Annotated in this window: 103 protein-coding genes, 1 tRNA gene and 1 pseudogene (2 of these 105 cut by a window edge); 28 read left to right on the plus strand and 77 right to left on the minus strand. The window is 55.2% G+C overall.

What is annotated here, in order from left to right; genetic code table 11:
• A protein-coding gene (locus E0E37_RS16470; protein ID WP_130864070.1) for a glycosyltransferase family 2 protein crosses the window boundary here: on the plus strand, window positions 1-560 show its 3' portion. It extends 241 nt beyond the left edge of the window; the window shows 560 of its 801 coding nt (coding positions 242-801); the start codon falls outside the window, past its left edge; the stop codon is at window positions 558-560.
• 121 nt (window positions 561-681) lie between these two features.
• On the opposite strand, the gene tsaA is transcribed toward E0E37_RS16470, so the two are convergent.
• The 8 genes from tsaA to E0E37_RS16510 all read right to left on the minus strand — a co-directional run bounded on the left by tsaA (window position 682) and on the right by E0E37_RS16510 (window position 6,519).
• Window positions 682-1,383, minus strand: a complete 702-nt coding sequence (gene tsaA / locus E0E37_RS16475; protein ID WP_246019765.1) for a tRNA (N6-threonylcarbamoyladenosine(37)-N6)-methyltransferase TrmO — start codon at window positions 1,381-1,383, stop codon at window positions 682-684.
• Window positions 1,383-1,919, minus strand: a complete 537-nt coding sequence (locus tag E0E37_RS16480) for a flavodoxin family protein (RefSeq protein ID WP_130864071.1) — start codon at window positions 1,917-1,919, stop codon at window positions 1,383-1,385. The genes tsaA and E0E37_RS16480 overlap by 1 nt, the downstream gene beginning before the upstream one ends.
• A gap of 60 nt (window positions 1,920-1,979) precedes the next feature.
• A complete protein-coding gene (locus E0E37_RS16485; RefSeq protein ID WP_130864072.1) occupies window positions 1,980-3,122 on the minus strand; it encodes an aldo/keto reductase in 1,143 nt (380 codons plus the stop codon).
• 108 nt (window positions 3,123-3,230) lie between these two features.
• Window positions 3,231-3,665: an SWIM zinc finger family protein gene (locus E0E37_RS16490; protein ID WP_130864073.1), complete on the minus strand. Its 435-nt coding sequence runs from the start codon at window positions 3,663-3,665 to the stop codon at window positions 3,231-3,233.
• Between the two features lie 71 nt (window positions 3,666-3,736).
• The gene (locus E0E37_RS16495) at window positions 3,737-4,504 is read right to left on the minus strand and encodes a hypothetical protein (RefSeq protein WP_130864074.1); all 768 of its coding nucleotides are present in this window, start codon (window positions 4,502-4,504) and stop codon (window positions 3,737-3,739) included.
• A gap of 287 nt (window positions 4,505-4,791) precedes the next feature.
• The gene (locus E0E37_RS16500; RefSeq protein ID WP_130864075.1) at window positions 4,792-5,250 is read right to left on the minus strand and encodes a VOC family protein; all 459 of its coding nucleotides are present in this window, start codon (window positions 5,248-5,250) and stop codon (window positions 4,792-4,794) included.
• Window positions 5,251-5,500: 250 nt separating this feature from the next.
• Window positions 5,501-6,052, minus strand: a complete 552-nt coding sequence (locus E0E37_RS16505; protein ID WP_330548597.1) for a YdeI/OmpD-associated family protein — start codon at window positions 6,050-6,052, stop codon at window positions 5,501-5,503.
• Complete coding sequence (locus tag E0E37_RS16510; protein ID WP_130864077.1) at window positions 6,049-6,519, minus strand: IS1096 element passenger TnpR family protein; 471 nt, start codon at window positions 6,517-6,519, stop codon at window positions 6,049-6,051. The genes E0E37_RS16505 and E0E37_RS16510 overlap by 4 nt, the downstream gene beginning before the upstream one ends.
• 869 nt (window positions 6,520-7,388) lie before the next feature.
• On the opposite strand from E0E37_RS16510, the gene E0E37_RS16515 reads away from it, so the two are divergent.
• Window positions 7,389-8,333 (plus strand): transposase, encoded by a 945-nt coding sequence (locus E0E37_RS16515; RefSeq protein WP_130864078.1) that lies wholly within the window; start codon window positions 7,389-7,391, stop codon window positions 8,331-8,333.
• Between the two features lie 226 nt (window positions 8,334-8,559).
• Window positions 8,560-10,200: a transposase gene (locus E0E37_RS16520; protein WP_130864079.1), complete on the plus strand. Its 1,641-nt coding sequence runs from the start codon at window positions 8,560-8,562 to the stop codon at window positions 10,198-10,200.
• Between the two features lie 104 nt (window positions 10,201-10,304).
• Here the strand turns inward: E0E37_RS16520 and E0E37_RS16525 are convergent.
• A tRNA-Arg gene (locus E0E37_RS16525) sits at window positions 10,305-10,381 on the minus strand.
• Window positions 10,382-10,587: 206 nt separating this feature from the next.
• Here E0E37_RS16525 and E0E37_RS16530 point away from each other — a divergent pair.
• The 8 genes from E0E37_RS16530 to E0E37_RS16565 all read left to right on the plus strand — a co-directional run bounded on the left by E0E37_RS16530 (window position 10,588) and on the right by E0E37_RS16565 (window position 15,826).
• Window positions 10,588-11,976 carry a hypothetical protein gene (locus E0E37_RS16530; protein ID WP_130864080.1) on the plus strand — a complete coding sequence of 463 codons (1,389 nt, stop codon included), beginning with the start codon at window positions 10,588-10,590 and terminating at the stop codon, window positions 11,974-11,976.
• Between the two features lie 304 nt (window positions 11,977-12,280).
• Window positions 12,281-12,616, plus strand: coding sequence for a DUF2325 domain-containing protein (locus E0E37_RS16535; protein WP_130864081.1), 336 nt, complete (start codon window positions 12,281-12,283; stop codon window positions 12,614-12,616).
• Window positions 12,617-12,799: 183 nt separating this feature from the next.
• Window positions 12,800-13,393: a DUF3793 family protein gene (locus E0E37_RS16540; protein ID WP_165445417.1), complete on the plus strand. Its 594-nt coding sequence runs from the start codon at window positions 12,800-12,802 to the stop codon at window positions 13,391-13,393.
• 74 nt (window positions 13,394-13,467) lie between these two features.
• The gene (locus E0E37_RS16545) at window positions 13,468-13,896 is read left to right on the plus strand and encodes a flavodoxin (protein ID WP_130864083.1); all 429 of its coding nucleotides are present in this window, start codon (window positions 13,468-13,470) and stop codon (window positions 13,894-13,896) included.
• Window positions 13,897-14,065: 169 nt separating this feature from the next.
• Window positions 14,066-14,287 (plus strand): hypothetical protein, encoded by a 222-nt coding sequence (locus tag E0E37_RS16550; RefSeq protein WP_130864084.1) that lies wholly within the window; start codon window positions 14,066-14,068, stop codon window positions 14,285-14,287.
• Window positions 14,268-14,579 (plus strand): YbjQ family protein, encoded by a 312-nt coding sequence (locus E0E37_RS16555; RefSeq protein ID WP_130864085.1) that lies wholly within the window; start codon window positions 14,268-14,270, stop codon window positions 14,577-14,579. Before E0E37_RS16550 ends, E0E37_RS16555 begins: the two co-directional genes overlap by 20 nt.
• Before the next feature lie 132 nt (window positions 14,580-14,711).
• Window positions 14,712-15,494, plus strand: a complete 783-nt coding sequence (locus E0E37_RS16560) for an AzlC family ABC transporter permease (protein ID WP_130864086.1) — start codon at window positions 14,712-14,714, stop codon at window positions 15,492-15,494.
• A complete protein-coding gene (locus E0E37_RS16565; RefSeq protein WP_207302979.1) occupies window positions 15,491-15,826 on the plus strand; it encodes a branched-chain amino acid transporter permease in 336 nt (111 codons plus the stop codon). Before E0E37_RS16560 ends, E0E37_RS16565 begins: the two co-directional genes overlap by 4 nt.
• On the opposite strand, the gene E0E37_RS16570 is transcribed toward E0E37_RS16565, so the two are convergent.
• From E0E37_RS16570 to E0E37_RS16620, 12 genes are all read right to left on the minus strand, one after another.
• Window positions 15,796-17,226, minus strand: coding sequence for an MATE family efflux transporter (locus tag E0E37_RS16570; protein ID WP_246019766.1), 1,431 nt, complete (start codon window positions 17,224-17,226; stop codon window positions 15,796-15,798). The two genes, E0E37_RS16565 and E0E37_RS16570, sit on opposite strands and share 31 nt — an antisense overlap.
• Window positions 17,219-17,668 carry a MarR family winged helix-turn-helix transcriptional regulator gene (locus E0E37_RS16575; protein WP_246019767.1) on the minus strand — a complete coding sequence of 150 codons (450 nt, stop codon included), beginning with the start codon at window positions 17,666-17,668 and terminating at the stop codon, window positions 17,219-17,221. The genes E0E37_RS16570 and E0E37_RS16575 overlap by 8 nt, the downstream gene beginning before the upstream one ends.
• A gap of 253 nt (window positions 17,669-17,921) precedes the next feature.
• Window positions 17,922-18,902 carry a glycosyl hydrolase family 18 protein gene (locus E0E37_RS16580; RefSeq protein ID WP_130864088.1) on the minus strand — a complete coding sequence of 327 codons (981 nt, stop codon included), beginning with the start codon at window positions 18,900-18,902 and terminating at the stop codon, window positions 17,922-17,924.
• 69 nt (window positions 18,903-18,971) lie between these two features.
• On the minus strand, window positions 18,972-21,344 hold the full coding sequence (locus E0E37_RS16585) for a preprotein translocase subunit SecA (protein WP_130864089.1): 2,373 nt from the start codon (window positions 21,342-21,344) through the stop codon (window positions 18,972-18,974).
• Window positions 21,345-21,389: 45 nt separating this feature from the next.
• The gene (locus tag E0E37_RS16590) at window positions 21,390-21,590 is read right to left on the minus strand and encodes a hypothetical protein (RefSeq protein WP_130864090.1); all 201 of its coding nucleotides are present in this window, start codon (window positions 21,588-21,590) and stop codon (window positions 21,390-21,392) included.
• Window positions 21,591-21,662: 72 nt separating this feature from the next.
• A complete protein-coding gene (locus tag E0E37_RS16595) occupies window positions 21,663-22,370 on the minus strand; it encodes a hypothetical protein (RefSeq protein ID WP_130864091.1) in 708 nt (235 codons plus the stop codon).
• Entirely contained in the window at window positions 22,371-23,375 is a 1,005-nt protein-coding gene (locus E0E37_RS16600; protein WP_130864092.1) for a hypothetical protein, read from the minus strand.
• Window positions 23,376-23,542: 167 nt separating this feature from the next.
• Window positions 23,543-23,677, minus strand: coding sequence for a hypothetical protein (locus E0E37_RS19035; RefSeq protein ID WP_281275535.1), 135 nt, complete (start codon window positions 23,675-23,677; stop codon window positions 23,543-23,545).
• A gap of 333 nt (window positions 23,678-24,010) precedes the next feature.
• On the minus strand, window positions 24,011-24,448 hold the full coding sequence (locus E0E37_RS16605; protein ID WP_130864093.1) for a hypothetical protein: 438 nt from the start codon (window positions 24,446-24,448) through the stop codon (window positions 24,011-24,013).
• Window positions 24,449-24,537: 89 nt separating this feature from the next.
• Window positions 24,538-25,311, minus strand: a complete 774-nt coding sequence (locus tag E0E37_RS16610; protein WP_130864094.1) for a hypothetical protein — start codon at window positions 25,309-25,311, stop codon at window positions 24,538-24,540.
• Window positions 25,308-25,853 (minus strand): RNA polymerase sigma factor, encoded by a 546-nt coding sequence (locus E0E37_RS16615; protein ID WP_130864095.1) that lies wholly within the window; start codon window positions 25,851-25,853, stop codon window positions 25,308-25,310. The genes E0E37_RS16610 and E0E37_RS16615 overlap by 4 nt, the downstream gene beginning before the upstream one ends.
• Before the next feature lie 267 nt (window positions 25,854-26,120).
• A complete protein-coding gene (locus tag E0E37_RS16620; protein WP_130864096.1) occupies window positions 26,121-28,442 on the minus strand; it encodes an S-layer homology domain-containing protein in 2,322 nt (773 codons plus the stop codon).
• A 204-nt stretch (window positions 28,443-28,646) separates the two neighbouring features.
• Between E0E37_RS16620 and E0E37_RS16625 the strand changes: the two genes are divergently transcribed.
• A complete protein-coding gene (locus tag E0E37_RS16625) occupies window positions 28,647-30,047 on the plus strand; it encodes an MATE family efflux transporter (RefSeq protein ID WP_130864097.1) in 1,401 nt (466 codons plus the stop codon).
• Window positions 30,048-30,160: 113 nt separating this feature from the next.
• On the opposite strand, the gene E0E37_RS16630 is transcribed toward E0E37_RS16625, so the two are convergent.
• The 14 genes and pseudogenes from E0E37_RS16630 to E0E37_RS16695 all read right to left on the minus strand — a co-directional run bounded on the left by E0E37_RS16630 (window position 30,161) and on the right by E0E37_RS16695 (window position 45,288).
• Window positions 30,161-30,436, minus strand: coding sequence for a hypothetical protein (locus E0E37_RS16630; RefSeq protein WP_130864098.1), 276 nt, complete (start codon window positions 30,434-30,436; stop codon window positions 30,161-30,163).
• Between the two features lie 64 nt (window positions 30,437-30,500).
• Window positions 30,501-31,043, minus strand: a complete 543-nt coding sequence (locus tag E0E37_RS16635) for a hypothetical protein (RefSeq protein ID WP_130864099.1) — start codon at window positions 31,041-31,043, stop codon at window positions 30,501-30,503.
• Between the two features lie 610 nt (window positions 31,044-31,653).
• Window positions 31,654-33,036, minus strand: coding sequence for an FAD-binding oxidoreductase (locus tag E0E37_RS16640; RefSeq protein ID WP_130864100.1), 1,383 nt, complete (start codon window positions 33,034-33,036; stop codon window positions 31,654-31,656).
• 39 nt (window positions 33,037-33,075) lie between these two features.
• Window positions 33,076-34,254 (minus strand): pyridoxal phosphate-dependent aminotransferase, encoded by a 1,179-nt coding sequence (locus tag E0E37_RS16645; RefSeq protein ID WP_130864101.1) that lies wholly within the window; start codon window positions 34,252-34,254, stop codon window positions 33,076-33,078.
• 341 nt (window positions 34,255-34,595) lie between these two features.
• Entirely contained in the window at window positions 34,596-36,011 is a 1,416-nt protein-coding gene (locus tag E0E37_RS16650) for a sigma-54 interaction domain-containing protein (RefSeq protein ID WP_130864102.1), read from the minus strand.
• A gap of 16 nt (window positions 36,012-36,027) precedes the next feature.
• Window positions 36,028-37,407 (minus strand): FAD-binding oxidoreductase, encoded by a 1,380-nt coding sequence (locus E0E37_RS16655; protein WP_130864103.1) that lies wholly within the window; start codon window positions 37,405-37,407, stop codon window positions 36,028-36,030.
• Between the two features lie 242 nt (window positions 37,408-37,649).
• Window positions 37,650-38,789, minus strand: a complete 1,140-nt coding sequence (locus E0E37_RS16660; RefSeq protein ID WP_130864104.1) for a M24 family metallopeptidase — start codon at window positions 38,787-38,789, stop codon at window positions 37,650-37,652.
• Window positions 38,790-38,809: 20 nt separating this feature from the next.
• A complete protein-coding gene (locus E0E37_RS16665) occupies window positions 38,810-40,090 on the minus strand; it encodes a TRAP transporter large permease (RefSeq protein ID WP_130864105.1) in 1,281 nt (426 codons plus the stop codon).
• Between the two features lies 1 nt (window position 40,091).
• Complete coding sequence (locus E0E37_RS16670; protein ID WP_130864106.1) at window positions 40,092-40,586, minus strand: TRAP transporter small permease; 495 nt, start codon at window positions 40,584-40,586, stop codon at window positions 40,092-40,094.
• 20 nt (window positions 40,587-40,606) lie between these two features.
• Window positions 40,607-41,632: a TRAP transporter substrate-binding protein DctP gene (dctP, locus tag E0E37_RS16675; protein ID WP_165445418.1), complete on the minus strand. Its 1,026-nt coding sequence runs from the start codon at window positions 41,630-41,632 to the stop codon at window positions 40,607-40,609.
• Window positions 41,633-41,904: 272 nt separating this feature from the next.
• Window positions 41,905-42,672, minus strand: a pseudogene (locus E0E37_RS16680) (class I SAM-dependent methyltransferase); the annotation flags it as partial.
• A 136-nt stretch (window positions 42,673-42,808) separates the two neighbouring features.
• Complete coding sequence (locus E0E37_RS16685; protein WP_130864109.1) at window positions 42,809-43,987, minus strand: phosphoribosylaminoimidazolecarboxamide formyltransferase; 1,179 nt, start codon at window positions 43,985-43,987, stop codon at window positions 42,809-42,811.
• 25 nt (window positions 43,988-44,012) lie between these two features.
• Window positions 44,013-44,726, minus strand: coding sequence for an IMP cyclohydrolase (locus E0E37_RS16690; protein WP_130864110.1), 714 nt, complete (start codon window positions 44,724-44,726; stop codon window positions 44,013-44,015).
• Window positions 44,727-44,871: 145 nt separating this feature from the next.
• Window positions 44,872-45,288 (minus strand): HutP family protein, encoded by a 417-nt coding sequence (locus E0E37_RS16695; RefSeq protein ID WP_130864111.1) that lies wholly within the window; start codon window positions 45,286-45,288, stop codon window positions 44,872-44,874.
• Window positions 45,289-45,704: 416 nt separating this feature from the next.
• Between E0E37_RS16695 and E0E37_RS16700 the strand changes: the two genes are divergently transcribed.
• Window positions 45,705-49,283 (plus strand): transglycosylase domain-containing protein, encoded by a 3,579-nt coding sequence (locus E0E37_RS16700; protein ID WP_130864112.1) that lies wholly within the window; start codon window positions 45,705-45,707, stop codon window positions 49,281-49,283.
• Between the two features lie 116 nt (window positions 49,284-49,399).
• Here the strand turns inward: E0E37_RS16700 and E0E37_RS16705 are convergent, their stop codons facing one another.
• From E0E37_RS16705 to E0E37_RS16715, 3 genes are all read right to left on the minus strand, one after another.
• Window positions 49,400-50,485 (minus strand): YkvI family membrane protein, encoded by a 1,086-nt coding sequence (locus E0E37_RS16705; protein ID WP_130864113.1) that lies wholly within the window; start codon window positions 50,483-50,485, stop codon window positions 49,400-49,402.
• A gap of 108 nt (window positions 50,486-50,593) precedes the next feature.
• Window positions 50,594-52,015 (minus strand): glutamate mutase L, encoded by a 1,422-nt coding sequence (locus tag E0E37_RS16710; RefSeq protein WP_130864114.1) that lies wholly within the window; start codon window positions 52,013-52,015, stop codon window positions 50,594-50,596.
• Entirely contained in the window at window positions 52,012-53,781 is a 1,770-nt protein-coding gene (locus tag E0E37_RS16715) for a cobalamin B12-binding domain-containing protein (protein WP_207302980.1), read from the minus strand. Before E0E37_RS16715 ends, E0E37_RS16710 begins: the two co-directional genes overlap by 4 nt.
• Window positions 53,782-54,193: 412 nt before the next feature.
• Here E0E37_RS16715 and E0E37_RS16720 point away from each other — a divergent pair, with 412 nt between their 5' ends.
• On the plus strand, window positions 54,194-54,841 hold the full coding sequence (locus E0E37_RS16720) for a GntR family transcriptional regulator (protein ID WP_130864116.1): 648 nt from the start codon (window positions 54,194-54,196) through the stop codon (window positions 54,839-54,841).
• Between the two features lie 129 nt (window positions 54,842-54,970).
• Here the strand turns inward: E0E37_RS16720 and E0E37_RS16725 are convergent, their stop codons facing one another.
• From E0E37_RS16725 to E0E37_RS16795, 15 genes are all read right to left on the minus strand, one after another.
• Window positions 54,971-56,563: a stalk domain-containing protein gene (locus tag E0E37_RS16725; protein ID WP_165445419.1), complete on the minus strand. Its 1,593-nt coding sequence runs from the start codon at window positions 56,561-56,563 to the stop codon at window positions 54,971-54,973.
• Window positions 56,564-56,696: 133 nt separating this feature from the next.
• On the minus strand, window positions 56,697-57,179 hold the full coding sequence (locus E0E37_RS16730; RefSeq protein ID WP_130864118.1) for a GNAT family N-acetyltransferase: 483 nt from the start codon (window positions 57,177-57,179) through the stop codon (window positions 56,697-56,699).
• A 134-nt stretch (window positions 57,180-57,313) separates the two neighbouring features.
• Window positions 57,314-58,210: a signal recognition particle-docking protein FtsY gene (gene ftsY / locus E0E37_RS16735; protein WP_130864119.1), complete on the minus strand. Its 897-nt coding sequence runs from the start codon at window positions 58,208-58,210 to the stop codon at window positions 57,314-57,316.
• A 126-nt stretch (window positions 58,211-58,336) separates the two neighbouring features.
• Window positions 58,337-61,903 (minus strand): chromosome segregation protein SMC, encoded by a 3,567-nt coding sequence (gene smc, locus E0E37_RS16740; protein WP_130864120.1) that lies wholly within the window; start codon window positions 61,901-61,903, stop codon window positions 58,337-58,339.
• A 1-nt stretch (window position 61,904) separates the two neighbouring features.
• On the minus strand, window positions 61,905-62,591 hold the full coding sequence (gene rnc / locus E0E37_RS16745; RefSeq protein ID WP_130864121.1) for a ribonuclease III: 687 nt from the start codon (window positions 62,589-62,591) through the stop codon (window positions 61,905-61,907).
• Entirely contained in the window at window positions 62,584-63,597 is a 1,014-nt protein-coding gene (plsX, locus tag E0E37_RS16750) for a phosphate acyltransferase PlsX (RefSeq protein WP_130864122.1), read from the minus strand. Before plsX ends, rnc begins: the two co-directional genes overlap by 8 nt.
• A gap of 188 nt (window positions 63,598-63,785) precedes the next feature.
• On the minus strand, window positions 63,786-64,397 hold the full coding sequence (locus tag E0E37_RS16755; RefSeq protein ID WP_130864123.1) for a single-stranded DNA-binding protein: 612 nt from the start codon (window positions 64,395-64,397) through the stop codon (window positions 63,786-63,788).
• Window positions 64,398-64,410: 13 nt separating this feature from the next.
• Window positions 64,411-65,316: a polysaccharide deacetylase family protein gene (locus E0E37_RS16760; RefSeq protein WP_130864124.1), complete on the minus strand. Its 906-nt coding sequence runs from the start codon at window positions 65,314-65,316 to the stop codon at window positions 64,411-64,413.
• 215 nt (window positions 65,317-65,531) lie between these two features.
• Window positions 65,532-66,878, minus strand: a complete 1,347-nt coding sequence (locus E0E37_RS16765; protein ID WP_330548598.1) for a butyryl-CoA:acetate CoA-transferase — start codon at window positions 66,876-66,878, stop codon at window positions 65,532-65,534.
• A gap of 278 nt (window positions 66,879-67,156) precedes the next feature.
• Complete coding sequence (locus E0E37_RS16770; RefSeq protein WP_130864125.1) at window positions 67,157-67,594, minus strand: GNAT family N-acetyltransferase; 438 nt, start codon at window positions 67,592-67,594, stop codon at window positions 67,157-67,159.
• Complete coding sequence (locus E0E37_RS16775; RefSeq protein ID WP_246019793.1) at window positions 67,588-68,499, minus strand: YegS/Rv2252/BmrU family lipid kinase; 912 nt, start codon at window positions 68,497-68,499, stop codon at window positions 67,588-67,590. Before E0E37_RS16775 ends, E0E37_RS16770 begins: the two co-directional genes overlap by 7 nt.
• A complete protein-coding gene (locus tag E0E37_RS16780) occupies window positions 68,492-69,814 on the minus strand; it encodes a bifunctional folylpolyglutamate synthase/dihydrofolate synthase (protein WP_130864127.1) in 1,323 nt (440 codons plus the stop codon). The genes E0E37_RS16775 and E0E37_RS16780 overlap by 8 nt, the downstream gene beginning before the upstream one ends.
• 3 nt (window positions 69,815-69,817) lie before the next feature.
• Window positions 69,818-72,505: a valine--tRNA ligase gene (locus E0E37_RS16785; protein ID WP_130864128.1), complete on the minus strand. Its 2,688-nt coding sequence runs from the start codon at window positions 72,503-72,505 to the stop codon at window positions 69,818-69,820.
• Between the two features lie 601 nt (window positions 72,506-73,106).
• Window positions 73,107-73,742 (minus strand): undecaprenyl diphosphate synthase family protein, encoded by a 636-nt coding sequence (locus E0E37_RS16790; protein WP_130864129.1) that lies wholly within the window; start codon window positions 73,740-73,742, stop codon window positions 73,107-73,109.
• 297 nt (window positions 73,743-74,039) lie between these two features.
• Window positions 74,040-75,707 (minus strand): family 10 glycosylhydrolase, encoded by a 1,668-nt coding sequence (locus E0E37_RS16795; protein ID WP_165445421.1) that lies wholly within the window; start codon window positions 75,705-75,707, stop codon window positions 74,040-74,042.
• 553 nt (window positions 75,708-76,260) lie between these two features.
• On the opposite strand from E0E37_RS16795, the gene E0E37_RS16800 reads away from it, so the two are divergent.
• Entirely contained in the window at window positions 76,261-76,581 is a 321-nt protein-coding gene (locus tag E0E37_RS16800) for a helix-turn-helix domain-containing protein (RefSeq protein WP_246019768.1), read from the plus strand.
• An 11-nt stretch (window positions 76,582-76,592) separates the two neighbouring features.
• Here the strand turns inward: E0E37_RS16800 and E0E37_RS18945 are convergent, their stop codons facing one another.
• From E0E37_RS18945 to E0E37_RS16850, 10 genes are all read right to left on the minus strand, one after another.
• On the minus strand, window positions 76,593-78,062 hold the full coding sequence (locus E0E37_RS18945; RefSeq protein WP_246019769.1) for a DUF362 domain-containing protein: 1,470 nt from the start codon (window positions 78,060-78,062) through the stop codon (window positions 76,593-76,595).
• Window positions 78,063-78,098: 36 nt separating this feature from the next.
• Window positions 78,099-78,518, minus strand: coding sequence for a PPC domain-containing DNA-binding protein (locus E0E37_RS16810; RefSeq protein WP_130864132.1), 420 nt, complete (start codon window positions 78,516-78,518; stop codon window positions 78,099-78,101).
• A gap of 1,023 nt (window positions 78,519-79,541) precedes the next feature.
• Window positions 79,542-82,688, minus strand: coding sequence for an isoleucine--tRNA ligase (ileS, locus tag E0E37_RS16815; protein ID WP_130864133.1), 3,147 nt, complete (start codon window positions 82,686-82,688; stop codon window positions 79,542-79,544).
• A gap of 717 nt (window positions 82,689-83,405) precedes the next feature.
• A complete protein-coding gene (locus E0E37_RS16820; protein WP_130864134.1) occupies window positions 83,406-84,161 on the minus strand; it encodes an XAC2610-related protein in 756 nt (251 codons plus the stop codon).
• A 10-nt stretch (window positions 84,162-84,171) separates the two neighbouring features.
• Window positions 84,172-84,720, minus strand: a complete 549-nt coding sequence (locus tag E0E37_RS16825; RefSeq protein ID WP_130864135.1) for a regulatory protein RecX — start codon at window positions 84,718-84,720, stop codon at window positions 84,172-84,174.
• A gap of 25 nt (window positions 84,721-84,745) precedes the next feature.
• Window positions 84,746-85,927, minus strand: coding sequence for a YrvL family regulatory protein (locus E0E37_RS16830; protein WP_165445422.1), 1,182 nt, complete (start codon window positions 85,925-85,927; stop codon window positions 84,746-84,748).
• A gap of 128 nt (window positions 85,928-86,055) precedes the next feature.
• Window positions 86,056-87,558, minus strand: coding sequence for a 4Fe-4S dicluster domain-containing protein (locus E0E37_RS16835; RefSeq protein ID WP_130864137.1), 1,503 nt, complete (start codon window positions 87,556-87,558; stop codon window positions 86,056-86,058).
• A 94-nt stretch (window positions 87,559-87,652) separates the two neighbouring features.
• The gene (locus tag E0E37_RS16840; RefSeq protein WP_165445423.1) at window positions 87,653-87,922 is read right to left on the minus strand and encodes an NAD(P)H-dependent oxidoreductase subunit E; all 270 of its coding nucleotides are present in this window, start codon (window positions 87,920-87,922) and stop codon (window positions 87,653-87,655) included.
• 262 nt (window positions 87,923-88,184) lie between these two features.
• Entirely contained in the window at window positions 88,185-90,815 is a 2,631-nt protein-coding gene (locus E0E37_RS16845) for a cation-translocating P-type ATPase (protein WP_207302981.1), read from the minus strand.
• A 309-nt stretch (window positions 90,816-91,124) separates the two neighbouring features.
• Window positions 91,125-91,655, minus strand: coding sequence for a nitroreductase family protein (locus tag E0E37_RS16850; RefSeq protein ID WP_130864139.1), 531 nt, complete (start codon window positions 91,653-91,655; stop codon window positions 91,125-91,127).
• Window positions 91,656-91,794: 139 nt separating this feature from the next.
• Between E0E37_RS16850 and E0E37_RS16855 the strand changes: the two genes are divergently transcribed.
• From E0E37_RS16855 to E0E37_RS16865, 3 genes are all read left to right on the plus strand, one after another.
• Complete coding sequence (locus tag E0E37_RS16855) at window positions 91,795-92,220, plus strand: Rrf2 family transcriptional regulator (protein WP_130864140.1); 426 nt, start codon at window positions 91,795-91,797, stop codon at window positions 92,218-92,220.
• The gene (locus tag E0E37_RS16860) at window positions 92,217-92,963 is read left to right on the plus strand and encodes an EFR1 family ferrodoxin (protein WP_130864141.1); all 747 of its coding nucleotides are present in this window, start codon (window positions 92,217-92,219) and stop codon (window positions 92,961-92,963) included. The genes E0E37_RS16855 and E0E37_RS16860 overlap by 4 nt, the downstream gene beginning before the upstream one ends.
• Before the next feature lie 141 nt (window positions 92,964-93,104).
• On the plus strand, window positions 93,105-93,413 hold the full coding sequence (locus E0E37_RS16865; protein ID WP_130864142.1) for a YerC/YecD family TrpR-related protein: 309 nt from the start codon (window positions 93,105-93,107) through the stop codon (window positions 93,411-93,413).
• A gap of 69 nt (window positions 93,414-93,482) precedes the next feature.
• Here the strand turns inward: E0E37_RS16865 and E0E37_RS16870 are convergent, their stop codons facing one another.
• Window positions 93,483-93,833 carry a winged helix-turn-helix transcriptional regulator gene (locus E0E37_RS16870; protein ID WP_130864143.1) on the minus strand — a complete coding sequence of 117 codons (351 nt, stop codon included), beginning with the start codon at window positions 93,831-93,833 and terminating at the stop codon, window positions 93,483-93,485.
• A gap of 141 nt (window positions 93,834-93,974) precedes the next feature.
• Between E0E37_RS16870 and E0E37_RS16875 the strand changes: the two genes are divergently transcribed.
• From E0E37_RS16875 to E0E37_RS16885, 3 genes are read left to right on the plus strand one after another with little or no spacing between them, the layout of a single operon-like run.
• Complete coding sequence (locus E0E37_RS16875) at window positions 93,975-94,619, plus strand: 4Fe-4S binding protein (protein ID WP_130864144.1); 645 nt, start codon at window positions 93,975-93,977, stop codon at window positions 94,617-94,619.
• The gene (locus tag E0E37_RS16880; RefSeq protein WP_130864145.1) at window positions 94,613-96,151 is read left to right on the plus strand and encodes an ABC transporter permease/substrate-binding protein; all 1,539 of its coding nucleotides are present in this window, start codon (window positions 94,613-94,615) and stop codon (window positions 96,149-96,151) included. Before E0E37_RS16875 ends, E0E37_RS16880 begins: the two co-directional genes overlap by 7 nt.
• Window positions 96,152-96,164: 13 nt before the next feature.
• Window positions 96,165-96,971 carry an ATP-binding cassette domain-containing protein gene (locus E0E37_RS16885; RefSeq protein WP_130864146.1) on the plus strand — a complete coding sequence of 269 codons (807 nt, stop codon included), beginning with the start codon at window positions 96,165-96,167 and terminating at the stop codon, window positions 96,969-96,971.
• An 11-nt stretch (window positions 96,972-96,982) separates the two neighbouring features.
• On the opposite strand, the gene E0E37_RS16890 is transcribed toward E0E37_RS16885, so the two are convergent.
• Both E0E37_RS16890 and E0E37_RS16895 read right to left on the minus strand, forming a co-directional pair.
• Window positions 96,983-97,435 carry a DUF3842 family protein gene (locus E0E37_RS16890; protein ID WP_130864147.1) on the minus strand — a complete coding sequence of 151 codons (453 nt, stop codon included), beginning with the start codon at window positions 97,433-97,435 and terminating at the stop codon, window positions 96,983-96,985.
• Window positions 97,436-97,562: 127 nt separating this feature from the next.
• Window positions 97,563-98,582: an asparaginase gene (locus E0E37_RS16895; protein WP_130864148.1), complete on the minus strand. Its 1,020-nt coding sequence runs from the start codon at window positions 98,580-98,582 to the stop codon at window positions 97,563-97,565.
• Window positions 98,583-98,822: 240 nt separating this feature from the next.
• Between E0E37_RS16895 and E0E37_RS16900 the strand changes: the two genes are divergently transcribed.
• The 4 genes from E0E37_RS16900 to larC all read left to right on the plus strand — a co-directional run bounded on the left by E0E37_RS16900 (window position 98,823) and on the right by larC (window position 103,105).
• Window positions 98,823-99,725: an AraC family transcriptional regulator gene (locus tag E0E37_RS16900; RefSeq protein ID WP_130864149.1), complete on the plus strand. Its 903-nt coding sequence runs from the start codon at window positions 98,823-98,825 to the stop codon at window positions 99,723-99,725.
• Between the two features lie 144 nt (window positions 99,726-99,869).
• On the plus strand, window positions 99,870-100,742 hold the full coding sequence (larE, locus tag E0E37_RS16905; RefSeq protein ID WP_130864150.1) for an ATP-dependent sacrificial sulfur transferase LarE: 873 nt from the start codon (window positions 99,870-99,872) through the stop codon (window positions 100,740-100,742).
• Between the two features lie 101 nt (window positions 100,743-100,843).
• Window positions 100,844-101,590, plus strand: a complete 747-nt coding sequence (gene larB, locus E0E37_RS16910) for a nickel pincer cofactor biosynthesis protein LarB (RefSeq protein ID WP_130864151.1) — start codon at window positions 100,844-100,846, stop codon at window positions 101,588-101,590.
• 129 nt (window positions 101,591-101,719) lie between these two features.
• Window positions 101,720-103,105: a nickel pincer cofactor biosynthesis protein LarC gene (larC, locus tag E0E37_RS16915; protein ID WP_330548612.1), complete on the plus strand. Its 1,386-nt coding sequence runs from the start codon at window positions 101,720-101,722 to the stop codon at window positions 103,103-103,105.
• A gap of 70 nt (window positions 103,106-103,175) precedes the next feature.
• Here the strand turns inward: larC and E0E37_RS16920 are convergent, their stop codons facing one another.
• Together E0E37_RS16920 and E0E37_RS16925 are read right to left on the minus strand one after the other, a co-directional pair.
• Window positions 103,176-103,586 carry a hypothetical protein gene (locus E0E37_RS16920; protein WP_130864153.1) on the minus strand — a complete coding sequence of 137 codons (411 nt, stop codon included), beginning with the start codon at window positions 103,584-103,586 and terminating at the stop codon, window positions 103,176-103,178.
• 93 nt (window positions 103,587-103,679) lie between these two features.
• Window positions 103,680-104,558: an AraC family transcriptional regulator gene (locus E0E37_RS16925; RefSeq protein ID WP_130864154.1), complete on the minus strand. Its 879-nt coding sequence runs from the start codon at window positions 104,556-104,558 to the stop codon at window positions 103,680-103,682.
• A gap of 198 nt (window positions 104,559-104,756) precedes the next feature.
• Between E0E37_RS16925 and E0E37_RS16930 the strand changes: the two genes are divergently transcribed.
• The gene (locus E0E37_RS16930) at window positions 104,757-105,179 is read left to right on the plus strand and encodes a hypothetical protein (RefSeq protein ID WP_130864155.1); all 423 of its coding nucleotides are present in this window, start codon (window positions 104,757-104,759) and stop codon (window positions 105,177-105,179) included.
• Window positions 105,180-105,259: 80 nt separating this feature from the next.
• On the opposite strand, the gene E0E37_RS16935 is transcribed toward E0E37_RS16930, so the two are convergent.
• The 5 genes from E0E37_RS16935 to ftsE form a co-directional block, all read right to left on the minus strand.
• Window positions 105,260-106,480: a S41 family peptidase gene (locus E0E37_RS16935; RefSeq protein ID WP_130864156.1), complete on the minus strand. Its 1,221-nt coding sequence runs from the start codon at window positions 106,478-106,480 to the stop codon at window positions 105,260-105,262.
• Window positions 106,481-106,643: 163 nt separating this feature from the next.
• On the minus strand, window positions 106,644-108,422 hold the full coding sequence (gene recJ / locus E0E37_RS16940; protein WP_130864157.1) for a single-stranded-DNA-specific exonuclease RecJ: 1,779 nt from the start codon (window positions 108,420-108,422) through the stop codon (window positions 106,644-106,646).
• Between the two features lie 119 nt (window positions 108,423-108,541).
• Window positions 108,542-109,681, minus strand: coding sequence for a murein hydrolase activator EnvC family protein (locus E0E37_RS16945; RefSeq protein WP_130864158.1), 1,140 nt, complete (start codon window positions 109,679-109,681; stop codon window positions 108,542-108,544).
• A gap of 15 nt (window positions 109,682-109,696) precedes the next feature.
• Window positions 109,697-110,596, minus strand: a complete 900-nt coding sequence (gene ftsX, locus E0E37_RS16950; RefSeq protein WP_130864159.1) for a permease-like cell division protein FtsX — start codon at window positions 110,594-110,596, stop codon at window positions 109,697-109,699.
• Entirely contained in the window at window positions 110,580-111,263 is a 684-nt protein-coding gene (gene ftsE / locus E0E37_RS16955; protein ID WP_130864160.1) for a cell division ATP-binding protein FtsE, read from the minus strand. The genes ftsX and ftsE overlap by 17 nt, the downstream gene beginning before the upstream one ends.
• Before the next feature lie 284 nt (window positions 111,264-111,547).
• On the opposite strand from ftsE, the gene E0E37_RS16960 reads away from it, so the two are divergent.
• The gene (locus tag E0E37_RS16960; RefSeq protein ID WP_165445424.1) at window positions 111,548-112,132 is read left to right on the plus strand and encodes a 5-formyltetrahydrofolate cyclo-ligase; all 585 of its coding nucleotides are present in this window, start codon (window positions 111,548-111,550) and stop codon (window positions 112,130-112,132) included.
• Window positions 112,133-112,162: 30 nt separating this feature from the next.
• Here E0E37_RS16960 and E0E37_RS16965 read toward each other — a convergent pair whose 3' ends face one another.
• Window positions 112,163-112,969 carry a P-loop NTPase family protein gene (locus tag E0E37_RS16965; protein WP_130864162.1) on the minus strand — a complete coding sequence of 269 codons (807 nt, stop codon included), beginning with the start codon at window positions 112,967-112,969 and terminating at the stop codon, window positions 112,163-112,165.
• A 484-nt stretch (window positions 112,970-113,453) separates the two neighbouring features.
• On the opposite strand from E0E37_RS16965, the gene E0E37_RS16970 reads away from it, so the two are divergent.
• Window positions 113,454-113,900, plus strand: a complete 447-nt coding sequence (locus E0E37_RS16970) for an acetyltransferase (protein WP_130864163.1) — start codon at window positions 113,454-113,456, stop codon at window positions 113,898-113,900.
• 99 nt (window positions 113,901-113,999) lie between these two features.
• On the opposite strand, the gene E0E37_RS16975 is transcribed toward E0E37_RS16970, so the two are convergent.
• The 3 genes from E0E37_RS16975 to E0E37_RS16985 all read right to left on the minus strand — a co-directional run.
• On the minus strand, window positions 114,000-114,479 hold the full coding sequence (locus E0E37_RS16975) for a protease complex subunit PrcB family protein (protein WP_130864164.1): 480 nt from the start codon (window positions 114,477-114,479) through the stop codon (window positions 114,000-114,002).
• Between the two features lie 147 nt (window positions 114,480-114,626).
• Window positions 114,627-115,205 (minus strand): hypothetical protein, encoded by a 579-nt coding sequence (locus tag E0E37_RS16980; RefSeq protein WP_130864165.1) that lies wholly within the window; start codon window positions 115,203-115,205, stop codon window positions 114,627-114,629.
• Window positions 115,206-115,238: 33 nt separating this feature from the next.
• Window positions 115,239-115,343, minus strand: the end of a protein-coding gene (locus E0E37_RS16985; protein ID WP_130864166.1) for a transketolase family protein. The gene runs 822 nt beyond the window's last position; 105 of the gene's 927 nt are visible here — the last part of the coding sequence; its start codon lies beyond the right edge, outside the window; its stop codon occupies window positions 115,239-115,241.

The raw sequence follows: 115,343 nt of genomic DNA on the forward strand, positions 1-115,343 counted from the left end.
TGGCCTCCGGCGAATATCTGCAATTTGTGGACAGCGACGACTGGATCGATGAAAACGCCACCCGTCTCATGGTGGAACGTGCCCAGGAAACCGGGGCGGATCTGGTCATTTCCCACTACTGCCGGGTCCACGACGAAAAAGTATCCGTCCACGGCTTTCTGAGGCAGAGCGGCGTTCTGACGCAGAAAGAACTGGCCCGTCAACTGCTGGATGAACCGGCCAGTTTTTATTACGGCGTCATGTGGAACAAACTGTACCGGCGCAGCATCATCGACGAACACAGGATCCGCTGCAACGAAGAACTGATGTGGAGCGAAGATTTTCTCTTCAATCTGGAATACATCCGCTATGCCAAAAGCTTCTGCGCGCTGAAGACGCCTGTCTATTATTATCGGAAAAACGAAAACAGCATCGTCAGCTCTCAGCTGAACCTTGTGAAAGTGGTGAAGACGAAGGCCAACCTCTTTCCCTATTACAAACAGCTGTACACGGATATCGGCCTGTACGAACAGTATAAGGCGCAGATCTACAAATATCTTGTATCTATCGCAGAAGCGTAGAATGAAAAAAAGCGGCGCATCCGGAACTGGCTCTTTCCGGTACGCCGCTTTCTCTGTTTTCTAACCTTCGCTGTCTTTCCAGTTCTGACGATCTCCGTTTTCGCCGTCTAACATGGCGGCGTTAAAGGCGCTCTACCTGACAGACCGTCAGCAGGTCTTCTTCTACCGTAAACCGCACTTCAAATCCAGCGAATGAAAAGCCGTAGACGCGCCGTGGGTCGCTCTGATACGACGGCCGGGGATCGCAGGCCAGCACGCCTGTCAGCGCCTGACGTTTTTCCTCCGGGATCATGGAAAGCCAGCGCTCCGGAAACTCCACCTGCAGCCGGCGGGCGCTGACTGCGGCGGAAAATCCGCCCTCCGCCTCCGGATGACAGTCTGCGTATGGCACATACGGCTTAATGTCGTAGATAGGCGTCCTGTCCATCAGGTCCGCCCCGGAAACGTACAGGACAGTTCCCAGTTCCGCGTGCTTTGCCACCCGCTCCAGACGCACTGACGAAAGGCCGATGGGATTGGGCCGAAAAGGCGAACGGGTAGCAAAAACACCCATTCTCGTGTTGCCCCCCAGCCGGGGCGGCCGCACAGTAGGCGACCAGTCATCCCTCACAGCTTCGGAAAACTGCCAGATCAGCCATATATGGGAGAATCCCTCGATCCCGCGCAGCGCGTCAGGATTGCGGTACTCCGGTTCAAAGACGATCCGGGATTCCAGCGCGCTCACTATGCCGCTCTGCCGGGGTATCCCAAACTTCGTGGGAAAATCGCTGTGGATCCGGGCGATGATCTTCATGGAAGTGTTGTCCGCCGCGTCCCGCGCCATCAGAGAGCCCGTCCCATGTTGTAAGCCTGGGCCGGGAAATCCGACTTTTCAATATCTTCCCGCGCCCCGCAGCCCGTGGCCGTGATCACGCCGGCGTCCTCCCATTTCAGGTATCTGACGATGGTCCGGTAATGGGCCACGATATCCTTCATCGATTCGTCGGTGCCGTCGGCGCAGGTAGCCAGCAGGACCGCCTTCTTTCCGCTTCCCATAAGTCTGCTGTTGTTTGCGTAAAAACGGTCGATAACCAGCTTCAGCTGGGCTGAGATCCCGTAATAATAGAGCGGCGTTGCGAACACCACCAGATCCGACTCCAGCAGATGCGGATTCAGCTTTTCCATGGAATCCTCCTGTACGCATTTCGCCGTGCCTGCTCCGCAGCGGTCGCAGCCCAGACATGGCTTCACCTGCTCGAACCCGGCATCGAAGCGAAATACATCGTGTCCGGCTTCCTGCGCGCCGCGGATCAATTCATCGGCCAGAAGCGCCGAAGTACCCTTTCTGTGCGGACTGCTAGTAATGACTGTGATTTTCATGCGTCTCCTCCATTCTGACAGCGGCGCGTCCCGCCGCCTTATTTCTGTTTTCCTGCTCTATCATACCCCTTTTTGCTCCTGCGGACAAGCCTGTTCCGCTTCCAGCGCGGCCAGTCTGGCCATGGTCCCGGGTATGTCGATCTTCTGCGGACAGCGTTTCAGGCAGGCGCCGCACCGAAGGCACGCTTCCGCCCCCCGCTCCCTGCGCTCATAATCCACCACACGCCACGTCTCTCCGCTGACCCGGTATTCATTGTAGCCCTTGATCAGCAGCGGAATATCCAGCCCGGCCGGACACGCGCTGCAGCAGTACCGGCAACTGGAACAGGGCACGCCCATCTGTTCCATGAAGACAGACGCCGCCCTGCGCAGCGCCGCCTGCTCCTTTTCGTTCAACGGGTCTTCCCGCCGGAAAGTCTCCGCGTTTTCCGTCACCTGTTCTGTCGTGGACATCCCGCTGAGCACCACCTTCACATTGGGAAGTCCCATCAGGAACCGAAATCCCCAGGAAGAAAGCGACCGCTCCGGCGCGGCCTCCTTCAGAATGGCCGCGGCCTCCGGACTGAGCTGAGACAGCCGCCCGCCCTTCAGCGGTTCCATCACCCAGACCGGGATCCCCCGTCTGGTCAGCAGTTCATACTGCCCCCTGGCGTCCAACATGGTCCAGTCCAGATAATTCAGCTGGATCAGCGCCATGTCAAACCGGTCGTTCCAGCTGAGAAAACGCTCCAGGGTGCGGGGATTCGCGTGAGAAGAAAAACCGATGCAGCGGATGCGTCCGGCCTCTTTCTGCCTCTGCAGATAACCGATATAATCCTTCCCCTCATCCATATAATCGGATATGTAATTCTCGTCCAGGCCGTGAAGCATATAGACATCGAAATAATCCGTGCGGCAGCGCCGCAGCTGTTCCTCGAACACTTCCTCCACCGGCTTGCCCGATACGGCGTAAAACTTTGTAGCCAGACAGTAGCTGTCCCGCGGCCGTCCGGCCAGAGCTTCGCCCAAAAAACGTTCCGAATCGCCGTCATTGTAGGTATAAGCCGTATCAATATAATTGATCCCCAGATCCAGTGCGCAGTCCAACACCTTCCGCGCCTCCGCTCTGTGGATCCGGCCGCCTCCCTCCCCTTCCAGAGGAAACCGCAGGGCGCCGAAACCCAGCGCCGACAGAGACAGATCGTGAAATTTCTTATAATACATCGTCTTCCTTCTCCTGTGCCGCGCCCCTGCAAAACCGCCGCCCCGGCCGCCCTCCCTACCGGAACGGCATGCAGCGGCTTCAGCGCGCCCTTAAAACCAGTCTTTCGATCACCAATATTTGTTTTTCATCTCTTCTATTTCGATCAGAGTCCGATATAGTTCTTCCTGCAATTCTTTTTTAGACAGACTATTTACATACGATCGCACTTCTGCACAGTGCTCTTCCAGACACTTTTGCTCTTCGCGCTCATATTCCTCTACCTCCGCTATGTACTTGTCCGCCTCTTTCGGGTATGCTGCAAAATAGAGAGCCACCATGTGTTTGCAGATCTTCTGTGTGCCGTCCGCATGGGGGCAATTACATCTGGAACGTCTGATATGTGCGGTGTTGATCTTAACATGGTATGGTTCTTCGCCCCTCCCGGCGACCTGACCCTCATATTCATCTTCACCAACCTTCTCTAACGAAACCACTCTCTTCATCGTATAGTATTCGTAACCCCTCCATACAGACGCGCCGCTGGCCGACGTCAAGATGCTCATTCTGCCTTCCCTCCCTCCGCTTCATACGCAAACGAAACAGTTCCACTTTTTTCTATTCTGTTTTTTTACATTCAGACAGATCTTATAACATCCTTTTCTTTCAATTTCAGAATACACAGCCCCTGCCTTTGTAAATCCAGCAGCCAGTTGTCCAGCCATTCCGCATCTCTTTCTTCAGTCTTATCCAGGAGTTCGTTGTATCTGGTCAAATGGAACTTAATATCTTTTATATTTTTTTGAGCCAGCTCTTGATCACTATATCCCTCCCATATCGTTCTGATCGATTCCTCTCCGCAAGCGATGGCTGCCTGCAGTTGTTTAGACGCCTCTTCATACCTGTGCATCATCAGTAAGAAATGAATAATGAAATCTGTACTTTCGTCTGCATCGAAATACCGCTTCAGGGACAGACTGCGGAGACTTTCATATGCTGTCTCCGGCGTTTCAGTATTCCTGAACAGCGGCAGCAGATAGTCTTCCAGACGTATTTTGAATTTCCGCGCCGCAGGGAGAAACGTGTCTGGATCATTTCTATCATAATATGCCAGAAGGCTCCGCAGCTCTTCTGCGAGTCCCGGCCGGTAACGCTGCCCCAGATTGGAATTTAATTTTGTATCTATGAGGTTCAAATTAAAATCCCCATCCCATTGTCTCATTTTCACATGGCTCAGCGGCAGAATGCCAAAATGGCAGGTACAATCACCATGACGCGTCAAAATATTGAATGTCTGGACTACGTCGTTTACAACTCTGTAATAATACTCCCTGTAACTGTGAAATTTCATCGGGGCCACGATTTCTCTGATCTCCTGTTTTGCCATTGTCAGGATATTCGACATCTGTTCCTCCGTTCATCACCCGCCATGCCTTCTGTTAAGGTATTGACCACCTTGTAGTAGCGGCAGCACGCCTGTTTACCATTATTGTAAATGATATGCGGTTCCAAAACAAGGCAGTTATAAGAATATTCCGTCACACAGCTGTCGGCGTCGGTGGGCCGGACCGGCTTGCCGGCGGCGTGGTACAACCAATATGAAAACGAAAACAAAACCGCGCCGGGACGTCCCGGTGCGGTAAAATATACGCCATGGAAAGCCTGCTGACAGCTATGTTGTCTGCAGGCTTATTACAGGCATTGCTGTACAAATTCTTCAGGGTGTTGGATAATTTCGGAAACTTCCTCTACTGAAAGTCCCTGTGATAAATAGCGTTTTGCGATCACTTCCATCGATTCACCGATCTCTATCATGTGGAAATCAGGGTCATAGATTCTAACGACTCTTTGCTGCCATTCATGTTTTTTAGGGGGATGAACAAGTTTAACTTCTCTGTGTTTCTCCAAAAGGTGCAAAAATGCATCAAAATCATCTACTTCAAAGTACAACTCCATATTGTGTGAATTTCTGACTACAGAGTCCGGGGCCACGCCTGTAAGCCATGCAAAATCTTCTTGTATTGCAAACCCGCCGCTAAAAGTCACATTCTTTCCTAAATCCAACACAACTTCCTGCCCAAATAGCTGTTCGTAGAATCTTTTAGATACCTCAACGTCTTGAACCGCCAATAAAGGTAATTGAAACTTCATTTCACTCATCCTCCCAATAAGGAAATACGCTCTGTTGCAATAATTTTACCATTCCCGATTATAGATATCAATCGTTCAGCATTATCTTCCGCCTCTGTTTTGTCATTCGGTCCATACAAATGGCTTCCCCTCTCTTCTTCATAACGGCACAGACGGCGTTTGTTCCTTCCGGGCGGCGCCAATATCATTGAGTTCAACGAACGCATCCGAAAAGGTACCCAACCCGATTTGAACGGGGCGGGTAAAATGATTACATGGGTTTTAAATTGTTATTGAGCCTGTCCACCATCCAGGCAATCCGTTTTTCCCGTCCAGCGTCTGTCTTTGCATCAAAATATGCCCGTGTATAAGTTTTCTTAACAGACGGAGACATAGCTTGAAAATTTGTGTGAGCGGGTTCGTACCCTTCCAACAGTGCGGACAGACAGGCAATTTGCTCCTCTGTAATGATTGCAAGCGGGTTTGAAGCATCCCACTGGCCGTTCTTCCTGGCCTCATCTGTTTTTTTCCTGCCAGCATCAGTCATAAGCCCCTGTTCCTCAAGCTTTTTCACCAATGACTTATTCTTCTCTGACCATTTGCTGTTCTTTCTGCGCGGAGAAAAATATTTCTTATATGTCTTATCATCGATCTTTTCCATCTGTCCGTCGATCCAGCCAAAACAGAGGGCTTCTTCCAGAGCTTCTCCCGCTTTTATAGTTTTAGGCCCGCCAGACTTGCCGAACAAAAGCCAAATACCGTCATTTGATGCACAATGCTTACAGAGCCATTCACGAAATTCTTCTCTGTCTGCAAATTTCATTGTTTCGCTAATGATATGTCCCTCCTTATCGCCTTGTGCAGTTCCTCCAACGCATGGCGCAGACCGGCGCGGCGCCCGGATTTTGCCGGGTTCAGTTTTTCTTCTCTAAATATTTGCGATCCCAAATAGCAATTGACCTGGGCGTCGGTGCAAGCTCGTATTCGCCCTAGCCATTCGCAGTATTCTTGATATGCACGACCCTTTTTCTGCCGGAACGCCTTCGCCGATCGCTCCAGCCCATCGGGACCGCCGCAGTCCTCAATGATGCCGTAGCCTGAACCATCCAGCACACGCGGCAACTCACGGCCCGGCAAATCCTTGTCGATCAAAACCTCTTCCAGTGTGAGTGCGATCTCCCAACCATCGCCGTAGTCGTACTGCATGGTCAGCTTCGTCCCCGCTCTGCGAAACTGCTGGCCCAGTATGGATTCCGACGCATCATATACCTGAATGCAGAACTTGACCAATGTATTTCTCGCTGTTCAGCATCCGTTCGAAGGTCTTAAGTTTCCAATAATATTATTTTAACACATTACGTTGATAAGTTCATTAAATTTAAGATCAATGTCGCTTCGCCAAGATGAAAGCCGTGGAAGGTGCAGTAAACTGGAGTGTATTCAGCCAGAAGGAGATTGTTCCATTTGAGCAGGCAAGTGGGACACAGCAATTAGTACACTACATTGGTGCATTCCATAGCATCCTAAATTGACATTTTTACAGCTTTGTTGGTCTAGATTTGTCAATCAAAAGTTTACCGGGACATCTTAGAGCGGTAAAATATGTACTATGGAAAGCCTGCTGACAGCTATGTTGTTTGCGGGCTTTTTCATTTACCTGAACAAAGGAGGTAAACAACCCAGTAACACAGCCGATGGCCAGTCCAAACAGCATCCCTGCAAACATCCATATCGTAACGAATTGATTCTTATTATTCATAAACGCTCCATTCACAACTTCCGATCCTGTTCATGTCCAATCCAATCTATACTATATAAAAAAATGCAGATCAGCAGTTGATCGAAAACACGAGAGGATCCATTTTTTCTTTTTGCCTTGTATTCAACATCAAAAAAGAAAAAAACAGAGGACGCAGCAGACAGTTCTATTATCTGCCTTGTCGATTTATGTCGCTTTTTTCTTTTTGAAAGCACTTTTGCACTAAACAAGAAAAAATAACTTCCATATATTTCATAATAAGTATATTTCAATCATTCTTTTTTCGTTTTTGCGTCATTTGGCGTGGCAAAAAGAAAAAATCCAGGAGACGTCCCATCTTTCCGCGTATCAAAACGGTCCTCAGCGTTGATCTCCATACTTCTCAGATCCCCAGGCCCCCATGATGAACAGCAAAAACGGCTTTCACTGCTGTTACAATGTGCAGACGGCAGTGGACGCGAAGACACATCTGGTCGCGGCCTTCGAGGTGACCAACCATGCCAACGACCAGCAGGTGCTTTCCGCCTTCTCCCAGAAGGTCAAGCAGGATCTGAAGACAGAGGTCCTTTCGGTGGTGGCGGACAAGGGGTATGACAGTCAGGAAGAAATACTCGCCTGCATCCAGCAGGGCGTATTGCCCTATGTGGGATTCCGCTACGACCAGTCTGAGCGGCTGTTAGTTCTGCCCTATGAGCCCCAGGCGATTACGGAAGAGCGGCGTCGTTCCACCAGACCCGAAGACATCCGGGCCTGCCTGCACGCCGGCGTCCTGCCCCAATGCTATCAGGGATCTCACCTGAGCGTGGAGGTCCGAGCAGAGCGGGCCATCGGCTGCTTCCACCGCGGACTGGACAAAACGACGGTGACCTGCCCCATGGGCCAGACACTGCGAAAGACCTGTGAAAAGCACGGCGGGATCGAATACGCCTGCAGACCGGCCTGCCGACAATGTACGAATCGCTGCACCCCATCGCGTAGGCACAAGGTGGTGCGCTTTGGTCCAGGAACCGAATATGTAGCCGCACGCATGTACGGAGAAGGGAAACCCGTGATCACTCAGCCGCCGGGCTTTATCCCCCACAATTCGTTTTACCGCAAAAACCGGCCAGGTCTGACCGTATTGCTGCGGGTGGCGGACGACATACCCAAACAGAAGCTCCGACTGTGCGTGTCGGAGCATCCCTTCGGCACGGTAAAGTGGTCCCACGGGGCCTACTACTTTCTTTGCAAGGGGATCCAAAAAACCTCGGCGGAAGCGGGGCTTAGTTTTCTTGCTTACAATATGAAGAGAGCCATCAATATGAAGGGGGTTCCGGCCCTTGTGGAGGCAATGAGGGGGATTTAACCCCTCATTTTTCTGTTTTTTTGCCCTTTTTCCTCATTCCAACGTAAAAAAACACTGTAAATCTTGGATTTACAGTGTTTTTTCCTGTCTTTTCGGACAGTCTATGGTCAGGCTGTCTGAAAACCAACCACATACTACAGAGTAAAAGGCCAGGGGCGAAAATGCCAATAAACGTTTAAATTTCAATGGTTTTATGGTATAATAAAAGAAAAAAAGGAGGTGCCATATGGCTTACATAAACGGAACATCCCGCGACCAGATCAGGCTGTTTGTCTCCTGGGAGGATCACATCGATCCCGACAATCCGGTCCGCCTCATCGACGCGTTTGTTGACGGGCTGGACCTGAACAAACTGGGCTTCACCCATGCGGTCCCCGCAGACACCGGGCGGCCGGCCTATGATCCTGCCGTGCTTCTCAAATTGTACCTGTATGGCTACCTCAACCAGATCCGTTCCAGCCGCAGGCTCATGATCGAATGCAGAAGAAACATCGAGCTGTTCTATCTGCTGGATTCTCTGGCCCCGGATTTTCGCACCATCGCAGACTTCCGCAAGGACAACAGCGAAGCCATCGTAGGGGTCTTTCGCCACTTCGTCGGGGAATGCCTGAGTTTGGGGCTGTACTCCAAAGAGCTTCTGGCTGTGGACGGGTCCAAATTCCGGGCGGTGAACGGGCACAAGAACATGTATAACGAGACGATCCTGACCACTAAGCTGGCGCGTGTTGACAACGAGCTGGCGCATTATCTCAAGCAGCTGCAGGAAGCGGATGAGAAGGAGGACACGGAGCCGGAGAAGACAGCTGTGCTGACCGAGACCATGGAGAAATTGACCGCGCGAAAAGAACGGTATGAGGCGTACCAGGCGCAGCTTTTGGAGAGCGGAGAGACCCAGCTGCTGACCACGGATCCCCAGGCCCGCATGATGAACAGCAAAAACGGCTTTCACTGCTGTTACAATGTGCAGACGGCAGTGGACGCGAAGACACATCTGGTCGCGGCCTTCGAGGTGACCAACCATGCCAACGACCAGCAGGTGCTTTCCGCCTTCTCCCAGAAGGTCAAGCAGGATCTGAAGACAGAGGTCCTTTCGGTGGTGGCGGACAAGGGGTATGACAGTCAGGAAGAAATACTCGCCTGCATCCAGCAGGGCGTATTGCCCTATGTGGGATTCCGCTACGACCAGTCTGAGCGGCTGTTGGTTCTGCCCTATGAGCCCCAGGCGATCACGGAAGAGCGGCGTCGTTCCACCAGGCCCGAAGACATCCGGGCCTGCCTGCACGCCGGCGTCCTGCCCCAATGCTACGAGGGATCTCACCTGAGCGTGGAGGTCCGAGCAGAGCGGGCCATCGGCTGCTTCCATCGCGGACTGGACAAAACGACGGTGACCTGCCCCATGGGCCAGACGCTGCGAAAGACCTGTGAAAAGCACGGCGGGATCGAATACGCCTGCAGACCGGCCTGCCGACAATGTACGAATCGCTGCACCCCATCGCGCAAGCACAAGGTGGTGCGCTTTGGTCCAGGAACCGAATATGTAGCCGCACGCATGTACGGAGAAGGGAAACCCGTGATCACTCAGCCGCCGGGCTTTATCCCCCACAATTCGTTTTACCGCAAAAACCGGCCAGGTCTGACCGTATTGCTGCGGGTGGCGGACGACATACCCAAACAGAAGCTCCGACTGTGCGTGTCGGAGCATCCCTTCGGCACGGTAAAGTGGTCCCACGGGGCCTACTACTTTCTTTGCAAGGGGATCCAAAAAACCTCGGCGGAAGCGGGGCTTAGTTTTCTTGCGTACAATATGAAGAGAGCCATCAATATGAAGGGGGTTCCGGCCCTTGTGGAGGCAATGAGGGGGATTTAACCCCTCATTTTTCTGTTTTTTTGCCCTTTTTCCTCATTCCAACGTAAAAAAACACTGTAAATCTTGGATTTACAGTGTTTTTTCCTGTCTTTTCGGACAGTCTATGGTGCGCGCAAAGGGACTCGAACCCCCAACCTTCGCATTCGTAGTGCGCTACTCTATCCAATTGAGCTATGCACGCAGGTGCGCTTTTCAACGCAAGATTTATTATACACGATGTGGAGTGGTTTTGTAAAGGGGTATTTTTGAGGAAGATCTTTTTTGTTTTTACTCTTTTGGACCGCAGGTTTTATAGCCGAAATCCGATCCTGGAACTTTCTTCCCTCCTCTTCCGTCAAACGTATAACAGTGTGATCCGCCAGTTTCGAAATGGACAGGAGGTCTCCTATGAAACGAACAGTGAAAACGCTCCGCTCACGCCGGCTGCCGCAGGCTATGGCCCCTGTGCTCCGGACTCTGATCCTGAGTCTGTCATTGATCCTGCTCTCCGTATTGCTGCTCTCATCCTGCAGCGCGGCGCCCTCTGGCCAGACCGGGGACCCGGAGGCGGACCGGGAAGCGAAGATCGCCCAGGCCGTTGAGGCCGTCGGATCTGCAGTGGAACGCTTCAACGCCCTTGACAGCGGGCGGCTGCAGCTTCACTCAGAACTGCGCACGTACATCGCCGATTCTCCTGACAGCACGCCCAGACTCTCCGACACCAGAAAGTTTGTCCATACTATGGATTTTATAAAAAACGGCCGTGAGTGGGACTATCTCGTTCACACCGAACCGGCCGAAGAACCTCCCTACGGCAGCCTTGTGACAGGGGGCCAGCTGCAGCGCTACGCCTACTACGACGGCGGAGAGGACGATTCCTCCGGCTGGCGGCCCGGCGCCCGGCTGGGCGACGCCTATGGTCTGGACGCTGCATTTCGGATATACGCCCTTCCTGTGACTGCGGACAGCGTCAAAAATGCGCTCATTGAAAAGGACGGTCAGGAGACCCGCTGCACCTTCACCCTGAAGACCAACAGCGATGAGAGATCCGATGAACCGGCCGATCATGCGGCCGATCTGTTCAGACAGACCTTCTGGCTGGATAAGAACGGTCTTCCCGTCAGGCTGCTGATCGAGACAGAATACGGCGGCGGGCCGGAAGCCGGCTCCGGCGGTTCGGTCCGTTATGAGGAACGATACGAATACCTTTTATCAGAAGTAAACCGATCCATTAAGCTGAACTACTTCGATCAGGATCCCTACGTCCCGCCCGCGGAAGATCTCTCAGTACTGGAAACGGCTTACCGCCTTTACGATCAGGTGCCCGCCAGAGGGATCGTCGACATCGCCATTCCCAGACTCAAAAGCGGCGGACCGGGAGCAAAGGCCATCAGCCGGCAGATCGAAGCGGATTTCAGCCGCGTCACCGCAGCTCAGCCTGATTACGATGAACTTCTGATCAGTTTCACGTATCCGGTTTTTAAAATCTACTTTGAAGAATACCGTTTCGGCGATGTGTATGAACTCTGCGTTTTGGGGACCTCCTCTTCCTATTACGGCTCGGGATCGCTCCGTTCCGTAAGCCGCTACTATTACGACGCAAAAAATGACCGTTCGATAGAAGAACAGGAATTTCTGAAGCTGCGCGGTCTGTCGGAGCAGGCGGTTCTCGACCGCTTTTATGCGGACAGCGTGGAGAGCAGCGATCCCACGGTCTATACCTATGAGGACATCTCCAATGGGTATTATATTGAAGAGGATGGCAGTCTCGCCTTTATTCTGAATCTCTATTCCTGACGGCGGACATGGCGGAGGACAGAGCGGAGTATATGGCGTCTCTTCTGCGGCGCGGCGTCTTTTTCTCCATACAGGAAAAGACGCCGCTTTTTTCATGGGGCGTCTCCCCGCTTCCCGCTCCGGGATATCAAGCGCACTACCGCAGCGATAAAAGAAAAAATGATCTTATTTATTTTGACAAAGTCTTGACAAGCAAGTTAGCCTATGCTAACATTCAAACATAAAGTTAGCCTCCGCTAACTTTATGCAGAAACGTAAGCAATCAAAATGCGGCTTTGGCCGGAATGATTTGGGAGGAGGATCTATGAGCGTTGTGATCGTAGGCGGAAATGAGAGAATGTATCAGCAGTACAGGGAGATATGCAGGAGTTTTGGATACAAAGCGAAGGTGTTCGCAAAGATGCCTGCGGATTTCAAGAAAAAGATCGGAACGCCCGATCTGATGGTGTTATTTACGAATACGGTATCTCACAAACTGGTATGCTCTGCGGTACAGCAGGCCAGCCGATGCGACGCCTGCGTGATCAGGTGTCACAGCAGCAGCAGCAGTGCGCTGAAACAGCTTCTGTCCCAGCACTGCGCAGGGTGCAGCCAGAGAGAAGCCTGTGCCTGCCAGGCCCAGCACAGTACGCTTTGCTGATCAGACGTCCGCCGTTTAGCCCTTTCGTCAGCCTATGCTGACCATCTGCGGGACAATGCAGCAGTACATTGGACTGCTATTATCTGGTCCTGCCCGGGCATTGTTCTGAATATGCCGCCGGCTCCCCGTCCGGACACGGCGGCCGTCACATGTAAAATCCAGAAACCAGGAGAATCTATCACTATGAATCAGACCGAAACAATATTTGAAGAAACGCTGGCCAGCCACTGCGCGCCCGTATTGCTGGGCATAAAATCCGCAAACCTCGTTTCTTTTTCCAAAGATCGCCACCCCGGCCTTTCGTCACAACTGCGCCGTTACAGCCGGGCGCTCAGGGCCGGCGGCCTGGCGTTTGAAATTCTCTGTGAATGTGAAAAACGCGCGTTGGTATTCGTTTACCGGAAAGCTCTTTTGAACAGTGAACTTTCTCAGCCAGCTGTCATGGATTTTCTTCATTCCATCGGCTATCCTCATACGGATCTGCCGGGCTGGTCAGATTCGGCGCTGCGGCATCTGAAAACGCGGATCGCTTCCAGCGGCGGATTTCCCCATGAGATCGGCCTGTTTCTGGGTTATCCCCCTGCCGACGTCTTCGGTTTTATCGAGAATAAGGGGAAGGATTTTCTGTTCAGCGGCTATTGGAAGGTCTATTCCGACGCAGAACAAAGAAAACAGACGTTCGCAGAATACACCGCATGTCGTGATTTTCTCTGCGAACGCATTGCAAAAGGCGAACGGCTCCTCAGGCTGCTTTCCGTCTCGTCGGCTGCAGCGTAAGCCTGCAGCAGTCAGGCCGCGGCTGAACATGCCGTCTCGCCGAAGTCGAAAATAAAAATTGGGAGGTCATACATATGAGTAAAATCGCAGTCATCTACTGGAGTGGAACGGGAAATACCGAGGCGATGGCCAGAGCCATCTGCGAGGGCGCCCTCTCCGCAGGCGCGGAGACATCTCTGTTTTCCGTATCGGAAATAACTGCCGCACAGGCCGGATCCTATGATAAACTGGCCCTCGGCTGCCCTTCCATGGGAGCCGAAAATCTGGAAGAAAGCGAATTCGAACCCTTCTTTTCTGAACTGGAGTCTTCTCTGGGCGGAAAACCCGTGGCGCTCTTCGGTTCCTACGGGTGGGGCGACGGACAATGGATGCGCGACTGGGCTGCACGGGCAGCCGGCGCCGGCGCGGCGCTCTTCAGCGACGAAGGGCTGATCGTCAATGAGACCCCTGATGAAAGCGCTTTGGAAAAGTGCCGGGAACTGGGAAAAAACTTCGCTCAGTAATCTCCATCGGGTGATCCTTTATTTCCTGTGCAGACCCTCCGTCCGCCATTCAACGGCGCCGGAGGGTCTTTCCGTTCCCTCCGCCTCCGCTGAAATACAGGAATTTCTCCTTGCGGCGATCCGGTCCTGGCGTTATAATAATACATAATTCAGAAGGGAGGGTTTTCAGATGCATACAAAGAAACTGGTGGCCCCGGTCATCATAACCGTGGCTGTCGTGCTGTACCTTTTTGTGTTTTTAATCGCCTGTCTTCTGATCGACCTGCCGCTGATCGCGAAACTTTTGGGAGCACTGATCCCATCTGCGTTCATCGGCGTGGCAATTTATGTATTGGTTGAGAGAATTAATGAGGTAAGGAGTGGAGAAGAAGATGATCTTAGTAACTACTGAAACAATTAGCGGAAAGCAGCTGGAGACTCTCGGTCTGGTCAAGGGGAGCACCATTCAGTCCAAAAATATTGGAAGGGACATCACGCAGGGCTTCAAGACCATCGTGGGCGGCGAGCTGAAATCGTATACCGACATGATGAATGAAGCCAGAGCGCTGGCCACAAAGCGGATGGTCGAGGAGGCTCAGGCCATGGGCGCGGACGCGGTGGTGGCAATGCGCTATTCCTCCGCCGCCGTCATGCAGGGCGCGGCCGAGGTCATTGCCTACGGCACCGCCGTTAAATTCGTATAAGATCGAACCGCAATAGCACGCAGTTGTCAGGGGCCGCATTTTCCGGCCCCTCTCATTGTAAATTCAGACTTTTCAGCAGATCAAACAAAATATAGAATGAAAGCCGCACACAGCGGATCGCAAGTGATAATTATGAAAAAAGCGTTAAAAGCGGCATTCCCCTGTACTGTTCCCATTATGTTAGGTTATCTGTCCATCGGAATCGCCTTCGGCCTGCTGTTTCAGAACGCAGGCTACAATTTTGTCTGGGCCTTTGGCATGAGCGTCCTGGTCTACGCCGGAGCCATGCAGTTTATCGCCGTCAGCATCCTCACCTCCGGTCTGAGCCTGATCCAGGCCGCCGTCATGACGCTGCTGGTCAACATCCGGCACATGTTTTACGGACTGTCCTTTCTGGACACCTTCAGCAAAATGGGCAAAGCGAAAGGTTATATGATCTTTTCACTGACCGACGAGACCTATTCCCTGCTCTGCTCCATTCAGTCTCCGGAAGATGTGGATCCGAAAAAATTTCTGTTCAGCGTATCTTTTCTGAACCAGTGCTACTGGGTGGCAGGTTCGGTCCTGGGTTCGCTGCTGGGATCATTCATTACATTTGACACTACCGGCATGGATTTTGCCATGACCGCCCTTTTCATCGTCATCTTCCTGGATCAATGGAAAGCTTACAAAACGCACCGCCCGGCTCTTATCGGACTGGCCGCATCTGCGGCTGTGCTCATCGCCGTAGGCCCCGACAATATGGCGCTGCCCGCCATGCTGCTGATCACCGCACTGCTTCTGGTCTTCAGACGGCCGATCAGCGCCAAGCTTCAGAGCGACGAGGACGTTCTTACTGCTGACGCAGACACAGCCCCGGCGGAGGCCGCGGCAACGTCTGCCGACCCCGAAGTAAGAAAGGAGGTCACTTTATGATCCATCTTACCGGTCCCATGTATGCGGCCGCAGTCATTCTGGTCATCGCCGCCGTGACCTTCTGTACGCGGCTGGCGCCTTTCGTTCTGTTTTCCAGAGGCGAGACGCCGAAGATCATCACCTATCTGGGCAATGCCCTTCCGCCCGCCGTCATGGCCATGCTGGTGGTATACTGCCTGCGCAGCACGCCGATACTTGCGGCGCCCCACGGCGTCCCGGAGCTTCTGGCAATTTTGACCGTAGTGGCCCTGCACCTGTGGAAGCGAAATAATCTCATCAGCATCCTCTGCGGCACGGCGGTCTATATGTTCCTGATACAGGCCGTTTTTTGAACCCTGACGAAAAAGACCGCCGCCAGCAGCGCGCTCATGCATCCCGCCGCCAGACCGGTAAGCCAGACGCCGTCCAGTCCCAGCACTGCGGGCAGCGTCATGAGAGACAGCAGCGGGAAGACCAGTGTCTGTCCGAACGCCACAGTCAGCGAACACACCGGGCGGTTCAGCGCCGTGAAAAACGATCCGGCGATCATTCCGAACCAGCAGATCAGATAGGACATAGAAAACAGCTTCATGGCACGCCAGCTCAGCTCGATCAGCGACTTGTCGCTTCCGTCGAGAAACAGCGCGATCATGTGCTGTCCGCTTAGGAGAAGTCCCAGAAGCACTGTCATCGACAGCACCGCGCCTGCCAGGAGCAGGCGTTTTTCAATGGCAAACATACGGCTGCGGTTTCCCGCCCCATAATTGTAGCTGATCGCCGGCTGCAGAGAATCCGCCATGCCAAACAGCAGGGATTTGACCACGCTGTCGATGTACATCACGATGGAAAAGGCCGCCACCGCCATGGCTCCGCCCAGTCGGAGCAGCACCGTATTCATGATGACCATCAGCGCCGAGCCGGAAATATTGGAGAAAAACTCCGAACTGCCGTTCGCCAGAATATTTCCTGTCATGCGGAGGGATATCCGGCCTCGGACCAGTTTCAACGGCAGCCTGCGGCTCAGGAACGGCGCGAAACCGATGACCGTGCCCGCCATCAGGCTGATGCAGGAGGCCAGCGCCGCAGCCCCGATCCCCCAGCCCCACACTGCGATGAACAGCGCGTCCAGGACGATGTTCAGCAGCGAAATACCCACGTTCATCAGCATGCTGTAGCGGACTTTCCCGCAGATGCGCAGATAATTGTCCAGCGCAAAGAATATCATTATGCCCGGCGAGAATACGGCGTAGACCCGCATGTACTCCACCGCCAGCGCCGTGACCGTCTCATCCGCTCCCATGAGCCTGACCAGCGGACCGGCGAACAGCCAGCCCGCCGCGCCCATGGCGCAGGAGATGGCGAAGATCAACAGACTGCAGAAACTGAAAATGCGGTTTGCCTCGTCGCCCTTCTTCTCTCCCAGCCTGATGGATATCTGTACGGACGAACCTGCGGCGATCATATCCGAAAGCGCAAAGCTCATCATAATAAACGGCATGACCAGATTGATGGCGGCCAGCGCTCCTGAACCGATAAACCGTCCCACAAAAATACCGTCCGCCACTGTGTAGAGCGACGTCACCGCCATGCTGATCATACTGGGCACTGCGCACTTGAGGAAAAGCTCCCCCGGCGGCAGGCTCTCAAACATTCTCTGATGTTCCTGATCCAATCTTTGTTCCGGCTCGTTTTTTTGATCCGTCTCCCTCCCCTTTCTCAGGTCCGGATCGATCCGGCGTTCCATGTTATTCATCCCCCTCTGACTTACATTCTTCACTAAAAATCCGGATCATATCGCAGAATGTCCGGATCTGTTCCGGCGTGTACGCCGTCTCGATCCGCCGCACCGCCTTTTCGATGGGCCTGTCGTACGCGTCCAGCGTCCGCTCCACCTCATCGCTCACCCGCAGATAGAACACGCGCCTGTCCTGGCTGCTCTGCGTCTTTACGACCAGACCTTTGCCGACCAGCTCGTTTACCTTCATCGTCACCGCCGACCGTGAGATCTGCAGGGTCTCCGCCAGCGAACTGATCGTGCAGTTCTCCTGATAGGAGATAATATCCAGATACATTACGCTGTTATACGAGATATTCAGTCCCGCGTCTCTGTGCAGCTGGCGGATCGAACACACCGTCATATCAAAATAATATTGATTCAAACTGTCCAGTAAATTGATCTGCTTTTTTTCCTTCAACGTTCTTCTCCTGTCTGTGTTCACTGTCTGCGGTATGGGTTTTTTCTTCCCGTCTCCGAATTTCAGATCTGTCAGGCGGGAATTAGTTAAGCTAATTTAATTATATTTACTTAACTAATATAGCAGGCCACGGTTTCTTTGTCAAGCTCCGGGGGCGGTGATGCTGCTGTCAAAACGCACCTGATCATAGAAAAAAGGCCCCGGCGTCCTGAAAAAAATGGACTGGGACCTTTTCCTATGACCGGCTCCGCCCTTACAGCTTCGCCACGTTGAACATTTCCCGCAGGACCTCCCAGTTTGCCCGGAAGGGCCGCATGAGATTCCAGTAACTTACCCCGGCCAGCCCGTATTCCTCCACCAGCCGCAGCTTGGCGCGGATGCTTCTGGCGTCCTCGAACCAGACCTCGTGTTCCCGATTGTCCTCGTCTTCGTAGAAGAAGAACGGGGCCTGAGCCACCTCGTCAAAGAGGATCTCCGCTCCGCGGTAATTTGCCAGCCAGACCGCTTCCTCGTTTCCGATGCTGCGGGCCCGCGATTCTCCTTCTACAAAGGGGAGGGTCCAGTCGTATCCGTAGTTGGGGATCCCCATGAGGATCCTGGACGGGTCGATCTGCGTCACGCCGTAGTCCAGCACCTCACGGACTCTGTTGACAGGCGCAACGGCCATGGGAGGACCGTAAGTGAATCCCCACTCGTAAGTCATCAGCATCACCAGATTGGCCGCCTTGCCGATCGCCGCGTAGTCATGCCCTTCGTAAAGCAGCCCCGGCTGATCCGTGGCGATCTTCGGCGCCAGGGCCGCCAGGACCACATAGCCTTCCGCGTTAAGCCGTATTCTGGCCCGCTCGATCAGGCTGCTGTAAAGGTCTTTATCCCCGGCCGGAATATATTCGAAATCAAAGTCCACTCCGTACATGCCCTTCGCTCTCAAATTGGCGAGTATCTCGTCGATCAGGCGTTCCTGAGACTCCGCCGTTCCCAAAATCTGACCCAGCAGATCGCTGTCCATGCCGCCTTCGCCCTCCAGCGATGAAAGGACCATCAGCGCCCGCGCTCCATAAGGGGCGGCCGTGCGGATGATCACCTCGTCGTCCAGCGGGATCAGGCCGCCGCCGGCATTGACGCCGTAACTGAACGCCGACACGAATGTCAGATCCGGCGCGGTCTCCGCCAGCAATTCCGGATTTATATTAGGATAGGCGTACCCATTTACCACGATCGTCCTCTTTGCCATACGATCACCTCCAGAAGAACTTTATTCGGTTCGGCGTCCTCATATTCCTTCCCGGTAAAAATCGCCGGTCTAAGGTCTGCGAAGGATCAGCGGCAGTCCGGAAAACTGTCCGGGATTTTCATCTACGGCGTATGTCCACGTCACTGCTGAACCGCCCAGTCCTTCTTTTTCCAGGTCGATCCCCTGCTCTGTGATCCGGCATGACTTCATGCCGGCGATCACGCAGGCCCGAATGTCCTCCTCCATCTCCGCGAATGCCCTCACAGCGGTCTTATTGTACGAATCCAGCGGGTTTTCTCCGCCGATCAGGGCCAGATGGACCCCCGGCCTGACATTTTCCATAACAGCCAGATAATCGGACCAGCAGCGGTTGCAGAAATACAAAGCCAGCTGCCGTTCCGCTTTCTCCACCGTGGCCCATCCCAGATCCGCGGCGTACCGCTCGAAAAGCTCCGGCTCCTCCGCCTGCAGAAAACCCGGCTGACGCTCCCCCGTCAGCACCTCCCGGCGCCAGTGTGTGATCCTTCGCCGCTGTACTTCCAATATAGCCGCATATCGCTCCAGCATGTAGCGTTTTTCCGCATCCGATCCTTCTCCTGCACGCTGCAGCTCCCGCGCCAGCTTCGGGGATTTTCCTCTTCGAAAAAGCTTCCTGGCATATTCTGTCTGAAAGATCGGCTCGTCCAGGCTGATAAAAAAACGGCTCTTGCCCGGGTCTCCCTGTCTGCCCGCCCGTCCGCGCAGCTGATTTTCCACGCGGCGGTTGGCGGCCAGGCCGCAGCCGATCACATACAGACCGCCCGCGGCTCGTGCCTCCGCCCTTTTTCCTCCTTCCACGTGATCGGGCGCCTCCGCGACGTCCCCCCGTCGGTCCGCCCCTCCTGTCCGGTCCGTACCCTCCGGCCCGCCCAGACGAATATCCACGCCCCGTCCCGCCATATTTGTGGAAACAGTCACCCGGCCCGGCTCTCCGGCCCGTGCGATCAATTCCGCCTCGCGGTCGGCCCGGGCGGCGTTGAGCAGGAAATTGGGCACGCCGGCCGCAGACAGCAGTTCCGCATACCGTTCAGACTCCGCCACGCTCTGCGTCCCCAGAAGTACCGGCTGCCTCCGCTGATACGCCCGCCGTACCTCCTGCACGACGGCCCCTTCCTTTTCCGCCTCTGTCGATACAAAAAAGTCCGGTTCATCCACACGGATACAGGGGACGTGGGGAGACAGCAGGATCGTGTCCAGTCCGTACATGGTCTTCAGTTCTTTTTCGCAGCCCGTCGCTGTGCCGGTCATTCCTGCAAGCATATCGTATTGTTTCAAAAAGAACTGCAGCGGGATGGAATTGTAGATCGCCAGAGACGCCGCGGCGCCGATCCCCTCTTTCTCCTCTGCCGCCCGATGCAGCAGTTCCGGATACCTTCTGGACTCCGCCATCCGGCCGGTGAGTCCGTCCACCAGCCTGACGCCCTCTTCCGTCACCAGATAGTCCCGCCCCCGTTCCAGCAGATACTTCGCCTCCAGAGCGGCCATCATAGCCGAATGCATACCGGCGTTCTCTTCCGCATACAGATTGTCGATCCCCAGCAGGCTTTCCGCCAGTGAGATCCCTTTCGCCGTCAGCCAGACCCGGGCGCCGGCAGCATCCGTCTCGACCTCCGCCGGACCCATGCGTCCTGCCGCCCGCCAGGCCAGTTTTACCGGCCCGTCTTCCGTCGTCTGCGCGCTCTCTTCACGGTCCCTCTCCGGCATGCTCCCCGCCAGCACCAGCGGGATCCGCGCTTCGTCGATGAGGATGGAATCAGCTTCGTCCACGATCCCGCAGGACGTGGGGATGACCACCCACTCTTCCTGCTCCATGCAGAGAAAATTTTTCAGATAGTCAAATCCAGCCTCCCTGGCCGTAATATACAGCACGTCGGCTCCGTATCCCAGTCTTCGTTCCCGTTTATTGCTCTTCTGGACGATACAGGCGCTGGTGAGACCGCAGTATCTGTAAAAAACCTGATTGGCCCTCCAGTCCCGCTCTGCCAGATAGTCGTTATAGACAAAGATATGTACTTTCTCGCCCCCCAGGGCCCGGGCCGCCGCCGTCACTGCGGCGGCTAACGTCTTTCCCTCGCCGGTGGGCAGCTGAACGATCTTACCGTTCTCCATGGCCAGGGCGGCGGCCAATTGCGTATCAAACAGCTTCAGCCCGGTGCAGCGAAATACCGCCTGCGAAAGCAGGCTGTAAAGTTCCGCGCATTCCTCCGCTCCCATCTTCGCACCGGCGCTCTGAAGCGGTCCGGCGCTCTGTTCCCTGCGGATCCTGCGGCGCTCCGCCGCGCGCGCTATGTGTTCCTGCAGCTCCCCATCCGGCGTTTCTTCCCAGTCAGATCCTTTCATTTCCATTATTAAATCAGCATACGGCAAAATAAGCCGTCCCTGTCCCGGCTGTCTTTTTCTCATATTTCAAATCTCCTTTCTGTCGATGCACCAACTGACAGAAAGGATCTATTCGATCTTGCACACGGATCTCACTACAGACAGGTATCCCGCCGGCTCCATGTCCGGCTCAAACACCCGAAAGAACAGAAAAAAACAGCTGACTGGGAACAGAAACAGCAGCGAAGGACACAACAAGACCATCGCCAGCGCCACAGCCGCAGCGATCAGGACAAGTCCTCTGAATATCCGCTCCCATCTGCCGCTCATAGACATCGCCAAAACACCTGACGAGGGCCGCCGTCCGCTTTTTCATCTGCGTTGGGCGGGATCTCCCCGTTCTTACCTTTCTTCAAATTCCGGATCTTTTTCCGCGGTCTGGACCTCTCCGTCCATCCTGTTTCCCATTTCAGAGATGACCGCCGGATCCCCGGGAGGGAGTTCTGCCCTCCACGCCTTATCCAGACCGTGGACCAGGACCAACATCCAGATCTGAACGATAAAACCAGCCAGCATCACCAGCCACAACAGCGTTTCAAGATAGAGCGCGGAACCGATGATCAGACCCACGTTGACGATCCCAAATACCACTGTGATCAAAACCGCTCTGCCCTGATAAAAAACGAACTTTTCATCCATCGCGGCCTCCGGCCCTGAATGACCTGCGTTGTTTTCCCTCCCCGCCCATAAGGCGCTCCGGGGAAGATCGGGGGCCAGAAACGCCCGGGCGCTGCCTGTCAGCAAAAAGTAGAACAGGCCCATCTCACAGATAATATAGACGCCGGAGCTCAGTCCCTCGCCCAGCTGCCGTCCCAGCACCGGTCCCACCAGCGCGGCCGCCCATCCCGACAGATTGGCCGCCGCCGCGATCAGGCAAAACGTCCGGGCTGTTTTAAACTCATTCAGATCAGATATGCTGAACAACCCGCCGAGACCCGCATAAACGATCAGCAGCGCGATAAAAGGCGGCAAAAGCTGGATCGAACCCAGGTTGATGTGAACCGTCGTCAAAAACAGTCCCCAAAAGACTACTTTATATTTCTCAGACATCTATTCCGCCTCCCTTGCTTTCACATATTTTACCGCGGACACCCCGTCTCCCGCGTAAGGGCCGTAATAATTAAGATTATTCAGCTCCATTCTCCGCTGTCTCCCATGCTCGTTTTCAAACAGCAGACAGGGACGGGCGTCATAGATATCGAAGCGTCTCTCCGCTTCCGGTACCTGAACGGCAAAAGAAACTTTGATCAGCTTCCCCATCTCATATTCCTTTCCCACGGCCTCTGTGTATTCGTCGCCGTTGATCTGGATCGACCACAGCCCGTTCATCTCTGCCAGCATGCGCTCCTCCAGACCGGCAAACCGCAGATTTTCCGAAGCCACAAAACTTTCGCTGCCGGTTCCGTCGCTGGACGCTTCCGCCCTATCCGAATGCAGCCGTTCCGAGCTGTTCTCCTCCGGCTGCCGAAGGATCAGCTTCCCCATATCCGCATTCATTTCCGTGCCGTCGCTGAAGAGCACTCTGGCCCGGGACAGCGTTACATCGCCAAGCTCCCTGAAGTCCATAGTCTCCAACAAGCTCATGTTCACACTGCGCACGCTGTACCTCCCGCAGGGTATCCCGATCTCCGTCTCGCCGTTATCCATAAAAAACCACGGGCCGCCGGTGTTCTCATCCGCCCGGAAGGACAGCTCCGGCGCCTCCTCAAAGATCACAGTCGAGACGATCCTGCGGTCGAAACGCTCCGTTAAGTAATACATACGAAATTCCAGGGGGTGGATGTAATTGGGGACGCCGTCATCCGCTTCCGATTCTATGCCGCCGGCGTCTCCATCCAGTTCCCCTTCGGCGTTCTCCGCTGCGGCCGCCGCTTGCGGAAACTCCAGGTCCAGGTAATGCCTCACAAAAACCGGTCTATCCAGATACAGATAAAAAAACAGCGCCGCATAGATCACCAGAGCGGCCGCCGACGCGGCGAAACAGAATAAAAAGATCCGCCGGCCACGCGTCATCTCCCGTGCAAAATCTCTTCCGCGCTTTTTTTCCTCCATCATGATCCCGTCCCCCTCCTGTTCCTCCACGCACCTATCGTTCCCTTTTCTTTTATTAAACAGCATGGCAATAAAAAAAGCAATGGAAAATACCATCGCTTCCATATTGACGTGTTTTCAGACACGAAAAAGGGACAGCAACCCCATAAGCTGTCCCCTTTCCCCGTACGTTACTTTTTCCGCATCAGTTTTCGTTCCTGTTCACGCATGTGTTTCCATTCGCTGATCAACAGCGGAATGAAGATCATGTACATGACAGCTGTTGCGACGATGAAGAAAATCGGGCCGTAAGTAGTTAAAAGCATAAGATCATCCTCCTAACCACAGCACTCTCCGCAGCGTCCCCCAACGCCGCCGGAGAATGGGAGCCTGTACAACCGTTGTTCAGCCCGAAACATTCTTCGTTTCCCTTGATCCCTGTTTCCCTTTTTTGATAAATGTTCATTTCATTCTTTCCCCCTAATCCCTCTTCCAACATTATCCTCAATTTCCGTTCAGAATACTGTCGAAATTTTGTTACATGCCGCCGGATATTTCCAACAATACCCGACAGCATCGGCGGATTTCACACACCATCTCCGCCTTATCCCCTTTTTAAGACACCATAGCCTTGTCAGACTGACTAATTCAGGTCCGAGTTAGAGGCTGATGGCGGACGAGTATCTGCCGCTGGTCCGATTAACCACACCATTGACTTTGTCCTCAAATACTACTTTAATGCGATACGTTCCAGAAGCATTGACATCAATATACTCGACCACATCAATTTCACCAGTCCTGGAATTTCCATAAACTTCATAGGGCGCATAATATTGATCCCAGCCACTGGAGTACTTCCGCTCAACAGTCACCGTAGCCTTGATGTATTCAACATTGGTGCTGAAAGAACTGGCTGAATAAATGGCCTTTCCTCGCAGTGCATCTGCACGGGTAAAGCTAACACTACCACTGCCGATGGTGCGCGTGTCATCCACCCCGTTCACTTTTACGTCTAAGTCAGCTGCAAAAGCTGCTGTTGTGGAAAAGAGCAGGACTACGCACATTACAATAACAAATAAGCTTCTTCTTTTCTTCATTTCTCCTCCTTTGGTCATATGATTGTAACAGGTTCCACTATATAAGATGCTTTTTGTGACTCAAAAATTGCAAAAAGTAAGAAATATTTTTATTTTAGATTATTATAAATTTTTTCCAACTCCTGATTCTCTAATTCGCCTGAGATAATGAACCTAGTTTTTTTATTGGGCCAAACAGTTAACATATTATTTCCACTCACTTCATCATGCTGAAAATATAATTCGTTTTCGTGTAATGCTTCCCCTTCATTTCCAAAGAAATTAAAAACGTTTTCTGATTCTTCTGTAATACTTCTCTGTACAATCTTGACCATATCTTCATTTTTATTCTTATACAAGTAAGTCGCATTATAGTAACCAGCTTCCCCCTTTTCTATCAACAAATTATCAAAGGAGTAGTTGTCTGAAATATATAAGGGCTTTTTTAAATCCGCAAAAAAGCCTTTCCCGATACTATCAATTTGGGCTTCATCTGATATTATGATTTCAGATGTCGTTTCTTCCATGTCTTGTCCATCAGGCTTTACCTCTGCAAACCCATTCCGAATATTCTCCGCCAGGATCTGAAAGGGCGTCTTATCAGCATTCGCCGTGTCCGGAACCATGAACGGCGCGATGATCATCGCGCAGATCAGCACGCAGGCCACGAAACCGCCGGCCTTCAGCGCCTTTCGGCCGATGCGCCGCAGTCCGATATGACGCTCCGGTCTACCTCTCATAAAGAACTCCGGCGGCGGCACATCCATGTTCAGGTCCTGGAAAAAATCCCAGTCCTTTTCGATCCCCGGCGTTTCCATCAGGCGGCGGAGCATTTCTTTTTCTTCGGGAGTGATCTGCACATCTTCGTCTTTATTCCGCTTCACTGTGCATTCCTCCTTTCCCCGCTATCCGACGCCAGACTGTTTTTCCTCAGTTCTTCCAGACCTCTGGCATGCTGTGAAACTACAGTATTATAATTTCGGTGAAGCAGTTTTGCGATTTCCTTCAGGGAAAATTCGTAGTAGTCAGCAAGAAGGACGACTTGAACGTATTCTTTTTTCACTCCATTGCACAGGAAAAGAAATTGATGAATATCCCCATCTCTGCGGATGTAGTCTTCCACGTTGGACCTGCCCTTCAGCCAGAGCAGCTGATGAGGATCCGTGGGATCTTCGATCTCGGATTCACTTCTTCTGCGGAACTGAAGAAATTCGTTTTTGGCGATCTGTAAAACACCTGCTTTCACATCTTTGTAGGTTTTGATCAGTCCGGCTTTCTTCCAACACTTGATAACGGTTTCCTGAGCCAGATCTTCCGCAATGCTGGCATCCAGTGTTAAGGTGTATAACAGTTTTTTAATGTACGAGTAATAAACCCAGATCTCATTTTTGAAGAACTGGTCATTGGACTCCCGCCTTCTATTCATCGGTATTCTCCTTCTTCTTACTGAGTGTATTCCTTGGCTATGGTGCTGTAGAAAAAATCTTGTCGATTACCGTCGAGCAGAAAAATTATACCACGATTTACCTATTGCTACCACCTATTATTTTCGGTGAAATTCTGATTTTTACAAACATTACACGCCATATCTGTCAAAACTGTCAGACCTCTGATACGGCTTTCCCATAGCCACGGCGACGCTCCGGCGGCCCTTTCCGGGGCCCGGTCGTCTAGCCCGGCTTCATATGAATGATTAAATGGACAGCTGGTCGATCAGCGCCGCCGCTTCTCCCCGTGTAGCCTGTTCAAGCGGGCGAAAACTTCCGTCCGGATATCCGTTCAGCGCTCCTCCTTTCCAGAGATCGCGCACGGCTTCCAGCCGGCCTTCGCCGATGACAGCCTCGTCGGAAAAACCTTTCATGCGCCGGCCGCCTCCGGGCAGTTCCGCTCCGCAGGTCTGTGCGAATCGCCAGGTCATCAGCGCCATGTCCTGGCGGCTGAGCGCGCCGTCCTCGATATCGGAAAAATCTATCTTCGCTGTGGATCCTCCGCCCTCCTGATCCGCCAGCCCGTACAGCAGAGCGGCATATTCCCGCCGTGTGACGGATCGCTCAGGCTGAAAAGAGACTCCCTGATCTTCCGATTCAGGTCTCTGCTCCAGCATGCCCGCTTGCCTCAGGTCAATTCCTCTGTATGACAGGTCGTCCACATAATATTCGCTCCAATGGCCGTACACATCCGACGGAATATCCAGTTCCCGTTCTACCGTGCGCCGGATGCGTTCCAGCACATCCTCCCCGAAGGGATGGGACAGGCCGCATTTCTCCAGCGCCGCAAATAAAGGCTCGTCAGGCATGTTGATCAGATCGTAATAATCTTCCAGCGCCTGACCCCGGTCATGGATGGATCCCGCCCACAGTTCGAAGGCCGCGATGGCCGACACCGCATAGCTGATATAATATCCAGGGGACTCATAGATATGGGACGTCTCCACCCAGTCGTAAGGCTGCCAGTCCATTTCATATCCGTATTCCGCGCCGATCCGGGCCGCGGCCTCGTTCAGCTCCTGCAGGGTGGCTTTGGGGTGGGAATACGCGTACTGCTCGAACTGGTCTGTCATGCAGGCTCCGGTTATACTGTAGATGAGATTTTCCAGCAGATCCGTTTTTCCTCTGTCCGCGTACTCCCCCAGCATATCGTCATAGTATTCCAGAAACAGCAGTTCCAGCCCCTGGGAATGGACCTCGAAGACGTCCACGTTGAAAGACTCCGGCCATGTTGGATAGATCTCAGTCCAGTAAGTCTGATTGTAGTGGCCAAATTCATGGATAAAGGATGTAAAATCATAAAAGGACCCGTCCGGCTGATTCATCATAAAGACCGAATGCTCCGCAGGCAGGGCGATGGTATAGGCGCCGTTAAATTTATTTTCCCTGTAATCCAGATCATAAAGACCGTATTTCACCATGTAATCATAGGATTCCGTCAGCTCCGGACCGATCTCGCCCAGATGCGCGGAGACCCGCCTCATCGTCTCCGCCGGATCCAGATATCTGGCGGCGTATTCATTCAGTCCGTCGGTGTTCTTGGCTGAAATGATCTTGTCCTCCAATGGAACGATGATCTTTTTTACCGACTGAAACAGAGCGGAGGTGTCTTCCGTTGAATATTCCCTCATATAGGAACCGTACATCTGATCCAGATAGTTCTGTTTCTGCCCCTGCCCGTTATTGGTGAGCTCCGCCATCTGCGTTCTCACTTTCAGCAGTTCCACATAGATCGGCCCCAAGACCTCGTTTTGCGCACGGCTGATCTCTGCGCAGAGATCGTTCCACTGGCTGTCGGAGATCTCCCCTTCTTCATACAGTTGGTCGATATCCGCCATGCCGACCTTCTTTCCGTTCCAATCAGCGTAGTACTCGTCTATGCTCTTATCCGCGTACTCCGACAGCAGTTCGGTCTCACGGCAGGACAGTTTTTCCTGCTCCGGCGTCATGGCTTCTTCATCGCCCACAGCAGCGCAGAACGCCTCTCCCCACTGTTCGGCCGCATAGGCGCCGCAGGGCGAATCCAAAACAGTCTGCGCCGCAACTCTGAGCATTTCCGAAAGCTCTGTCTCCAGCATTTCCATAGCGGTCTCTTCCGCCTGGAAATACTCGTCCTTCCCGTCAAGATCCGCCATAACGCCCGCCAGACGGTACATGCCCTCCGCCCGGTCATAACGCCGGATCAGACGTTCGAAAAGACGGACTGTCAGTTCCCGGCGGTCCTCTGACCGGGACAGTCTTCTGATGTTTCCCGCCAGACTCTTCATCACTGCGGGATCGGTCCGCGTGTATTTCATATCCGCAAAGTTCACCTGTCCGTGCTCTGTGTCTTTCAGGCGGAACCCTTCCCGCAGGCCTCCGCCGCTCTCCGCTGCCGGCTCTCCCGCCGTGTCCCGTTCTCCGGCGTCCCACGACGCCGCCAGGACCCGCAGCGGACCTGCCTGCTGTCCACAGGGCGCAAAAAACAGCGCAGCTGCCAGAACTACGCCGGCAGCCCGCCGCCAACCTTTTATTCTCATTCTCATCATCTGTGTGTCCACCTGTCCTTCGATAAGGGCAAAAGCCCAATTATTCCCTGTCCAGTTTATTTATCACCTATTATATACAGTGTATCAATTGCTGGAAATTCTTTCAACACAAATGTTAAAAAAGTCCTACATCTATATAAAAAGAAATAATGAAAAAAAGCGCGTAATATGGTAAGATGTAACTCAGTCTAAAGGAGCATACATATGGAACAAGAGAAAACAAAACAAATTACTGAAAAAGGATTAATGACAGAAGGAGTGATCTACAAACAGCTTCTTCTGTTTGCTTTGCCGCTGATTCTGGGAAATCTGTTTCAGCAGCTTTACAACATGGTGGATTCCATCGTTGTGGGAAATTTCATTGGAGGCACCGCTCTGGCCGCCGTGGGGGCGGGTTTTGCCGTCATCAATCTGCTGATCGGTCTTTTCATGGGCCTGACCACCGGAGCGGGCGTGGTCATCTCCCAGTTTTACGGCGCCGGCGATACAGAGAAGCTGCGTCAGGCGGTACATACGGCGGCGGCATTCACTCTGATCTTCGGTGTTTTTCTGTCCGTGGCCGGCGTGCTGCTGGCGGATCACATCCTCATCTGGACCAACACTCCGCCGGAAGTGTTTGACCAGGCATCTGTCTATCTGAGGATCTTTTTCAGCGGCATGATCTTCCTGTCGATCTACAATATGGGCGCCGCCGTTCTCCGGGCCGTTGGCGATTCCAAGACCCCTCTCTACTATCTGGGCGTCGCCTGCATCATCAATATCATACTGGACATTCTTCTCGTGGCCGTCATCGGCATGGACGTGGAAGGCGTTGCGATCGCCACCCTGATCGCTCAGGCCGTCGCCGCACTTATGGTCGTCGTCAAGCTGGTCCGCTGCAGAGAGGGCTATGGACTGGTTCTGAAAGAGATCCGCATTCATCCTCTGCGGCTGAAGCGCATTCTTATCGTGGGCATCCCCTCCGGGATCCAGCAGATGATCATCAGTCTCTCAAACGTGGTGGTACAGGGTTACATCAACGGTTTTGGTTCCGACGCCATGGCCGGATGGAGCGCTTACAGCAAGATCGACGGTCTGCTGCTGCTGCCCCTTCTCAGCTTTGGGCTGGCCATGACCACTTTCACCGGCCAGAATATCGGGGCGAAAAAGCTGGACCGCATCCACAAGGGCGTCCATTCCTGTCTGATCATGAGCACTACCTTTGCCGCGGTCATGACCGTCGCCATGTATATCTTCGGCGGACCGGTCCTCTCCATCTTCTCTGATGAACCTGAGGTCCTGCGGTATGGCGTCTACATGCTGAAGGGCATGATCCCCTTTTACTTCCTGCTGGGATTTATCCAGATCTTCAGCGGCGTGATCAGCGGATCGGGCAACTCGTTTGCCTCCATGCTGATCATGGTTTCCAACATGTGCGTCCTCCGTGTGGCCGCTCTCTGGTTTATGGCCTCCCGGATCTCCGACGTCAAATTTGTCTTTTACGCATACGTCCTGTCCTGGGCCACCTGCGCCGCAGGCCTTTTTCTCTACTATCTCAAGGGCAGCTGGAAAAAAGGGATCGCAGGCAAGGACGGCGTCCCGGAGGACGGCGCGGATGTTCTTTAGATCGAATTCTGCACCGCAGACAGCCGTCTGCGGCACGCTGAATATGCGAAAGCGGATGGCGTCTCACTCACGCGCCATCCGCTTTCTTTTTAAGACGGCCGCGGTCTCTGCCTTTATTCGTTCCGCGGAGTCTCCCTCATCTTCTCTTCCAGCCACTTCCGGCACTGGTCAAACCCTTCTTCCGTCAGCTCAAATTCTCCCGTAAACAGGATCCCGTCCCGCGCTTTCGTCAGTTCATAGCACAGCGGCCCGTCGTAAACATGGGCTGTCAGTTTCTTCTCGTTTCTGTCCGTAATGATCTTATACCTTCTGTTTCCGATGTTTCCCGTATATCCATTGCCCACGTGAAAATAATGGAACGCGGGCAGCTGTTCCTCTATGCTTGCCATTTCGCCACTCTCCCCTATTGTTTTTGATTTTTTCCATCCTGATCTCAACCGTTGGGCAGAAGGCTCACTGCTTCGGCGTCAGCGGCGTCTTGGGGGGCTGGGCTTCTTTCATTAATTTGTTACACGCCTTCCCCATCTCATGGGCCGCCTCGCCCAGCTGCCTGCTGCGCGGCGGTATGGTCATCCACAGCGCCAGCCCCAGAGCCAGCACAGCGTAGGCCGTTTCCAGGGAAAACAACAGCAAAACGCCGCCGTAGGAAGCAAGCGGCGCATTTTCCGCGATCATCATAAACAGCGGACCCGCTGCTTTTGCCACGTCAACAGCCGGTATGAGTCCCAGCAAATAAAAGACAAACCCCACCTTCCACGGCCCCCGGTAAGCTGCCAGAGCAAAGATCGCCGCCACTCCCATCCCCACGGTCAAGCCGATGAGTATGCCCAGCCACGACGTTGCGCCCATCAGAAAAATCAGCACCGCTTTCTGGGCCAGCGCCAGCAGCACCAGCGCCCACAGCAAAACCTTTTTCCGCTTTTGAAATCCTTCCAGTCCGGGCGTGTCCGCGTACGCCGTCTCAATGATCTGATTCATCTCTTTCTTTACATCCATCTTGTCCTGACTCCCCTTTTCACATCTGATCACACAATGGATATATTCTATCATCCCTTTCACAACTTTTAAAGTCTTTCCGATCAATAATCGATTTTGAATGGATGGATCTCAGCATGAAGGCCGGCTTGCTGTTGGTTTGTTTCGTCGGCACTCCGGTTCACTGTTTCAACTGCTCCGCGATCCGCTGCGTTCCCGCCCCAAGCTGCCCCGCCATAGGTGAAAATCGCTTAAAATTCGCTGTTTCACACATATGGGCTCGGATTTCATTCCATATTTCCTATTTATTTGCTTTTTATATGCAATTTCCACTAAAACCGATCCATTTCCCCTATATTTCCCACCGTATTCGGGGATAACTAGTCTTTTTTCCCTTTTTCACCTATGCGCCATTCCCTTTCGATTCCGATCGGCCCACGCACCTATCTCCACATGATGAGACGGCATCATTTCCTGCCGGAGTGCTGCAGGATGCCGCAGCCGCTTTGAATCAAGACAAAAAGGGCGCCGGCAGTCCTCTGCCCCAGAACGGCAGACGACGTCGGCGCCTCAGATACAGCGGCGGCCCGGGGGCCATCACAGCCCGGGGCCCGCCACAGCACAGGGACCCTCAGTAGATCGCGGTATCCGGATTCAGGATGCCGTTGGGGTCGAACAGTTCTTTGATGCCCCGCATGAGACGGAGCTGTGTGGAGTCGTACTGTACGGGCAGACTGTCTCTGCGGATTTTTCCAATGCCGTATTCCCCGGTGATCGTGCCGCCGATGCGCACGGTCAGGGCGTAGAGCTCCCGCTTCAGATCCTCATAATAGTCGTCGATGTCTTTCTCAGCCAGATAGACGTTGCTGTGAACATTTCCGTCGCCCATGTGTCCCACAGTGTCAATGGCCGCTCCGTACCGTTCCGCGATCTGTTCCAATCCGCTGATCAGTCGCGGAATGTCCGCCGGCGGCACGGCGATGTCCATAGAATCCGTCAGATCTTCTCCGAAGGCCCCGTAGGCGCTGTCGCAAATGGTCAGGATCACGGACTGATCTCTGCCGGCCTCCGGGACCAGACTCTCCACCGCGCCCGCCTCGCTGCAGATCTCCTCGATGGCCTTCTGCACGTCGAAGAGTCCCTCCTCGCTGTCCTCCTCCGCGATGAACAGCAGATCGGACCGCCCTTTCTCCAGAGGCCACCTTTCGCCCACGTATTCGGCGGTGCGCAGCGCTACGGAACGGTTCAGGTACTCGATGGACAGGGGTACGATCCCCCGCTTCAGCGTCCGCGTCACCGCGTCGGCCGCCCTGCCGCAGGTGTCGAAGGAGGCCAGAAGGACGCCGCTGTACTTCGTTTTAGGGTACAGACGCAGCATGACCTTGGTCACTACGCCCAGCGTGCCTTCCGATCCGATCATCAGCTGCATCAGATCGTAGCCCGCGTTGTTTTTTCTCAGCTTTCCGCCCAGGCGGATGAGAGCGCCCGTGGGCGTTACAACTTCCAGTCCTTTGATGTGATTTCTCATCACGCCGTGCTTCACCGCCCGCGGATCGCCGGCGTTTTCCATGGCCAGCCCTCCTACCTGCGCTTCGGCTCCGCCCGGATGGCAGGGAAAATACAGGACGTTTCTTTCCTGAAGAAACTCGTTCATTTCTCTCAGCGTCACTCCGGCTTCCACCGTTATGACGAAGTTTTTATCGTCGTATTCCAGGATCTTTTTGAACCGTTCCATGGAGATAATGATGCTGGGCCGCACGGGGATCGCCGCTCCGCACAGTCCGGTCCCGCCGCCGCGCACTACTGCGGTGATGTTTTCCGAGTTGGCCAGCTTGAGTATCTCCGATATCTCCTCCGGCTTTCCGGGCTTCACCACCACGCAGTCCCGGCACGCCGGCGGCCGCAGCCGCCGTTCGGTCTCGTCGTACAGATAGTCTTCGATATGTCCCTGATCGTAGACGACAAACTCCCGTCCCGCGATCTCTTCCAGCCGCGCCGTAATGTCAGCTTTCATCTCCTGCTCCTTTCCCGCCTCAGGGCATCTTCGCGTGTCTTATTTTCCGAGGGTACTGACGAATCCGGCCAGCCGTTCCATGGCTGTCTCGATCTCCTGTCTTGAGCAGGCGTAGGCCAGTCGGATAAAGCCTTCCCCGCATTTTCCGAAGGCGTTGCCGGGCACCATCGCTACGCCGGTCTCATCCAGCGCTCTGCTGCAGAATTCCGTTGAAGACATGCCCAGACCGGCGATGCTTGGAAATATGTAAAACGCGCCTTTGGGCTCCACCAGCCGGATCCCGTCGATGGCCTGCAGGCCTTTGACGACCATATCTCTGCGAACGCGGAATTCTTCCACCATGCGCTCTGTGAAGGGTCTGCCGTTCAAAAATGCCTCGGTGACGCCCACTTGCACGAAGGAGGTTGCGCAGGTGGACATATTCTGGTGCACCTTGTTCATATAGAGGATCATTTCTTTGGGAGCGATAGCGTATCCCAGCCGCCAGCCGGTCATGGAAAAGGTCTTGGATGTGGAATTCACGATCACGGTCCGCTCTTTCATGCCCGGCAGAGTGGATATGCTCACGTGTTTTCCCGTAAACAGGAACTGATCGTACGTCTCGTCTGATACGACGATCAGGTCACGTTCCTGGGCCAGCTTTGCGATCTTTTCCAGTTCCTCCCGGCCCACCACGGCCCCGGTGGGATTGTGGGGCGTGTTCACCAGCAGCGCCTTGGTCCTGTCGGTCACCCGCTCCTCGATGTCCGCGGCTTTCAGTTCAAAACCGTTTTCCAGCTTCAGCGGCACTTCCACGATGTTAACGCCTGCGATGTGAGCCATGTCGGTGTATGCGGAAAAATACGGACAGGGAATGAGGATCTCGTCTCCCGGGTTCAGCACGGTTAGCATGAAGGCCATCAGCGCCTCGCACGCTCCGGCCGTGACCATGATCTCGCACTCCGGATCCGCTTCGATCCCATTGTCCCGCTTCTCCTTCACGGCGATGGCGGACCGGAGCTCAGCCGTGCCTGCCATGGCCGTATAGTGAACAAATCCGTCGTTCAGCGCCTTGATCAGCGCGTCTTTCGCTTCCCGGGGGGAGTCGAAATCAGGTTTGCCGATCTCCATATGGATGATCGATTCGCCGTTGGCCTCCATCACCAGCGCTTTCTGAAAGATCTCGTAAAGCCCTCCCGACATGTCCATTGATCTCATTCTGTCATTCAATGTTTGCATAATAATCTCCTTTCTTTCTTGTTTTATATATTTCAGTGATATTATTGCTCCCAGGGGCGGACGGCTCCGCAGCCCGGGCAGTTTATACCTTTTATCTAACGCATATTTCATGCCAAAGCTCCGTGGGGCGCAGGCCTTGAAATTTCAGTCTTCTTCCCGGAGACACCGACAAAAAAAGGCAACAGCCTTTGCATTCTTTGCTGCAAAAGCTGTTGCCCTGCGGCCGTTTCCACGGCTCTTTCCGGCTCTCCAGTTCTATCCGGTCCCACTGACCGGTTCCGGTTGGACTGGCCGGTTTCACTGACCTTTTCCGTTTCCACTTCCCGTTTCTATGTAATAAATTATTGAAACTCCATCTTCCTCAGTTTATGCTGCAGCGCCTGACGGGTGATCCCCAGACGCTCCGCCGCTCTGGACACATTGCCGCCGCACTGCTCCATGGCGTCTTTCACCAGCGCTTTTTCCATCTCGTTCATGTACTCGATCAGGTTCAGTTCAGCAGCTTTTCGGTCCGCCTTCACCTCTCCCAGCACCTGCGTCACACGGGAAACTTCCCGGACTTGTTTGATAAAGTAATGCGGCAGGTGCGCCATCTGGATCAGCTCGCCGTTTTCCGCCAGATTCACGCCGCATTCCACCACATTGGACAGTTCTCTGACATTTCCTCTCCAAGGGTATTTTCGAAAGGCCTCCTTCACCTCCGGCATAAAACCGGTGGTGGTCTTGCCGCTCTTGCGCGCGAATTTTTCCGCGAAATAACCGGTCAGCAGCTCCAGATCATCTTCTCTCTCCGACAGCGGGGGCACAAAGATATCGATCACGTTCAGACGGTAGAATAGATCGGTGCGAAGGATCCCCTCCTCGATCAGCTGCTCCGGGTCCCTGTTTGTGATGGCGATCACCCGCACGTCCACGCGGCTGATCTCTCCCGAGCCCACCGGCCGAAAACTTCCTTCCTGCAGAACGCGCAGGAGCTTGGCCTGAAGCCCAACGGGCAGGGAGTTGATCTCGTCCAGGATCAGCGTTCCGCCGTCTGCCATCTGGAATAAGCCCGGCCTGTCCACCGCCCCTGTAAACCCGCCCTTCACTGTGCCAAACAGCGTGCTCTCCATGAGGTTTTCCGGTATGGCGGCGCAGTTTTCCGCGATCAGCGGTTTTCTCCGCCGGGCGCTCTCGTTGTGGATGCTCTGGGCGATCAGCTCTTTGCCTGTGCCCGATTCGCCTACGATCATCACGTTGGCGTCGCATTTCGCCGCCAGAGCAGCCAAATGCTTCACCTGTTCCATCTCCCGGCTCTCGCCCACGATGTCGGAGATCATACAGTTCATTCCGCTCTCATGGTTTTTGCCTTTCTGCGCCAGCTGATTGATATCCTTCGTGATGCCCAGAACTTTTTCCCGCAGCATTCTGAGCTCTGTAATGTCAATGACGATCTCCAGCGCGCCCACGATCATGCCTTTTTCGCTGACCGGCCAGGTGGATACATTGCCGATCACTTTATTTCCATATTTATTGATCCCGGTATAGATATGATTTACCTGGGGAAGTCCTGTCCGAAGGACCTCGATCAGCTTGCTGTCGTTCTCATTGATCTTCCCCGTCTCCATAAGGGGCTTTCCCAACAGGTCCGAAGCCTTCCGGTCCTCGATGATCTCCATTTTGCGGTTATAAACGACAGTCACACCGTCCCGGTCGATCACGTGCACGCCATCCTTCAGTACTCCAGTCATTTTTTTTATGAGAGTTTCTTTATTCATCACTCCCCCTCCCCCGTTATATGATGGCTGTTTCCGGATTTAAAATATTATTTGGGTCAAACAGCTTCTTTATGCCTCGCATCAGATCCACCTGGGTCTCATCCAGCTGTACGGCCAGATTTCTTCTCCTGGTCTTTCCGATGCCGTGTTCTCCGGTGATCGTACCTCCCATACCGATGGCGAGAGCATACAGCTCCGCTTTCATTTCCTCGTAATATACAGGGATCTCGTCGTTTACCAAATAAATATTATTGTGAACGTTTCCGTCACCTACATGACCTACCGTATCAAATACCGCGCCGTATTTACCCGCGATGCTGTTGAATCCTTTCATCAGTCCCGGGATCGAGGCCGGCGGCACTGTGATGTCCAGTGTATCCGCCAGATACGGCTTTGTGGCGTAATACGTACTGTTGCGTATGTTCAGGATCCGCTCCTGCTCGTCCCGTCCGTCCAGCACCACGCTCTCCACCGCCCCCGAACTGCTGCATATCTCCTCGATGATGCCGCCCACGTTGAAGAGCGCGTCCTCGTTGTCCTCCGCCATGACGAACAGCAGATCCACCTTGCCCCGTTTCAGCGGCCAGTCCTCGTGCAGAAAATCCGCCGTCTTTCTGGCGATGGTGCGGTCCAGATATTCGATGGCAAGCGGCACCACTCCCGTCTGAAGGATCTTCGTCGACGCGTCGGTGGCCTGATCGAAATTGGCGAAAGACACCAGGATCGTCCCATTGAACCGCGGTTCCGGGTAGAGGCGCAGCATGACCTTCGTCACAACGCACAGAGTGCCTTCCGAACCGATGACCAGCTGCATCAGATCGTATCCGGCGTTGTTTTTCTGGAGCTTCCCGTTGAGCTGAACGATCTCGCCTGTGGGGAGCACTACCTCAAGACCGCGTATATTGTTGCGCATGACCCCGTGTTTGCCGGATTTGACTCCGCCCGCGTTTTCCGCTACCAGGCCGCCCAGCTGCGCGTTCTCATCGCCGGAGTGGGACGGAAAATAAAAAATGCTGTTCTTTTTGAGATAGTCGTTCATCTCGCGCAGCGTCACGCCGCTCTCCAGCGTAATGATAAAGTTTTTCTCATCCACCTCGATGATCCGCTTCATGCGCTCCATGGAGATGACAATGCTGGGCATGATGGGGATAGCCGCGCCGCAAAGCCCCGTTCCCCCGCCCCGGACCACCACTGTGATCTGTTTGGCGTTGGCCAGTTTCATGATGTCGGAGATTTCCCGGGCGCCGGACGGTCTAACGACTACGCTTTCCCGACTTGCTTTCGGCCTCAGACATGCCTCCGTCTGATCGTACAGATAGGGCCCGATCCGTTCCGCGGTCAGAACAAACTCAGATCCTACGATTTCCGCAAGCCGTTCGATCACTTTCTCGTCCATTTCAGCGGCTCCTTTCCATTCTGAAACACTCTACTATTATACCCACATTAAATACCCCCGGTAAATTAAAACTTATGGTTTTTTTATCGCTTTGATCAAGCAAAATCTCCCTCGCCCCTTCTATAGGAAAACCAGCCCGGAGAGGAGTCCGCCAGGCTGGTCTTTTCGTCCGTCCGCCAGTTCAATGCGCATGGACGAACCGATATAGAATGGTGTCTTACGCTTCTTCAGCGGGCCGCAGATCACAGGACGATCAGATCGTCCGGCAGCGCCGAAAGCCGGCGGCAGCCCTTATCCGTCACTTCGTAACAGTCGCAGGCCGTGACTCCGACGCCGTTTCTCAGCGTCAGACAGGGATGCAGGTTGATGCGCATTCCCTCCCTGAGCAGGAGATCGCTGCCGGCGGCCAGCATGGGACCTTCCGACATGTCCAGTCCCTGTCCGTGTCCCATAATGCCTGTAAACGGATTCTTCCAGTATCCGGCGTCCATCAGACAGCGGCTTACTTCCTGCGCCGCCGCGCCCGCTCTTTCGCCCGGGCGGATCAGTTTTTCCGCCTCCCGCCGGGCCAGAGTCAGCATTCGAAACGCACGTTTTACCTCTTCCGATGGTTCGCCAAGGGAGATCAGATGGGTGATCTCTCCGTAGTATCCCCCGGAGCCTGCGATCTCAATCACCACGGAACAGAGATCTCCCTTTTCCCATTTATGGTCTTTCTGTATGGCCAGCGGCAGGGACCGCTGCCTGGGCGCCGGTCCCGAACCGATCAGCCAGAACTGGTCTTCGCAGTCCAGCTTCTGCCCGTGACAGGATGCCTCCGCCACGGCTTCGATCTCCCTGCGCCCTTCCCGGACTCCTCTCAGGAATTTGGCGAATACAGATTCGTTCAGCTTGACGGCTTCACGGCACATGGCCAGCTCTTCCTGGCTCTTCACCAGTCTCACTTCCATCATGCTGTCGGTCAGATCCATCAGCGGCATGCCGTCCAGCGCCTCTTTCAGCGAGCCCGTAAACATCCGGGACATTTCGCCGCAGAGGGCGGGCCGCGATACGCCGTTGGATCTCAGAAATTGTCCCACGCACCTTCCGGGCTGCTTTTCGGCTTCCTCCGGCGGAATGCAGATCACCTGATCGATCAGGCCTCTCTCCCCCGCCGCTCTGGCGTTGCCTTCATTTCTGGCAAAGAAAGTGACCGGCCCGTCAAGAGGTATGACCAGAGACTCCGCAAAGACGGGAACGTAGTAGTCGATCAGATACCGCATCCACCCCCGCTGTTCGATCCCGCAGCGGCCTTCCACGATCAGCGCGTCGGCGCCTTCGCTGCGCAGTACCTCCCGGACCCGCTTCTGTCTGCGCAGTATCTCCTGTGTTGAAATTCTCAATGCAATTCATCCTTTCCCTGTTAGATAGCTCCCAGTACGGTAGGCAGCCACAGCGAGATCTGTGGGAAATAAGTCAGGAGCAGCAGCGCGATCATGCCCGCCACAAGGAAGGGCGCCAGCCGCGAGCAGATATCCTGCATGGTGATCTTCGCCATGTTGCAGGCCACAAACAGGTTGGAACCCACCGGCGGCGTTACCTGTCCCACGGCGAAATTGGCGGTGATCAGCACGCCGAAAGCGTACAGATTCAGATCCAGCATCGTCACGATGGGCAGCAGGATCGGCAGCAGGATATAGAAGCCCGAGGCCGAATCCACAAAGCAGCCTGCCACCAGAAAGATGACGTTGAAGATCAGCAGCAGCAGATATTTGTTGTCCGTCACGGAAAGCAGCGCGCTGGACAGATCGGAGGCCACTCCTGATGTAGTCAGGATCCAGGTGAACACCCCGGCGCAGCCCATGATGAACATGACCACAGCCGATGTGACGCAGGAATCGATCATCAGGCGCCACAGCGCTTTCATATCGATCTCTCTGTAGATGAAGATCCCCACGATCAGTCCGTACATAACCGCGATTCCCGCAGCCTCCGTGGGGGTGAAAAAGCCGCCGTAGATGCCGCCCAGAATGATCACCGGCATCAGCAGACCCCAGAAGGCGTCTTTAAACGTAGCCCACCTCTGAGCAGCCGACGCCTTTTCCTGACGGACGATGCCCTTGTCATTGCGGATCCCCCAAAGAGCGGCGATACAGTAAGCCACGCCCATGAGGATGCCGGGGATGACGCCCGCCATGAACATGCCGCCCACGGACACCTGGGCCAGCATTCCGTAGATAACGAACGGGATGCTTGGCGGTATGACCATGCCGATGCCGCCGGCAGAGGCCAGAAGCGCGGAAGCGTAATTCTTGGAATAGCCGCTGCTCACCATCGCCGGGATCAGCACGCCCCCCAGAGCGGCCACCGTGGCCGGACCGGATCCGGAGATCGCGGCGAAGAAGCAGGCTACCACCACCGTCACGATAGCCAGTCCACCCTTTTTATGCCCTACACAGGCGTTCACAAAAGCCACCAGCCGTTTCGATATGCCCGAGTAGTCCATGATCACGCCCGCCAGCACGAAAAACGGGATGGCCAGCAGAGTGAATTTCGCAATGGAGGCGGACATCAGCGTGGGCAGACCGGAGAGGTCGAATCCGCAGTACATGATCCCCACCACCGCAGCCAGCCCCATGGAAGCCGCAACAGGAATATTGCACAGCAGAAGAACAAAGAAACTTCCTAATAAAATAAGCGCCATGTTACGCCTCCTTTCTCAGCTTATGTACTTCGTTCCACTCCCGCAGACCAGCCTGGATGGAACGGATGAAGATGAACACTGCGCCGCAGGGAAGGGACATCCCCGAAAACGCCGCCGAGATCTGAAGGCCCGGCATGACCTGGCCGTGGGCCAGCTGATTCTGCACCATGCCCACGCCTTCGTAGAACAGCAGCGCCGCAAAAGCGGCGGAGCACACCATGGCAAACAGGACAACGATCTCCTTAGGCACTCCGTGCAGCTTATCTGTCAGGATGTTGAGCCCCGTGTGGGACGCCCTTTTATACCCACAGGAAATGCCCAGCATGGTCACCCAGATAAAGATGAGCACGGTCAGCTCTTCCGTGTAGGAAAAGGGGGTCTGCGGAAGCAGAAACCGGCAGACCACGTTGAAGAAATTCATGATCACCATGATCAGCATCCCGATCGCCATTCCTGCTTCCTCTATCTTGTCGAATACAAGAAATATGTATTTCATTTCACATCCCCCGTCATTAACTAAAACGTATAGCCGAACTCAGCGAAGAGATCCTCTCCGATGGTGTCCTTGTACTGCTCGTAGATGGGCTTGACCGCTTCCTTGAAGGCGGCGATCTCGTCGGCAGACAGCTCTGTTACGGTCAGGTCGTAATCCGCCAGCTTGGCCTTGCAGTCGTCGTAGGCTTTTCTCGCGGCTTCCTTCTGCACGACCATGGCTTCTTTTCCGGTCTCTTCAAACAGCGTCTTTTCCTCGTCGGTCAGGCTGTCCCACAGCTTTTCGCTGGCGGAGAAGATGACCGGGTCGTAGGAGTAGTTCCAGATCGTCATGTTTTTCACGACTTCGCAGGTGTTCTGCGTCACCAGCAGATCCAGGGTGTTTTCGCAGCCGTCCAGCGCGCCCTGCTGCAGGGAGGTGTAAACTTCAGACTGGTTCATGGAAACGGGGTCCGCTCCCAGAGCCTTGAACAGGTTCACGTACATTTCGATTCCCGGAACACGCAGCTTCAGGCCCTTCAGGTCCGCCGGGCTCTTGATCTGCGTCTTGTTGTTAACGATCTGCCGGTAGCCGCTCTCGCCGATGCCCAGGCACACGGCGCCGGAATTGGACACCAGCTCCTTCATGGCCTCGCCGCCTGCTCCGTCCATGATCTTATCCACCTCGTCATAGGAGGACATCAGCCACGGGAACGTGGGCGCCGCCAGCTTGGGCTCCACGGAGGACCACAGCAGCGCGTCCTGCATGTGAAGGTCGATGACGCCCTGCTGAAGCATCTCGATGCTTCCCACCTGATTTCCGCCGGAGAGCTGGTCGTTTCCGTAGATGGTGATCGTATATTTTCCGTCCGTTTTCTCCTCGATGGTCTTGGCAAAATACTCAGCGCCGGCGTACCACGAGCTGGTATCCGGCACCGCCGTACTCAGCTTGAGATCCACGGGTTTGCTGCTTCCGCCGTCGCCGCCGGCGCTTCCGCCGTCACCGCCGCATCCGGCCAGTCCCACTGCCAGCGTCAGTCCTATGAGTAGTGCGATTCCTTTTTTTAACATAACCATTCCTCCTCATTCTCTGTCTTTCAAAGACCTCTCAGATTTCTGTTGATCCAGCCTTTTCCGGCTTTGAATTTGGTAATACGCATAATCCGTGCCAACGGACCTTCAAGGGCAAAAGCCTTTAAAATGCACTGGTATTCCCGGAGAGCAATAAAAAAAGAGCAACAACTCTTGCGTCTCTTGCGCCAGAGTTGTTGCTCTATTCTTCTGTGATCACACCGTATCTTTTCAATTTAACGCCGATTCCGGCGGCTTCTCACCCGTGTTTCTCACTGCTCCTTTACGGCCACCGCCTGGATCCTCCGGTAGTCGGCCACCCATTCGTCTCCATTCCAAAGCCGGGAACGCAACACTTCCTCCATGGCCCTGAGGATCCGCTCCCGCTCTTCCTGTGAAAATCTGCCCAGATCCTCTGTAAAGAATTGGACCACCCAGTTTCTCAGACCCTTTTCTCCGTCGCTCAGAGGCGTAGGTCTGTCGTACTCCAGAATGCGGCGCACTGACATTCCCTCCTCCTCCAAAAGTCTCCGGTATTCCCCGGTCTCCGGGAAAAAAAAGGGGGAATGATAGACCATTCCTCTGGCCTTCATCTCAGCGCTGAACGCCTCCTGGATCGCCTGGATGTTTCCCGCCGCTCCGAATTCACAGACCAGCGCGCCGCCCTTTTTCAGCGCCTTCTTCACGCTGCGGATCAGCTTGCGCTGATCGGGGATCCAGTGAAATACAGCGTTGGAAAAGATCGTGTCGAACCGGTCTTCCCAGGGAAGGGCAGCTGCGTCTCCCACGTAAAATTCCAGCTCCGGCTCGTTCTCCCTCGCTTTTTCCACCATGCTCTCCGATGAATCCAGACCGATCACCCTGGCTCCTCCCGCGGCCAGTTCCCGGGTCAGAGCTCCGGTCCCGCAGCCCAGATCCAATATGGTCTGATCCGCCTCTCTGTTTACAAATTCCAGCAGCTGTTCTCCGTATTTCGCCACGAACAGGTGCTTGTTCTGATACATCTCTGCGTTCCACTGCATCTTTTTTCCTCCTCTGCGCCCATGCGCGTCCTTCCGCCCCGCCCCTCCGGCGGGAACCGTCCGGTTTTTTTATACGCATTTTTTGTGCCAATCAGCGGAGGCTCAGACCCTGCTGCCCGAAAAATCTCACGCAGACGCTGCGGAGGGCAGCGGATCAGTGATGGAACAGCCGGATCCCTGTAAAGGCCATGACCATTCCGTACTTGTCGCAGCACTGAATCACCACGTCGTCTCTCACGGAACCGCCCGGCTCAGCCACATAGCACACGCCGCTTTTGTGCGCCCGCTCGATATTGTCGCTGAAGGGGAAGAACGCGTCCGAACCCAGCGTTACGCCCGTCAGCTGATCCAGCCACGCGCGCTTTTCCTCCCGTGTGAAGACCGGCGGCTGCTCGCTGAACACCTTCTGCCAGGCGCCGTCCGCCAGCACGTCCATGTACTCGTCGCCGATATAGGTGTCGATGGCGTTGTCCCTGTCAGGACGGCGGATATCGTCCAGAAACGGCAGATCCAGCACCTGCGGCGCCTGACGCAGGAACCAGTTGTCGGCTTTCTGTCCGGCCAGTCTGGTGCAGTGCACCCGCGACTGCTGTCCGGCTCCGATGCCGATGGCCTGTCCGCCCTTGACAAAGCAGACGGAATTGGACTGCGTGTATTTCAGCGTGATCAGCGCGATCTTCATGTCCATCCGCGCTTCCTCCGGGAGCTCTCTGTTTTTCGTCACGATCTCCGACAGCAGCGCGTCGTCGATGGCAAGCTCCTGGCGTCCCTGTTCAAAGGTGACGCCGAAGACCTCCTTGTGCTCCAGCGGCGCGGGCCTGTAATTTTCATCGATCTGAATGACGCAGTAATTGCCCTTTTTCTTCTGTTTCAGAAGCGCCAGCGCTTCCTCCGTGTAGCCCGGCGCGATGATCCCGTCTGAGACCTCGCCTTTGATGTAACGGGCGGTAGACTCGTCGCACACGTCAGACAGGGCGATAAAATCGCCGAAAGAGGACATCCGATCGGCTCCTCTGGCCCTTATGTAGGCGCAGGCCAGCGGCGAAAGCGTCTCTCCCTCTTCCACCCAGTAGATCTTCCGCAGCGTATCGTCCAGCGGCAGTCCCACCGCCGCGCCGGCGGGAGAGACGTGTTTGAAGGAGGTGGCCGCCGGAAGCCCGGTGGCCTGCTTCAGTTCTCTCACCAGCTGCCAGCCGTTGAAGGCGTCCAGAAAATTTATGTAGCCCGGCCGGCCGTTGAGCACCTGGATCGGGAGATCGCTCCCGTCGGCCACATAGATCCTGGACGGCTTCTGATTGGGGTTGCATCCGTATTTTAATTCCAGTTCTTTCATCGCAGTTACCATTCCCTTTCCGACTCTACTTATTTTTGTTGATGATGCGCGTGCGGTACGAGCCGTCGGCAATATCGATATAGCGCACAAACAGAGATACCTTATTATCGCCGTTCAGAGAATCCCAGAGCATGTCCGCGAAAGCGTCCATATCGTCGGGGATCTCCACCAGTTTGGGCTCTCCCTCAAAACTGGGAAGCGGACTGCCGTCGCCCACATAAGTGTGGATGAAGCGTCCCTCTCCCGCTGCGCAGTTATTGTAAGCAAAGGTATAGCGGTTGCACTGCGCGGGATTTCCATTGTCGCTTTTCAGAATGGACATGGCATAGCTGAATTTCCCGTCCTCCACATGCAGAACGCCGGAAATACGCGGCGTGTAATTAGGGGCGTCCGGTTCGAATTCTCTGCTGCGCAGGCTCTGCTCAAAGGTGAGCTGATGATCCAGCCCATCGTAGATCGTGTCGGTCTGATCGCCGTTGGTCACGATGGTCTTATTGCCCAGCACCCGCACCGGCGCGTAAATGATCAGACTGGGATCGGCCAGCTTCTCAGGGTCGAAAGCCTGGGTACGGATCCCCTGCCCGTCCTCCACAAAGACGCGGTTGCGGCTGTTTTCGCTTCTGCCCATGATAAAATAGGCGGCGGCCGCTTTTTTTCCGTCTGCGGAACGGCCGATCACGATCCCTCTTCCCGGATAAGAATTCCCTTTCAGCTCTTTTTCCAGCGAAATCATTTCCATTCTCTTTTCTCCTTCCATCGCAGGTCTTGTTTGATCCTCTGCTGTTTTCCTGTAGATTCTCGTCTTTTATCAGTTTAAAAAGTTTCCTTTGGAAACACATTTGCAGTCCACGCCCGCCCCTTTCACAGGGCCGGCTCTTTTGACTTTATTCCGAAGGCAGCGCCCGGTGTCCCAGTCCGATGACCACCTCGTTGAGGTAGAGCAGACCGATGCTCATGAAAATGCACACGCTCAGGTGCTCGCCTTTGCGGCAGACGGCGATCTTGCCTCCGCCGTTCAGGCCCGTGGCCTTGGTGATGATCTGCGTCAGCGCCTCTCTTGTGGCTCCGGCGATGGCGCCGTCCTCCACGTGACAGTCTCTGGTCACGCCGCTCTTTTTCGATGCGATGATCGCCCGTTCTATGATCAGATGGATCGAATTGACCACATCTCCTCCGATGTCCACCGCCACGCCCCTGATCCCCTGCTCCGCCAGCCTGCCGATCAGCTGTTCCTCCTCGGCCCTCGTGGGTGTGATCGCCACCCTGACGGCGGCCCTGGCTATGTCCGTGCTTCCGTTCATTTCTTTCTCCTCCTGTCCTGCCAGAGGGCCTTCCGCCGAAACGCCGCATCCTGCTTCTTTCGTCGGAAACGCCTGCCTCTGCCGCTCTGCCGCGGTCTCCTGCCTGCTATATTGTACCACATGAACTGCCGTAAATCTTGCGAATTATTTAAAATGGGAACATTTTCACAGCTTTTCTTGTCCAATTATCAGCGGCTGTGATATAATGTAACGTGATTATGCCGCGAAAGTTCAACGGATGCGGCGTATTGAGATTACCCATGAAAGCCTGATTCAAGCGCATTTTGGAACAATAAGGTGAAATTCCCCGACTGGCAGACGGCTTTTTTTCCGCTGCCGGATCTTGTTTTGCAGACAGGATGGATTTTCAGACTAATCCTGCGCATTTTGAACCATAATGAAAGTAGGTGATCGTTTTGGCTGACGACTTCGGAAAGAAATCTGAGGAAGAGAAAAGAAAAGAGATAGACGACTTTTTCAACCAATTCGACAGTGAGACAAAAGACGTGGAAAACGTGGAATCCCGCTTTGATCAGATCACGAGCGGTCTGGAGCGGGACGCCAGAGAGCGGCGCGCCCGGGACCACAGCCCCGCCGGAGGGGAAACTCCCGGCGAGGCGGGGGTACCGGCGGTCTCTCCCCGGGAGGACGCCCTGCATCCGGCGGGAAGCAGGCTCTCACGTCTACAGTCGGAGCGGGAACGAAAGAGAAGAGGTACCCGCCGCAGCGCCGCGGATCCAGACAGCGGCCGCCGCGGTGAAAACACCGGCGGCGCTGCCGGAAACGGCGGCGCGGATCGGAGCGAAAGCGGCGCTGAGGCAGAAAAAGGTCATCCGCGGGAGGAAAAAGAAGGGTTTTCACTGAAGGAATCCCTCATCACCTTCTGGGCCTCCATCTGCGCCTGGTTCAGCGGGCTCATGGTAAAGAGCAGGGTCATAGATTCGCCGGAAACTGCGGAAAACGGCGAAGCGGGAGCTAGCATGGCAGGTAAACGAAAGAGAAAAAAACACTATAAGATCAATAAAAAGCAGCTGTTCAAGTTCATCGTTTCCATCGGGCTGGCATGCTGCATCATCGTAGGCATCATGGTCGGCGTCATCATCGCCACCACTCCCTCCATCAACCCCGACAACATCTACGACATGCTGTCGGAGAATTCCATTATGTACGACGATCAGGGAACCGTGGTGGACAGCATCTATAAAGGCGAGACCGGCATGCGTACCAACGTGGCTTACAACGACATACCGGAGAATCTGGTGAACGCCTTTGTCGCCATCGAGGACAAAACCTTCTGGAATCATCACGGATTCAACTTTATCCGTATTTTCGGAGCGATCTTTGAGAGCATCACAAAGGGAGAGTCCATCAGCGGCACCAGCACCATCACGCAGCAGCTGGCGAGAAACCTCTATCTGACGGATACCATGACGGAGCGGTCCCTGACCCGAAAGATCCGCGAAGCGTGGTACGCCGTACAGCTGGAGAGCCATCTGAGCAAAAAACAGATCGTGGAAGCCTATCTGAATACCATCAATCTGGGGAACCGCTCCAACGGAGTTCAGGCTGCTTCTCAGGCGTACTTCTCCAAGAATGTGAGCGACCTCACCCTTCCGGAATGCGCCCTTCTGGCCTGCCTGCCCAAAAGCCCCAGCAACTATTCCCCGGTAAAGGGAAATACCAACGAGGCGCTGGCAGAGGCCAATGTGGATCTGGATACGCTGGATATCTTATCCAGGACCGACGACTGGACCTCCTGGTACAACGACAGAGCCGTTTCCAGCGGCCGTTATCAGCTGGTGCTTAAATTCATGCTGGAACAGGAAAAGATCAGTCAGGAAGAGTACGACGCGGCCGTGGCCTACAATGTCCGCGATTCGATCAAACCGGGCGGCGAGTCCAACGGCGACAGCGATATTTCTTCTTATCTGGCCGACTATACCATCAATCAGGTCATCAGAGATCTGGTCGAAAAAGAAGGCATGAAGGAAGAGGACGCCAGAACGCGTCTGTACAACGGAGGTCTGCGCATCTACAGCACCATGAATCTGTCCATGCAGCAGGCGGCGGAGACTGTGTTCGACGACAGCTCCAACTTCCCCAGCGTAGTCAAACTGAAAAAAGACAGCGGCGGCAACGTGCTGGACAGCAAAGGCCGCATCATGCTGTACAATAAGGAAAATTATCTGGATTCCAACGGCAATTTCATTCTGTCCTCCGACGAGTACAGGAAAAACGAGGACGGCACCATGACCGTCTTCAAAGGAAAGAGACTGAACATCTACAAGGTCAGCGCCGGCGGCGCCACCGACTACAACCTGGAATTCAAGAGCATGTACGAGATCTACGAAAAAGCCTTCTATATCCGCTCCGGCGGCATCATCCAGATCCCCGCCGAATACAAGAGCCGCGACGACGACGGAAATCTGGTCATCAGCGCCAAGTTCTTCGCGGATAAGCCGAACTTTTTCAGCGAGACAGGATCAGGCGGCCTGGCCGTCTCCTCGGATCACTACACGCTGCAGGCAAGAGTACGTCAGCCTCAGGCCGCAATGGTGATCATGGATCAGAAGACAGGGGCCATCAAGGCCATGGTAGGCGGACGCAACACAGAGGGCAGACAGCTGCTCAACCGCGCCACCAGTACCCGTCAGCCGGGATCTTCCATCAAGCCCATGGGCGTTTACGCCCCCGCTCTTCAGAGCGGAGCCAACGGCGAGACCAGCTGGACGGCGGCCAGCGTGATCGACGACTCTCCCCTGATCGTACAGGGCAAGCAGTGGCCAAAAAACTGGTACTCCGGATACAGAGGTCTCTACACCCTGCGTCAGTCCGTGGAACAGTCCGTGAACGTCAACGCCGTCAAGGTATTTCAGGATATCGGCGTGGAGCGGTCGCTGAAGTCGCTCAAGGACTTCGGCGTCACTTCCGTGGTAGAGGAAGGCGACGTTAACGATATGAACGCGGCGGCCCTGGCTCTGGGCGGCATGAGCAAAGGGATCTCTCCGCTGGAGATGTGCGCCGGCTACGCGGTGTTCGCCAACGACGGGATCTATACCAAGCCGGTCTGTTACACCAAGGTGACCAACAAGAACGGCGACGTGATCCTCGAGGGCGAGCCCGAGACACATCGTGTTCTGGACGAAGGCGTGGCCTTCATCATGCGGGACATTCTGCGCACCACAGTCAGCAACGGTCTGGCCAAGGCGGCCAACGTGGGCACGCACACCACCTGCGGAAAGACCGGTACTACTACAGACCAGTGCGACGCGTGGTTCGTGGGCTTTACGCCCTACTATACGGCGTCGCTGTGGATCGGAAACGATATCAACATCGAGCTGTCTCAGGGCAGCGCAGCGGCCACAAAGGTGTGGAGCAAGGTTATGAAACAGATCCACAAGGATCTGCCCAAAGCCAGTTTCAGCGCGGCGCCCTCCACCGTGGTCACCGCCAGCATCGACACCAAATCCGGCAAGCTGCCCTCTGAGCTCAGCGCCCTGGATCCCAGAGGCACGGTGAAGAGCGAATACTTCGTAAAAGGAACGGTGCCCAAAGAAACGGACGACATGCACATCAGCGTGAACGTCTGTACGGAATCCGGCTATCTGGCCACACCCTGGTGTCCCAGTACGGAGAGCCGCGTGTGCATCGACTCCTCCAAACGGGACAGCGCCAGCGTGGGCGACGCGGAGTACAATTCTCCCACCCATTACTGCAACCTGCACAATCTGGACGTGGGAGCCTATCCGGTCAAGGACGGCGTCACCGTGGATCCAGGCTTTACCTGGACGCCCACAGGCGGCGGCGTCACCGATCCTGATGGCGAAGGCGGCTCGGACAGCGGCAGCGGTTCCGGCAGCGACAACAGCGGTTCCGGCTCAGGCAGCGGTTCCGGCAGCGGCACGGGAGGCGGATCCGGAGGCGGCACAACGCCCGGCCCCGATCCCGACGATCCGAACAATCAGATCCCTGACTGGCTGAACACCGACCGCTGACAGATGAGACCCAATAAAGATTCAAAAAAATAAAGTCCCCCGGAGACGGCTGAAAATCCGTCTCCGGGGGATTTTTATATGGCTGACCGCATCATTGCAGCGGCAGGTCCAGCTTTCTATTCTGCGGTCTCTTTCTTTTTCATTCTCATGATGATCATCCGCACCACCATGACCGCCAGCACCACAAATCCCAGGTAACCGTTGATGACATAAATGTAGTTCATCAGTACATTGAACGGGATGTACAGCGCGATGATCAGTCCGATCACAGCCAGTATGCCGGTCAGGGCCTTGAACCTGCCGGTCCCCTCCTGGGAAAAGCGGGAAGACGCCGTCCACAGCAGCGGGCAGGCGCTGGTGTAGATGGCTGCAAAGATCAGAATTCCGAAGATATTCGCCAGCGGCGGCCAGATCTGAGAAGCCAGCACCAGATTGGGGATCTGCATGGTTCCCACCACGTCGATCTGAGCCAGAATGGACAGTCCGATGATCGTATTGACGACTACCAGCACCACGGAAGATACCACGTTGGCCTTCATCAGCGTGCCGAAGTCTTCTTTCATGCCCAGAGCCGCAGTGAATCCAGCCAGCCAGAGGATGCAGAATCCACCGTTCGAGGCGCCGGACAGGAACCAGTTGTCTCCCGCCTTAGTCACCGACAGAGCGCCGGATTCGATGGCCTCGATGTTGTCCCCTATGCCGCCGAAGTTTGACGCCAGACTGACACAAGACATGATGAAGATCAAAAGCACCAGGACCGGTCCGATCTTACCGATGATATCCACGATGGAATTCAACCCGAAAGCCACGGTGATCCCCGCCAGGATCACCACCAGCAGCGCCCCCGCCATCAGGGGAAGGTCGTACTGCTGCATCAGCGTGGATGCGGCGCCCGAGACCATGACAACATAGGACATATAACAAAATAAAACGGTAAAAAGATCAAAGGCTTTGCCTGCGATAGGGCCGCAGTAAAAGGTAAAGACGTCGCTGCCCTTCTCGATGCTGCCGTTTTTTCCCGCATAGGCGTAGCCGTAGTTTGCGATCATCAGAATCACGGCGATGGTGACTGCCGTGCCGATGACTTTCCAGCCGTAAGGAGAATAGTACTGCATGACCTCCTGTCCGGTGGCCACGCCGGAGCCGATCAGGAATGCCAGAAACGCTCCCGCAAGAGTGATAATCTTATATATATTCTTCATAACAACCTCCGTATCATCACATCTGACCTTCAGGCTGATCCGCCTGCCACTGTCATGGCCGAGACCATCAAGAAGCCCTCCGGTCACCACATCGTATCAGTTTTCACGTCAAATCTTTTCCAGGCTGTTCTTCATCAATGACAATGCGGCGTCCTCGTCCACCTCCCGCAGCAGGCCGCCGGCAAAAAATACATAATCTCTGTCCAGATAAAAATCGGATTCTTCCGGCAGCAGAATGTCCGGTTCACCGGAGGGGCTTCTCAAAACGCCGGAGAGGATCTCCCGAGGGCTTCCTCCGAAGATCAGCGGGCCGCCGGTTCCCACCACCGTCCGCACGCCGGTCAGATTCTTTCCCTGCTGAACGGTTTTCACTCCCGCGGAGGCGATGCGCTCGATGCGGCCCGCATGGCGTCTGGCGCTGATGCGCGCCGCGCGTCTGGCGCTGATGCGCGCCGCGCCGGCCGCCAGAAGGCGGTCGATCTTCCGCTCGTCCTCCGTCTGCGCCAGCACGTATTTTTCCGTGACCCAGCGCCCGATGATCCGGCTTATCTCCGCTTCTTTGAGACCCGCGTCCCGGCACATCCGTTCCATACCGATCTCGGCGCAGAGAGACCCGGAGGACTCCCTCATGCCCAGATCCCCTTCCACCGTCCGCTTCGTATAGGGCTCTGCCGCGCCCACGATCTTGGCCCCTTCATACGGCGTCTGTTCCGCGTAGGAGTGGATATCCGTGGTGGCGCCGCCCACATCGACGATCATCAGGTCCCCCACCCCCTCCTGATCCGGCGTGCCGGCGGCAAGCAGTTCGCCCGCCCTCAGCACAGCGGCGGGAGTGGGCATCACCATTTTATCCAGCATCCCGGCGACCTTATCCAACCCCTTCATATTGATAATGCGTTTCAGAAACACATCACGGATAATGCTCTCCACCGGCCCGCTGTCCAGCATCCCCACTTCTGGAATAATATTTCTCACCACGTAAAACTCCTTGCGGCCCAGAGTCAGGATCCGCCTGACGTCAGGCGCCACGGCCGAATTTCCCGCGTAAATGATGGGAATATGCAGGGTGCTGTCCGCCAGCATCCGGGCGTTGTGCAGCAGCACGGAAGAATTTCCCCTCTCGTATCCGCCGCAAAACAGGAGGATCTCCAGAGGCAGCGCGCAGAGCTCCTCCATATCCGCCTCCGTCATTTTGCCCGTGCAGGTGCGCAGGATCTTCGCCCCTGCGCCGAAGGCCGCGTTGCGGCCCGCCTGCAGACTCAGCATGGAGGAGATCCCTACCACGCCCATCCGCAGTCCGCCCGCGGCGCTGGAGGAAGACAGCTTCAGCGCCTGCTCAAACTCCCCTTTCCCGATGGCTTGACAGGCCGCGTCAAAACACTGCTGCAGGCCGATCCGGGCGTCTGTGGCCACCGTGGAGGGAAAGCGGTCCGCAGCCGCGATCCGTTTTTCCTGCAGGTCCGCCACCGCTACTTTCGTGTAAGTGCTTCCAAAATCCGTCAGAATCACATATCTGGAATTCTGGTTCATAATACACCCTCGCCCCCGCCGGCCTCGTATGCTCCCGCGATAGCCGGTACGATCTGTTCCATCACATTGTCCGCGTTGACCCCCAGGGCGCGGAGATCTTCGGTCACATCCACGGCCAGCTGGCTTCCGTCCATATTTTCATTGAGCAGACCGCCCATGATGATCAGCGTGTCGCCCAGTCCATTTTCATTCAAACGCTCCATCAGATCTCTGGCAAAACTCAGCGCGATCCCGTTATAGGTGCTGATCACCACCACCCTGCTCTCCGTTTCCAGAATGTTTTCCACGATCTCCCGGGGCGTCACATAGGTGCCCAGATCGAAGATATCCGCTCCCGCCACGCTGCACAGAGATTTGACCATCTCTTTCCCGTATTCGTGGATATCTGTGGACCCCAGGATGACCCGTTTGCCCTCCAGCCGTTTTGCGATATTTCCGGCCCCGGCGAAGACCCTGCTCTGCTTTTCCTGCAGCGTCTTCACAATATCCGTTGGCTTCACCGGTTCCCGTCCCCGCATGGCCGCTTTCTCGCTGCGCCCCACGCCGAAGTGGATCTCCAGCTGTTCTGCGCCGATGGCCTTCAGAGCCGCAAACACCTCGCCGGGATGGCGTACGTCTACCCCCAGGTCGTCCAGTCCGTTCATGACGCGTTCGAAGAAGACACGGCCGCAGGAAACGAGAATGTCCCGCTCCGCCTCCACTTTGCTCCAGTCGATGAAAGGCTCTAAAAGTTTGGACTTCTCGATCATCACGTCGATGCAGAGATGCCCCTCGATGATCTCGTCGGCGGTGGGGACCCGGCACGCCTCGCTGACTGGAACGGAGGCTACCGCGTGACCCGTGGGCTTGTGGCGCTGGCAGATGGCGTCAGCCTGCGAAAAGCTGCACAGCGCGCCGTAGTTTCTGGAAAAATCAGTGCCGTAGTCGATGGTATTTCCAAACGTCATAGTTCCCGGCGTATTCTTTTTATTGGTGGCGTCGCAGGCCATGTTGAAGACGATGCGGGAGATGGGATCGCTGAACAGATTTCCATACGAGAACGTCATGGAAGCGCCCAGCAGTTCCTCGACCAGATACCGCTCGATCATCGTCCACCCCGTCAGGTTTACCAGGTCGTGGAACTGATTTCCGTAACCGTCGTCCAGATTGGAGTGTACGATCGTTCCGTCAAACTTTCCCATCAGGCCGAATCCCAAAAGTGAATTGACCGTCCTCTCCCGTTCCAGTTCGATGCCCGGATACTCATATGTAAAATAGTGAGACACGTTGCCCAGGGAAGTCACTCCGGCTTCCAGGGCCAGTCTGGCGTTTTCTATGGCGTTGGGACAGCCGATCATATGATCGCTCATATGCGGCTGGATCGGCGCGATCTGTCCGATGGCCTTCCACTCGTCCGGACTCTTGAAGATCAGTCCTGTGCCCGGCTGCAGCTTTGAGCGGTGTTCTTCCGGCACGCCCATGATCCAGTCGAAGATAAAGCCCATCCGCGTGATGTAGCTTCCGCGGCGTTCCAGCTCATTGTAGATATACTCTACATTTCTGGCCGTCTCATCCCAGGAATTCCAGCCAATGTGGGAGTGCTTGGATATGTAGCCCTCGCTGATGGCTTTCCGCTTGAATTCAGCCTCGGACTTCACCCCGTGTTTCTTGAAAAACAAAGTCTCCCCGATGGTGGTCTGCGCCGCGATCTTATCTACCTGACTCCATATCTCCTTCATGTCAGGCAGGTCTTTGTACTCGAACCGCTTGTTCATTACAATCTTCAAAACTGCATCGCTCCCTTCCTTTTCATCCTTCTCCTTCATCCGGTATCTTTCGCCCCGCCGCTGCCGCTTTCTCCGCGGCAGCCGCGCCGGCCCGCCGTCGCCCTGCGCGTCCTTCAGCCAAGTGTAAGGCTCTGGCAAACATGCATGATGTGTTATGTGTTATGTCTTATGTATGCATCATTCACGTTCTAAGATCAGATTAGCACAATTCCATCGCCGGGTCAACAAGGCAGGCGTCATTTTCTAAATATTCTTACACTCGTCATCCGCCCCGCGGCGGACTGTCTCCGCCCTTCTTATTTCCGCCCCGCAGCCCCTGTAAGGACCTTCGGCAGCAGTACTGCAATCTTCTTGAATCTTTTCCCGCCCTGCTATATAATAGTAAGATAAAGACAAAATCTACGGAGGGGTTATGGACAAGATCGTGACAATGAAGCAGCAGGTCTACAACATTCTGAAAAAGCGGATCGCAGACGGGACTTACCGTCACGGACAGCGTCTGCAGGAGCCTGATCTTGCAAAGGAACTGAACGTCAGCCGCTCCCCTGTCCGCGAGGCGATCAAGGAACTGGTGATGGAAGGCATACTCATCGACACACCCAACAAAGGCGCGGCTCTGAAGGTCTTCACGGAAAAGGAGATCGCGGATATCTACGCTCTGCGCATCCTCATCGAATGCGCGGCAGTGGACACGCTGGCCCAACATCCGGAACTCATTCCGGATGAGACGCTGGAAAAGATCAGGATCAGTCTGTCCGTCACTGATAAAGACGAGATCGATTATGTGGTAAACGCGGACATCAATCCCCATGACGCTTATATGGAAGCCGCTGAAAACGAATACATTCTGGACGTGTACCGCCGCGCCTCCTTCTGTACCATGTCCTATCACCGGGCGCTGTTCGCCGGCGAAAATTATCCTGTCAATCTGCGCCAGCATCTGGACATCACCGTGGCTCTCCTCGATCGCCGTTTTGAGGACGCAAGGGCAGCGGTGATCCGCCACCTGCAGGATTCAGAGGAGATCATCTGCCGGGCTATACGGGAAGGCACCATCTAGATCGGTCCGGGATCGTCCCCTTGTCGGATCATCCGGGATCGCCAGCACGCACAAAAAAACGCACCGACCACCTGTCTGACAGGTGATCGATGCGTTTTTTATTGTATTAACAGGGCTTTCCGCCCCTTTTTACCTCTCTCCCAGTTCCCCGTAGGGGGTGGCCGCCGGGCTGCCCTTTACGCACAGATAGTACTGAAACGCGTCGGCGTACCGGCTTTCCACGAAGGGCGAGCCCTGCCGGTCCAGCGGGAACAGCGTCAGATCCGTCGCCGCGCTGCGGGCCAGCATGGCGCTTACAGCGGGACTCTGGCTGTAATTCACCGGCATGCTCTCCCCCGTCCTGGAATCCATGTAGAAGCAGTCGATGTAGTCGGTCATAATGCTGCACACCTTGCCGCTGGTAGGCTCGTACTCGTGATCCATGTAGGACGCCAGATTGGACAGCTGGCCGAAGGTGCCGTTGAGCAGCGTGTGGGCTCCGCCGAACATGCCGAAGCATTTCCCCATATCGTAAGCCTCAAAATAATCCCGGAAGTTTTCGTGGATGAAATTTTCCCGGACTTCATAGTCATGATCCTTATAAAATTCGATCCCCTGCTCCACGCTGCGAAGTCCGAAGCAGAACGCCTCGTACTCATCTCCGAAATAGCTCTCGAAATCTTTCTGATTTTCCTCCAGCAGCCTGGCCGTCTCCGCCACCTGATCTTTTGAGAGACTTTTCAGCGCCGTCTGGGCGGCCCGCACCGCCTGGGGCATTTCCTTTTTTTCATCGTACAGGGACAGCAGGTAGTTCATGCCGTTTTCAGCGTCGTGCTGTACGTCCAGTCCCACGAAGCACAATTTCCGATCCTCGGGCAGAGTCTTGTTATATTCGTACACCTTCTCATAAAACTTATAATAGTTTTTGGAATAAGCGAAGGACCCCTTTGTTCCGGAGACCATGGTCTTGATGATCGACGAGTCGCCGGTCTTGAGATAGCGGTTCAGCAGCATTGAACTGCAGAACCCGTCCTCGCTGATGATATAGCGCACGTTCTGGTGTCTGTTCAGGTATTTGATAAAGTATAGCTGAATGTCGAAATTGCTGGCCACAGCGTGCTGTTCGCCTACCAGATAGACCTTGTAAGGGTCGAGATCCGCTCCGGTCAGTTCTTCCCCGGCGCGGTCCATGTCCACAGAGATCTGGTTCTCTTTCAAATACGTTTCGAATTCCTCCAGCCACGGGGAACCGAACCAGTCGTCCCGGGTCAGACCGATGGTCCCGGTCTCAGCGTCTTTTACCGCCCGCATACCGAAAGCCTCCGCGATCACATCGATCTGCACGAAATTGTAGCCTTCTACCAGCAGCATGGGCAGATCGATCTTTTGCCCCTGTACGCAGATCTCGTAAGGAGTCGGCTCCACTGTGCGGTCCGTGTTCTTCACGTATTCCGTCAGATCGCTCAGCCGTTGTTCACTGCCTTCGCTCTCTCCGAAGTCCATGTCGATGCGCCCGGTCTGTCCGTCGAACTGCACCGTTACATCGAAGAGGTCCGCAAAGACGTGCAGCGGCACATATACGTCGCCGTTGATCAGATAGGAAGGAAGCCGGATGGGATCGTACTCCTCCGTAAACCTGTAGTCAGACTGCGCCAGCGTGTATGGGTCCGCGGCCATGGCCTGCGGCGCCGCAGTCAGCAGAAGGACCAGCGCTGCGATGGCGGCCAGCATTCTCTTTTTCATTTTATTCTCTCCGTTTATGATCTTCATCTTATGATCTTCATCCGATCCATTTTCCCTGTGGGCCGCGCCGTAACCAAATACTCCTCAGCCGTCTCTCGACAGGCTGAGGAGCAATCTTTTTTATGCGGCGTTATTAGTTGACACGCATCCCGTGTTTCTTGTCGGTGCCCACATAGGCGAAACCTACAGAATGCCAGAACAGACTGTCATCCTCGTTGGGATTCATCATGAGACTCTCATTCTTGCAGTATTCTTCGATAACGAAGTGCATGAACAGACGGCCGATCCCGCTTCTGCGATAGTTCTGCGTGATGATGAAATCTGAAATGAAATACTTGCAGTTGAGTTCAATGCCGAAATACGTGGACGCGGCCTTCTGATACTCCTTGTCGTCCAGATTCTGAATAACGGCAAAACCCACCGGGATCTCAGCGTCGTCATCCTTTTCGACCAGAAGCAGCACGCCCACCGGATCTGTCATCGGCTGATAGCGCAGCGCGTCGAATCCGTCGGTGTGCTTGATGATCTTGCTTCTTCTCATTTCCATGTACTCTTCTTCATCGGCCTTCTCATAAATTTTTACGAAATAATTTCCGTCCAATTTGTATTCTTTCATGGTCTGTCCCTCCTGATAAATATATGGGCTGTGGTTTTTTTCCACTTATCAATCATACTCGTATTAAGCGCTTTAGTCAAGAGGTTTGAAGGTCCTGCACAGAGTATGGGCGCCGCGGAGACCCGCTGTTTTCCTTACTCGAACAGGCTTTCCGCAAATTCTGCGGGGTCAAACTCCTTCAGATCGTCCATGCCCTCGCCCACGCCGATGAATTTGACCGGCATGGAAAACTCGTCGGAGATGGTGATCACGATGCCGCCCTTGGCCGTACCGTCCAGCTTGGTCAGCACAATGCCTGTGATCGGCGCGATCTCGCCGAATTCCTTCGTCTGAGAGATGGCGTTTTTTCCCGTAGTGGCGTCCAGCACCAGCAGCGTCTCCCGCTGGGCTTCCGGGTATTCCCGGGCGACTACCTTGTACATTTTCTCCAGCTCTGTCATGAGATTTTTCTTTGTCTGCAGACGGCCCGCCGTATCGCAGATCAGCACGTCGATCTTTCTGGCCTTGGCCGACTGAATGGCGTCGAAGATCACGGCGGAAGGATCCGCTCCCTCCTGATGCTTGATCACATTGACTCCCAGCCGGTCTCCCCAGACCTCAAGCTGTTCGCTTGCCGCCGCCCGGAAGGTGTCCGCCGCCGCGATGAGCACGCTCTTCCCCTCTCCCTGAAAGCGGTGCGCCAGCTTGGCGATGGAAGTGGTCTTGCCCGCGCCGTTTACGCCGATCATGAGGATGATGAGGGGCGTCTCCCCGCAGATGCGGTGCTCCTCCCCTTTGTCCACCAGCTCCCGCACGATCTCCTTGATCCGATCCTTCACGCCGTCCTGATCCTTGATCCGCAGTTCCTTAATGTCCTTTCTGAGCCGCTCTGTGATCTTCATGGTGGTGTCCATTCCGATATCGGAGGTAATGAGGACCTCCTCCAGCTCGTCCAGCATATCTTCATCGATCTCGGGCCGCATGAAGATCACATCTTCGATCTTCTCCTGCAGCCTTCCGAAAAACGATTTCTTTTTCATTCCAAACGCCATTTTTCCCTCCGTGCACCGCACCGCGTTTCAGTGCCAGTTTCTGTTGACCTTCTGTCTGCCTTCTGTCAACCTTCCGTTAATATCTATTATCGTCCCGTACCGCTCCGGCCTGCCGTTTGCGCTGATTTATAATTGGATCTCATCGCCCAGCCTCAGCGAAAGCACTTTGGAAATGCCCTGTTCCGGCATCGTCACGCCGTACATGACGTCAGCGTACTCCATGGTGACTTTCTGGTGGGTGACCAGCGCAAACTGTATTTCTTTGAAATTTTTCAGATACTTTGCAAAGCGGTCGATGTTGGCCTCGTCCAGGGCCGCCTCCACTTCGTCCAGAATACAAAACGGCGTGGGCTTCGCCTTGAGCACGGCAAACATCAGGGCGATGGCGGTCATGGTCTTCTCGCCGCCGGACATCAGATTGATGTTCTGCAGCTTTTTGCCCGGGGGCTGCGCCACGATCTCGATCCCGCACTCCAGAGGCCTGCTCTCGTCCTCCAGCCGCAGCTCCGCCATACCTCCGCCGAACAGTTCCTGAAAAGATTTCTCAAAGTTTTCCACGATCTTGTCGAAGCTCTCCTTGAAATTCAAGCGGATGGTGCGGTCCATGTCGTCGATGATCTGCTTCAGGGAATCCATGGCGGAGAGCAGATCCGCTCTCTGCTCCGTGAGGAAATCGTAACGCTCCTTCACGGTCTCGTACTCTCTGATCGCGCCCACGTTGACGTCTCCCAGCTCTCTCATCCGGCTTTTGATCTCCCGGCTTTCCTTTGTGGCCTGAGAGAGTTGAAATTCTTTCTTTTCAAATTCCATCGCCTGGATATAGGATATCTCAAACTCATCCCAGAGCTTTTCCTTGTACGTGTCTACCTGCGCCTCGTTCCTGGCCTTTTTCAGTTCGAGTTCGTGTTTTCTGGACTGATAGCCGAACAGCGTCTCGTCCATCTTCTCTTTTTTCTGCTCCACCTCGGAAAGGTAGCGCACGATCAGCGCTTTCTCCTCCTGGGTGCGGGCAAGCTGCTCTTCCAGCTCTCTCTTTTCTGCTTCCCGCTCTTTTCTCACCTGCGACAGGTCCGTCTCGCCGGAAAGCAGCCCTTCTTTTTCCGCCGCCAGCTCTTCCACAGCCAGCTGCTTCGCCTCCCTCTCAGAGGAAAGCTCAGCGATATACCGCTGGACCCGCTCCGCCATCTGCAGCGCGTTCTCCCGGCGGCTTTCCGCAGCGGCCACGGCCAGACGAGCCTTTGTCACTTCCTCGGAAGCCGCCGCAGACTGCTCCCTGAGTCCCGCGTGCCTGTCCGTCTCCTGGCCGATCTGCGCTTCTATTTGGCTGATCTCCGCCTGAGCGGCTCTCATGGCGTCTTCCAGTTCGCCGATCATTTTGGAAGAGGACGCTTCCTCCGCCTCAATGGACGACAGCTCGCGGTTCCATTTAGCCCGGCTGTCTTCCATGTCGGACAGCTGCCCGGTGAGCTGCCGGAGTTCGTTCTCCTTCACCATCAGACGCATCTCGGCGTCGCGGTGCAGTTTTTCCTGTTCTTCGATGGCCGCGCGCCCCGCTTCGATCCGGCGCTGAAGTTCCGCCAGCTCCTGCGCGCCGCGTCTCTGTTCGTCTTCTATCCCCAGCAGTTTTTCGCCCAGAGAAGCCGCCTCTGTCTTTCTCTCCAGCAGATTGGAGGTGCTGCTCTTCAGCGTTCCTCCGGTGATGGCGCCGCTGGCGTTGATGACCTCGCCCTCCAGCGTGACGAACCGCAGCCCGCCCGCCGCAGAGAGCTTGGACATTTTCACCGCGTTGTCCAGACCGTCCACCACGACCACACGTCCAAGCAGATATTCCATGACGCCGCGATACTGGTCGTCAAAGGTGACGCAGTCCACGCCGTAGCCCTGAAATCCCGGTTCTCCGGACAGTCCCCTGCGGTCCTTGTCCCTGTTTCCCGCATTTTTCCGGTTCATGGTCTCCACAGGCAGGAAGGTCAGACGGCCGGCCCGATTCTTTTTCAGAGCGGCCACCGCCTCCTTGGCGCTGCGGTCGTCCTTCACCACAATATTCTGCACGGCAAACCCGAGAGCCGTCTCCACCGCCGTCTCAAATCCCCGGGGCACGGTGATCAGCTCGGCTACAACGCCGCACACCCCCTGCAGGCTGCGGTTTCTCATAATATACTTGACCGCGTTGTTGTAGCCCTCATAGGAGCTTTCCAACTCTTCAAGCAGTTTCTTTCTGGCTGAGATCTGTCCCGCTGATACGCGCAGTTCGGACAGACGCTGGGAAAGCTGCCGTTCCCGGGTCACATTTTCATTGTACTCATTCTTCCGGGCAGAGACCGACTGGGCCACGGCGTACAGTTCCGATCGGATCCGGTCCCTTTCCGCTTTCGTCTCCTCCTGCAGCCGGTTCAGGTTTACCGAACCTTCCTCCGAAGTCCTGTTCTCGGAGAGCAGCTGTTCCTTCCGTCTGGAAAGGGTGCCTCGCAGAGCTTCCAGGCTTCCCTTTTCCGTCCGCTTCGCCCCGATGACGCCGGTGAGATCGAACAGCCTGTTCTTTTTCTGCTCCAGCTCCCGCTCCAGCGCTTCCGTTTCCCCGGTGAGCTCCAGCAGCCGGCTGTTTTTCTCCGCCAGCTCCGCAGCCAGCGCCGCCGCTTCCCCGTCCACTTCTCCTCTGGTCCGCGCAAACTCCGCCGCGTTGGCTTCTTCCTTGCGCAGCTTCTCCGTCACCGTCTCGATCTCGCTCTCAAGCCGCTCCCGATCCTTCTCGATGGAGGCCAGTTTCTCCTTCGTTACCTGACCGCGGCTTTCCAGACGGCTGATGGCCTCTGTCTCCGCCATGAGCCTGTCCCGCATGTCGATGCCGGCGTTTTCCAGTTCCTCGTTTCTCGCGCGGTTTTCCGCGATATCACGGTCCAGCGCCGTCTTGGTCTCTTTGAAATTGTCGATCTGGCTGCCAAGCTCCTGAAGCTCATCCTTTATGTACTCGTTCTTCAGTTCCACAGCCTCGATATTTTTCAGAGTAATATTGATCTCAAGGTTTTTGTACTTTTCTTTCAGGATCAGATATTCTGAAGCCTTTTCGCTGTCCTCGGCCAGTCCCTCGATGCGTCCCTCGATCTCCCCGATGATATCGTTGACCCGGTCCAGATTTCCCCGGGAGGCCTCCAGCTTTCGTTCCGCCTCCGCCTTTTTGGACCGATATTTCACGATCCCCGCGGCCTCCTCGAATATCTCCCGCCGGCTCTCAGGCTTGTTGCTGACGATCTCCGCGATCTTTCCCTGACCGATAAGCGAATAGCCGTCCACCCCGATCCCCGTGTCCATGATCAGTTCCCGGATATCTCTCAGCCTGCAGGCGTTATTGTTGATGGAATACTCGCTCTCGCCGGAACGGTACATCCGTCTGGTGATGGCCACCTCTGAATAGTCGATGGGCAGCGCCCCGCTGGTATTGTCGATGACCAGCGTGACTTCGGCCATCCCTCTCGATTTCCGGTTGGCCGTGCCTGCGAAAATGACTTCCTCCATCTTTCCGCCCCGCAGCATCTTAGGACTCTGTTCTCCCAGGACCCAGCGGATGGCGTCGGAAATATTGCTCTTGCCGCTTCCGTTCGGTCCCACGATACAGGTGATCCCCTCGTGAAATTCAATGCTTACCGGATCGGCAAAGGACTTGAAGCCTTGTATATCCAGTCGTTTAAAATACAAGCTACCACCTCTCCGTTTCCAGAGCGGTGCGGGCCGCGTGCTGCTCCGCCTCTTTTTTGCTGCGTCCGGTGCCGCGGCCGATCTCTTTTCCGTCTGCCAGAAGCTTTACAAAGAAGGTCTTGTCGTGATCCGGGCCTTCTTCCCTCTCGATCTCATAGTGAATGACTACCTCGCCTCTGGCCTGCAGCCGCTCCTGCAGCTCCGTCTTGTAATCTGAATACAGCTTGCCGGAGACGGCCTCCTCGATGGTGCGGTCAAACAGCCGCAGTACCAGTTCCCTGGCCTTTTCCCAGCCGCCGTCCAGATACACTGCCCCGATGACAGCCTCCATGGCGTCGGCCAGAATGGACGTCCGGTGGCGGCCGCCGCTTTGATTTTCACCCTTGCCCAGCCGCAGATAATCCCCGATATTCACGCGGACGCCGCATTCCATCAGCGAACGCTCACAGACGATCACGGCCCGGGTCTTGGTGAGAAGCCCTTCCTCCTCGTGAGCCAGTCTGTGATACAGACATTCGCTGATGATCGCGTCAAAAAAGGCGTCGCCCAGAAATTCTAGGCGCTCGTTGTTGGCGCTGTACTCCATCTTGCTCTCGTTTATGAAGGAGCTGTGTGTCAGCGCGTGACGCAGAAGTTCCGGATCCCGGAACTCATATCCCAGCTTTTTTGCAAATTCCAAATCATTCACTTTCCTCTATTTCCTCCAGTTCCAGAACAGACTCCTGTATGATCTGCACTACTTTATTTTCCACATAAGGGATCGCTTTCAGGATACCGTTTTTAACGGCGTCGGCATTGGACGAGCCGTGTATCTTGATAAGCGCTCCTTTTACACCCAGGATCGGCGCTCCGCCGTAGGACGAATAGTCGAATTCCTGCTTCATTTCCGACAGCTTCCCCGACAGGAGCAGCGCCCCCATCTTCGGGACCACGCCGTCGGTAAACTTCTGCTTCATGAGCCTCAGAATGCTCCAGGCCACTCCTTCCGTCAGCTTCAGGATCGTATTGCCCACAAAACCGTCGCAGACCGTAACGTCGCAGACCCCGGCGGGGACCTCCCGGGCCTCCACATTTCCCACGAAATTCAGATGGCTTTTTTTCAGCAGGTCGTAAGCGCTCTTGATCACCGTGGTGCCCTTGCCTTCCTCCGTCCCGATGTTCACCAGGCCCACCTTCGGCTTCTCCAGACCGAAGACCTTCTCCATATAAATGCTTCCCATAGTGGCGAACTCCAGCAGATTTCTCGGCTTGCATTCTGCGTTGGCCCCCGAATCCACCAGAAGCGTGAAGCCGCTGCCCAGGATGGGATAAGTGGAGGCGATGGCCGGCCGGTCGATCCCCGGGATCCTTCCCAGAATGAAAAGTCCTCCCGCCATGATGGCTCCCGTGTTGCCCGCGGAGAGAAGCATGTCCGCCTCCCCGTTTTTCACCAGACCGATACCCTTGACCAGCGAGGAATCCGTCTTCGTCCGCACGGCGCGCACCGGCGCGTCGTCCCCGGTGATCACTTCCGCGGCGTGTACCACGCGGATCTGTTCTTGATCGTACTTGTATCCCGCAAGTTCGGCCCGGATCTTTTCCTCATCGCCTACGATCAGTATCTCGTGCTTCGTCAGCTTTCCGGCTTCCACACATCCTCTGACAATTTCCGCAGGGGCGTTGTCGCCGCCCATTCCGTCAACCGCAATTCTCATTTCGCAGTCCTCCCGTATATCATTTGTTCCGCCATGAAAAATCATGCGGACTTCTTTACAAAATACCGAAACTAACACCTCTAAAATATACCATAACACACCGTCAAATGCAATTTTTTAATCTTCGACAGAGTTCGCGGGCGCCGTCCGGACCTGTACACACAAAAAAAGTGACATGCCTGCGCACGTCACTCTTCTATCTTCAGAACAGATACCTCGTAAGCGACCTTGACGGTCACATTCCCTTCCTCGTCTTTCTTGCGGTATTCCCGGCTCTGGATGCGCCCCGTAACGGTCAGCGCGCTTCCCACGGCCAGCCTGCCCGCATAACCGGCGTTTCTTCCCCAGGCGATACAGGGTATGTAATCCGACTTGTTGTACATGCGGTTCACCGCCAGCATGAGATCGCAGATCTCTCTTCCCAGAGGCGACATGCGCTGTACCGGGCGCTTGCAGAGAAAGCCGGAGAGAAAAACCTTATTTTCATCCTCCTCGTCCTCCCCGCACAGGCTGAACTCACGGGCGAACACCGTCACATTCAGTTTGTTTTTTCCTTCTCCCATTTCATTATAGGTACGGACCTGACCCAGCAGCCGCACTCTCGTTCCCGGAACCACATCCGCTTTCCAGATCAGCCGTTCCGAAACGATGATCTGTATTTCATCCACGTAGCCGCTCTTCCGCTCGATACCCAGAATGAAATGGTAGAAAGTCTCGCCGTACGATTTATGGCTCTCCGTCAATTCTGAGCGGACCGTCCCCAGCAGTTCCGCGCTGTTTGTCTCAAATCCGTTTTCCACTTAATTTTCCCCCTTATCGCACTTTTGTTTCCGAATCCTTTTCCATACTCTCACCCACCGCTCCCGGACCGGTGACGCCGGCTTCCCCCCTGGGCTCCTCCAGTCCTCCTCCGTGACCTTCCGGTTCCTCCGTCCCGTCATAGATCTGTCTTCCCGTCCGGTCCATGTGATAGTCTTTCGCGTAGATCAGCTGACCCACAGGCAGGATCTCGTATCCCTCGCTCTGCAGCTTATCTAAGATCAGCGGCAGATATTCCTCCGCGTGCTCCGCGTTGTTGTGAAACAGCACGATAGCTCCGGGACGGACGTTTCTCGTCACCCGGTCCACGATCTGCTCCGCAGTCAGCGATTTCCAGTCCAGACTGTCCAGACTCCACTGGATCACCTGGTACCCCATGGCGTTCGCCGCGTCCATCACCGTATTGTTGTAAGACCCAAAGGGCGGACGCAGCAGAGCGGTCTTTCGCCCGGTGAGTTTTTCCACCGTTTCCTCCACCGTGCCGATCTCTTTTTGGATCGTTTCCTTTGGAAGCGTGGCCAGATCGGGATGGGTGGTGGAATGACTTCCGATCTCGTGCCCTCTGGACGCCAGCTCTTTCACCATATCGGGGTACTTTTCAGCCCAGTAATTCACTACGAAAAAGGTGGCCTTGGCGCCGTGCTGATCCAGCGTATCCAAAATGGCCTCCATGTGTTCATCCCCCCAGGCGCAGTCGAAGGTGAGCGCCACCGCTTTATCCCTTCGTTCCACCGAATAGATCGGAAGTTCCTTCTCCGCCCCGATGGCGGCCGGAAATTCAAAAAACATGACGGCAGAGACCGCCGCTGTAAACAAAAAAACAGACAATCCCACCGCCATGAATGACAGCCTGACCGGCGGCAGAGACAATTTCTGTCGTATGGTTCGGATCTTTCGCATTGTACTGACTCCTTTTCGTGGGTTCGCTTTCTCCTGTCAGACGCCCGGCTGACCGAATGCGTCTTACTTTCTATCATTCTATTCATCCCCCTCCCCGGATATGCAGGCAATAAAAAAGCGGCGTAAAATACAAAAGAGATGCCGCGCGATACGGCATCTCTAAAATTTCATATGTTTCAGTCGAAAGGGGCCCCGTTCAAACAGGACCGGCCGGCCTATCTCTTATTGCTCCGTCTCCAGATCTTCATTTTATCCGCTTCAGCGATCAGCTCGTCGCGGAACTGCGGATCGGCCACAGAAATGATGGCCTCCGCTCTCTGCCATGTGCTCATCCCCTTCAGGCACACCTTGCCATGCTCGGTGACCAGATAGTGCACGTTGGCCCGCGTGTCGGTGACGATCGAGCCTTCCGTGAGCGTGGGACGGATCCGGCTCTTCACCGTGCCGTCCTTCGTCTTGAAGGTGGAAGAGCAGCAGATAAAGCTCTTGCCGCCGCGGGACAGGTACGCGCCCAGCACGAAGTCCAGCTGGCCGCCGGCGCCGGAAATATGGCGCAGTCCTGAGGTCTCGGAGCTGATCTGTCCGAACAGATCCACGTCCACAGCGTTGTTGATGGACATGAATTTATCGATCTGGGCGATAGTCCGGGCGTCGTTTGTATAGTCTACGGGAGCGGACATGCAGGCCGGATTCTCGTTGAGATAATCGTAGAGCTTCTGGGTGCCCGCACCGAAGGCGAAGACCTGACGGCCCTTGTCGATGGTCTTGTACGCTCCGGTGATCTTCCCCGCGGCCGCGATGTCTACAAAAGCGTCCACGTACATCTCCGTATGTACGCCCAGATCCTTCAGATCGGATTCGGCGATCAGGGATCCCACCGCATTGGGCATACCGCCGATCCCCAGCTGCAGGCAGGCGCCGTTGGGGATCTCATCCACGATAAGACGGGCGACGGCCTTATCCACCTCCGTGGCGGGCCCTCCGGCTCCCAGCTGGCCCAGCGGCGGATTGTCGCCTTCCACGATCATAGCCACGTCGGTGATATGAACGCCTTCCTCAAATCCGCCCAGACAGCGGGGCATATTCTTATTGATCTCGACGATGATCGTTTTGGAGTTCTCGCAGGCCGCCTTCATATGCGATCCGTTGGGGCCGAAATTGAAATAACCGTGCTCATCCATGGGCGCGACCTGGAACATGGCCACGTCGTTTGGCTCGATGTTATCGCGGTACCAGCGGGGCAGTTCGGAATACCGAAGAGGGCTGTAAAAAGCCACGCCCTGGTCCACCATCTTGCGCTCGAACCCGGACATATGCCAGGAGTTCCAGCACATGTGGTCAGCCGCGTTCTCAACGTTGAATATCTCCGGTTTCCACAGCAGGATCCCGCCTCTGAACTTCAGATCGCTCAATTCCGGTATCCGCTTCGCCAGCGCTGCGTCCAGCTTCACCGGCGTTCCCGTGCACCAGCCATAGTCGACCCAGTCTCCGCTCTTCACTACCTCCACGGCTCGTTCCGCGCTCACCTTTTTCTGCTCGTAGAGTTTTTGATAGTCCAGCATTTTTTGTCCTCCTAAATATACATACAACAACATTCTGACTAATCTGTAACAAACGAACTCTCCTCATAATATGCGTCCAACGCACAAAATTACAGATTATTTCCGGCCTTTTCGCCGCCGGGCTTTAAACTATGCTACTATATTACCACAGATGCCCATACAGGCACAAGAATATTGTTAAAAAGTTAACCATATTTTTTCTGGAATTATGCTTTAAATGGATACAAAAAAGCCGCGCGTCCGTGGATGCGCGGCTCCTGCGAAAACGGGCCCTCCGCCTACAGCGGCAGCCGCATGATCTCGGGGAAGCACTCTTTCTGATACTGGGGGCACGAGAGACAGTCGAACAGTCCCTCAGGCACTTCACCGTCGGGAACGTTGATGAACTTGTTCTTTCTGAAGAATCCCGGCGCTCTGGCCACCAGTATGATCTCTTTCGCACCCATCTGTCTGGCGTCCTCCAGACAGCGGGCGAGCATGTCGGAGGCAATATGTGTCTTTCTGTATTCGGGGTCGACGGCGATGCCGTTGATGATGTAGTGGCCGTCCACCTCTGTCAGCGCGCAGCCGCCGATCACGACGCCCTCCTCGTTTTCCGCCTTGTACCCCTTCAGGAACACCCGGCGTTCAAACTCATCTTCCTCGATCTCCAGATTGCTGCGCATAAACAGCTCCATCACCGGAGCCGGATCTGTGATCGGTGTGATCTTTACCATTTTGAACCCTCCATATCTTGATACATCGTATTGACCAGCAGTCTTCCCGGAAACAGTTCGATATCCAGAGGCAGATCCGGTCCCTTTTCGCCGTCCACGTCGGTGCCCACCTCCTGATCGGCCTCGATCCTCAGCTTTTTCGTGCGGAAGGACACCACGTTTTTATTCTCAGCATGGTCGCCCACCAGAACATTGATCAGAAGAGGCGGCAGGTCGATGATGGGCATTTCGCGGAACATCAGCACATCCAAAAGCCCGTCGTTGATCTCGGCCGCAGGCGCGATACGCTTAAAGCCTCCGGCGGAACGGCCGTTCATGACCAGCATGAAATAGATCTTCTCCTCCGCGGTGAGCTCCTCGCACTCCACCTTGACGCTGATGGGCCGCAGGTTGGGGATCTCCGTCACGCCTTTCAGGTAATAGGAGATGACCCCCAGCGTATTTTTGATGTTGGGATCGGTCTTCTGACTCACATCGACGAGAAAGCCCATGGCCGCCACGTTGATAAAATATTTCTCGTTGGCCCGGCCCACGTCGGCTCTGGTATAATTATCGCCCAGCGCCACGCCGATCATGCCCTCGATATCGTGGGGGATGTCGAAATAGTAGGCGAAATCGTTGGCCGTCCCGGCGGGAAATACGGCCAGGGGCAGGTCCACGCCGTTTCTCATCATGGCGTTTACCACCTGATTGATGGTGCCGTCTCCCCCCGCGGCGATGACTTTTTCAAAGCTGTCTTCCTCTTTTACTCTGACAAACACATCGTCGAGCATTGCCGGCGCCGCCCCGCGGATGGCCACCACAAGTTTTCCTTTTTCCTGAAAACGCTCGATGATGAGATCCAGATTGCTCTTGAACATGCCGTTTCCCGCGCTGGGATTGTAGACCAGAAGAACCTTATTCATTTTCAATGCGATAACCCTCCCTGATTTTCCCCACGAGGTAGAGCGATCCGGCATATATGACTGCGTCATAATCCGAAAGCCGCTCTTTTCCATAGCGGATGGCGCCCCTGTAATCCCCCGCGTCCTCACAGGGGTAACCGGCCTGTCTGATACGGGCGCAGAGTTCCGCCGAGGGCAGTCTCCGCGGATTGTCCGGCTCCGTGGCCGCCATATCCGCTCCCAGACTGCCGAATTCAGCGATCATGCGGTCCACTTCTTTGTCCGCCAGGATGCCGCAGATCAACAGGATGCGCTTTCCTGCAAACTGCTCCGCCGCGGCTGCGGCCAGCGCCCTGGCGCCGTCGTCGTTGTGCGCGCCGTCTATGATGACGTACGGATCCCGCTGCAGCACCTCGAACCGGCCGATCTGCCGCGCTTTTTGAAAGCCCCTGTAGACCGCTTCCTTTTCTATCTCTAATTTATTCCCCTTTTTCAGCACTTCAATCACAGTCAGCGCGCAGCAGGCGTTTTCCACCTGATGGCTGCCCGCCATGGCCAGACGGACGCCGGGGTATTCCTCCCCCAGCACGGCGGTGTCGAATCCGTAACCCTCTGTCTGCCGTACCAGATGATCCGCCGGGCGCACGCAGGCCTTCTCCACGGTGCCCAGCACGTCGTAGACGGCGCAGTTTTGCTCAGCCGCGCGGCTTCGCACCGTCTCCGCCGCCTCCCTGTCCTTGATGCAGTATACGACGGGACAGCCGTCCTTTATGATCCCCGCTTTCTCCCCGGCGATCTCCGGCAGCGTATCTCCCAGATATTCCATGTGGTCGAAGGATATGGACGTGATGACGGAAACCACGGGACGTCTCACCACGTTGGTGGAGTCTCCCCGTCCGCCCAGTCCCACCTCCAGCACCACATAATCCACGTTTCTGCGCTGAAAGTATACGAAGGCGATGGCCGTCACCACCTCGAACTCCGTGGGGGATTCTTCCCCCCTGTCCACCATCTCCCGTACAAGGCCCATGACTGTGTCCGTGCACTGGGCCAGATCTTCGTCGGAGATCATTTCCCCGCAGCACTCGATACGCTCGTTGAAGACTTCTATGAACGGAGAGGTATAAAGTCCCACTCTATACCCCTGTTCCGTCAGCGCCGCGTACACGTAGCGGCAGACGGAGCCTTTTCCGTTGGTTCCCGCTACGTGGATCACGTTCATCTTATCCTGAATATTTCCCAGAAGTTCCATCAGGCGGCTCATGCGGGAAAGTCCCAGCTTGCTGCCGAACCGATAGAGTCCGTGGATCTCTTCCAATGCTTCTTCGTATGTCATAGATCAGCCCAGCTTCTTTTCCACCAGCGGCAGGCGCGCTTCTACCTTGGCCAGCATATCTTCGTATTTAGCCAGCTTTTCGCGCTCCGCGGCGATGACTTTCTCGGGAGCCTTGGCCACAAAGTTTTCGTTGGCCAGTTTGCCCTGTGTCCTCTTCACCTCGCCGGCGAGCCGCTCTTTTTCCTTCTTCAGGCGCTCATATTCCGCCTTATAATCCAGCAGGTCGTCCAGAGGCACGTAGATCTCCACGTTGTTCATCACCGCGGACATGACCTCCTCCGGCACCTGATCCTTGCTCTCAATGAATGTGACTTCCTGGATATTAGCCAGGTTTTTCAGGTAATCGATACCCTTCTCCATGCGCGCCAGTTCTTTTCCGGAGGTCAGAATGACTGCGTGCAGCTTTCTGGACGGCGCGGCGTCCGCCTCGGCCCGGATATTTCTGATGCTGCGGATGGCGTCCATAGCCAGTTCCACGGCGGCGACCTCCTCCTCAAAGTCCAGGGCGGGGTCTGATACCGGCCAGCTCGCCTTCATGAGGAAGGATTCCCCGCCGTTCTCCCCGGGCAGATAGCTCCAGATCTCCTCCGTGATAAACGGCATAAAGGGGTGCAGCAGTTTCAGCATATCCTTCAGCGCCCGCACCAGTACCCGGCGGGCCACCTTCTTATCTTCCTCGTCTTCGCCGTACAGCCGGGCTTTTACCAGCTCAATGTACCAGTCGCAGTACTCGTTCCAGATGAGTTCGTATACCTTCTGCGCCGCCAGAGACAGCTCGAATTTATCCATGTTGGCCGTGATCTCCGCCACCGCGCCGTTGATCTTTGCCAGGATCCACTTGTCCTCCTGCTTCAGATCCAGCGCGGAGATCCCCCCGTCGTCTCCCGCCATGGGACGGAAGTTTCCGTCCTCGTCCTGCAGGTTCATGATGACGAAGCGGGATGCGTTCCACAGCTTGTTGGCAAAGTTTCTCGACGATTCCAGCTTATCCATCTTGAAACGCATATCGTTTCCGGGGGTGATGCCGGATAACAGCATAAAGCGCAGGGCGTCCGCACCGTACTGATCGATGACCTCCAGCGGATCGATGCCGTTGCCCAGGGATTTGCTCATCTTGCGGCCCTCCGCGTCGCGGACCAGACCGTGAACATACACGTATTTGAAGGGGACCTCCCCCATCTCCTCAATCCCTGAGAACACCATGCGCACCACCCAGAAGAAGATGATGTCGTAGCCCGTCACCAGCACGTCCGTGGGATAGAAGTACTCCAGATCTTCGGTCTTCTCCGGCCAGCCCAGAGTGGAGAAGGGCCACAGAGCGGAGCTGAACCAGGTGTCCAGCACGTCCTCGTCCTGATGGAAGCGGGTGCAGCCGCACTTCGAACACTTCTCCGGCGTCTCTCTGGCTACCGTGATCTCCCCGCACTCCTCACAGTAATACGCAGGGATCCGGTGCCCCCACCAAAGCTGTCTCGAAATGCACCAGTCGCGGATCTCCTCCAGCCAGTGCAGATAGACCTTTTCAAAGCGGTCGGGCACGTGGATCAGATCCTTCTTCTTCGCCGCCTCGATGGCGGGTCCCGCCAGCTTTTCCATGGCCACGAACCACTGATCGGAGACCATAGGCTCGATGACGTTGTGGCAGCGGTAGCATTCGCCCACCGGGATCACCTTTTCCTCAGTCTTGACCAGATAGCCCGCCGCTTCCAGATCGGCGATCCAGACTTTTCTGCAGGCATAGCGGTCCATGCCGGCGTATTTGCCCGCCTGCTCATTCATGGTGGCGTCCTCGGCGATGCAGCAGATCTGCTCCAGGCCGTGGCGCTCGCCCACCTCAAAATCGTTGGGATCATGGGCCGGCGTGATCTTTACCGCTCCCGTTCCCTTTTCCGGATCGGGATAGGGGTCCGCGATCACCGGGATCTCTCTTCCCACCAGAGGCAGGACCACGGTCTTGCCCACCAGATCCCTGTAGCGTTCGTCGTCAGGGTGAACGGCGATGGCTACGTCGCCGAACATGGTTTCCGGACGGGATGTGGCCACTACGATCCCTTCGCCTCCATCCGCCGCCGGATAGCGGAAATACCAGTACTTCCCGTTTTTGTCCTCGTGCTCTACCTCCGCGTCCGACAGCGACGTGCCGCAGACAGGACACCAGTTGATAATGCGGCTTCCCTTATAGATCAGTCCCTTTTCATACAGGCGGATGAAATGCTCCACCACCGCCCTGTTGCAGCCCTCGTCCATAGTGAACCGTTCCCGCTCCCAGTCGCAGGAACTTCCCAGCTTTCGTATCTGCTGATTGATCCGGCCGCCGTACTCTTTTTTCCAGTCCCAGGCCCTCTTCAGAAATTCTTCTCTGCCCAGATCTTCCTTGGTCTTGCCTTCCTCCTCCCGGATCTTTTCCACCACCTTCACCTCTGTGGCAATGCTGGCGTGATCCGTTCCCGGCAGCCACAGCGCGCTGTAGCCCTGCATCCGTTTCCATCTGGTGAGCACATCCTGCAGCGTCTGGTCCAGCGCGTGGCCCATGTGCAGCTGTCCGGTGATATTCGGCGGCGGCATGACGATGGTAAAAGGTTTCTTAGAGCGGTCTCTCTCCGCATGGAAGGCTCCGCTCTTCTCCCATGCCTGATAGATGCGGTCTTCAAACTCCTTGGGGCTGTATGTCTTTGCCAAATTTTTTTCCATATGTCTCTTTCCTTTCCGTTTTCCTCTGTTTCACTTATCGTTTCCGTTGTTTCGCTCCCAGCGTCAGTAAAAGCCGCCTTTCAGAACGAATTCCTGTAAAACAAAAAACCGTCCTTTGGAGCCTGAGCTCTAAAGGACGGATCTCTCCGCGGTACCACCTTTATTCCCGTTCGCCTGCGCATTCGCCGCGCGCCGTCAGCAGCCTGCAGGCCGCCTCCGCGCCCGGCCGCAGCCGGACTCACGGGCCCTCATTTTCAAGATCGCTCGCGGGCAACCTTCATCCAGCATGGACGGCGGACGCCTTTCAGCCTGTGGGCGTTCCTCTCTTTTGCCGTGTAAAGGACTACTCCTCCCGGTCAGCGCGAATCATTCAGTTTTGATAACTAACCTCTATTGTACCTGATATGCGCACAAAGTCAAGAAATTTTACGGCATTTCCGCCGATTTGAAGCCGGAAGTTCACGTCCTTCCGATCCATCCTTCCGCGCGGTCTCCCGGTCCAGCCTCCAGTCTTCTGGTTCAGCCCCCCAGCCTTCTGGGCCAGTCTCCAGCCTTCTGGTTCAGCCCCCCGGCCTTCTGGTCCAGTCTCCAGCTTTCTGGTTCAGCCCCCCAGTGTAATATCCTGATCCTGATACCATCTGAGGGCCCGGTAAAACTGATCTTCCTCAAAGTCAGGCCACAGTTCGTCCAGCACGCAGATGTCGGCGTAAACTGACTGGACCGGCAGGAATCCGCTGAGCCGCCGGCGGCCTCCCCACCGGATCAGCAGATCGATGCGGGAAATGTCTTTGGATGCCGGACCTCCCGGATACCCCAGATCCCACTCCCAGCCGTAATTCACCAGGAAATTCACCTTCATGCCCCCCTGACCCAGACGCTGCCGGACCCGAAGCGGGACCAGCTCCTTAGGAAAATCCACGGATTTCTCATCCCCCACCACCAAAAGCTGGGCGTCCCGGCGGCTCAGTTCTTCCACCGCCTCCACACAGGCTTTGCTGAAGGCCTCCCGCTGCGCTGCGGGCCTTCTGGTGTTGTCTATGGTAAAACCGTAGAGCGTCAGTTCCTCCACGCCCAGCTTCCTGCACAGCTCATACAGCTGAAATCCCGGCTCGATCCCGAACTCGTACCCGTCTTTTTTCTCCATGCCCCTGCTCACCGCCCACCTGCGGTTCCCGTCGGGGATCACGCCGATGTGCCGCGGTATGCGCGTGCATTTTCCCGCCCTGTTTCTATCCATCTGTTCCTCCTGTACCCTATGCCGCAGCGGCGGCCTTCGCGTTCTGCTGCCGCATGCAGTTTTATCTAGTCTGGATCGTTTTCGGTATTTTTATGTGAAATGCCGTATTTATGGATGCTATTTCCCTTGTTATAAAAAGGTGGCTGCGAAAATTTATTCGCCCTGCGGGCTCACTTACACAAGGTGAACTTTTTTGAAGCATACGGAACGATCGACGGACGATCTCTCCTATATCATCAAAAAAACAGAGACGGCATGTCTGGCGGCATGCTGTCTCTGCTCTGTTTTTGCAATGCTTTATTTCAAGACCTTGATCAGATTGTCCACTTCCTTCTTTGCGGCGTCGGCTCCGAAAATATCGTAGCGGAAAAAGGCGTATCCCTCGACTTTTCCGGTCCGGCGGCCGGCCTCCACCTGTCTGGCAAGAATATCGCTGTAGCGCAGCCACTCGGAGGTGGCGTTGTTGTCGCTGACGTTCTTCCCCGCGTTGTCCACATTCAGACCCACGTAAAGCTTTACGCTTCCCCTGTTCGTCAGATCGATCCAGGTGCTCAGATTGTTCTCGTAAGCGTAAGGCGCCAGTTCTCCGGCGGATGTCTTTCTCTCGAATCCCCAGTACAGCTGAGGCATAATATAGTCTATGTAACCCTCATTGGCCGTCCAGGTGTCGATATCCACAAAGTAGCTGGTGCTGCTTCTGAGATTGTCCACATTGCCCGCCGGGCTGATCCCGAAGACCATTGATCTGTCCTGAGCCTTCACCGCGTCGTAAACGCCCTTTACCAGCTTGTTCACGTTGTCCCTTCTCCAGTCGGCGATCCCCATGGAGGAACCGGACGCGTCGTATTCCGGCTTGTCAAACCACAGACTCTGGTCCGTATTGCTCAGACTGGGGTAGAAATAATCGTCGAAGTGGACGCCGTCCACGTCGTAATTTTCGACGATCTCTTTCACACCGTCGATCACCAGTTCCCGAACCTCCGGCACAGAAGGATTGAAATAATAGAAATCCTTGTGCTTCAGCACCCAGCGGTCGTTGGACGGATCGCTGTCGCTGAGCCAGCGCTTGGCGGGATTGTCCGCAGAGACTTCGCTCCAGGGCATGAGATAGCCGGTGACGCGATAGGGATTTACCCACGCGTGGAATTCCAGATTTCTGGAGTGCGCCGCTTTCACCATGTAGTCCAGCGGGTCGTAGCCCGGATCAGTTCCCTGGGTTCCCGAAGCGAATTTAGACCACGGGAAATAGTCGGATGGATACATGGCGTCGCTGTCCGCCCGCACCTGCACGATGACCGCGTTCATTCCGTATTTCACGCAGCCGTCAAACATGTCGTCCACCGCTTTTTTAAAGGCGGCTTCTCCCTTTGGCATCTTGGAAAACTCCAGATAAGAGATCCACATGGCCCGCATCTCGTCGGATGCTCCGGCGCTTCCGGCGCTTCCGCCGCTCTGATCCGAAGGCGTCTCCGGCTCCGAGCCGTCGCTTCTGACGATGACGGTCCGCGTACCGCCGTCCCAGCCCACATATGCGCCAAAACACTTGAGCACTGCGGCGATGGGCAGATAGGTCCTCTGCTTGATGATGACCGCCGTGGTATCGTTTTCTATTTTTTCGCCGTCCTTCAATATGTATTTTTCCCCGATGGGAACTTCCACTCTGATGTCGTCCTTCTCCACGACTGCTGTCCGCGCGCCGCCGTCCCAGCCCACTTCGGCTCCGAAAGCCGTCATGACCGCGTTCAGCGGAACCTGCGTGCGGCTGTTCTTATCGATAAACGCCGCTCCGTATTGGGAGGCGTCCCAGGTAAGCACCTTGCCGTCCAGTTCAATCTTCACATCCGTGCTCTCAGCCGACGTAGGCAGGGCCAGCGCCAGTGTCAAAAGCACTGCCAGCGCGGCCGCAGCCGCGATCCATCTCCTCGTCCTCGCATTGAGCCGCTTCCTCTTTTGTTTCTGCTCCATCTTCTCTTCCCGAATCCCCCTTTTTCTATCCTGTGGCATACTGCGCCGCGTACGGCTCCGCTTCCCGCGCCATTCGCAAAAAAGCCCGGAAAACGACTTTCTTTTATTGTATCACGTATCGTCCCGGGAAGTTATTACAAATTTTTATCTTTTTCATCTCAGCTCCGATCCCATGAAAAAAGAGAGAAGCGCGTGGGTCTTCTCTCTTTCAATATATCAGCCGGGATTGTGGGCCCGGGTGATACCAATAACACAGGCACTTTTCAGGGCCTTTTTGCCGGTTGTCCTGAATCAGAGCCGGGCCTGCCCCTCATACTCATAAAGTGTATCTCTATATCTATTATAAACAATTTGAGTATTTCTTTCAACCTCATTTTGTTTAATAATATATTCAATATGTTGATTTTTCCCTTATAACAGATAATTTATATTAAAATAACTGAGTGGGAATTAAATCATTAAAATTGTGTGGGAGTATAGAAAATGTTGTTAATGGAAAATAAAATTACGAAAAGTTTTCGTTGTGGGCGCGGAAAACTAGAAGGAGCTGTTATTGTTAGGAGAAAATTTAAAGCGGCTACGGGAAGAGCGGCAGCTGACACAGAAAGACATCGCTTCCCATATTCATAAAAGTGTTCAGGCCTACAGCCAATACGAGCTGGACAAACGCGAGCCCGATCTGGACACGCTCATTAAAATAGCCGATTTCTACCAGGTTTCGCTGGATGATATCGTCGGCCGCAGCACAAAACGCGCCGCAGCCTATTTCTACTTCGACGATCTGAAGCAAAATCTCTCTCGGGAAGGCGTCGAGAAAATCAAAGATTACATCGAAATGATACGCCTGGTAGAACGATCGAAAAAATTCCTTTGATGCGCTTCGAATTATAATCGAGCCAAAACCCGAAACAGCCAGGGCCTTTTTATCCCTACAGCCTCGCGCGGACATAATTCCTGACAGCAAAAACAACGGATACACCTGCTTAGGTCGACGGTCGGAACGTCGGCCTTTTTTCTTTTTCCATCCAAAGCATCCAAACTCATAGAGATGGCTCCCGGAGGACAGTTGCGGGCGCAGTCGCCGCAGCCAACGCAGAGATCACCTCTGAACGTGGGAAAGGGCTGTCCCAGACGGTCCGCCGCACGTCTGAGCACGCCGGGCACCGTGCTGCCGGACAGGGGGTTCACCAGCTTGACCGCAGGCGCTCTGAAATCCTCCACCGCAAACTCTGCCAGCGGATCCGTCCAGGATGGGCCTGCCTGTTCTGACGCCCCGCAGCATTCAAACCGGCCGGCGGGTCTTGACGGCCTGGAGGCAGGCTTTGAAGATCCGGCGGCAGGCTTTGGAGACCCGGCGGCAGGCTTTGACGACCCGGCGCGCCGCTGCTCGTACCCTGCCCGGTCGGCAGGCTTTTCATTCCGGGGTCCGATAACGACACCTTTTTTTACATAGATCAGCTCCCTGAAATCTTCCGGGCACAGGTCCCGTTCTATGGCCCGTTTTACCGTTGGGATCGTCCGCGGCACTGCGTTAATTATGCGCGCAGCCGCCAGATCCAGCCCAAAAGGATCCTCCGACGCCAGCACCACTCCCACGTTTCGCGGCGTGCCAGAAGTGGGGCCGTCCCCCTCCATGGCCACGATCCCGTCTATAATGGAAAGGATCGGATCCGCGCAGAGACAGATGTCGATCAGCGCGTCCGCGAACTGTTCCGGCTCCGGGCGGTTCAGATGATACTCCGCCTTCAGCGTGCCGGGCACCGTGCCGAACATGTTCTTGACCGCTCCCGTCAGCTTCATCATGCCGTGGGTCTTCAGTCTCGACACGTTGATCACCTTGTCTGCCCGGCGCAGAGCGTCCAGATTGGTCAGCTTTTTCAGGATCAGTCCCCGGGGATTTTTCACTTCAGATGAGCCCGTGTCAAAATTCAGCTCCGCCCCGCTGCGCTCCGCCGCCTCCCTCATGCCGCAGCCCTGATAGACCGAGCGCAGCCGCAGCTCGTTGAAGGGACCCCCGGGACTGTCCCCGATGGTGACCTCCGCCCCTCCGCCGATCAAAATGTCCGCCAGTGCCTGCACAAAGACAGGGTGACTGGTGGCCGCGGCCTCCGGGGCCTTTTTCATGACCAGATTCACTTTCAGAAATACCTTATCACCTATATTTATAAAAGAAGAAACACCCCCCAGATTGGAAAATGTCTCTTCCAGAGCGGCTCTCACCGCGCTGTATTCGTATGTCCATGAATCGCATCCCACTGCGCTGATCGGTCTCATCTCATCCGTCCTTCCCCGCGCGTTTGCGCGTATCAGAAAATCGGCGGTCAGACGCTTTCGCAGCTGACCGCCGATTTTCATTATATCCTATCCCACCGTGAAATGACAAGGACTGTATTAAAACTCAAATACATTCAGACCCACCGCATCGTCGTAGCGTCGGTCCACCCTGCCGTCGATGACTGTGATCACCATTTCACAAGTCGCGCTTACCACGGCCCGGTTCAGATGACCGCCCACCAGTGCCCCCTCAACGGTCCCGGCGCTCATATGCAGGTGGGAATAATACTCTCCGTTGAAGGTATTGATCGTCCCGTGGAGAGATACGATCTCATAATATCCCGTGAACTCCCTGGCGAAATATTTTTTCTGCCCCACGTCGAAGACGCCCACTGTGAACTCTCCTACAGCGCCCAGGGCATTGACGGCGGCCAGCTTGACATTCTCCCTCTCCGCGATCCGCCGGACCTGCTCCGTGATCTCTTCGCCCCTGTCTAGGCGGGCGATTATGGTGTTCTCAAATCTGCGATACTCCATACTCTGCTCCTTACTTTACTCCTTGCTTTTGCATCTAACGCTTGCATCTTGCTCTCACTTCCTGCTTTTCCGGGCCATTTCGTTGCGTCTGCGGACCGCTGATCCTGCGGGATTCCCGTGGGCGGATGTGAGCGGCCAGCCGGCGGCAGCGTTACCCGACCGAGGTTATATGTGCCCGGCCGGCGGCGGGTACCCGGAACCCCGCCAGCGGCTGTAAATATCCGGCTGGGACTGGCGGTGAACTCTTATGGCAATAGGTCAGATCCAGATCTTTTTCCCGTTTTCACCGAAAAAGAGCCGCCAAACAGGTGAAATTCAATTTTTTTTAGCATTCTCACCCATTTTGCAGAAAATATGGAGCGTTTATGGCCGATTCCCATGCATATTTCGGTGATTTTCATCTTTTTTTGCTGTTTTCACCCATTCCGTCCCGACTATTCTGCCCACAGCCATTCCTTTCCGACGTTTCCCGGCATCCAGGTCATCTTCCAGCCCAAACCGCCCCGCGGTCAGCCTAAACCGCCCCGCGGTCAGCCTAAACCGCCCCGCGGTCAGCCCACCCGACGGCCCCAAACGTCCCCGCAGTCATCCCACCCGGCAACCCCAAACATCCCCGCAGTCATCCCACCCGGCAACCCCAAGCATCCCCGCAGTCACCCCACCCGGCAACCCCAAACGTTCCCGCAGTCAGCCCACCCGGCAACCCCAAACATCCCCGCGGTCAGCCCACCCGGCAACCCCAAACGTCCCCGCGGTCAGCCCACCCGGAGGCCCCAAACCGCCCCGCATCCAGCCCACCCGCCCCAAAGGCGTCAACGCCGCGGCCGCAGTAAACTGCAGTAAGCCGCCTGCAGAGCCGGACCTTCCAGCCCGTGATCGAAACGATCAACATATAAGTTCCGGCGCATCAAGGATATCACATAAAAGGCTGCGGCCGGATAGACAGAGGGACCTGCCGCAGATTTTTGTTCTGCAGCAGGCCCTTCCTTTTGGTCATGATCCGTATTCGTTCTATATTTCTTCTTATTTCATCTGTTCCACGTCGATCCCTGTCTTGTGGCCGTTCAGGTCGTACTCCGTCAGGTCCGCCTCGCTGTCCGTCAGCTCGTCAGCCAGCGTTTCCTTCATGATGTAGTCTCTGAACAGCTCAATGGCCTTCTTCACATCTGCATCCGCTTTCACGGAGATCCGGATGCGGTCCATCATCTCGAAATCCTTCTGCTTGCGCATCTGCTGTACCTTGGAGACCAGCTCTCTGGCCAGTCCCTCGTCCACCAGAGCCGGCGTGATGGTGGTGTCAAGAATGGTGAACACGTTGTTCTCCATGGCTGCGGTGAAACCTTCCTTCGCGGTGATCTTCACATCCACGAAGTCCTTGGTGATCTGGAAAGTCTCGCCGTCCAGCTCCATAGCGTACGTTCCGTCTCCGCTCTCAAGCGCGTTCACTACCGCGGCGGGATCCGCCTTAGCCAGCGCGCCGCCAAAGGCCTTTATCTTGCCTCCCAGCACGGGCCCGGCCACCTTGAAGTTGGGCTTCAGGCTGTAGTTCATATAGTCGTCCAGCTTGCTTTCAAAGACCACTTCCTTGACGTTCAGCTCTTCCTTGATCAGGTCTACCATGTCGCCGATCAGCGGTTCGTATTTGCCGTCCACCAAGATCTCCTGCAGCGGCTGACGCACCTTGATGCGTTCCTTCTCACGGGTCCCCCGTCCCAGCGCCACCATGGCCCGGACCAGGTCCATCCTCTCCTCCACGTTCTCGTCGATCAGCGACTGGTCCGCCTTGGGATAGAAGGACAGATGCACGGACTCCTCCCCGGTGAGCTTGGTGTAGATCTCATCGGTGAGGAACGGCGCGAAGGGCGCGGCCAGCTGCGCAACGCCTACCAGTACCTCGTAGGTGGTGGCGTAGACGGCTTTCTTGTCCTCTGTCAGTTCCTCGCCGTAGAACCGTCTTCTCGCCCGGCGGATATACCAGTTGGACAGATCCTCCGTCACGAATTCCTGGATCTTGCGCACGGATTTCATGTGGTCGTAATGATCCATCTCAAAGGTGACTTCTTTCACCAGTTTATTGTATTTGGATATGATCCAGCGATCCAGCTCCGGTCTCCTTGCATATTCCACGAAGCAGGCTCTGGGATCCACGTTGTCGTTGTTGGAGTAAAGCACGAAGAAGTTGTACACGTTCTTCAGCGTGCCGAAGAACTTACTCTGCACCTCGATAAGGCCGTCCTCATCGAATTTGGTGGGCGACCAGGCAGGAGACACGTAGAGCAGATACCATCTTGTAGCGTCCGCGCCGTACTTGTCAAAGAGCGCGAAGGGATCCACGGTGTTTCCCTTGCTCTTGGACATCTTCTTGCCTTCCTTGTCCAGGATCAGGTCGTTGACCAGCACGTTCTTGTAGGGCGACCGGCCCTTGATGAAGGTAGAGATCGCCATAAGAGAATAGAACCAGCCTCTGGTCTGGTCGATCCCCTCGCAGATGAAATCAGCCGGGAACAGCTCCGCGTCGAAGTTCTCCTTATTTTCAAAGGGATAATGACGCTGGGCAAAAGGCATGGCCCCGCTGTCGAACCAGCAGTCCATGACCTCGGGGATGCGGCTCATGGTCTTGCCGCACTCCGGGCACTTGATATGCACTTCGTCCACGTACGGTCTGTGCAGCTCGATGAAATCGTCGATGTCCTCGATGGCCTTCTCGGCCAATTCCGCTCTGGAACCGATAGATTCCAGGTGGCCGCATTCACAGCGCCAGATGTTGATGGGGGTGCCCCAGTAACGGCTTCTGGAGATCGCCCAGTCTTTCACTTCCGCCAGCCAGTTTCCGAAACGGCCTTCGCCCACGAATTCCGGGAACCAGTTCACCGAATCGTTGTTGGCCACCAGCTGATCCTTCAGCTTGGTCATCTCGATATACCAGGACGGCTTGGCATAGTAGATCAGCGGAGTTCCGCATCTCCAGCAGTGAGGATAGTTGTGCACCATCTTCTCTTTGGAATAGATCTTGTTTTCGGAAGCCAGATATTTGATGATCTCCACGTCCAGTTCCGGATCCATGACGAAGGTCCCGGCCCACGGAGTCTCCGTGTACTTGCCCTCCTCATCCACCGGATTGACCACCGGCAGATTGTACCGGCGTCCTGTCTGATAGTCGTCCTCACCGAAAGCCGGGGCCGTGTGAACGATTCCGGTACCGTCCTCGATGGTGACATAATCGGCGCAGGTCACGAAGAACGCCTTCTTATCCGGCTTGATAAAAGGCATCAGCTGCTCGTATTCCATGTATTCCAGATCTTTGCCCTTCATTTCGGCAACGACCTTATATCCTTCTTCTCCGCCGTCGTGAGCCTTGCCCAGCACCTTATCCGCCAGAGACTTGGCCACATAATAGAACTCTCCGTCCTTCTCCGCCTTGATGTAGTCTACATCGGGGCCTACGGTCAGCGCCACGTTGGAGGCCAGCGTCCAGGGCGTAGTGGTCCATGCCAGGAAGTACTCGTTTTCTACGGGGGCTTCTCCCTCTCTGGCCTTTCTCTTGAATTTCGCAGTGATGGTGTTGACCTTCACTTCTTTGTAGCCCTGAGCTACCTCGTGGGAGGCCAGACCCGTTCCGCATCTGGGGCAGTAAGGCAGGATCTTGTGTCCCTCGTAGATCAGGCCGGCCTTGAAGAATTCCTTCAGGATCCACCATCCCGTCTCGATGTAATCATTGTCCAGCGTGATATACGGATTATCCATGTCGATCAGGTAACCCATGCGTCTGCTCATCTCTCTCCACTGCTTCTCATATGTGAAGACAGACTCCTTGCACTTCTGATTGAACTCCTTGATCCCATACTTTTCAATATCCTGCTTGCCGCTCATTTTGAGCTGCTTTTCCACCTCGATCTCAACGGGCAGACCGTGAGTATCCCATCCGGCTTTCCGGTTCACGGCATAGCCCTGCATGGTCTTATAGCGGCAGACGGAATCCTTCAGCGTCCGCGCGATCACGTGATGGATCCCCGGGCGGCCGTTGGCCGTGGGCGGTCCCTCATAGAAGATAAAGGACGGCATGCCCTCTCTGGTGGTAACGCATTTTTCCAGCAGCTTTTCCCTTTCCCACTGATCCGCCTGTTCATTTTGCAGGTCGGCAATGGGCTTGTCTGACAGATTTTTGAACATTTCTTTCCTCCTGATCACATGGTTATCCCATATTCATTTTACATCGTTTTCCACGGCTGTTCTCTGGAGCGCGTCCCGTGACGCATGCCGCTGCCGCGGCCAGGCCGCCGGTCAATGCGGCCGTCTCCAAAAAACGCTTCCTCAAACAGTCTTCTGCAGACCGTCTCCGCGCACAGCCCCCTCAGGCAGCCTTGGCAGGCAGCCTTGACAGGCCGTCTCCGCAGAACGCCGTCGCAGATCCGCTCTTCCGTCCATATCGCTGCGCGATATTTCCGTGTGTTATAAAAAAATCCCTGAGCCAAATGACTCAGGGACGATCTGTACGAAACCGTGGTACCACCCTGCTGACGTCCGCGCCGCCTGCTGTAAAATACAGCCGGCCGCAGCCGCCGCTTCCATCCGTATAACGCCCGGCCCGCGGATCTTCCTACCGGTCCCCTCTGCCTGCTGATCGGCAGAATGAGTCCCTTTCAGAAAACCGGCTCCGGAGTGATCTTCCCGACGCCGCTTCCCCGCGTCCTCTCACCATACGGACGCTTCTCTGTAAAGTCTGCCTGCGGGGTACTGTCTCCCTCATCGCCATTTTCTCTATTCACCGGCGCGTCTTTTTATCAAGACCCGCGCCGCGCTAACATTTTCAGTATATGACACGTCCTGGCCGCAGTCAAGGATAATTTCAACATTTTCCGCGATCTTTCCGCTCCCCGGAGGGATGCTTCATTTCACGATCCTCCACTCCTCCAGCCCTTTCTCCATCTCAATTTCATTTTCCGCCGAACTCTCTGCGGCATACGCCAGCTCCCAGTCCGGGCCGCTGCGATCCTCACCGTCCCACTGCGTTCCATGCCAGTCCCAGACCTCCGCTCTGCTTATCATGGTCTCCAGATCAGGATCGTATACGCAGATCTGACGGATCGGCCGCAGTTTTTTATCTTCATATTTTAAATACAGCTCAGTGTAAGCGAACGCGCTGCCGTGAACAAATTCCTTCACGATGCCGGTATCACGGTCGAAACGGGGATTGCACAGTCCTGACAGCGCCGGATCCTCCAAAAACCTGCCGGAGACGTCGTCCCACGTGTAGACAGAATACCACCCATTCTGAGCGCCGGCGGACCGCAGAACGAAAAAATCCCGCAGTCCGTCAAAATTCACGTCTTCCGTCCGATAATCATCGGAGACGCCTTCCGCCGTCTGCTGTCCCGTCTCTTTTCCGTTCTCATAAATATGGATGGTAAAACTCCATGCCATATCCATTTCTCCGTCCTGCTCTCTATCGAAGGGAGCTGAAACATCCACAGAAAAGGCATGGACGCCATCGCCCACCGGGATCTGAGATTCCTCAGGGCTGCCTGCGCCCCCTCCGCCCAGCTGGCCCGGAGCCCTCTTCTCATCCCTGATGTCCTGTGCGACGCTTAAAACAAGAAATACGATACAAAAAACGATAGAGTATAAGATCAGCCGTTTTTTCATGTTCTTCTCCTCAACAGCGCTTCAGACGCCGAAGCACGTCGTACACCACAGAAGAGCTGTAGCCAAGCCCTGCCAGCCGGCGGGCTGCCCGGGCCAGTTCCTTCTCAGTGAGCACGCGTCCGCCGTCCCCGCTGTCCTCTCCGTCCCCGCCGCCGATCTCAGCCGGGCCGCATCCGCCGTCCCAGCTGTGGGAAGCCGCCAGTCCCAGCGCTTTCTCAGCCTGACGCAGCGCCGTCTGGAATTGAGTCCGGCTGTCGCACAGTTCTTCCAGCGCGATCTCGATCAGCTCTCCGGACACGCCCCTGCGGGACAGCTCCATGCGGATCCGCTGAGGGCCGCGGCCCTTCTCCAGCGCAAACTCCACATAGCTTCTGGCATAGCGGCTGTCATCCACAAAATTACAGTCCTCAAGGAAGCTCATGCAGTCGCCGATCTCTTCCTCGTCATATTCCTTCTGCCGCAGATGACCGCGGACCTCTTCCGCGGTCCTGGCTCTGTGTTCAAGAAAATACATGGCCTCGTCTCTGGCCGTCCGTTTCTTATTCTGGTCTTTTCCCATCTGTCCGCCTTTCCCGGCCCCGGTCTCAATTTCCTCTATCTTCCTCTCCTGTGCGTTCCAGAAAACCGATCTCGATCCCCTCCGGCGGCTCCGCCGTGCAGATCGCCCCGATCAGCGGCACCGGAAACCCGTCCTGATCGCGCATATCCTCCGGAAACAGCCGCCCGCAGAAGGCTTTTCTGTCACCGCTTCCGATCCGCTCAAAAAGCACCAGCTCCGCATCTGTCCCTGCATCTTTCCCTGTCTCCGTCCCTGTCTCCGCCCCGGGGGCCGTCTCATCGCGGGATCCATGCCGTCTTCGCCGTCCCCCCGGTCTCTCTGCCGGACCCGCCGCGGAAAAGCTGTTCATTCCTTCTGTTAATCCTGTGCCCAGATACTTCACATAGGCTTCCTTCCTCACCCACAGTTCAAGAAAATGCTCCGCCGTCTTTCCTCGGGCTTCCAGCCACTGCTGTTCCGCCTGACTGAAGAAGCGCTGAGCGATATTCTGGTTGACCCTTCGGTCCTGTTCCTCCATATCCACCCCCAGAGGCTGGCCGTACACGGCGCACAGCCACCAGTGATCCGTATGTGTGACAGAGAAATGCAGATCGTCTCTCGGCGACCATTTCTCCCCTGCTCTGCGGGCGGCAAACGGTTTTCCGTGACTTCCTGTGCAGATCTCCAGATCCGCCTCCCCGCAGGCGAGGCATTTATCTTCGCAGTAAAGCGTCAGAGCCTCCCGCAGCAGCTGTCTGCTCTCCGGCAGATCCTGTCCGTTTTTTTCCGCCAGATAAACGCGGACGCACCCTTTTCCCTCTTTTCGCTCCAGATAGAGATTCAGTCCGCAGAGCGCCGTGGAGAAAGCCGCCGCCGCGGGAAAGGGCACCTGCACGGAATCCATGAAATAGTCGATAGCTATCATGACGCAGCAGTTGACCGATATATCCAGGACCGCGTAAAGAAGGACTTGCGACCACTTGCTTTTCAGGCGTCCCAGCGCCCGCAGCGCTTTGGGAAAAGCCTCCACCAGCAGATCGATGGGGAAATCCACGATAAAATAGATGACAAAAAAGAGGAAGACCGACCAGAAGGAGCGGTACTCCATACCCATAAATTTCAGAAGGCTGCCTCCCAGGACCGTCGTGATAAATACCATCACCGCCAGGATCGCCGCGGTGACAGCCAGACCGCCCAGTATACCCGCCGCTTTTCCGCCGCTTCGCATCTCATTCCTTTCCGGCGGTTTCCAACCGCCTATTTTAAAAAACAGGGGCATGAGCGCCGGCAGAGAGGAGCCTGCGGTCCGCCAAACGGCAGATCCACTGCTTCCCATGCCGGCGCCCACGCCCGCTGCTATTCTTCTTCCGCTTCCACGTAGCGGCTCTTTGTAGCCACCTTATCCGGACTGACATTCTGGAACTCGCGGACGGCGGTAGACGCCTTCGCGAAGGCCAGCATAGTCCCCGCGCCGCCGATGCAGCCGCCGGGGCAGGCCATGCCCTCCATCAGATAGCCGTCCCGCTTTCCGGCTCTGGCGATCTTCAGCATCTTTGCACAGTCCCGCAGACCTTCCGCACGGTCCACCATAATGTTCACATCGGGATACAGCTCGTCGACGCAGTTGGCGATGGCGTCGGCCACGCCGCCGGCTACGCTGTAGCCCCGGCCTGCCGCCGTGGCGTCGTCGATGACCTCGTCTCCGTCCATTTCTCCGAATTCGATTCCCTTCGCCACGAACATGCCCATGAGCTCCTCGAAGGTGATGACGAAATCCACGTCGCTGCGCACGGATTTTCTGGAGGCCTCCAGCTTTTTCGCCGCGCAGGGACCGATAAATACGATCTTTGAGTCGGGGTGTTCTTTTTTGATCACGCGGGCCGTGGCCACCATAGGCGTCAGCGCGTCGGATACATAAGGCGCGATCTCCGGGAAATCACGCTTGGCCATCACGGACCAGGCCGGACAGCAGGAAGTCGCCAGGAACGGCTCCTCGCCGCTGGCCACTTTATGGACGTAGTGATGGGCCTCCTCCACCGCGCCCTGATCCGCGCCGATGGCTACCTCGTATACCTTGGAGAATCCCAGCTCCAGCAGAGCCTGCTTCACCTTTCCCGGCGTGGCCAGAGGGCCGAACTGTCCCACAAAGGCCGGCGCGATCTCGGCGATGACCTCATGTCCGCTTTTGATGGCGTGGATCAGCTGAAAGATCTGCGATTTATCCGCGATGGCTCCGAAGGGGCAGCTGACCAGACACATCCCGCAGGATACGCACTTGTCATAGTTGATCTTGGCCCGTCCCAGATGGTCGCTCTCAATGGCGTCCACCCCGCAGGCCGCGGCGCAGGGCCGGTCGTATTTTACGATGGCGTGATAGGGGCAGATATCCCGGCAGCGCCCGCACTTTACGCATTTTTCCCTGTCGATGTGAGACTTGCCGTCCACGATGGAAATGGCCTTGACCGGACAGACCGACACGCAGGGATGCGCCAGGCATCCTCTGCAGTTATCCGTGACCATCATGGCCGTCTCGTCACAGCGATTGCAGGCAAAGGGGATCACATTGACCAGCGGCGGATCGTACACCTTCTCCGAGATGGCGCTCTCCTCCACTCCGTTGGAAATATAAGTGGGCTGGTCGGCGGGATAAAGAGGAAGACCGATCGCCAGGCGGATGCGTTCGCCCACGATGGCTCTCTCCACAAAAATGCTGTCTCTGTATGTGGGCACCTCGCCCGGGATGATCCGAAACGGGATCTCCTCCACTTTGTTGTAGTCGCCGCCCTCGTAAGCCAGCTTTGCTACTTCCGTAAAAACCTGCCTTCTGATCTTGGTAACCGGCGTGTAAATTCCTCTCAATCCTCTGTCATCCCTTCCTAAACAACTGCAATATCACTGTAACCACTTATCCCGATCCCGCGGCGGGATCCTCTGCATATCCTTCAGACCGGCCCTAACAGGCCGCCTTCATCTTCTCCACTATCTTTTCCATAACCGTTTCACTGTCGGCGTTTTTGATCAGCTCACCGTCCACGGCGATCAGCGGGGAATCTTCACCGTGCTTTGATTCTCCCAGGCATTTCTCCATGTCTATGTAAATTTCCCCCTCATAGTCCAGGTGTTTCTTCACCTTTTTCAGGCTTTCTACCGATTCGGCCAGCTCCATTGCGCCTTTCATCACGCATTCTGTGCAAACACAGATCTCCACTTTCAACTCTTTCATTGCTGCGTCGTCTCCCTTCCTGTGCATACCTGCATAGAGGTCTCCAAAAATCTAATCAGATCATTATAACATTATACACGAGAGTCCGCATGCTCGTCAACCGTATTTTATGCGGTTTTCTTGCGTTAATGCAAAAGAAAACCACAAGTTTTTCCCTTGTGGCCTTCTTTTTTAGTATTCATATCCCCAAATTTAGTTTTTTTTCCTGTTCGATCCCTCCGCCGGTGCTCCGACCGGTCCGTGGCCTCAGCGGTCCGTGACCTCAGCGGTCCGTGGCAGCAGCCGCGCCGATCTGCCGCCGCACCCATTTGATCCCCTGATTGACCGCCAGAGACGCCAGAGACGCGCCGTAGATCGTCAGGATCATTGACGCCGACAAGGGCGCCACGGAAAAGACTCCGTGAAGCTGAGGGATCCATAACACGGCGTTCAGCAGTGCGAAACCCGTGAGAAACGCGGCCCAATTCCACTTGTTGTCAAACATCTTCTTTGTGAAAAGCACAGGCCGGTCCTTCTGCTTGCAGTTGAAGCCGTGAAGCAGCCGGGACAGACACAGCGTACCGAAGGCCATGGTCATGGCCAGCGCCGCGCCGCCCTCTCTCAGACCGATATGATAGGCCGCCACCGTGGCCGCCGCGATCACGAAGCCTTCATACAAAATGCTGATCATAAAATCCTTCGTCAGGATGGACTCGTTCATCGGGCGGGGCTTTTCACTCATCACGCTGCTGCTGTGGGGCTCCATCCCCAACGCGATGGCAGGCAGGCTGTCCGTGAGCAGATTGATAAACAGCAGATGCACCGGCGCAAAGGGAACGGGAAGCGCCAGCAGCGACGCGTACAGCACCGACAGGATGCCCGCCGTATTTCCGGACAACAGAAACTGAATAGACTTCTTGATATTCGCGTACAGATTCCGCCCGTTTTCCACCGCCTTGACGATGGTCGCGAAGTTGTCGTCCGTCAGTACCATGCTGGCGGCGTCCTTGGCCACCTCGCTTCCCGTAATGCCCATGGCCACGCCGATATCCGCCTGCTTCAGCGCCGGCGCATCGTTGACGCCGTCCCCCGTCATGGCTACGATATTCCCTCTCTTCTGCCACGCTCTGACGATGCGGATCTTGTGTTCCGGCGACACTCTGGCGTAAACGGATATCTTCTCCACGTACCTTTCCAGCTCCTCATCGCTCATGCCGTCGATCTCCGCCCCGTCTACCGCCTCGCTGTCGTCTCTCAGAATGCCGATCTGTCTGGCGATGGCGGCGGCCGTCACCCTGTGGTCGCCGGTTATCATCACCGGCCGGATCCCCGCCCGGATGCATTCCGCCACCGCAGCCTTCGACTCCTCCCTGGGCGGATCCATCATGGCCACAAGTCCCAGAAACGTCATGTCCTTTTCATCTTCAAGGCCGATCTCCGTCCTGTTCCCGATCTCCTTCCATGCAAAGGCAAGCACCCGCAGGCCCTCCCGTGAAAAACCGTCGTTGATCTCCGCCAGTCTGGCTTTGTCCTCCTCCGTGATGGGACGGACTCCGCTGGCAGTTTCCACAGACGTGATGCGGTGGAACAACACATCCACCGCGCCCTTGGTGTACATTACGTTCTGTTCTCCCATGGGATGGACCGTGCTCATCAGCTTCCGGTCGCTGTCGAAGGGGATCTCGGCCACCCGGCTGTATTTCGCCTTGACTTCCGTGTCTTCGTGACCGTGTTTGTCGCCGAAATTGATCAGGGCCACTTCCGTGGGATCTCCCAGTTCTTTCCCTTCCTGATTGCTGGAATCGTTGCAGAGAATGCTCATGCGCAGCAGTTTCTGATCCAGCGGCCGCTGAAAATCAGCCTCCTCCTCGTCCACCACATCCATGTCCACCGCGTATTTCTGCACGGTCATCTTATTCTGTGTCAGCGTTCCCGTCTTATCGGAACAGATGATCGACACGCTGCCCAGGCCTTCCACCGCGTGGAGCTTGCGGATGATCGCGTTCTCCCGCGCCATCTTCTGCGTTCCGAAGGACAAAACGATGGTGACGATGGAGGACAGCGCCTCAGGGATGGCCGCCACCGCCAGAGCCACGGCAAACATGAACGCGCCGCCGATGTCGTCGCCCCGGTACAGGCTCAGTCCGAACAACAGCCCGCAGATAATGAGTATGATAACAGAAAGTTTCTTTCCGAAATTATCCAGATTGGCCTGCAGCGGCGTCTTCTTTGCCTGTGTGCTTTTGAGGAGCTTAGCGACTTTACCGATCTCTGTTTCCATGCCCACTGCGGTAACGGCGAAGGAAGCTCTCCCGTAGGTAACAAAACTTCCGGAAAACACCATGTTCCTGCGGTCTCCAATGGCCGCCTCCCCTTCCACCGGTTCAACGATCTTCTCCACGCCCACGGACTCTCCGGTCAGAGAACTCTCGTTCACCTGCAGACTGAAATTCTCCAGCATGCGCCCGTCCGCGCTGATATAATCCCCCGCTTCCAGAAACACGATGTCTCCCACCGTCACCTGGTCGGAGGGGATCTCCACACGCTGCCCGTCCCGCAGCACCTTGGCCGTTGGCGCAGAAAGGGCCTTGAGACTCTCCAGCGACTGCTCCGCCTTGAGATGCTGCACCGTGCCCAGTACGGCGTTTATCGTGATGACTACCAAAATGACCGCCGAGCTCTCCACATCTCCCAGAAACATGGAGATCACCGCCGCCGCAATGAGGATGATCACGAGAAAATCCAGAAACTGCTCCAGAAATACACGGGTCGTGCTCTTCTTTCCCCCCTCCTGTATGGCGTTGCGGCCATACTTCTCCAATCTGGCGGCCGCCTCTGTTCCCGTCAGTCCGCCTTCCGCGGTCTTCAGTTCTGAGAGGACCTGCTCCCTGCTCTTGTTGTAATACTGATCCACTGCTGTTTCTCCTTTCCAAAACTGCAATCGGTGATCTACTCTGTATATTCCGGAAATATCAACGGACCACATTTCCGATGTTATAAAAAAAATAAGACTTCGCATTATAACTTTACAAATAGTATCACCTATTTCCAAAATTATAATGAAAAGTCTTGTCACCAAAAGGATTGGTATATAACAACAGGCTTTCTCAGCCGGGTATGTTGCTGTTATATTTCAACTACTCCCTCTTCATTTCAGATTATACGATATTCTACCACCTGATTCCGCACCGTGTCAACGCGCTTTATCAATTTGGCACAGATTTTACTCCACCCAAACGATGTAGTCTTCTTTTCGTGGCGCGGCTTTCGGCTGAGGACAATCAGGATAACCCAGGGCGATAGAAGCGACGCCCATCATGTCCTCAGGAAGTCCCCACTCTTTCAGCAGTTCCCTGCCCTCCTCCGAGTCGAACATCTCCTTAGAGCGATGGATCCAGCATGCGCCGAGACCGACGGCATAAGCCGCGTTCAGCAGATTGCCCGCAACCAGACTTCCGTCTTCCACAGGCGTAATGCCATTGCGGGGAACCAGGACCAGGAGTATGGCAGGCGCGCCGTAATACGGATGGGGCATCTGCGGCATATTCAACACTCTGGCGTTCATCTCATCCAGCTTCTTTACCACTGCGGGATCCCGGACAGCCACGATGACCGGCGCCTGAGTTCCGGCTCCCGTGGGGGCAAATGTCCCGGCTTCCAGTACAGCGTTCAGTTCCTCTCTCGTTACCTGCTCCGTCTTGAACTTGCGGATGCTCCTCCGGTTCTTCAGAACTTCCAATGCTTCATTATTCATCTATCTTTCATCTCCCGTCATTTTTAATTGTAGCAGATCCTGCTACAATTTAATCATAATACAATTCATTTGTAGTGTCAACAGCTACGATTGACTTTCACCTTTCCTTAGGATAAGATAACTCAGGGAGGAACACAATATGAGAATGAGTACCCAGTTTACCGTGACTGTTCAAATGTTGATGCTGATCATGGTTTTAAAAGGAAAAAAGGTGACCAGCAATATGCTCTCGGAAAGCACCGGCGCCAACCCCATTATGATCCGCCAGCTTTATGGCAAACTGAAGAGCGCCGGGATCCTGAACGTATCCACCGGCATGGGGGTCACCACGCTGGCCAGGGACCCTGCTGATATCTCCCTCTGGGATATCTACATGGCCGTCGAGGAATACAGCCCCAATGAATTGTTCAAATTTCATCCGAATATCTCCAACGGCTGTCAGATCGGACGTTTTTTCAAGGAGATCCTGGGCGTCCATCTGGACGAGGCCGTAAGGGCCATGGGAGAGAAGATGGAGCGGATCTCCCTGGCGCAGCTTCTGGAGGAATGGGAGGACAGACTATGATTTTATACTTTTCAGGAACAGGCAACAGCGAATATGTTGCAAAGAGGATCGGCAATGAAACGGAAGATGAAGTGCTGGATCTGTTTGATAAGATCAGAACCCGTGATTTTTCAGAAATACACTCCGATCGTCCATGGGTCGTCGTCTCCCCCACCTATGCGTGGAGGATCCCCCGCATTCTGCACGAATGGCTGGAACAGACAGATCTGTCCGGCAGCAGGGAGATCTATTTCGTGATGACATGCGGCGGGGATACGGGAAATTCAGGAAAATATCTCAAGCGGCTGTGCGGCTTGAAAAAGATGCATTATTCAGGGTGTTCATCCATCGTGATGCCGGAAAACTATATCGCAGTTTTCACCACGCCCTCAAAAGAAGAAGCGCTGGAGATCATCAGCCGGGCGGAAAAGGAGATCGACAACACAGCGCGTCTGATCAGGGAGGGCGGGATATTTCCCCAGTCTTCTCCTTCTCTGAAAGCCAGAATGGCCAGCGGCGTTGTAAATCAGCTGTTTTATCCGATGGTCGTTCACGCCGGGAAATTTTATGCGAAAGACACCTGCATTTCCTGCGGAAAATGCGCCCATGTATGCCCGCTGAACAACATCCGCTTGGAAAACGGAAAGCCTGTGTGGGGAACGGACTGCACACACTGCATGGCCTGTATCTGCCGCTGCCCCAGCGAAGCCATCGAGTACGGTGCGCACAGCAGAGGACTGCCCCGGTATACCTGCCCGAAATAAGACCCGTCCGATCCCCTGCTCCGGCGCAGGCCCGCCGGTTTTTCAGAAGGTCCGTGTTCTTTATTTTTCGTTGACGCGGTCTGACAGGCGTAGTATAATGGTTATACTGTAAAGCACTAAAGTGCGAAAGGAGACACTGCCATGTCATACGAATCCATTCTGAAAAGCAAAGAAACGGACGAACTCTTTCAGGCGATCCTCACCCTGCAGACTCAGGAGGATTGTTACCGCTTCTTTGAGGATCTCTGCACGATCAAGGAGGTGCAGTCGATCTCCCAGCGATTCCAGGTAGCCAAGTACCTTCGCCACAAAAAAACTTACAATGAAATCGAAGAGCTGACAAAGGCCAGCACCGCCACCATCAGCCGTATCAACAAGTGTCTGATGTACGGCGCTTCCGGCTACACCGCCGTGCTGGACCGGCTGGAAGAAAAGGAAAAAGAGAAATAGACAAACAGATCGCAGGCGAAGATCCCCCGGGGGGACTTTTCGCCTGTTTTTTATTCGCGCAGTCAGACGTCATCCGGCGTGGGATCCATCCCCGTTATTCTTCTTATAGTTTTCGCCCCAGCTCATCATGGCGTCCAGAACCGGCCGCAGGCTGTACCCCAGTTCAGTCAGCGTATATTCCACTCTCGGGGGCACTTCGGCGTAGACGGTCCTGTTCACCAGTCCGTCTCTCTCCATACTGCGCAGGTTGGCGGTCAGGACCTTCTGGGAAACGGCGCCTATGGATTTCTTCAATTCTCCGAAACGCCTGGTCCCGCCCAGCAGATCGCGGAGGATCAGAACCTTCCAGCGATCTGAGATCAGCATCAGCGTTGTCTCCACCGGACAGGCCGGCAGCTCTTTTTTCTGGATCTCCGACATGCAGAACACCTCACATCTCTCAATGGTTTCTTTTTGGTAACTATAGCATAATAATGTGCCTACTTTACATAAATACCCTACACCTGTACTATAATCTCAGACTTTTTCATTGTCAATCAATTCCCTTCAGGAGGTGAAAACATGGATTCCCGAGAATGTCTGAAACTGCTGCGTGAGATCAAAGACGCAGCTTTTGCCACCGTGGACCGGTGGGGACGCCCCCAGGTGCGGATCATCGACGTCATGCTGGTGGAAGATGAAACGCTCTACTTTGTCACCGCCCGCGGCAAAGACTTTTACAGCCAGCTCACAGCGGGCGGCCCCGCAGGCGGCGCAGTGGCCGTCACGGCGCTGACCAGAGATTTCGAAATGATACGTCTCAGCGGGACCGCCAAAAAGCTGGGCGATCAGAAACGCTGGGTGGACAAGATCTTCGAGGCAAACCCTGTGATGAACCACGTATATCCCGGGGATTCCCGATATATTCTCGAACCCTTCTGCATTGCCGGTCCGGAGATCGAATACTTCGATCTGGGATGTTCTCCCATCCGCCGCGAGACTTACGCCGCCGCAGATCCCTCCTGCGGGGGACCCATCGCGGAAAAAGGGTTTTCCATCGGCAGTTCCTGCGTGGGCTGCGGTAGATGCGTGGAAGTATGTCCGCAGAAGTGCGTCGAAGAGGGCACTCCCTATCGGATCCGCCAAAACAACTGCCTGCACTGCGGATTGTGCTTTGAAAGCTGTCCGGCGGGTGCTGTGACAAGAAAGGCAGGCCCGTCATGCTGAGTAATATGCTGCGTCTTCTGGCCGAAAAAAAAGGTTTTTTTCTCGGACTCCTCTGGGAACATTTGAGTATTTCTGTCATTTCAATACTCATTGCGTTGATCATCGGCCTGTTGGCAGGCGTTCTCATCAGCGAATATCAAAAGAGTTCCCGGCTTGTCCTGGGGTTTATCAATTTTGTCTATACCATTCCCTCGATCTCTCTGCTGGGTTTCCTCATCCCCTTCTCCGGGATCGGCGACGCCACCGCCGTGATCGCCCTGACCATATACGCGCTGCTTCCCATGGTGCGCAATACCCATACGGGCATCACCAACATCGACGAGAACATTCTGGAGGCTGCCAGAGGACTGGGGAGCACGCGTCTGCAGATGCTGTTCAAGATCAAACTGCCTCTGGCCATGCCGGTGATCATGTCCGGTCTTCGCAGCATGGCCACCATGACCATCGCTCTGGCCGGTATCGCCTCCTTCATCGGCGCCGGCGGCCTGGGCGTAGCCATCTACCGCGGGATCACCACCAACAACGCGGCCATGACCATGGCCGGCAGTCTGCTGATCGCGGCGCTGGCCATCGCCGTGGACCTGCTGCTGGGCACCATCGAAACGATCGTTCACCACAGATCTAAGGCCAACAGAAAGCGAACCGCCGTCACTGCGGCCGCCGCCCTCCTTCTCTGCGCCGCCGTCGCAGTCAGCTCAATTTTCAGCGGTTCCGGCGATCAGACTCTTCGCATCGCCACCAAGCCCATGACCGAACAGTATATCCTCGGCGAAATGCTCAGGGAACTGGTGGAACAGGATACGGACCTGAAGGTCGAACTGACCCAGGGCGTAGGCGGCGGAACCTCGAATATTCAGACCGGTATGGAAAAAGGAGAATTCGACCTGTATCCGGAGTACACCGGAACCGGCTGGAATATGGTCCTGAAAAAAGACAGCCTTTACAGCGAAGATCTGTTTGATGAAATGAAAAAAGAATACGAGGACACGCTGCATCTCACCTGGGACGGCATGTACGGCTTTAACAACACCTTTGGACTGGCCGTTCGCAGGGACGCGGCACAGCAGTACGATCTGAAAACCTATTCGGATCTGGCCCGGGTCTCCGACCAGCTGACCTTCGGGGCGGAATACGATTTCTACCAGCGGGAGGACGGATACGACGGGCTGTGCGAAACCTACGGATTTCGCTTCAAAAAGACGTCGGACATGGACATCGGTCTGAAATACCAGGCCATCCAGCAGGGAAAGATCGACGTCATGACCATATTTACAACGGACGGACAGCTGGCCGCCTCGGATATCGTCGTTCTGAAAGACGACAAACAGTTCTACCCCTCGTATCTGTGCGGCAACGTGGTCAGGATGGCGGTACTGGAACAGCATCCCGGCCTGAAGGACGTTCTCGGCAGCCTGAACGGTATTCTGAGCGACGAGACCATGGCGGAACTGAACTATGCAGTTGAAACGGAAGGCCAGGAACCGAAGACGGTGGCGCACGATTTTTTGAAGGACGCCGGTCTTGTAAAATAGAGGAGGGATCACAGTGAGTACAGCCATCGAATTTGTAAATATCAAAAAGTCCTATGGGAACAAAACAGTGGTCGAAGATTTCAGCCTGGCTGTGGAAAAAGGAGAATTCGTCACGATCATCGGCAGCTCCGGAAGCGGAAAGACTACCGTACTGAAGATGGTAAACGGACTGATCCTGCCCGACGCGGGAAAGGTGCTGGTCGAAGGCCGCGACATTCTCAGCGGCGACCTGATCGCCCTGCGCCGCAATATCGGCTACGCCATTCAGGGCAGCGTTCTGTTTCCCCACATGACGGTGGAAAAAAACATCGCCTACGTCCCCGATCTGCTGAACAAAAACAATAAAAAAAAGACCGAAGACGCGGTCCTGAAGTGGATGAATATCGTGGGACTGGACGAAGACATGCTCAGCCGTTATCCCGACGAGCTGTCAGGCGGACAGCAGCAGCGGGTCGGCATCGCCAGAAGTCTGGCGGCCTCCCCCGATATCCTGCTCATGGACGAACCCTTCGGCGCGGTGGACGAGATCACGCGGGCGCAGCTGCAGGATGAGATCTCGGCGATCCACCAGAAGACAGGGATCACCATTCTCTTTGTGACCCACGACATTTCCGAGGCCCTCAAGCTGGGCACGCGGGTCCTGGTCATGGATAACGGCCTCATCCAGCAGTACGCCTCCCCGCGGGATATCCTTGCTGAACCGGCGACGGATTTCGTCCGGAGGCTGGCGGCTAAAGAAAGACGCACGTGCAGTCTGCCGGAAGAACGGCTGCGCGACTGTGAATACAGCAGCGCTTTCTCCCTCCCTCACGGCAGCTGAGGGAAGGCGGCCTAACAGCCCGATCCATTTTCCCGCAGCTCCTTTGCGTATTCCACAACGGTCTTCACCGCGTCGCTGATGTGCACCGACAGGTTCGCCGCCTTATCCGAGACGCTGACCACATGGATCCCGCAGCGGTTGATGGGCAAAAGCACTTTCAGGGCGGGACTGCCGCTGATCGCCACAGACATGGCGGGCGTCAGTTCGCCCAGCATGGAATTGGCCACGATGATCCCGATGACGCCCACTACCACATCCACTTTGTCCATATTGACAATGATCGCGTTTTCTCCGGTGGCCCCTTCATCGGCGCCGGCCCGGATCATCTGACCTGTCGCCGTGGAGTTGGTCCCCAACGCCAGGATCTCCGCTTCCGGAATGCCGTTCTTTAACTTTTCCACGATCGCTTTTCCGATGCCGCCGCCCTGTCCGTCCACTACCGCGACCCTGAGTTTTTTCTTCATTGTATGACACCCCCGATGTTTCTCGATCACCTGCCGGCAAAACCAGTCTGCCGGACAGGGTACCCTACCAGTTTAACGGCTGAAACTCTCCGTGTCAATCCGCACGTTTCTTTCGTTTGATCATCCGTCACTCATCCTTAGAAAACATGCGGAAACTCTCTGCGATCTGTTCTTCGGAACATTCGCTCATGAGTAAAACAGTCAATAAAATGCGGGCTTTTCTTCCATCCAGCTGCCCCGCGCTCAGATATCCGTGGGTGGAAAAATATCCCGGCATGCCGTATTCATTTCCGTAAGTGGCCGTCATCGTATCCCCGTGTCCGATCCGGGAAGCCATGACCACCGGCATGCTCTTATGCAGCTTTTCGATCTTGTCAAAGACCCAAAGCGCGCAGTAACCGCCGCCGGTCCCCTCGATGACCGCGCCTTCGTATCCCGCTTCCTCCACGTAGTCCAGCAGCTTTCCCGTATCTCCAAGATAAGACTGGTACAGCAGGACTTCCTTCGGCGGCGTTTTTATATGGATCCAGGGCATCCGGCGGCGCACCGGCCTCGTTCGGATGCTGACGGCGCCTTCCGCCACATATCCCAGACGAAAATCAGAAGTGATGGCGCCGCAGTTCAGCGTGTGCTCCTTTCTCATGTAATCGGCGGAATGGATCTCATTATTGAACACGACGATGACGCCCAGATCTCTGCAGGAATCGGATGCGGCCGCCGTGATGGCATCCACAACATTGACCGGACCGTCGGCCCCTTTGGCCTGGGGGATCCGCATGGCCCCGGTAAAAACGATGGGGATCTCCGTCTGGACCATAAGATTGACGGCGAAAGCGGCTTCCTCCATCACATTGGTGCCCATCACCACCACGATCCCGTCCACGTCGTCTTCCCTTACCGTGCGCTTCAGTTCTTCCGCCACGTTTAGCAGATCTGAAATTCTTGTATCATACCCGCCCAGTTTGCTGAATGAATTGACCGAAACTCGGATCTTACCGTCAAAATCGCAGAACGAATGGATAAAATCTTCAATATCTACGGTCTCGCTTTCCCCGTTATCCTTGAGCCTGCAGGCGATCGTTCCTCCCAAAAGCATGACGCGCACATGTTTTGGGCTCTGTTTTTCTTTCGATGAAAAATATGACATACGTATTCTGCCTTTCCGTTAAACTTTCCTTCATCATACTAGACAACGGGAGAATGCGCAATAACCATTCTGAAAAGTCCCCGGACCCGGGTTTTCCCCATTAGACGGGCAGGATGCTTCGTGGGAAAAACACCATGAACTCGTTGGGGATTTTTTATATGTAATTTTATAATGGCATTATGCGACAAGCAGCATTGGATCTTTTCATGTACAATGTAATCAGAAAAAGGGGGTGCGCATATGAACGCATATCAAAATATTGAGATCTCATTGAATTACATCGAGCAGCATTTAAATGAAAAGATCGAGACAGAGGAACTGGCAGAAATCGCCTGTCTCTCTAAGTTCTATTACCAGCGCCTGTTTAAAAGACTGATCAGGAAGTCCGTTCACGAGTACATCAAACTCCGGCGTTTAGCCGTGGCCGCCAAAGCTTTGCGCAATTCGGAGGAACGAATATTAGACATCGCTCTGCAATGCGGTTTCTCAGATCATGCCAATTTCACAAGAGCGTTTAAAGACGCCTATCATATTACGCCAGATGAATACAGAAGGGATCTTCCTATGTTAAATACATTTGCCAAGCCGGAACTGTCTTCTTATTATACCGCGATCGACGAAAACATCCCTCTGATCGCAGGAGGGATCGTCCTGGAAATTCAAAGGAAAACAGCAGCAGACAGCGAAACCTATTTCGGATTGGAAAAAGCCGTGAATGCCGCCGGACAAATTCCTGTGGGTGAAAGTACGGGGATCGACGCTCCGGGTCAATTATGGCGTGAATTCCACGCACAGAAAACGGACGACATCTTTGACAGTCATGTTGAACTGGGCGTATCTCATTCAGCAGACCCCGATAAAGGAACGTTCCTTTATTTTGCGGGCGGTATGGTATCATCAGCAGCCGTTTGTCCCGAACATATGATAAGATATACATTACCGGCAGGCGAATATGTAGTGTGCCGCATTGAGGCGGAATCTTTTGAGGAACTTGTCACGGCCGCGCTGGATCAGGCGATCAGGTATCTGTTTGAAACCTGGTTCCCCCGCCGCAAACTGATTACAAAACCATTTATGGCAGAAAAGTACTATCAAAAAAGCGCAGGGTTCAGCTATATGGAAATATGGCTGATGCCCGAATGAACATGAACGGAATCAGGGCGGCGTTTCCTGTTGACAATCATTCGCTCTCTTTGATATGATAGAAAAGAATTTTGGATCCATGAAGGATTTCGGCGACGAACGCCCTGATTTTTTATGGATTTTTTTATTTAGAGGGAAAAATTGATGAATAAGACAATATTGAACAAAAAATTGGATCTGCTGGGGCAGAATCTCAAGCAGGCAGGCACCGTGGCCGTGGCTTTTTCCGGTGGAGTGGACAGCACGTTTCTGCTTGCCTTTGCCCGGGAAATGATCGGAGACCGCGTATTTGCCGTCACCGCCTCCTCCCCTGCTTTCTCAGATGAAGAAATGGATGAGGCCGACGAATTCTGCCGGTCCAGAGATATCCGCCATCTTCATATCGCCCTGGGGGAAGACGCGATGAAAGAGTTTTCCCACAATCCGCCCAACCGCTGCTACATCTGTAAAAAAACCATATTCTCCAGGATCATCGCGCTGGCGAAGGAAAACGGAGCGGACTGCGTGGCCGACGGCACCAACCTTGACGATACCGGAGACTACCGGCCGGGACTGGCCGCCCTGAAAGAGCTGGGCGTCGTCAGTCCGCTGAAGGATGCGGGCCTGACAAAGGAAGAGATCCGCCTGGCGCTGAAAGAGCGGGATCTTCCGGTCTGGAACAAACCCGCCTTCGCCTGTCTCGCCTCCCGCATCCCATACGGTCAGGAGATCACGGCGGAAAAGCTGCGGGCCGTTGCCGCTGTGGAACAGGAACTGCGCCGGCAGGGCTTCGCCCAATACCGGGTGCGCCACCACGGCGAGATCGCCAGAATCGAAGTTCTGCCGGAAGACAGGGTCCGTTTTCTGGATACCGCTCTCATGGACTTGATCGACCGGACCGCCAGACAAGCCGGTTTCACCTATGCGGCTCTGGATCTGGGAGGATATAAAATGGGAAACATGAATGCTGATCTGCAGGACACGGTCCTGCGGAACGCCGACCCTTCGGAGCAGCCGGAGACGGATGCAAAAGGTTGAGATAGAGTATCGATCGGAAGCAGGCCGCCCGCCGGGCGGCGGAAAGCCGCGGGCTGTCCGTACCGCTTCCGGCCGCACAGCGGCAGAAAGGAACGATCAAAATGGATCAGACATATCTGAAAAAAATACTGGATCAGGTGGCGGGTGGAAACCTGCCTCCGGAAAAGGCGCTGGAAGAGCTGCGCACCCTGCCCTTCGAGGACCTGGGCTTCGCCAACATCGACCAGCACCGGAACGTGAGGACCGGACACCCGGAGACCATCTTCTGTGAAGGCAAGACTCCGGAACAGACGGCGAAGATCGTGGAGCGCATGATGGTGAACAACTCCAACATACTGGCTACCCGGGCCAATTCAGCCCATTTTAAAGCAGTACAGGAGGTCGCCCCCGACGCCATCTACCACGAGGCGGCCCGGGCCATCGTCATCAAAAAAACAGATCAGCCCCGGTCCGATAAAGTCATCGCCGTAGTGACCGCCGGTACCTCCGACATTCCCGTGGCCGAGGAAGCGGCGATCACCGCCGAGACTTTCGGAAACACGGTGGATCGCATCTACGACGTAGGCGTCGCCGGCATCCACCGGCTATTCGCCCGAATGGACCGCCTGCAGGCCGCCAATGTGCTCATTGTCGTCGCCGGCATGGAAGGCGCGCTGGCCAGCGTGGTGGGCGGCCTGGTGGACAAGCCCGTGATCGCCGTGCCCACCAGCATTGGCTACGGGGCCAGCTTCGGCGGTCTCTCCGCCCTGCTGACCATGCTGAACAGCTGCGCTTCCGGCGTGGGCGTGGTCAATATTGACAACGGTTTCGGCGCCGGCTGTCTGGCCGCCAACATCAACCGTCTGTAACCGGATAACCGGACCACCGGCGGCAGGCACGAAGACCCGCTGCCGATCAATACACTGCAAATCAATAAAGGAGGCGGTTCTATGGAACGCATATTATACTTTGACTGTTTTTCCGGCATCAGCGGCGACATGACTCTGGGCGCCCTCATCGACCTGGGGGCGGACCCGGAGATTCTGAAACGCGAGCTGGCCAAGCTGAACGTAGGCGGCTATCACCTTCACATCCAGGAGACCCAGCGCCAGGCTATCACAGGTATGGATGTGGACGTCCACCTGGAGGGCCATGAACATGAACATGAACACGACCATGGGCATGAACATGACCACGGGCACAGCCATGAGCACGACCATGAACACAGCCATGAGCACGGACACGACCATGAACACGAACATGACCACGGGCACAGCCATGACCATGACCATGACCACGGGCACGACCATGACCACGGTCATGAACACGACCACGGACACTCCCACGGCCGCAGTATGAGAGATATACGCGAACTCATCGAGGCTAGCCACATCTCCCCCCGGGCCAAGAGTCTCTCACTGGATATTTTCACGGAGATCGCCCGGGCGGAGGGCAAGGTCCACGGAAAAACGCCGGACGAAGTTCATTTTCACGAAGTAGGCGCCGTTGATTCCATCGTAGACATCGTGGGCACGGCTATCTGTCTGGATCAGCTGAACGTGGACCGCGTTTACTGCTCCCCCATCCATGAAGGCCGCGGTTTCATCCGCTGTCAGCATGGAATGCTGCCCGTTCCCGTTCCCGCAGTCACGGAAATGCTGGCGGACAGCAGGCTCTCCATGATCACCGGCGATGTGGAAGGCGAGCTGGTGACGCCGACTGGTTTCGGCATCCTGAAAGCCACCGCGGAGCAGTGCGGGCCCATGCCGTCCATGCAGGTAGAAAAGGTGGGCTACGGCTTTGGCAAGCGGGACACGGGAATGCTGAACGCGCTTCGCGTCTTCATGGGGGTCCGTTCCGGTGACGCGGACAACAGCCCCTGCGGACGCGGCTCATCCAGCGGGGACACGGTTACCGTGATCGAGACCACCATCGACGATGAAACGGGAGAGGTGCTGGGCTACGTTCTGGACCGTCTCTTTGAAGAAGGCGCGCTGGACGCTTATTACACTCCCATCTATATGAAGAAAAACCGGCCGGCCGTCAAACTGACCGTTCTCTGCTCCAACGAAAAGCTGCAGGATATGGCCCGCGTCATCTTCAGCGAGACCTCCACCATCGGCCTGCGCCACCGGCAGACGGAACGCATGACGCTCTCCCGGTCTCAGGAGACCATCTCCACGCCTCTGGGCGACGTGCGCGTGAAAAGCTGTCTGCCCGACGGCCTGAACATGGCGTCAGATCCCTCAGACCGAAACGGCGGCGTCATCCGGAAAAAACAGAAACCCGAATACGAGGACTGTGTCAGGCTGGCGAAGGAACACGGACTGCCCCTTCGGCAGGTATACGCGCTGATCGCTTCCCTCTCCGGGGACGGGAAATAGCACAGAGTATGAAAATCGGGCAGTCGTCACAAAACGGCGACTGCCCGGCAAATGAAAAGATATAGACTTCCTAATCTGTTTTCTGAACGGTGTCTAAACCATATCGCTCAGCCAAAGCGAGAAAGCAAAAACCTATTATCGTTCCGACAACACCATATACGGCGTCGATTATATCTGGCGTATTCATAAAACCCATAACTGTTTCACATAAAAGATTAGCAATGATTATAACGATCCCTAACATGACTATCTTTTTAAATTTCATTCCCTGCAATATCCATGTAAAACCTATAGCAAGGTAAGATATCAAACTCAGTGACAAGTTTGATATATGGGAATTTATTTCTTCATTGATGACAACAATACGGCTGTCGAAGGCGCTTATCCATCTTACTACCGTTAGAAGAACCCCCAGCATAATCAGGCTGTAAAATATAACGTTCGTTATTTTTTTAGACTGAAATTTATAGTTATCATTCATATATTTAACCTTTACAAAAAACCGCTGTGAATTAAATTTTACTATATCGCCGCAGTGTGCGCAACAAAACTCCGACAGTGTTGGAAAGTCTCGCTACTTCCTTTCCACCGCTATCCAGATCTCGCAGGCGTAGTCGGGGTCGTTCACGTCTGCAGAGGGATATGCCTCAAAATCCGTTCCTCCGCAGGGCTGATACTCGCTGGAAGGGAAAAACTCGCTGAGGATCTGCTGGTAGAGAACCTGGAATGCTTCCGGCATCTTTCCCACGCAGGGAAACACCGCGTAGGTATGAGCGGGTATCTCCTCTACGGTCAGTCCCTCGTCTGTGACCGGAATCCCGTTGTACGGAACGCCTACGGCGTAGGGAAACTCCTTCTGTGCCGCGTCCTTTCCAAAGCTTGCTCCGACGATGCAGCCGTCGAACATGCTGGGTTCCAAAGCGTACCTGCACAGCGCCGGAATGGTTCCGTCAGCGCTGCATGTCTGCCAAAAGCGAGATATCTCCTCCGTCGTCATCTCATCCTTGCCCGAGATCCGCTTCTTTTTGCAGATGATCCGGAATGCGTCTTTCGTTTCAATTCTGTAATCCATTGTATTTCCTCCGTCTAAAATTAATTTTACGGAAATCGGAGAAAAAGATCTGAGCGGCGCGCCGCCTCGCCTGGCCTGTGAGGGCGTCACCCCATGGAAACGTGTGAAAGCACGGCTGAAACTCTCCGGCGTATCATACCCGTATTTCAGCGCGGCGTCGATCACCCGGATCTCCGACGATGCCAGCTCGCTGCCGGCCAGCGTGAGCCGTCTCATGCGAATGTAGTCGCCCAGTGTAAATCCGCACAGAATGCTGAACACCCGCTGAAAGTGAAAGCTGGACGAATAGGCCTGTCTGGCCGCTTCTTCGTAGTCGATGGGTTCGGTCATGTGCGCTTCCACATAATCCACAGCCCGCTGTATTCCTCTGATCCAATCCATCTTTTACTCCTTTCCGCATAAGTCCATAATAGAGGAAAACATCCCCGTCTTCATGACTTCGTGTGCTGTCTGATGTTATGCGGTTCTTATCTGTCTCCGGCTCCATCCAGAAAGATGAAGGAAATCGATCTTGTTCAGATAAAGCCCCTGTGCTAGAATGAAGAAAAGAAAGATCGCAGTCTGAAGGGAGGGCGCCGCATGAAAATTCAGAGCCGTTTTACGTTGTTTGTCACAGTTTTCATCGGCGGGGGGTGTCTGATTTACACCATTATGAGGTCTCAGCGCGAACTGATCGATTACGTCTGGTGCGCTATCCTCCTGTACATTATAGTGAAAGGACTGTACGTATCTCTTTCGAAAGAGGGCTATGAGGAAGATCAGCGCCGCGCCGCCAGGGGAAAACGAGTCTATCGGAAACTGTTCGGACGATACGCCCCGATCATGCCCTACGCCCCCATTCTGCTGATCGCTCTGTCCGGGATCTGCGCGTATCTGATCCCCGGTCAGCTCTGGCTGATCGCGCTTCTTCTTGTCTCCGCCCTCGTCCTGGCCGCATGGCTGACCTATGTGTACAAAAAGTACATGGAGATCGAAAAACGACTTGAGGAGACTGAAGGATAAACAGTCTGCGAAAACACATGGGGACTGCCTTCTGGCAGTCCCCGTCGTTTGTCCTTTTCCTGGATCAGTGTCTGTCTGGCCTATTCCGCCTTCTTCAGCAGATCCACCGCTTTCTCCAGCTGTCTGTCGTTTACCAGCACGCCGTCCTCGTCATAATCGTCCTCGGTCAGCTTCACCTCAATGTCAGGTTCGATGCCCTTCTTCTGGATCGGCGTCCCGTTGGGAGAGAAATACTGCATAATGGTCAGCTTGATCCCGTCTCCGTCCTTCAGCTGCTCGATCATCTGAATGATGCCCTTTCCGAAGGTCCTGGTGCCCACCAGCAGCCCTCCGTCGTTGTCCTTCACCGCCGAAGCCAGAATTTCCGAGGCGCTGGCCGAACCGCCGTCCACCAGCAGCACGTAGGGCAGTTCCGTTGCGCCTGATTTGGACTTGTAATACTGGCGCTCTCCCTTTTGATCCTCCGTATAGGTGATCGTCCCTTCAGGAAGCAGGCGATCGGCGATATCCACGCTGGCGTCCACCAGCCCGCCGCCGTTGCCCCGCAGGTCGATGACCACGCCGGCCGCGCCCTTCACTTCCATGTTGTGCAGCTCCGTCTCAAAATCCTTCGCTGTGTTTTGTTCAAAAGCGCTGATGCGGATGTAGCCGATATTATCCTCCAGCATTTTGGCGGACACCGATTTGCTGACGATCTTCTCACGGCGCAGCGTCAGCGTTTCTTCTTTTCCGCTCCCCGCCCGCAGCAGCGTGATCTCTACTTTGGTGCCGGCCTTTCCACGCATGGCGGAAGCCGCCAGGTCCATGGTCTCGCCCGTATACGGCTCGCCGTCCACCTTGATGATCCGGTCGCCGGCCTTGACGCCTGCTTTGTCGGCGGGCGTGCCGTCCGTAGGCGCCACCACCACGATGTATCCCTGCTCATCCGGTGAGATCGTCACGCCGATACCGGAATACTCGCCGGTGGTGCTGGCCATCATAGATTCATACTCCGTCTTTGTATAGTAGCCCGAGTAAATGTCGCCGGTGCCTGCGAACAATCCTTTGTAGATCCCATCGAACAGCTTTTCGTCGTCCACCTTGACATAGAAATTGTCGGTGACGAATTTTTTCAGTTCGTCCAGCTTTGCATAAGTATCTTTATAATACTGATATTCCTCGTAATCCGTCTGGCTGATCTCTTTCATCGCCGTTTCCGGCGGTCTCATCACGGAGTAGACAAACCCTCCGGCCCCCGCGCCGCCGCAGAGCAGCGCCACGATGATAAGAAAGATCAAATTTCGTTTTTTAATCTCCAGCATCCTGCAAAATCCCTTTCTTCCGGGCGCGATCTATCGTCGCCGTGCGCCGCCGCCCGCATTTCGCCGTGAAAGGCCATGCTGATCTCTGCCGCCCTCCGCCGGCTCCCGCAGTACCGCGGCGCCGCCGCCCCGTGCTCCCGGTAATTATTACTTTTCCAATATATCACTTTATATCCCGGATTACAAATTGTATTTTGGAAACTCCATTCCAGACGTTGATCCCCGGACAGCCCGCCACGTCGGCCCGCGCGCCCTCCCGGAGCATTTCCTCATAATCAGCCGCGTTTTGAAACAGGATGCAGTTCACGGTGACGCCGTCACGGCAGGCCTGAAATCTCACATGCTGCCTGTTGTCCCCCATGAAATAAGGTTTTCTGATCTCCACGTCCCTCAGTGCAAAAACCGGCTGAGGGTTCATATGTCCAAAGGGAGCGATCTTATCGGCCTCCCGCAGAAATTTCAGGGTCAGATCGGCGGGCGACAGCACGCCTTCGATGCGGATGCGCTCTGTCAGCAGATCCGGTTCTTCTCCGGTCAGCGCCGCCACATCCTCGTTCAGCAGCCGCCGCAGCTCCGGCAGAAAATCCTGCTTCATGAGAAAACCGCAGGCCCCGCTGTGCCCTCCGAACCGCTGAAAGAGATCAGAATGGGAGGATAGCAGGGCGTAAAGGTCGATTCCCTCCACGCTGCGGCCGGTCCCCTTCAGGAAACCGTCGCCGGAAGGCGTGACGATGATCGCGGGCCGAAAATACACATCCTTGATCTTTCCCGCCACGATCCCTGCGATCCCCTCGTGCGCCTGGGGCGCGTGGATGACCTGAAACAGATCCTCCGGATGATTTTCCGTTACGATCTGTCTGCATTCGCCAAAAGTCTTTTCCTGTACCCGCTTCCGTTCCTTATTGTTCTCTACCAGAAATTCCACCGACTCTTTTCTTCTGCGGTCCGCCTCCGCGCCCTTTTCCGTATCGGTGAGCAGCTCTACTCCCTTGTCCGCGGAGATCATACGGCCCGCGGCGTTGAGGTGGGGGACGATGATATAAGCCACCTGCTCGGAACCGATCTCGCCCAGCTTCAGCCCCGCGCCCTCCGCCAGGGCCCGCAGCCCCGGCCGCTTTCCCTGGTTCAGTATATTCAGCCCATATTTCACCAGACTGCGGTTTTCACCCACCAGCGGAACGATATCTCCGATGGTGGCCACGGCCACCAGATCCAGCGTATCCGTCACGTCGGATCGTTTCAGCCGCCCGTCTCCCCGCTTCTCCATCAGGCGCTGGATGGCCTGAGCCAACTTGAAAGCCACGCCGCAGCCGCACAGGACCTTGCAGGGGTACCCGCACTGTTCCTGCTTCGGATTGACCAGCAGGCAGTCCGCTGCCCGGCTGCCGTTGATGTTGTGGTGATCGGTGACGATCACATCCATCCCCAGCTCTTTTGCCAGCTCCACTTCCTTCCAGGAAACGCTGCCGCAGTCCACAGTGACCAGCAGGCCGACGCCTTTCTCCCACAAAGACCGCACCGCCTCCTCGTTCAGTCCGTAACCTTCCTCAAAACGCGAGGGTATATAGTACATGAGACGCTCCGTCAGCTTTCCCAGTATGGTGAGCAGCAGGCTGCACGAAGTGACGCCGTCCGCGTCGTAATCGCCGTATACACAGATCAGCTCGCCCCTTTCGGCCGCTGTGAGGATCCTCGCCGCGGCGGTCTCCATGTCCTTCATGAGAAAAGGGTCGTAAGTCAGCTGGGGACGGTTTGATAGAAATTCCTCAAGTTCCTCCTGACTTTTGACGCCCCGCCCGGCCAGAAGACGGCGCAGAGCGGGATGGACCGCGGCCTCCGCACCGGCTCCGCCGGCGGCCGTCCGGTTCTGCACACCTCCTCCGCTCTCCTCCGTATCCGTATCTTCAGGCAGGATCCACTGCCGCTTTTTGGTCTGTGCCATTGTGATTATCCTTTCAGAGCAAAGAAAAGGAGGCCTGCGCCTCCCTCTCCCTGTTCATATCTCATTTCTGTATTCTATCTCAAAGTTTTTCCGTCCGCCCTCGCTGACCGCCCCTGTCTTTACAGGTAATCCCTCGGGTTCTGATACTTTCCGTCGATGCGGACCTCAAAGTGAACGTGGGGACCCGTGGACATGCCCGTGGTGCCCGACTTCGCGATGGCCTGACCTCTCGTCACAGCCTGTCCATTGCTGACCAGCAGGGAGGTGTTGTGAGCGTAAACAGTTACCATACCGCTGCCGTGATCGATCATGACCACATTGCCGTAACTGTTGTTCCAACCTGCCATAATAACGTTGCCGTCGGCAGCCGCGCACACGGTGCTGTTCTTCGGCGCGCCGATGTCCAGACCTGTATGCAGCTTCTTGGTATTCAGGATGGGATGGATGCGATATCCGAACTCAGATGTGGTCCTCGTCACTCCGGGGACCGGCCATGACAGCGCTCCGCCCGAATACACGCCGTCTCCCTGAAGCGCCCGGATCTGCGAACTCAGCGCCGCCGCCTCTTTGTTGAAGGCGTCGACCTGTGCGGTCAGCGCCGCGTTGTTCTTATCCACTTCGGATTTCTTGGCCTCCACAACATTCTGATCCGCTTCCAGCGAATCCTGCTTGGCGGCCTGCTGCTGCTGCTGCGCTACCAGCTTGGCCTTCATGGTCTCCAGTTCTTTTTTCTGCTTCTCCACTTTATCGTGGGTCTCCTGCATGGACTTCAGCAGTTCCATATCGCTTTCATAGATCCGCTGCATCAGATCCAGATTGGTCAGAAATTCCGATATACTGGCGGAACCAAGCAGTACCTCCAGCATGCTCATGTCGTCGTTTTCATACATGGCCACCAGACGATCGTTCATATTGCTGTTCTGAATGGTCATCTGCTCCTGTATCTCTTTCAGATTTTTCTCCGTAGCCGCGATGCTTTTTTTCGTCTCGCTGATATCGCCCTGAATATTGTTGATCTCCTTCTGCGTAGCGTTGATCTGCGCCTCCAGATCCGAGATCTCCTGATTCAGCTTTTTCGCCTCTTTCTTACCTTCGTCCAGCTGGTTCTGAACTTGAGTCTTGTTGGCGTTGACCTGATCCAGCTGATCCTTGAGATCGTCGGTCTCGCCGGCGAAGGTGAGCCCCAGCGACCAGAAGGAAGTGAGCATCGCCGCGCACAGCGCGTAACAGATCAATCTGTGTTTTTTCTTTTGTACCATTATCTCCTGTCCCCCCTACGTATCCAGAAATCTTCTCATCGAAATGATACTTCCCACGGCGCCGATACTGACCCCCAGCGCCAGAAAGATCCAAACCAGATTTTTTACCAGAAATACTTCCGGGACCAGCGCTGTAAACCGGATGATCTGCAGCCCCAGCAGCTCGGAAATCTTATAATAGACAAAACTGATCACTCCTGAGGATATGAGCGCCGATATACAGCCGATCACCATGCCTTCAGCCAGAAACGGTCCCCGGATAAACCAGTTGGTGGCCCCCACGTATTTCATAATGCTGATCTCCCGCTCTCTGGCAAGCACCGTCAGCTTCACCGTATTGGAAACCACCACTACGGATATCACCACCAGGAACACGATGATGACCAGCGCCCCCGTCTGCACCGCGTTGGTTATGCCAAGGATCTGCTGGACCATGTCCTTGTTGTCCTTGATCGGCAGCTTAACTCCGGTCAGATTGCCTGCGGCGGCCACTACGGTAGCCGATCCCTCCAGATCGGCCAGCTTGATGCGGATCGAATTGGGGAACGGATTCTCCGCCAGAGTATCCAGCAGATACGCGTTGTCTCCCCATCTCACCTTCATCTCGACCATAGCCTGATCCGCGTCCACGTAGGTGGTTCCGTCCACCTCCGGCATTTTCTCCAGATTTTCCATGATCTCCCGCGCCTGCTCCTCGGTAGTTTCGTCCAGGAGATAGATCTGGATCGTGTCGAACTGCTGTTTCGCGCTCTCCGTCATCATATTGACGTTGACGGCCAGTATAAAAAACAGTCCCAGTATCAGCAGCATCGCCGTGATGGAAAAAACGGACGCCAGGGTCATGGCCCTGTTTCGAAAAACTTGAGTAAACGCCTGTGTAAGGGCGTATCTGATACCTCTAAACATCGTACTCATACGCTCCTTCTCTGTCGTCTCTCACGATATGACCTTTATCAATTGTAACAACGCGCTTGCCCATTCGGTCCACGATGTCTTTGGCGTGGGTCACCATAACGATGGTAGTTCCCCTGCGGTTGATCTGTTCTAAAAGTTTCATGATTTCCCATGCCGTATCCGGGTCAAGATTTCCCGTAGGCTCGTCCGCGATCAGGACGGTGGGATTGTTGATGATAGCTCTGGCGATGGCGACGCGCTGCTGTTCGCCGGCGGAGAGCTCGCTGGGATATTTATCCGCCTTGGAACTGATGCCCACCAGACTCAGCGCCTGAGGGACCTGCCTGCGGATCGTTCTCTGACTGGTATGTACGATCTCCATGGCGAAGGCCACATTCTCGAATACCGTTTTTTTCGGCAGTAGTCGAAAATCCTGAAACACGATGCCTGTGCTCCGTCTCAGTTTCGGTACGCCCCGGTTGGACAGCTTCGTCACGTCGATGCCGTTGACCCGGATCTTGCCGCTGTCCGCGTCGATCTCTTTCAATATCAGCTTAATAAATGTAGATTTTCCGGCCCCGCTGGGCCCTACCAGAAATACAAAGTCACCTTTATCTATGTGAATGTTGGCGTCCTGAAGCCCAACATTTGTCCCATACGTTTTTGTGACATTCTGAAATTCAATCATTTCAAGAAGTCCTCCCTTTCCCACTGACCGCGCCCGCCGGGCCTGTCCGCCTCCACCTGCTGCAGGGGCCCCAGCCCCTTGGTCCGCTGCAGACGATCCCATGAGCTTGCGCAAATGTCTACAAAATATTATAATATAAAACAAACGTTTTAGAAATACCTTATCATATTACATATTGATTACATTTAGATGTAGAAAACGTGAACATTCTGGAGCTTCCTGCCGAAAGGCGCCGCAGCGCGGCGGCAGCCATGTCCCGAATGAGAAAAGAGGATGAAAGATTTATGGAAAAAGAAACGATCCGCAGAGAGATGCTGCATATGAGAAAAAGCCTTCCGCCCCATTTCGTATCGGAAACGGAAAAAATACTGGGAGCTTTCGTCTCTTCCCTGGAAGTCTACCGTCAGGCGGATACAGTCATGCTCTACTGCAGCTTTCATTCCGAGGCGGGCACCCGTCCCCTGCTGGCTTACAGCCTGAAAAAAAAGAAGACGGCGCTGCCCTGCACCGACAAAAACTTCGATATTCTACCCTACTATGTGGAATCTGAGGACGACCTGCTCCAGTCCCCTATGGGCATACTTGAACCCGACCCTTCCCGCTGCCAGCGCTGCCGGTCCGCCGACATTGATCTGGTCATCGTCCCCGGCGTGGCTTTCGATGTTTTCGGAAATCGTTTGGGCTACGGAAAAGGCTGTTACGACCGCTTTCTGCCCGGTCTGCGGCCTGACGTGCCGGTCATCGGTCTGGCCTATGATTTTCAGGTGCTCCCCGGACTGCCGGCGGAAGATCACGACCTCCGAATGGACGCCGTCGTCACCGAAAAGGGACTTCTCACCGCGCCGGAAGCCCGGATCCAGGTGCGCTAGCGTCAAAAGACAGGGCCGGACCCGGCGGCGCTACAGACCGCCGCAGAGTCCGGAAAAAAGGCGGTGGAAGGCGGGCTCAAGCTGCCGGCGGATCTCCGGCTCTCCCCAGGGCATGCCGCCCCTGTACTGGACCGAATATAAATACCGGGGATCCAGATAGGGGATCGTCTCCGGTCTGCGGATCTTCAGAAACCGCTGCAGTTCTTTTCTGTCTACGCCCCGGTTATCTTTGTTCACGAGAATGCGGACCGGCAGGCCCGAGAGCTTCCAGCGTTCCAGTGTGGATCTGCCTGCCAGCAGACGGGCGGGCATCGGGTCCACCACGCCCAGAATAAGGTCCATCTCTTTCAGCAGAAGCCAGCCTTCCTCATCATTCCTTCCTGAGAGATCAAAGAGTACCGCGTCCCCGGATATTCCGTAGATCAGGCGCAGGGCTTCTCTGTACCCCGGTCGTTCCGACTGTTCCGCCGGCGTTTTCAGCGCCCAGTTCACTCCCTCCTCCATATTGCTCAGACTGTGGAGATTGACGCTGCCTGTGGCGGCCCGCAGAAAGGAACGATACTCCCGGTAGATGAAGCGCCGCTCCATGCCCAGACTGTCGTACAGTCCCCCGTCCCCCAGCTCCGCCACCGCCGGCGTCCAACCCTCTTTTTCCGCCAGATATCCCGCCAGACAGGCCGTCAGAAAGCTGACGCCCGCTCCCGGAGTCAGCCCTGTCAGACCGATCCGCCAGCGATCCGCTTTCTCCGCGGGTCTGGCCAGTATCCGTTCCCGCCCGGCGTTGTCCCGTTCCCCTTCGCCGCAGTCTCCCTTTCGCTTCTCTTTTAACCTCTCCATCCCTTGCCTCCATCCCCTTTTGTCCATAGACTGACCCTTCTCCCGGTCATGCGTTCGGTCTCTGTGTCTCCCGTGGCTGCTATCTCCCGTGGCTGCTGTGGCTGCTGTGGCCGCCGTTCCCAACACAGCCTGATCTGGCTCGCCATGCCCCTTATCTTCTTCGCTGTTTATATTACAAATATTACTATATATTATTTAAAATGTCAACCGCGCCACGCATCTTCCCATCTCCGGCTAGCTGAATAGATCCAGCGCCCTCTCAGGCGTGGATCCTGCTGGACCTCCCTATTTGGCCGGACCGCCCATCTTCCCCATCTGTGCTTCAGACATCTGACAGACCTCATCCCAGGTGCTTGACAGACGGGCCTTTTGAATTTAAAGTAAAAAACATCATCTGTTACACTTATTACACTCATCAAAATGTGACTTGCCGCAACTCACATGCCATAAAAATGCCTAATGAAAGAAAAACAGGAGGGGAGCCATGACTATCTTTACGGTACAGGAACGGACAGAGACCCTGATCGGACAGCTGTGTCTGATCTGGAAAGAATCGGTAAAAGCTACGCATTTCTTTTTATCTGATGAGGAGATCGAAGGGATCGCCCCGTACGTTCCCACAGCTTTAAAAGAAATTCCCCGTCTGGTCGTCGCCGTCGATGACCGGACGGAACCCTGCGGGTTCATGGGGATCGACGGCGGCAGGCTGGAGATGCTCTTTATTCACCCCAAAAACAGAGGATGCGGACTGGGGAAACAGTTGATCCTCTATGGAATAGAACACTTCTCTGTCAACGAAGTAGGCGTGAACGAGCAAAACCCACAGGCGAAGGGATTTTACGAACACATGGGCTTTCAGGTATATGGACGTTCCGAGATGGACGAACAGGGCAACCCCTACCCCATTCTCTATATGAAACTGGTTCAGTGAACACAGGAAGCAAAAAATTAAAAACCACTCCCGCGCTATCCGCGAGAGTGGTTTTTCCGCAGTGATCCCACACAAGTCCAGGCTGCGTCTCCGGCCGCCCTATTCCACGTACTGGACCTTCAGCTCGATCTGATCCGGCAGATCGGTCAGACTGGTCTCCGCCACCTGAATGGGGTAGGTGATGGCCTGGGTCAGAGCTGTGCCGGCGCTGGGGTCTTTGAACTTCGTGTAGACCACCAGCGTCTTCGTTCCGTCCTTTTCGGAGAGGGCCATCTTGTCGATGGCGATCTCGTAGCCGGACGTGGGCTTCTCGCCTCTGGAGGCCACCACGTAGACCTTGCCGTCCACCACGCAGGCCAGCGCCCGTTCCAGCTGCCGGTATTCCGGAATGACCTGGCTGACGATGTCCTGGGGGATCTCTTTATCTCCCAGCACTGAATACTCCACTTTCTTTTCTCCGCTGAACATAAATACGATCGCTCCAATCACTAGAATAATGACGATTAAGGCGATTGCCGCCTTCACTGCCGTCTTTTTCTGCGGCAGTCTGATCTTATTCAAAACTCCTGTCTTACCCACGATAAAACTCCCTCCTCCGAACAAATCTTAATTCAATCTATTCGGGGAGGGAGTTCAATATTCCATAAAATTATACAAGCTGGCACAAATGCCGTAATGCTCAGAGGCCTGCAGCCAAGACCGGCACTGCAGCCCCGGCGGGCGGGCCTACTGATCGGCGCCGTCCTCCGGCGTTCCCTCCGGCCCATCCTTCGGTATCTCCGTCACGGAGCGCACGACGGACACGATCTGGTCCTCGTATTTGTCCGCCTTGCCTGAGAGCGTCCAGCCCATCACCTGGGTATAGTAACTGGGAAACTCCACAGAGCAGACCCAGTACATGATCTTTACGCCTTCCACCGTTCCTTTTACCTTGGTGAGGATAGCCGGATCTCCGCCAAGTTCAATGTTTTCCGAACTGATGATCTCGGCGTCTTCCGCCATTTTTGTGACGTTCCCGATAATGATCTTATTGTATCCTTCCAGATTCAGATCCGCATCAAAATCGTCTTTCAGCTCCGGAATGGCCACCATGTAACAGTCTGTGCCCACATCCGCCGCCTCAAGGGAGGCGACCTGATTCAGCTGGCCCTCAAGATCCTGCCAGCTGTCCGGCACAAGGCACTGGATCGTCCCATCCGAAGCCACTATCTCTTTCATCTTTCCGTCCGCGGAACCGCAGGCGGAAAGGACAGAAAAAACCACGCACAGAAGTGCCAGCAGCAAAGCCAGACTTCTTTTTTTCATATCCGCTTTCCCCTTTCAGACCGTCCGCTTCCGCTAGAGGTTTTTCACCGCTTCACAGATGTGCTTTGCAGTCAATCCGTATTTTTCCATGAGCTCGCCGGGCTTTCCCGATTCGCCGAAGCAGTCTTCCACGCCCAC

This window comes from Bacilliculturomica massiliensis, from assembly GCF_900605495.1.
GTDB lineage: Bacteria > Bacillota > Clostridia > Peptostreptococcales > Anaerovoracaceae > Bacilliculturomica > Bacilliculturomica massiliensis.

Bases quoted from the DNA above. Each gene is read 5' to 3' on its own strand.
- tsaA (WP_246019765.1), bottom strand. From the start codon at position 1,383: ATGGCGCGGGACGCGGCGGACAACACTTCCATGAAGATCATCGCCCGG.
- E0E37_RS16480 (WP_130864071.1), bottom strand. From the start codon at position 1,919: ATGAAAATCACAGTCATTACTAGCAGTCCGCACAGAAAGGGTACTTCG.
- E0E37_RS16485 (WP_130864072.1), bottom strand. From the start codon at position 3,122: ATGTATTATAAGAAATTTCACGATCTGTCTCTGTCGGCGCTGGGTTTC.
- E0E37_RS16490 (WP_130864073.1), bottom strand. From the start codon at position 3,665: ATGAGCATCTTGACGTCGGCCAGCGGCGCGTCTGTATGGAGGGGTTAC.
- E0E37_RS16495 (WP_130864074.1), bottom strand. From the start codon at position 4,504: ATGTCGAATATCCTGACAATGGCAAAACAGGAGATCAGAGAAATCGTG.
- E0E37_RS16500 (WP_130864075.1), bottom strand. From the start codon at position 5,250: ATGAAGTTTCAATTACCTTTATTGGCGGTTCAAGACGTTGAGGTATCT.
- E0E37_RS16505 (WP_330548597.1), bottom strand. From the start codon at position 6,052: ATGAAATTTGCAGACAGAGAAGAATTTCGTGAATGGCTCTGTAAGCAT.
- E0E37_RS16515 (WP_130864078.1), top strand. From the start codon at position 7,389: ATGATGAACAGCAAAAACGGCTTTCACTGCTGTTACAATGTGCAGACG.
- E0E37_RS16520 (WP_130864079.1), top strand. From the start codon at position 8,560: ATGGCTTACATAAACGGAACATCCCGCGACCAGATCAGGCTGTTTGTC.
- E0E37_RS16530 (WP_130864080.1), top strand. From the start codon at position 10,588: ATGAAACGAACAGTGAAAACGCTCCGCTCACGCCGGCTGCCGCAGGCT.
- E0E37_RS16535 (WP_130864081.1), top strand. From the start codon at position 12,281: ATGAGCGTTGTGATCGTAGGCGGAAATGAGAGAATGTATCAGCAGTAC.
- E0E37_RS16540 (WP_165445417.1), top strand. From the start codon at position 12,800: ATGAATCAGACCGAAACAATATTTGAAGAAACGCTGGCCAGCCACTGC.
- E0E37_RS16545 (WP_130864083.1), top strand. From the start codon at position 13,468: ATGAGTAAAATCGCAGTCATCTACTGGAGTGGAACGGGAAATACCGAG.
- E0E37_RS16550 (WP_130864084.1), top strand. From the start codon at position 14,066: ATGCATACAAAGAAACTGGTGGCCCCGGTCATCATAACCGTGGCTGTC.
- E0E37_RS16555 (WP_130864085.1), top strand. From the start codon at position 14,268: ATGATCTTAGTAACTACTGAAACAATTAGCGGAAAGCAGCTGGAGACT.
- E0E37_RS16560 (WP_130864086.1), top strand. From the start codon at position 14,712: ATGAAAAAAGCGTTAAAAGCGGCATTCCCCTGTACTGTTCCCATTATG.
- E0E37_RS16565 (WP_207302979.1), top strand. From the start codon at position 15,491: ATGATCCATCTTACCGGTCCCATGTATGCGGCCGCAGTCATTCTGGTC.
- E0E37_RS16570 (WP_246019766.1), bottom strand. From the start codon at position 17,226: ATGAATAACATGGAACGCCGGATCGATCCGGACCTGAGAAAGGGGAGG.
- E0E37_RS16580 (WP_130864088.1), bottom strand. From the start codon at position 18,902: ATGGCAAAGAGGACGATCGTGGTAAATGGGTACGCCTATCCTAATATA.
- E0E37_RS16585 (WP_130864089.1), bottom strand. From the start codon at position 21,344: ATGAGAAAAAGACAGCCGGGACAGGGACGGCTTATTTTGCCGTATGCT.
- E0E37_RS16590 (WP_130864090.1), bottom strand. From the start codon at position 21,590: ATGAGCGGCAGATGGGAGCGGATATTCAGAGGACTTGTCCTGATCGCT.
- E0E37_RS16595 (WP_130864091.1), bottom strand. From the start codon at position 22,370: ATGTCTGAGAAATATAAAGTAGTCTTTTGGGGACTGTTTTTGACGACG.
- E0E37_RS16600 (WP_130864092.1), bottom strand. From the start codon at position 23,375: ATGATGGAGGAAAAAAAGCGCGGAAGAGATTTTGCACGGGAGATGACG.
- E0E37_RS19035 (WP_281275535.1), bottom strand. From the start codon at position 23,677: ATGCTTTTAACTACTTACGGCCCGATTTTCTTCATCGTCGCAACAGCT.
- E0E37_RS16605 (WP_130864093.1), bottom strand. From the start codon at position 24,448: ATGAAGAAAAGAAGAAGCTTATTTGTTATTGTAATGTGCGTAGTCCTG.
- E0E37_RS16615 (WP_130864095.1), bottom strand. From the start codon at position 25,853: ATGAATAGAAGGCGGGAGTCCAATGACCAGTTCTTCAAAAATGAGATC.
- E0E37_RS16620 (WP_130864096.1), bottom strand. From the start codon at position 28,442: ATGATGAGAATGAGAATAAAAGGTTGGCGGCGGGCTGCCGGCGTAGTT.
- E0E37_RS16625 (WP_130864097.1), top strand. From the start codon at position 28,647: ATGGAACAAGAGAAAACAAAACAAATTACTGAAAAAGGATTAATGACA.
- E0E37_RS16630 (WP_130864098.1), bottom strand. From the start codon at position 30,436: ATGGCAAGCATAGAGGAACAGCTGCCCGCGTTCCATTATTTTCACGTG.
- E0E37_RS16635 (WP_130864099.1), bottom strand. From the start codon at position 31,043: ATGGATGTAAAGAAAGAGATGAATCAGATCATTGAGACGGCGTACGCG.
- E0E37_RS16640 (WP_130864100.1), bottom strand. From the start codon at position 33,036: ATGAAAGCTGACATTACGGCGCGGCTGGAAGAGATCGCGGGACGGGAG.
- E0E37_RS16645 (WP_130864101.1), bottom strand. From the start codon at position 34,254: ATGCAAACATTGAATGACAGAATGAGATCAATGGACATGTCGGGAGGG.
- E0E37_RS16650 (WP_130864102.1), bottom strand. From the start codon at position 36,011: ATGAATAAAGAAACTCTCATAAAAAAAATGACTGGAGTACTGAAGGAT.
- E0E37_RS16655 (WP_130864103.1), bottom strand. From the start codon at position 37,407: ATGGACGAGAAAGTGATCGAACGGCTTGCGGAAATCGTAGGATCTGAG.
- E0E37_RS16665 (WP_130864105.1), bottom strand. From the start codon at position 40,090: ATGGCGCTTATTTTATTAGGAAGTTTCTTTGTTCTTCTGCTGTGCAAT.
- E0E37_RS16670 (WP_130864106.1), bottom strand. From the start codon at position 40,586: ATGAAATACATATTTCTTGTATTCGACAAGATAGAGGAAGCAGGAATG.
- dctP (WP_165445418.1), bottom strand. From the start codon at position 41,632: ATGTTAAAAAAAGGAATCGCACTACTCATAGGACTGACGCTGGCAGTG.
- E0E37_RS16685 (WP_130864109.1), bottom strand. From the start codon at position 43,987: ATGAAAGAACTGGAATTAAAATACGGATGCAACCCCAATCAGAAGCCG.
- E0E37_RS16690 (WP_130864110.1), bottom strand. From the start codon at position 44,726: ATGGAAATGATTTCGCTGGAAAAAGAGCTGAAAGGGAATTCTTATCCG.
- E0E37_RS16695 (WP_130864111.1), bottom strand. From the start codon at position 45,288: ATGAACGGAAGCACGGACATAGCCAGGGCCGCCGTCAGGGTGGCGATC.
- E0E37_RS16705 (WP_130864113.1), bottom strand. From the start codon at position 50,485: ATGAAGAATATATATAAGATTATCACTCTTGCGGGAGCGTTTCTGGCA.
- E0E37_RS16710 (WP_130864114.1), bottom strand. From the start codon at position 52,015: ATGAACCAGAATTCCAGATATGTGATTCTGACGGATTTTGGAAGCACT.
- E0E37_RS16720 (WP_130864116.1), top strand. From the start codon at position 54,194: ATGGACAAGATCGTGACAATGAAGCAGCAGGTCTACAACATTCTGAAA.
- E0E37_RS16725 (WP_165445419.1), bottom strand. From the start codon at position 56,563: ATGAAAAAGAGAATGCTGGCCGCCATCGCAGCGCTGGTCCTTCTGCTG.
- E0E37_RS16730 (WP_130864118.1), bottom strand. From the start codon at position 57,179: ATGAAAGAATACAAATTGGACGGAAATTATTTCGTAAAAATTTATGAG.
- ftsY (WP_130864119.1), bottom strand. From the start codon at position 58,210: ATGGCGTTTGGAATGAAAAAGAAATCGTTTTTCGGAAGGCTGCAGGAG.
- plsX (WP_130864122.1), bottom strand. From the start codon at position 63,597: ATGAGAATTGCGGTTGACGGAATGGGCGGCGACAACGCCCCTGCGGAA.
- E0E37_RS16760 (WP_130864124.1), bottom strand. From the start codon at position 65,316: ATGCGAAAGATCCGAACCATACGACAGAAATTGTCTCTGCCGCCGGTC.
- E0E37_RS16765 (WP_330548598.1), bottom strand. From the start codon at position 66,878: ATGCTGGACTATCAAAAACTCTACGAGCAGAAAAAGGTGAGCGCGGAA.
- E0E37_RS16770 (WP_130864125.1), bottom strand. From the start codon at position 67,594: ATGGTAAAGATCACACCGATCACAGATCCGGCTCCGGTGATGGAGCTG.
- E0E37_RS16775 (WP_246019793.1), bottom strand. From the start codon at position 68,499: ATGAATAAGGTTCTTCTGGTCTACAATCCCAGCGCGGGAAACGGCATG.
- E0E37_RS16780 (WP_130864127.1), bottom strand. From the start codon at position 69,814: ATGACATACGAAGAAGCATTGGAAGAGATCCACGGACTCTATCGGTTC.
- E0E37_RS16785 (WP_130864128.1), bottom strand. From the start codon at position 72,505: ATGGAAAAAAATTTGGCAAAGACATACAGCCCCAAGGAGTTTGAAGAC.
- E0E37_RS16790 (WP_130864129.1), bottom strand. From the start codon at position 73,742: ATGGATAGAAACAGGGCGGGAAAATGCACGCGCATACCGCGGCACATC.
- E0E37_RS16795 (WP_165445421.1), bottom strand. From the start codon at position 75,707: ATGGAGCAGAAACAAAAGAGGAAGCGGCTCAATGCGAGGACGAGGAGA.
- E0E37_RS18945 (WP_246019769.1), bottom strand. From the start codon at position 78,062: ATGAAAATCGGCGGTCAGCTGCGAAAGCGTCTGACCGCCGATTTTCTG.
- E0E37_RS16810 (WP_130864132.1), bottom strand. From the start codon at position 78,518: ATGGAGTATCGCAGATTTGAGAACACCATAATCGCCCGCCTAGACAGG.
- ileS (WP_130864133.1), bottom strand. From the start codon at position 82,688: ATGTTCAAAAATCTGTCAGACAAGCCCATTGCCGACCTGCAAAATGAA.
- E0E37_RS16820 (WP_130864134.1), bottom strand. From the start codon at position 84,161: ATGAAAAAACGGCTGATCTTATACTCTATCGTTTTTTGTATCGTATTT.
- E0E37_RS16825 (WP_130864135.1), bottom strand. From the start codon at position 84,720: ATGGGAAAAGACCAGAATAAGAAACGGACGGCCAGAGACGAGGCCATG.
- E0E37_RS16830 (WP_165445422.1), bottom strand. From the start codon at position 85,927: ATGCGAAGCGGCGGAAAAGCGGCGGGTATACTGGGCGGTCTGGCTGTC.
- E0E37_RS16840 (WP_165445423.1), bottom strand. From the start codon at position 87,922: ATGAAAGAGTTGAAAGTGGAGATCTGTGTTTGCACAGAATGCGTGATG.
- E0E37_RS16850 (WP_130864139.1), bottom strand. From the start codon at position 91,655: ATGAATAATGAAGCATTGGAAGTTCTGAAGAACCGGAGGAGCATCCGC.
- E0E37_RS16855 (WP_130864140.1), top strand. From the start codon at position 91,795: ATGAGAATGAGTACCCAGTTTACCGTGACTGTTCAAATGTTGATGCTG.
- E0E37_RS16860 (WP_130864141.1), top strand. From the start codon at position 92,217: ATGATTTTATACTTTTCAGGAACAGGCAACAGCGAATATGTTGCAAAG.
- E0E37_RS16865 (WP_130864142.1), top strand. From the start codon at position 93,105: ATGTCATACGAATCCATTCTGAAAAGCAAAGAAACGGACGAACTCTTT.
- E0E37_RS16870 (WP_130864143.1), bottom strand. From the start codon at position 93,833: ATGTCGGAGATCCAGAAAAAAGAGCTGCCGGCCTGTCCGGTGGAGACA.
- E0E37_RS16875 (WP_130864144.1), top strand. From the start codon at position 93,975: ATGGATTCCCGAGAATGTCTGAAACTGCTGCGTGAGATCAAAGACGCA.
- E0E37_RS16880 (WP_130864145.1), top strand. From the start codon at position 94,613: ATGCTGAGTAATATGCTGCGTCTTCTGGCCGAAAAAAAAGGTTTTTTT.
- E0E37_RS16890 (WP_130864147.1), bottom strand. From the start codon at position 97,435: ATGAAGAAAAAACTCAGGGTCGCGGTAGTGGACGGACAGGGCGGCGGC.
- E0E37_RS16895 (WP_130864148.1), bottom strand. From the start codon at position 98,582: ATGTCATATTTTTCATCGAAAGAAAAACAGAGCCCAAAACATGTGCGC.
- E0E37_RS16900 (WP_130864149.1), top strand. From the start codon at position 98,823: ATGAACGCATATCAAAATATTGAGATCTCATTGAATTACATCGAGCAG.
- larE (WP_130864150.1), top strand. From the start codon at position 99,870: ATGAATAAGACAATATTGAACAAAAAATTGGATCTGCTGGGGCAGAAT.
- larB (WP_130864151.1), top strand. From the start codon at position 100,844: ATGGATCAGACATATCTGAAAAAAATACTGGATCAGGTGGCGGGTGGA.
- larC (WP_330548612.1), top strand. From the start codon at position 101,720: ATGACTCTGGGCGCCCTCATCGACCTGGGGGCGGACCCGGAGATTCTG.
- E0E37_RS16920 (WP_130864153.1), bottom strand. From the start codon at position 103,586: ATGAATGATAACTATAAATTTCAGTCTAAAAAAATAACGAACGTTATA.
- E0E37_RS16925 (WP_130864154.1), bottom strand. From the start codon at position 104,558: ATGGATTGGATCAGAGGAATACAGCGGGCTGTGGATTATGTGGAAGCG.
- E0E37_RS16930 (WP_130864155.1), top strand. From the start codon at position 104,757: ATGAAAATTCAGAGCCGTTTTACGTTGTTTGTCACAGTTTTCATCGGC.
- E0E37_RS16935 (WP_130864156.1), bottom strand. From the start codon at position 106,480: ATGCTGGAGATTAAAAAACGAAATTTGATCTTTCTTATCATCGTGGCG.
- recJ (WP_130864157.1), bottom strand. From the start codon at position 108,422: ATGGCACAGACCAAAAAGCGGCAGTGGATCCTGCCTGAAGATACGGAT.
- E0E37_RS16945 (WP_130864158.1), bottom strand. From the start codon at position 109,681: ATGGTACAAAAGAAAAAACACAGATTGATCTGTTACGCGCTGTGCGCG.
- ftsX (WP_130864159.1), bottom strand. From the start codon at position 110,596: ATGAGTACGATGTTTAGAGGTATCAGATACGCCCTTACACAGGCGTTT.
- ftsE (WP_130864160.1), bottom strand. From the start codon at position 111,263: ATGATTGAATTTCAGAATGTCACAAAAACGTATGGGACAAATGTTGGG.
- E0E37_RS16960 (WP_165445424.1), top strand. From the start codon at position 111,548: ATGGAAAAAGAAACGATCCGCAGAGAGATGCTGCATATGAGAAAAAGC.
- E0E37_RS16965 (WP_130864162.1), bottom strand. From the start codon at position 112,969: ATGGAGAGGTTAAAAGAGAAGCGAAAGGGAGACTGCGGCGAAGGGGAA.
- E0E37_RS16970 (WP_130864163.1), top strand. From the start codon at position 113,454: ATGACTATCTTTACGGTACAGGAACGGACAGAGACCCTGATCGGACAG.
- E0E37_RS16980 (WP_130864165.1), bottom strand. From the start codon at position 115,205: ATGAAAAAAAGAAGTCTGGCTTTGCTGCTGGCACTTCTGTGCGTGGTT.